Source organism: Shewanella sp. SM32, assembly GCF_025654235.1.
GTDB classification, from domain to species: domain Bacteria; phylum Pseudomonadota; class Gammaproteobacteria; order Enterobacterales; family Shewanellaceae; genus Shewanella; species Shewanella oncorhynchi.
This window is the reverse complement of the sequence record NZ_JAKKRO010000005.1, coordinates 1-115343: the sequence shown is the minus strand read 5'-3', so window position 1 is coordinate 115343 and position 115343 is coordinate 1. Positions and strand designations below refer to the sequence as shown.

General features: G+C 45.3%; 94 protein-coding genes and 2 pseudogenes. 52 read left to right on the top strand and 44 right to left on the bottom strand.

The genetic code is table 11. The features are described from left to right. The first annotated feature begins 24 nt into the window (after positions 1 to 24). From sucA to L5M10_RS03550, 6 genes are all read left to right on the top strand, one after another. Complete coding sequence (gene sucA / locus L5M10_RS03575; protein ID WP_263254839.1) at positions 25 to 2856, top strand: 2-oxoglutarate dehydrogenase E1 component; 2832 nt, start codon at positions 25 to 27, stop codon at positions 2854 to 2856. A 31-nt stretch (positions 2857 to 2887) separates the two neighbouring features. Beyond that, positions 2888 to 4078, top strand: coding sequence for a 2-oxoglutarate dehydrogenase complex dihydrolipoyllysine-residue succinyltransferase (gene odhB, locus L5M10_RS03570; RefSeq protein ID WP_006081977.1), 1191 nt, complete (start codon positions 2888 to 2890; stop codon positions 4076 to 4078). 105 nt (positions 4079 to 4183) lie between these two features. Then, positions 4184 to 5350: an ADP-forming succinate--CoA ligase subunit beta gene (sucC, locus tag L5M10_RS03565; RefSeq protein ID WP_006081976.1), complete on the top strand. Its 1167-nt coding sequence runs from the start codon at positions 4184 to 4186 to the stop codon at positions 5348 to 5350. Next, entirely contained in the window at positions 5350 to 6222 is an 873-nt protein-coding gene (gene sucD, locus L5M10_RS03560) for a succinate--CoA ligase subunit alpha (protein WP_028759703.1), read from the top strand. The genes sucC and sucD overlap by 1 nt, the downstream gene beginning before the upstream one ends. Before the next feature lie 399 nt (positions 6223 to 6621). Then, the gene (rnk, locus tag L5M10_RS03555) at positions 6622 to 7029 is read left to right on the top strand and encodes a nucleoside diphosphate kinase regulator (protein WP_028759704.1); all 408 of its coding nucleotides are present in this window, start codon (positions 6622 to 6624) and stop codon (positions 7027 to 7029) included. A 95-nt stretch (positions 7030 to 7124) separates the two neighbouring features. Further along, the gene (locus tag L5M10_RS03550; protein ID WP_263177229.1) at positions 7125 to 7622 is read left to right on the top strand and encodes a GNAT family N-acetyltransferase; all 498 of its coding nucleotides are present in this window, start codon (positions 7125 to 7127) and stop codon (positions 7620 to 7622) included. Positions 7623 to 7705: 83 nt separating this feature from the next. On the opposite strand, the gene fur is transcribed toward L5M10_RS03550, so the two are convergent. Continuing rightward, positions 7706 to 8137 carry a ferric iron uptake transcriptional regulator gene (gene fur / locus L5M10_RS03545; protein ID WP_028759706.1) on the bottom strand — a complete coding sequence of 144 codons (432 nt, stop codon included), beginning with the start codon at positions 8135 to 8137 and terminating at the stop codon, positions 7706 to 7708. A gap of 257 nt (positions 8138 to 8394) precedes the next feature. On the opposite strand from fur, the gene cobB reads away from it, so the two are divergent. From cobB to corA, 4 genes are all read left to right on the top strand, one after another. Beyond that, positions 8395 to 9126, top strand: a complete 732-nt coding sequence (cobB, locus tag L5M10_RS03540) for a Sir2 family NAD+-dependent deacetylase (RefSeq protein WP_263254838.1) — start codon at positions 8395 to 8397, stop codon at positions 9124 to 9126. Continuing rightward, positions 9123 to 9572 carry an ATP-binding protein gene (locus tag L5M10_RS03535; protein WP_263254837.1) on the top strand — a complete coding sequence of 150 codons (450 nt, stop codon included), beginning with the start codon at positions 9123 to 9125 and terminating at the stop codon, positions 9570 to 9572. Before cobB ends, L5M10_RS03535 begins: the two co-directional genes overlap by 4 nt. 324 nt (positions 9573 to 9896) lie before the next feature. After that, a complete protein-coding gene (locus tag L5M10_RS03530) occupies positions 9897 to 10268 on the top strand; it encodes a hypothetical protein (RefSeq protein ID WP_168825387.1) in 372 nt (123 codons plus the stop codon). Positions 10269 to 10395: 127 nt separating this feature from the next. After that, a complete protein-coding gene (corA, locus tag L5M10_RS03525; RefSeq protein WP_028759710.1) occupies positions 10396 to 11343 on the top strand; it encodes a magnesium/cobalt transporter CorA in 948 nt (315 codons plus the stop codon). Between the two features lie 188 nt (positions 11344 to 11531). Here the strand turns inward: corA and L5M10_RS03520 are convergent, their stop codons facing one another. Further along, positions 11532 to 12794, bottom strand: coding sequence for an HD-GYP domain-containing protein (locus L5M10_RS03520; protein WP_028759711.1), 1263 nt, complete (start codon positions 12792 to 12794; stop codon positions 11532 to 11534). 118 nt (positions 12795 to 12912) lie between these two features. Here L5M10_RS03520 and L5M10_RS03515 point away from each other — a divergent pair, with 118 nt between their 5' ends. Then, positions 12913 to 13608, top strand: coding sequence for a 2OG-Fe(II) oxygenase (locus L5M10_RS03515; RefSeq protein WP_168825391.1), 696 nt, complete (start codon positions 12913 to 12915; stop codon positions 13606 to 13608). A gap of 15 nt (positions 13609 to 13623) precedes the next feature. On the opposite strand, the gene L5M10_RS03510 is transcribed toward L5M10_RS03515, so the two are convergent. The 4 genes from L5M10_RS03510 to L5M10_RS03495 all read right to left on the bottom strand — a co-directional run bounded on the left by L5M10_RS03510 (position 13624) and on the right by L5M10_RS03495 (position 17675). Beyond that, positions 13624 to 14973, bottom strand: a complete 1350-nt coding sequence (locus L5M10_RS03510) for a sensor histidine kinase (RefSeq protein ID WP_028759713.1) — start codon at positions 14971 to 14973, stop codon at positions 13624 to 13626. Beyond that, a complete protein-coding gene (locus tag L5M10_RS03505; RefSeq protein WP_028759714.1) occupies positions 14964 to 15638 on the bottom strand; it encodes a response regulator in 675 nt (224 codons plus the stop codon). The genes L5M10_RS03510 and L5M10_RS03505 overlap by 10 nt, the downstream gene beginning before the upstream one ends. Before the next feature lie 183 nt (positions 15639 to 15821). Next, on the bottom strand, positions 15822 to 16181 hold the full coding sequence (locus L5M10_RS03500; RefSeq protein WP_105252687.1) for a hypothetical protein: 360 nt from the start codon (positions 16179 to 16181) through the stop codon (positions 15822 to 15824). Between the two features lie 171 nt (positions 16182 to 16352). Then, positions 16353 to 17675 carry a dicarboxylate/amino acid:cation symporter gene (locus L5M10_RS03495; protein ID WP_263254836.1) on the bottom strand — a complete coding sequence of 441 codons (1323 nt, stop codon included), beginning with the start codon at positions 17673 to 17675 and terminating at the stop codon, positions 16353 to 16355. 222 nt (positions 17676 to 17897) lie between these two features. Here L5M10_RS03495 and L5M10_RS03490 point away from each other — a divergent pair, with 222 nt between their 5' ends. Then, positions 17898 to 20339: a hypothetical protein gene (locus L5M10_RS03490; RefSeq protein WP_173244480.1), complete on the top strand. Its 2442-nt coding sequence runs from the start codon at positions 17898 to 17900 to the stop codon at positions 20337 to 20339. A 103-nt stretch (positions 20340 to 20442) separates the two neighbouring features. Here the strand turns inward: L5M10_RS03490 and astB are convergent, their stop codons facing one another. Next, positions 20443 to 21777, bottom strand: a complete 1335-nt coding sequence (gene astB / locus L5M10_RS03485; RefSeq protein ID WP_173244483.1) for an N-succinylarginine dihydrolase — start codon at positions 21775 to 21777, stop codon at positions 20443 to 20445. Positions 21778 to 22107: 330 nt separating this feature from the next. On the opposite strand from astB, the gene topA reads away from it, so the two are divergent. Then, entirely contained in the window at positions 22108 to 24750 is a 2643-nt protein-coding gene (gene topA / locus L5M10_RS03480) for a type I DNA topoisomerase (protein WP_173244486.1), read from the top strand. Positions 24751 to 24992: 242 nt separating this feature from the next. Here the strand turns inward: topA and zomB are convergent, their stop codons facing one another. Then, positions 24993 to 25772, bottom strand: coding sequence for a flagellar motor control protein ZomB (zomB, locus tag L5M10_RS03475; RefSeq protein ID WP_028759720.1), 780 nt, complete (start codon positions 25770 to 25772; stop codon positions 24993 to 24995). Between the two features lie 228 nt (positions 25773 to 26000). Between zomB and cysB the strand changes: the two genes are divergently transcribed. Continuing rightward, positions 26001 to 26984: an HTH-type transcriptional regulator CysB gene (gene cysB / locus L5M10_RS03470; protein ID WP_028759721.1), complete on the top strand. Its 984-nt coding sequence runs from the start codon at positions 26001 to 26003 to the stop codon at positions 26982 to 26984. 66 nt (positions 26985 to 27050) lie between these two features. On the opposite strand, the gene L5M10_RS03465 is transcribed toward cysB, so the two are convergent. From L5M10_RS03465 to L5M10_RS03450, 4 genes are all read right to left on the bottom strand, one after another. Next, positions 27051 to 27713 carry a response regulator transcription factor gene (locus tag L5M10_RS03465; protein ID WP_028759722.1) on the bottom strand — a complete coding sequence of 221 codons (663 nt, stop codon included), beginning with the start codon at positions 27711 to 27713 and terminating at the stop codon, positions 27051 to 27053. 220 nt (positions 27714 to 27933) lie between these two features. Beyond that, positions 27934 to 28398, bottom strand: coding sequence for an acyl-CoA thioesterase (locus L5M10_RS03460; protein ID WP_263254835.1), 465 nt, complete (start codon positions 28396 to 28398; stop codon positions 27934 to 27936). A 180-nt stretch (positions 28399 to 28578) separates the two neighbouring features. Next, complete coding sequence (locus L5M10_RS03455) at positions 28579 to 29643, bottom strand: 3-deoxy-7-phosphoheptulonate synthase (RefSeq protein WP_028759724.1); 1065 nt, start codon at positions 29641 to 29643, stop codon at positions 28579 to 28581. Between the two features lie 182 nt (positions 29644 to 29825). Beyond that, the gene (locus L5M10_RS03450; RefSeq protein ID WP_028759725.1) at positions 29826 to 30638 is read right to left on the bottom strand and encodes a pyruvate, water dikinase regulatory protein; all 813 of its coding nucleotides are present in this window, start codon (positions 30636 to 30638) and stop codon (positions 29826 to 29828) included. A gap of 124 nt (positions 30639 to 30762) precedes the next feature. On the opposite strand from L5M10_RS03450, the gene ppsA reads away from it, so the two are divergent. The 4 genes from ppsA to L5M10_RS03430 all read left to right on the top strand — a co-directional run bounded on the left by ppsA (position 30763) and on the right by L5M10_RS03430 (position 37432). Next, on the top strand, positions 30763 to 33132 hold the full coding sequence (gene ppsA / locus L5M10_RS03445; RefSeq protein WP_263162787.1) for a phosphoenolpyruvate synthase: 2370 nt from the start codon (positions 30763 to 30765) through the stop codon (positions 33130 to 33132). Positions 33133 to 33230: 98 nt separating this feature from the next. Then, positions 33231 to 36272 (top strand): FAD-binding and (Fe-S)-binding domain-containing protein, encoded by a 3042-nt coding sequence (locus L5M10_RS03440; RefSeq protein WP_263254834.1) that lies wholly within the window; start codon positions 33231 to 33233, stop codon positions 36270 to 36272. Between the two features lie 125 nt (positions 36273 to 36397). Next, complete coding sequence (locus L5M10_RS03435) at positions 36398 to 36871, top strand: DUF1285 domain-containing protein (RefSeq protein WP_219235230.1); 474 nt, start codon at positions 36398 to 36400, stop codon at positions 36869 to 36871. 144 nt (positions 36872 to 37015) lie between these two features. Continuing rightward, positions 37016 to 37432 (top strand): MarR family winged helix-turn-helix transcriptional regulator, encoded by a 417-nt coding sequence (locus L5M10_RS03430; RefSeq protein WP_028759729.1) that lies wholly within the window; start codon positions 37016 to 37018, stop codon positions 37430 to 37432. Between the two features lie 135 nt (positions 37433 to 37567). On the opposite strand, the gene L5M10_RS03425 is transcribed toward L5M10_RS03430, so the two are convergent. After that, positions 37568 to 37912 (bottom strand): hypothetical protein, encoded by a 345-nt coding sequence (locus L5M10_RS03425; protein ID WP_011789104.1) that lies wholly within the window; start codon positions 37910 to 37912, stop codon positions 37568 to 37570. A gap of 211 nt (positions 37913 to 38123) precedes the next feature. After that, positions 38124 to 39158 carry a Glu/Leu/Phe/Val dehydrogenase dimerization domain-containing protein gene (locus L5M10_RS03420; RefSeq protein ID WP_028759730.1) on the bottom strand — a complete coding sequence of 345 codons (1035 nt, stop codon included), beginning with the start codon at positions 39156 to 39158 and terminating at the stop codon, positions 38124 to 38126. 280 nt (positions 39159 to 39438) lie between these two features. Here L5M10_RS03420 and L5M10_RS03415 point away from each other — a divergent pair, with 280 nt between their 5' ends. Next, entirely contained in the window at positions 39439 to 39888 is a 450-nt protein-coding gene (locus L5M10_RS03415; protein ID WP_263162780.1) for a DUF4826 family protein, read from the top strand. 193 nt (positions 39889 to 40081) lie between these two features. On the opposite strand, the gene L5M10_RS03410 is transcribed toward L5M10_RS03415, so the two are convergent. The 6 genes from L5M10_RS03410 to rluE all read right to left on the bottom strand — a co-directional run bounded on the left by L5M10_RS03410 (position 40082) and on the right by rluE (position 46154). Next, positions 40082 to 41221, bottom strand: a complete 1140-nt coding sequence (locus L5M10_RS03410; protein ID WP_263254833.1) for a cupin domain-containing protein — start codon at positions 41219 to 41221, stop codon at positions 40082 to 40084. A 152-nt stretch (positions 41222 to 41373) separates the two neighbouring features. Further along, the gene (purB, locus tag L5M10_RS03405; protein WP_263254832.1) at positions 41374 to 42744 is read right to left on the bottom strand and encodes an adenylosuccinate lyase; all 1371 of its coding nucleotides are present in this window, start codon (positions 42742 to 42744) and stop codon (positions 41374 to 41376) included. 29 nt (positions 42745 to 42773) lie between these two features. Beyond that, positions 42774 to 43391 carry a high frequency lysogenization protein HflD gene (gene hflD, locus L5M10_RS03400; RefSeq protein WP_131523325.1) on the bottom strand — a complete coding sequence of 206 codons (618 nt, stop codon included), beginning with the start codon at positions 43389 to 43391 and terminating at the stop codon, positions 42774 to 42776. 3 nt (positions 43392 to 43394) lie between these two features. Further along, positions 43395 to 44513: a tRNA 2-thiouridine(34) synthase MnmA gene (mnmA, locus tag L5M10_RS03395; protein ID WP_014610717.1), complete on the bottom strand. Its 1119-nt coding sequence runs from the start codon at positions 44511 to 44513 to the stop codon at positions 43395 to 43397. Positions 44514 to 44837: 324 nt separating this feature from the next. After that, positions 44838 to 45332 carry an NUDIX hydrolase gene (locus L5M10_RS03390; protein WP_113940537.1) on the bottom strand — a complete coding sequence of 165 codons (495 nt, stop codon included), beginning with the start codon at positions 45330 to 45332 and terminating at the stop codon, positions 44838 to 44840. 45 nt (positions 45333 to 45377) lie between these two features. Further along, complete coding sequence (rluE, locus tag L5M10_RS03385; RefSeq protein ID WP_263254831.1) at positions 45378 to 46154, bottom strand: 23S rRNA pseudouridine(2457) synthase RluE; 777 nt, start codon at positions 46152 to 46154, stop codon at positions 45378 to 45380. Between the two features lie 344 nt (positions 46155 to 46498). Between rluE and L5M10_RS03380 the strand changes: the two genes are divergently transcribed. Continuing rightward, the gene (locus L5M10_RS03380) at positions 46499 to 48724 is read left to right on the top strand and encodes an NADP-dependent isocitrate dehydrogenase (protein ID WP_263254830.1); all 2226 of its coding nucleotides are present in this window, start codon (positions 46499 to 46501) and stop codon (positions 48722 to 48724) included. 320 nt (positions 48725 to 49044) lie between these two features. On the opposite strand, the gene cspD is transcribed toward L5M10_RS03380, so the two are convergent. Further along, entirely contained in the window at positions 49045 to 49251 is a 207-nt protein-coding gene (gene cspD / locus L5M10_RS03375; protein WP_006081937.1) for a cold shock domain-containing protein CspD, read from the bottom strand. 194 nt (positions 49252 to 49445) lie between these two features. Between cspD and clpS the strand changes: the two genes are divergently transcribed. Further along, positions 49446 to 49754: an ATP-dependent Clp protease adapter ClpS gene (clpS, locus tag L5M10_RS03370; protein WP_006081936.1), complete on the top strand. Its 309-nt coding sequence runs from the start codon at positions 49446 to 49448 to the stop codon at positions 49752 to 49754. 43 nt (positions 49755 to 49797) lie between these two features. Then, entirely contained in the window at positions 49798 to 52065 is a 2268-nt protein-coding gene (gene clpA, locus L5M10_RS03365) for an ATP-dependent Clp protease ATP-binding subunit ClpA (RefSeq protein ID WP_263148401.1), read from the top strand. 116 nt (positions 52066 to 52181) lie between these two features. Here clpA and infA read toward each other — a convergent pair whose 3' ends face one another. The 3 genes from infA to aat all read right to left on the bottom strand — a co-directional run bounded on the left by infA (position 52182) and on the right by aat (position 53893). Beyond that, positions 52182 to 52400, bottom strand: a complete 219-nt coding sequence (gene infA, locus L5M10_RS03360) for a translation initiation factor IF-1 (RefSeq protein WP_006081934.1) — start codon at positions 52398 to 52400, stop codon at positions 52182 to 52184. Positions 52401 to 52482: 82 nt separating this feature from the next. Then, positions 52483 to 53193: an arginyltransferase gene (locus L5M10_RS03355; protein ID WP_028759740.1), complete on the bottom strand. Its 711-nt coding sequence runs from the start codon at positions 53191 to 53193 to the stop codon at positions 52483 to 52485. Beyond that, a complete protein-coding gene (gene aat / locus L5M10_RS03350; RefSeq protein ID WP_113940541.1) occupies positions 53180 to 53893 on the bottom strand; it encodes a leucyl/phenylalanyl-tRNA--protein transferase in 714 nt (237 codons plus the stop codon). Before aat ends, L5M10_RS03355 begins: the two co-directional genes overlap by 14 nt. Before the next feature lie 54 nt (positions 53894 to 53947). Here aat and L5M10_RS03345 point away from each other — a divergent pair, with 54 nt between their 5' ends. Together L5M10_RS03345 and L5M10_RS03340 are read left to right on the top strand one after the other, a co-directional pair. Beyond that, positions 53948 to 54418: a glycine zipper 2TM domain-containing protein gene (locus tag L5M10_RS03345; protein WP_028759742.1), complete on the top strand. Its 471-nt coding sequence runs from the start codon at positions 53948 to 53950 to the stop codon at positions 54416 to 54418. Positions 54419 to 54488: 70 nt separating this feature from the next. Then, positions 54489 to 55241 carry a Nif3-like dinuclear metal center hexameric protein gene (locus L5M10_RS03340; protein WP_263162763.1) on the top strand — a complete coding sequence of 251 codons (753 nt, stop codon included), beginning with the start codon at positions 54489 to 54491 and terminating at the stop codon, positions 55239 to 55241. Between the two features lie 156 nt (positions 55242 to 55397). Here L5M10_RS03340 and L5M10_RS03335 read toward each other — a convergent pair whose 3' ends face one another. Next, the gene (locus L5M10_RS03335) at positions 55398 to 56354 is read right to left on the bottom strand and encodes an AEC family transporter (RefSeq protein ID WP_263254829.1); all 957 of its coding nucleotides are present in this window, start codon (positions 56352 to 56354) and stop codon (positions 55398 to 55400) included. 269 nt (positions 56355 to 56623) lie between these two features. After that, positions 56624 to 58693, bottom strand: coding sequence for a methionine--tRNA ligase (metG, locus tag L5M10_RS03330; protein ID WP_263176748.1), 2070 nt, complete (start codon positions 58691 to 58693; stop codon positions 56624 to 56626). A 160-nt stretch (positions 58694 to 58853) separates the two neighbouring features. Here metG and apbC point away from each other — a divergent pair, with 160 nt between their 5' ends. The 9 genes from apbC (at position 58854) to L5M10_RS03285 (ending at position 65935) form a co-directional block, all read left to right on the top strand. Continuing rightward, a complete protein-coding gene (apbC, locus tag L5M10_RS03325) occupies positions 58854 to 59969 on the top strand; it encodes an iron-sulfur cluster carrier protein ApbC (RefSeq protein ID WP_006081927.1) in 1116 nt (371 codons plus the stop codon). Between the two features lie 11 nt (positions 59970 to 59980). Beyond that, positions 59981 to 60619, top strand: coding sequence for a uridine kinase (udk, locus tag L5M10_RS03320; protein WP_028759746.1), 639 nt, complete (start codon positions 59981 to 59983; stop codon positions 60617 to 60619). A 31-nt stretch (positions 60620 to 60650) separates the two neighbouring features. Then, entirely contained in the window at positions 60651 to 61232 is a 582-nt protein-coding gene (dcd, locus tag L5M10_RS03315) for a dCTP deaminase (RefSeq protein WP_028759747.1), read from the top strand. A gap of 5 nt (positions 61233 to 61237) precedes the next feature. After that, a complete protein-coding gene (gene pabC / locus L5M10_RS03310) occupies positions 61238 to 62047 on the top strand; it encodes an aminodeoxychorismate lyase (protein ID WP_263162748.1) in 810 nt (269 codons plus the stop codon). Next, positions 62044 to 63081, top strand: a complete 1038-nt coding sequence (gene mltG, locus L5M10_RS03305; RefSeq protein ID WP_263162745.1) for an endolytic transglycosylase MltG — start codon at positions 62044 to 62046, stop codon at positions 63079 to 63081. The genes pabC and mltG overlap by 4 nt, the downstream gene beginning before the upstream one ends. Positions 63082 to 63103: 22 nt before the next feature. Then, positions 63104 to 63730, top strand: coding sequence for a dTMP kinase (tmk, locus tag L5M10_RS03300; RefSeq protein ID WP_028759750.1), 627 nt, complete (start codon positions 63104 to 63106; stop codon positions 63728 to 63730). Beyond that, positions 63724 to 64680 (top strand): DNA polymerase III subunit delta', encoded by a 957-nt coding sequence (gene holB, locus L5M10_RS03295; protein ID WP_263162743.1) that lies wholly within the window; start codon positions 63724 to 63726, stop codon positions 64678 to 64680. Before tmk ends, holB begins: the two co-directional genes overlap by 7 nt. A gap of 6 nt (positions 64681 to 64686) precedes the next feature. Further along, positions 64687 to 65013 carry a PilZ domain-containing protein gene (locus L5M10_RS03290; RefSeq protein ID WP_028759752.1) on the top strand — a complete coding sequence of 109 codons (327 nt, stop codon included), beginning with the start codon at positions 64687 to 64689 and terminating at the stop codon, positions 65011 to 65013. Between the two features lie 133 nt (positions 65014 to 65146). Beyond that, positions 65147 to 65935 carry a TatD family hydrolase gene (locus L5M10_RS03285; RefSeq protein WP_131523337.1) on the top strand — a complete coding sequence of 263 codons (789 nt, stop codon included), beginning with the start codon at positions 65147 to 65149 and terminating at the stop codon, positions 65933 to 65935. A gap of 242 nt (positions 65936 to 66177) precedes the next feature. Here the strand turns inward: L5M10_RS03285 and rsmF are convergent, their stop codons facing one another. Further along, the gene (gene rsmF, locus L5M10_RS03280) at positions 66178 to 67623 is read right to left on the bottom strand and encodes a 16S rRNA (cytosine(1407)-C(5))-methyltransferase RsmF (RefSeq protein ID WP_263162739.1); all 1446 of its coding nucleotides are present in this window, start codon (positions 67621 to 67623) and stop codon (positions 66178 to 66180) included. Between the two features lie 224 nt (positions 67624 to 67847). Here rsmF and L5M10_RS03275 point away from each other — a divergent pair, with 224 nt between their 5' ends. Then, on the top strand, positions 67848 to 69074 hold the full coding sequence (locus L5M10_RS03275) for a nucleoside recognition domain-containing protein (RefSeq protein WP_263148416.1): 1227 nt from the start codon (positions 67848 to 67850) through the stop codon (positions 69072 to 69074). A 140-nt stretch (positions 69075 to 69214) separates the two neighbouring features. Here L5M10_RS03275 and L5M10_RS03270 read toward each other — a convergent pair whose 3' ends face one another. The 3 genes from L5M10_RS03270 to L5M10_RS03260 are packed head-to-tail and all read right to left on the bottom strand — an operon-like array spanning position 69215 to position 73092. Continuing rightward, positions 69215 to 71854 carry a PqiB family protein gene (locus L5M10_RS03270; protein WP_263162736.1) on the bottom strand — a complete coding sequence of 880 codons (2640 nt, stop codon included), beginning with the start codon at positions 71852 to 71854 and terminating at the stop codon, positions 69215 to 69217. After that, complete coding sequence (locus tag L5M10_RS03265; RefSeq protein WP_105252657.1) at positions 71841 to 72458, bottom strand: paraquat-inducible protein A; 618 nt, start codon at positions 72456 to 72458, stop codon at positions 71841 to 71843. Before L5M10_RS03265 ends, L5M10_RS03270 begins: the two co-directional genes overlap by 14 nt. 1 nt (position 72459) lies before the next feature. Further along, the gene (locus L5M10_RS03260) at positions 72460 to 73092 is read right to left on the bottom strand and encodes a paraquat-inducible protein A (protein WP_028759758.1); all 633 of its coding nucleotides are present in this window, start codon (positions 73090 to 73092) and stop codon (positions 72460 to 72462) included. 206 nt (positions 73093 to 73298) lie between these two features. On the opposite strand from L5M10_RS03260, the gene L5M10_RS03255 reads away from it, so the two are divergent. The 16 genes from L5M10_RS03255 (at position 73299) to L5M10_RS03180 (ending at position 96479) form a co-directional block, all read left to right on the top strand. Then, a complete protein-coding gene (locus L5M10_RS03255) occupies positions 73299 to 73598 on the top strand; it encodes a YebG family protein (RefSeq protein ID WP_105252655.1) in 300 nt (99 codons plus the stop codon). A gap of 17 nt (positions 73599 to 73615) precedes the next feature. After that, positions 73616 to 74074: a GAF domain-containing protein gene (locus L5M10_RS03250; protein WP_028759760.1), complete on the top strand. Its 459-nt coding sequence runs from the start codon at positions 73616 to 73618 to the stop codon at positions 74072 to 74074. 280 nt (positions 74075 to 74354) lie between these two features. Continuing rightward, positions 74355 to 74984 carry an RNA chaperone ProQ gene (gene proQ / locus L5M10_RS03245; RefSeq protein WP_028759761.1) on the top strand — a complete coding sequence of 210 codons (630 nt, stop codon included), beginning with the start codon at positions 74355 to 74357 and terminating at the stop codon, positions 74982 to 74984. A 28-nt stretch (positions 74985 to 75012) separates the two neighbouring features. Then, positions 75013 to 77058, top strand: a complete 2046-nt coding sequence (gene prc / locus L5M10_RS03240; RefSeq protein WP_263162733.1) for a carboxy terminal-processing peptidase — start codon at positions 75013 to 75015, stop codon at positions 77056 to 77058. Positions 77059 to 77142: 84 nt separating this feature from the next. Continuing rightward, positions 77143 to 79692, top strand: a complete 2550-nt coding sequence (gene pepN / locus L5M10_RS03235) for an aminopeptidase N (RefSeq protein WP_263254828.1) — start codon at positions 77143 to 77145, stop codon at positions 79690 to 79692. Positions 79693 to 79735: 43 nt separating this feature from the next. Next, positions 79736 to 79951, top strand: coding sequence for a DUF2835 domain-containing protein (locus tag L5M10_RS03230; protein ID WP_028759764.1), 216 nt, complete (start codon positions 79736 to 79738; stop codon positions 79949 to 79951). Between the two features lie 338 nt (positions 79952 to 80289). Next, positions 80290 to 82332, top strand: a complete 2043-nt coding sequence (locus L5M10_RS03225; protein WP_263162729.1) for a DUF1302 domain-containing protein — start codon at positions 80290 to 80292, stop codon at positions 82330 to 82332. Positions 82333 to 82345: 13 nt separating this feature from the next. Further along, positions 82346 to 83710, top strand: coding sequence for a DUF1329 domain-containing protein (locus L5M10_RS03220; RefSeq protein WP_263162726.1), 1365 nt, complete (start codon positions 82346 to 82348; stop codon positions 83708 to 83710). A gap of 54 nt (positions 83711 to 83764) precedes the next feature. Then, complete coding sequence (locus tag L5M10_RS03215) at positions 83765 to 84781, top strand: WD40/YVTN/BNR-like repeat-containing protein (RefSeq protein ID WP_263162725.1); 1017 nt, start codon at positions 83765 to 83767, stop codon at positions 84779 to 84781. A gap of 36 nt (positions 84782 to 84817) precedes the next feature. Then, positions 84818 to 87133, top strand: coding sequence for an efflux RND transporter permease subunit (locus L5M10_RS03210; RefSeq protein ID WP_113940560.1), 2316 nt, complete (start codon positions 84818 to 84820; stop codon positions 87131 to 87133). Positions 87134 to 87397: 264 nt separating this feature from the next. Continuing rightward, on the top strand, positions 87398 to 92242 hold the full coding sequence (locus L5M10_RS03205; protein WP_263162722.1) for an NAD-glutamate dehydrogenase: 4845 nt from the start codon (positions 87398 to 87400) through the stop codon (positions 92240 to 92242). 63 nt (positions 92243 to 92305) lie between these two features. Continuing rightward, the gene (gene pyrD / locus L5M10_RS03200) at positions 92306 to 93325 is read left to right on the top strand and encodes a quinone-dependent dihydroorotate dehydrogenase (protein WP_263138625.1); all 1020 of its coding nucleotides are present in this window, start codon (positions 92306 to 92308) and stop codon (positions 93323 to 93325) included. A gap of 200 nt (positions 93326 to 93525) precedes the next feature. Beyond that, complete coding sequence (locus L5M10_RS03195; RefSeq protein ID WP_263162720.1) at positions 93526 to 94059, top strand: cell division protein ZapC; 534 nt, start codon at positions 93526 to 93528, stop codon at positions 94057 to 94059. 282 nt (positions 94060 to 94341) lie between these two features. Further along, positions 94342 to 94533, top strand: a complete 192-nt coding sequence (locus L5M10_RS03190) for a hypothetical protein (RefSeq protein ID WP_263162718.1) — start codon at positions 94342 to 94344, stop codon at positions 94531 to 94533. Positions 94534 to 94698: 165 nt separating this feature from the next. Continuing rightward, complete coding sequence (locus L5M10_RS03185) at positions 94699 to 95811, top strand: AAA family ATPase (protein ID WP_263162716.1); 1113 nt, start codon at positions 94699 to 94701, stop codon at positions 95809 to 95811. Beyond that, positions 95808 to 96479 (top strand): DUF4276 family protein, encoded by a 672-nt coding sequence (locus tag L5M10_RS03180; protein ID WP_263254827.1) that lies wholly within the window; start codon positions 95808 to 95810, stop codon positions 96477 to 96479. The genes L5M10_RS03185 and L5M10_RS03180 overlap by 4 nt, the downstream gene beginning before the upstream one ends. 315 nt (positions 96480 to 96794) lie before the next feature. Here L5M10_RS03180 and L5M10_RS03175 read toward each other — a convergent pair whose 3' ends face one another. From L5M10_RS03175 to L5M10_RS03110, 14 genes are all read right to left on the bottom strand, one after another. Beyond that, the gene (locus tag L5M10_RS03175) at positions 96795 to 97130 is read right to left on the bottom strand and encodes a YdbL family protein (RefSeq protein WP_006086285.1); all 336 of its coding nucleotides are present in this window, start codon (positions 97128 to 97130) and stop codon (positions 96795 to 96797) included. A gap of 24 nt (positions 97131 to 97154) precedes the next feature. Next, a complete protein-coding gene (locus L5M10_RS03170) occupies positions 97155 to 97373 on the bottom strand; it encodes a YnbE family lipoprotein (protein ID WP_028759774.1) in 219 nt (72 codons plus the stop codon). Positions 97374 to 97386: 13 nt separating this feature from the next. Then, complete coding sequence (locus tag L5M10_RS03165; RefSeq protein ID WP_263162710.1) at positions 97387 to 100836, bottom strand: YdbH domain-containing protein; 3450 nt, start codon at positions 100834 to 100836, stop codon at positions 97387 to 97389. Positions 100837 to 101142: 306 nt separating this feature from the next. Further along, entirely contained in the window at positions 101143 to 102330 is a 1188-nt protein-coding gene (locus L5M10_RS03160; RefSeq protein WP_263162708.1) for an aromatic amino acid transport family protein, read from the bottom strand. A 517-nt stretch (positions 102331 to 102847) separates the two neighbouring features. Next, positions 102848 to 103504, bottom strand: a complete 657-nt coding sequence (hisIE, locus tag L5M10_RS03155) for a bifunctional phosphoribosyl-AMP cyclohydrolase/phosphoribosyl-ATP diphosphatase HisIE (RefSeq protein WP_263162705.1) — start codon at positions 103502 to 103504, stop codon at positions 102848 to 102850. An 89-nt stretch (positions 103505 to 103593) separates the two neighbouring features. Then, positions 103594 to 104367, bottom strand: coding sequence for an imidazole glycerol phosphate synthase subunit HisF (hisF, locus tag L5M10_RS03150; RefSeq protein WP_006081894.1), 774 nt, complete (start codon positions 104365 to 104367; stop codon positions 103594 to 103596). Then, positions 104349 to 105086 (bottom strand): 1-(5-phosphoribosyl)-5-[(5-phosphoribosylamino)methylideneamino]imidazole-4-carboxamide isomerase, encoded by a 738-nt coding sequence (gene hisA, locus L5M10_RS03145; RefSeq protein ID WP_263254826.1) that lies wholly within the window; start codon positions 105084 to 105086, stop codon positions 104349 to 104351. Before hisA ends, hisF begins: the two co-directional genes overlap by 19 nt. 66 nt (positions 105087 to 105152) lie before the next feature. Further along, positions 105153 to 105905, bottom strand: a complete 753-nt coding sequence (gene hisH, locus L5M10_RS03140) for an imidazole glycerol phosphate synthase subunit HisH (RefSeq protein ID WP_263254825.1) — start codon at positions 105903 to 105905, stop codon at positions 105153 to 105155. Between the two features lie 31 nt (positions 105906 to 105936). Beyond that, entirely contained in the window at positions 105937 to 107028 is a 1092-nt protein-coding gene (gene hisB, locus L5M10_RS03135; protein WP_263254824.1) for a bifunctional histidinol-phosphatase/imidazoleglycerol-phosphate dehydratase HisB, read from the bottom strand. A 101-nt stretch (positions 107029 to 107129) separates the two neighbouring features. Continuing rightward, positions 107130 to 108332: a histidinol-phosphate transaminase gene (gene hisC / locus L5M10_RS03130; protein ID WP_263254853.1), complete on the bottom strand. Its 1203-nt coding sequence runs from the start codon at positions 108330 to 108332 to the stop codon at positions 107130 to 107132. A gap of 60 nt (positions 108333 to 108392) precedes the next feature. After that, positions 108393 to 109715: a histidinol dehydrogenase gene (gene hisD, locus L5M10_RS03125; protein ID WP_263162696.1), complete on the bottom strand. Its 1323-nt coding sequence runs from the start codon at positions 109713 to 109715 to the stop codon at positions 108393 to 108395. Between the two features lie 3 nt (positions 109716 to 109718). Further along, a complete protein-coding gene (gene hisG, locus L5M10_RS03120; protein ID WP_041408375.1) occupies positions 109719 to 110618 on the bottom strand; it encodes an ATP phosphoribosyltransferase in 900 nt (299 codons plus the stop codon). Between the two features lie 935 nt (positions 110619 to 111553). Further along, entirely contained in the window at positions 111554 to 112567 is a 1014-nt protein-coding gene (locus tag L5M10_RS03115; RefSeq protein WP_263254823.1) for an IS110-like element ISShes7 family transposase, read from the bottom strand. A gap of 376 nt (positions 112568 to 112943) precedes the next feature. Further along, positions 112944 to 113444, bottom strand: a complete 501-nt coding sequence (locus L5M10_RS03110) for a GNAT family N-acetyltransferase (RefSeq protein WP_158683085.1) — start codon at positions 113442 to 113444, stop codon at positions 112944 to 112946. A gap of 445 nt (positions 113445 to 113889) precedes the next feature. Between L5M10_RS03110 and L5M10_RS03105 the strand changes: the two are divergent. Continuing rightward, positions 113890 to 115101 (top strand): annotated as a pseudogene (locus L5M10_RS03105) (ATP-dependent DNA helicase); the annotation flags it as partial. 103 nt (positions 115102 to 115204) lie between these two features. Next, positions 115205 to 115343 (top strand): annotated as a pseudogene (locus L5M10_RS03100) (IS4 family transposase); the annotation flags it as partial.

Below are 115343 nucleotides of genomic sequence, written 5' to 3'. Positions count from 1 at the left end.
GTATAAAGTTTGAAAGGAATAGAAATGCACCAAGGCATCATGAAAGCCTGGCTCGAATCATCTCACTTAAGTGGTGCAAATTCGACCTACGTAGAAGAGATGTATGAAGCCTATCAAGAAGACCCACAGTCAGTCGCTGATGATTGGCGTGCGGTATTTGATAATCTCCCTCCTGTGAACGGTGCCTCTGTTGATGCGCCTGAAGCTGCTCACTCAAAAGTACGTGATTATTTTCGCAGTTTAGCGTTAGAAGGTCGCCATAAGAGCTCGGCTCGTGTGACGGATCCTGAAATGGATGCTAAGCAAGTTAAAGTCCTGCAATTAATTAACGCCCATCGTTTCCGTGGTCACCAAGGGGCTAATCTTGATCCCCTCGAACTGTGGAAACGTGAACCCGTAGCTGATTTAGATCCTGCCTTCCACGGCTTGACTAAAGAAGACATGGAACGTGAGTTTAATACAGGTTCTTTTGCTCATGGTGGCGAAACCATGAAGCTCGCGGATTTGGTAAAAGCGCTGAAAGCCACCTACTGTGGTTCTATCGGTGCTGAATATATGCACATTACCGATACCGATGAAAAACGCTGGATCCAACAACGTCTCGAACCTTCCTTAGGTAAAGCTAACTACGATAAAAGTGTTAAGACACGCATTCTTGAAGGCCTTAACGCCGCAGAAGGTATTGAAAAATACTTAGGTGCTAAATTCCCTGGTGCGAAACGTTTCTCGTTAGAAGGCGGTGATGCGTTAGTGCCTATGATGCGCGAAATTATTTATCGTGCAGGTGAAGCCGGTACTAAAGAAATCGTTGTCGGTATGGCTCACCGTGGTCGTCTGAACGTGTTAGTGAACGTATTAGGTAAGCGTCCAGCTGAACTGTTTGACGAGTTCGCAGGTAAGCATGCTGATACCCACGGTTCTGGTGACGTTAAGTACCACCAAGGTTTCTCCTCTGATTTTGAAACGCCGGGCGGCAATGTGCATTTAGCATTGGCCTTTAACCCATCGCACCTTGAAATCGTTAACCCTGTGGTCATCGGTTCTGTACGTGCCCGTCAAGACCGTCGTGGTTGTAAGGATGGCTTGCAAGTCATGCCTATTACTATTCATGGTGACTCTGCCATTGCGGGTCAAGGGATAGTACAAGAGACATTCAACATGTCTCAAACCCGTGGCTTTAAAGTCGGCGGCAGTATTCGCATCGTAGTGAACAACCAAGTGGGTTTCACGACGTCTAACCATGCGGACACTCGTTCGACTGAATACTGTACTGACATCGCTAAGATGGTTCAGGCACCGATTTTCCACGTTAACTCTGATGATCCCGAAGCCGTTGCTTTTGTGTCGCAGTTAGCCGTTGATTATCGTAACGAGTTCAAACGTGATGTGGTGGTTGAATTGGTCTGTTATCGCCGTCATGGCCATAACGAAGCCGATGAGCCAAGTGCAACTCAGCCGCTGATGTATGCCAAGATCAAGAAACACCCAACGCCACGTAAGATTTATGCAGACAAGCTAATCGCTGAAAACGTGATGGCAGCTGATGATGTGACTGGTCTTATCAATAATTACCGTGATGCATTAGATCAAGGTGATTGTGTGGTTAAAGAATGGCGCCCAATGACGCTGCATTCTGTTGACTGGACTCCGTATATCGGTCGTGAGTGGGACGAAGCGTATCAAGCCTCTATGTCGGCTGAGCGTTTACAAAGTCTGGCTGACAAACTGAGCTATGTACCTGAAAGTCATCCATTGCAATCACGGGTTGCTAAGATTTATAGTGACCGTTTAGCGATGGCAAAAGGCGAGAAGCCACTCGATTGGGGTTTTGCAGAAACGCTGGCTTATGCCTCAATTCTGGAAGACAACAAGCGTGTACGTATTACAGGTCAGGATTCTGGCCGCGGTACTTTCTTCCATCGTCATGCTGTATTGCACAATCAAAACGATGGCACGACTTACATGCCACTGCGCAATATTGCTGATGAACAAGGCCCAATTGATATTACTGACTCAGTATTATCTGAAGCCTCAGTACTGGCGTTTGAGTATGGTTATGCCACAGCAGAACCCGGCGGATTGACTATTTGGGAAGCGCAGTTTGGTGACTTTGCTAACTGTGCCCAAGTGGTAATCGATCAGTTCTTGTCATCGGGTGAGCAGAAGTGGGGCCGTTTATGTGGTCTGACTATGTTGTTACCCCATGGCTATGAAGGTCAAGGCCCTGAGCATTCAAGCGCCCGTTTAGAGCGTTTCTTGCAGATGTGTGCTAACCACAATATGCAAGTGTGTGTGCCTTCAACACCTGCACAGGTCTACCATATGTTGCGCCGCCAAGTGGTGCGCCCTATGCGTCGACCACTTATCGTTATGTCGCCTAAGTCATTACTACGTCATCCATTAGCGGTTTCAAGCTTGGAAGAATTAGCCAATGGCAGTTTCCAAAATGTAATCGGTGAAATCGATACGTTGGAAGCAAGCAAGGTTGACCGAGTTGTCTTCTGCAGTGGTAAGGTTTACTTCGAGCTGCTGGAAAAACGTCGTAAAGAAAATATCACTAACGTAGCGTTAATCCGTGTCGAACAGTTATATCCGTTCCCACATGATGAAATGATCGTTGCTTTGGCTGATTACCAACATGTGAAAGATTTTGTTTGGTGTCAGGAAGAGCCACAGAACCAAGGTGCTTGGTACTCTAGTCAACACCATTTCTGGGCCGCGGTTCCTGCAGGTGCACAGTTAACTTATGCTGGTCGTGAAGCGTCAGCTGCACCAGCGTGTGGTTACCCTGAGTTGCACACACATCAGCAAGAATCTTTAGTGAACAGTGCCCTGAAACTTACAATCTCACTGTAGTAATAGACATTTTATAAAAGGATAGTTTTTCATGAGTATCGAAATCAAGGTACCCGTACTACCAGAATCTGTTGCCGATGCCACGATTGCCACTTGGCATGTGAAAGTGGGCGAGCAAGTTTCTCGTGATCAAAACCTGGTTGATATTGAAACCGATAAAGTGGTTCTTGAAGTGGTTGCGCCAGAAGATGGCCACATTGGCGAGTTCTTATTTGAAGAAGGCGCCACTGTTCTGGGTGAACAAGTGATCGCTAAATTCATCGCCGGTGCTGTATCGGGCAAAGAAGTCACTAAAGCACAAGCTGAAGCGGCAACGCCTGCAGCTGAAACCAGCGATGAAAGCAGTGATGCGTTAAGCCCATCTGTTCGCCGTTTACTGGCAGAGCACAATGTTGATGCCAGCAAAGTAAAAGGCACTGGTGTGGGTGGTCGTATTACTAAAGAAGACGTTGAAGCCTTTGTTAAGTCTGCCCCTAAAGCTGCGGCGCCAGCAGCACCTGCTGTAGCTCCGTTAGCGGCTGGCCGTAGCGAGAAGCGCGTGCCAATGACACGTCTGCGTAAGACAATCGCAAACCGCTTGTTAGAAGCGAAAAACTCTACCGCTATGCTCACGACGTTTAACGAAGTGAACATGAAGCCCATCATGGATATCCGTAAGCAATACCAAGATATCTTTGAAAAGCGCCACGGTATTCGTTTAGGCTTTATGTCTTTCTACATCAAAGCCGTGACTGAAGCGCTGAAACGTTTCCCAGAAGTCAACGCGTCTATTGATGGCGATGATATCGTCTATCACAACTACTTCGACATCAGCATCGCAGTATCAACACCACGTGGTCTGGTAACACCAGTGTTACGTGACACTGATACCATGAACTTAGCTGAAATCGAAAAAGCAGTTCGTGACTTAGCCCTTAAAGGCCGTGACGGTAAGCTGACTGTGGCTGACATGACTGGCGGTAACTTCACTGTGACTAACGGTGGTGTTTTCGGTTCACTGATGTCTACACCGATCCTTAACCTGCCACAAAGTGCGATTTTAGGCATGCATGCCATTAAAGATCGCCCAATGGCAGTCAATGGTCAGGTTGAAATCCTGCCCATGATGTACCTAGCACTCTCATATGACCATCGTATTGTTGATGGCCGTGAGTCTGTTGGTTTCTTGGTTGCGATTAAAGACTTCCTAGAAGACCCAACTCGTCTGCTGCTTGATCTGTAACACAACTCGATAAGAGATTGCGCTTAAAGAAATAGCCAGACATACCCTCGTGACTGGCCCAAACGGGCCAGTTGGATTTGATTAGAAGTATACGGATAGATCATCATGAATTTGCATGAGTATCAGGCAAAATCCTTATTTGCCGAATATGGTTTACCAGTGTCAGAAGGTTTTGCATGTGATACAGCCCAAGAAGCTGTAGAAGCGGCAGGCCATATTGGCGGAAATTTATGGGTTGTTAAGTGTCAAGTACACGCAGGCGGCCGCGGTAAAGCAGGTGGCGTTAAAGTCACTGGCGATAAAGAAGAAATCAGAGCCTTTGCCGAACACTGGTTAGGCAAAAATCTGGTGACTTATCAAACTGATGAGAAAGGCCAGCCAGTTGCTAAAATTTTAGTAGAAAGCTGTACCGACATTGCTAACGAACTGTACTTAGGTGCCGTTGTTGACCGCGCGACTCGTCGTGTTGTGTTCATGGCGTCGACTGAAGGTGGTGTTGAAATTGAGAAAGTGGCAGAAGAAACGCCAGAACTCATCCACACTGCAATCATCGATCCTTTGACTGGCCCACAAGGTTATCAAGCACGTGATCTTGGCTTCAAGTTAGGTTTAAACCCAACTCAAATGAAGCAGTTCACTAAGATTTTCATGGGTCTGGCGACTATGTTCGTTGATCATGATTTCGCATTGCTTGAAATCAACCCACTGGTTATTACCACTGAAGGCAACCTACACTGCCTAGACGGTAAAATCGGTATCGACGGTAACGCACTTTATCGTCAACCAAAAATCAAAGGCATGCACGATCCATCACAGGATGATGCCCGCGAAGCTCACGCTGCTAAGTTCGAGCTGAACTACGTTGCATTAGACGGTAACGTTGGCTGTATGGTGAACGGTGCAGGTCTGGCGATGGGTACTATGGATATCGTTAACTTGCACGGTGGCAAGCCAGCGAACTTCTTAGACGTAGGCGGCGGCGCGACGAAAGAACGTGTAGCAGAAGCATTCAAAATCATTCTGTCTGACAGCAATGTGAAAGCGGTTCTGGTTAACATTTTCGGCGGTATCGTACGTTGTGACATGATCGCAGAAGGTATTATCGGCGCTGTTAAAGAAGTGGGCGTTAAAGTACCTGTTGTGGTTCGTTTAGAAGGTACTAACGCTGAACTTGGCCGTGAAGTATTAGCTAAATCAGGTCTAGATATCATTGCAGCTACCAGTCTAACTGACGCGGCTGAGCAAGTAGTTAAAGCTGCGGAGGGCAAATAATGTCTGTCTTAATCAATAAAGATACCAAGGTAATTTGCCAAGGTTTCACTGGCGGTCAAGGTACATTCCACTCACAACAAGCTATCGATTACGGTACGCAAATGGTGGGTGGTGTGTCTCCTGGTAAAGGTGGTCAAACTCACTTAGGTCTGCCAGTGTTCAACACTGTGAAAGACGCTGTGGCTGCGACTGGCGCAACTGCTTCTGTGATCTATGTACCGGCTCCGTTCTGTAAGGATGCCATTCTTGAAGCTATCGACGGTGGCATCGAGCTTATCGTTTGTATCACTGAAGGCATTCCTACACTGGACATGCTGCAAGTTAAAGTGAAGCTTGAAGAAACTGGCGTTCGCATGATCGGCCCTAACTGCCCAGGTGTTATCACCCCAGGTGAATGTAAGATCGGCATCATGCCTGGTCACATCCACTTAAAAGGCAAAGTGGGTATCGTTTCTCGTTCAGGTACTCTGACTTATGAAGCGGTTAAGCAAACGACGGATGAAGGTTTCGGCCAATCTACTTGTGTAGGTATTGGTGGTGACCCAATTCCAGGTACTAGCTTCATTGATGTACTGGAAATGTTCCAAAACGATCCACAGACTGAAGCGATCGTTATGATCGGTGAAATCGGTGGTAACGCTGAGGAAGATGCGGCGGCTTTCATTAAAGCACACGTGACTAAGCCTGTTGTGTCTTATATTGCGGGTGTCACTGCACCTGCTGGTAAGCGTATGGGCCATGCTGGCGCGATTATCGCTGGCGGTAAAGGTACTGCAGAAGACAAATTTGCTGCATTAGAAGCAGCGGGCGTGACAACTGTCCGCTCGCTTGCTGATATCGGCAAAGCGCTGCGTATTCGTACAGGTTGGTAAGCTAACCTTTCGAATAAAAAAGGCGCCTAAGGCGCCTTTTTTATTGGCTGTAATTTCGGCAGCGAATCGCAGTAAATGACAGGAATGGGATTGAGCTAACACCATGAAGACTAGATATTTTTTCTTCTACGGGTTAGATTGATGCTTCTCTACTACGCGCTCGTCTGCGTCATTGGCGAGGATAATGTGAGTAGAGCCATTAACCATGAGCTAAGTGCTTATGGCTTCAGTGCTGTTCTGCAAAAAATCTTGAACTCAAATTTATTTAACACGGTTGCAGTCTATCGTTGCGAGCGTATTTGTTTTATGGGGCTTATCGCATTGGGGGAGGGTAAGCAACAGAGTCGATGTTAGCCACAGTAACGGCTTAAACATCACATTTTTTACGAGGGAAAAACTGTGAAAACACCTAAAATCATTATTTCGGAAATTGACTTAGAAAGACTAGAGCGATTATTGGAGTCACTGCCGGCAAATGCGTTTCCGGGCAAAGCGGCATTGGAGGCTGAATTAGACAGAGCCGATATTGTGCCTGCATCACAGGTGCCCGCGAATGTGGTGACCATGAATTCAGAAGTGAAGTTTAGCGTTTCATCCAGTAATGAGACTTTCTGTTTACGTTTAGTGTATCCAAAAGACGTGAACGGCGCGGGCACGATTTCTATTTTGGCGCCGGTGGGCAGCGCATTATTAGGGCTCTCTCAAGGTGATGAAATTGAATGGCCAGGTCCGGGTGGTTCTATGGTAAAAGTGCGTATTGAGGAAATCCTGTATCAGCCTGAACGCAGTGGTGATTTCCACCGTTAAGCTTGAGGTATTGGCGTAGTGTCGTTGACGTTACGCCAGTGCACTTTAAGCGAACCATTGGTTGATTTTTAAGTGCCATTTTTGAAGGAGCAAAGATGATAACCCAAACTGAACGGTTAATTATTCGACCATTTACTGAGCAAGATTGTGAAGCGCTTTATTTGATGAACAGTAATCCCGCGATGCTGAAATACATTCCCACCGCGGCATTTACAGCTCGCGAGCAGGCGGTTGAGTTGTTTCACAAGGTGATCACAGTCGATTATCAGCAACATGGTTTTGGCCGTTGGGCGGTAGAGCATAAAGCCGATAAGCGGGTGATTGGTTTTTGCGGTCCGAAATTTATTCCAGAATTCAGCGAAGTCGAACTGGGTTATCGTTATTTCCCTGAGTATTGGGGAACTGGAATTGGTACTGAGGCCGCATTTGCTGCATTAGCTGAATTTAAACGTTTTGGCATTGACCAGACGATTGCACTTATCTTAGCAGGGAATCTCGGTTCTGAAGGTGTGGCTAAGCGTGTGGGCATGCATTGGCGTGAGCAAAATGAGTTTATGGGCCATAAAGTGAATATCTACGCCAAGGTGTTATAGCGGTTTACCCATAAACATCATCCAATAAAAAACCAGCCTTAGGCTGGTTTTTTGCTTAATGCTTTATAAACGCAATGGCCGACTTAGGCGTCGTTATGCTCACAGGTATCGTTGGTGCAAGTGCCGTACAAATATAAGCTGTGATTAGTCAGCTTAATGTTGTGTTTCATGGCAATTTCATCTTGACGACGTTCGATGACTTCATCTGAAAACTCAATCACTTTGCCACACGAGAGGCAAACTAAGTGATCATGATGATGCTGAGTCGATAGTTCGAAAACGGCTTTACCGCTCTCAAAATGATGGCGACTGACAATACCTGCATCATCAAATTGGTTTAACACACGGTAGACGGTGGCTAGACCAATTTCTTCACCGATATCGAGCAGCTTCTTGTACAAATCTTCTGCACTGATATGTTGGTTTTCAGGTCCTTGCATCAGTTCTAGGATCTTGACTCGTGGCAGGGTAATTTTCAAACCCGCTTTTTTTAGCGCTTGATTTCCATCTGTCATTGCTAATCTCTTGATTGCAGAACCAATAGGTTCATCCGTGGATAGTGTTTGCCATTATAGGTGCTCAGGTTGAAAACTTAAACCTTTGTTCTGGCTTTCTAGGGCGATATGCAGATAAATTGTGTCAATAGGCGTTAAATCACAATATTTTGCGGCAATTCAAGCATAGTTTTTGTATGGTTATACCAAGGAATAATATTCACGGCTGCCAAAGTCAGTGAGAATAATTCAAATAAATAAAATAATAAGGAATCGGCATGTACCAGCAAATTGTGGTGTTAACTGGCGCAGGGATCTCTGCTGAGTCGGGTTTACGCACCTTTCGCGATCAAGATGGTCTGTGGGAAGAGCATCATATTGAAGACGTTGCTACACCAGAAGGTTATGAGCGTGATGCTGAATTGGTAGAGCGATTTTACAATAGTCGTTGGTTGCAACTGCACAGTGGCACGGTTGAACCCAATGCAGCGCATGTGGCCTTGGCAAAGTTGGAAGCGGACTTTAAAGGTCAATTACTTGTCATCACACAAAATATTGATGACCTGCATGAGCGTGCGGGCTCGCGCCGTCTATTGCATATGCACGGTGAATTATCCAAAGGCCGTTGTCCGCGCTCGCGTCAGACCTTTATTTTACGTGAGCCCTTTGGTATCGATAATTGCTGTACTTGTTGTATTCCGGCTCAGCGATTACGCCCCCATGTGGTGTGGTTTGGTGAAATGCCCTTAGGGATGGATCGAATTCACGATGCGCTCGATAACTGTGACTTGTTTATTGCCATTGGCACCTCTGGCACTGTGTATCCTGCCGCGGGCTTTGTGGATACAGCTAACCATCATGGGGCTCAAACAGTCGAAGTGAATATGATGGCACCCGATAGACACAGTCAGTTTCAATATCACCTCACAGGAAAAGCGGGGGAGTTAGTGCCTCAGTTGGTTGATACCATTTTAGCGGGTCTAGTGATTGGCAGTGAGTCGAACACATGAGCGAAAAAGTTGCGATTATAATGCGTGGCTTACCGGGCAGTGGTAAGTCACATTGGGTTGAAACTTACATTCTGTCCCTTCCTTTAGAAAAAGCCATTGGCGTGCGGCAACGTGGCGTATTTTCGACCGATAGTTTTTTCTACCATGAAGATGAATATCGTTTCGATGCCAAGAAATTACCTGAGTTTCATCAATGTAATTTGGCGGGGTTTATTCAGGCACTTTCTTCAAGCGAGCCCGTGGTGATTTGTGATAATACCAATCTGTGCCACTGGGAATACATGGCCTATGAAGCGGCGGCAAAAGCCTTAGGTTATCAAGTTCGAATTGTGCTTGTGGGTGAACCAAGCAGTCTGGCTCATCAGCAGGAATGCGCGAAACGTAATCGCCACGGCGTTCCTTTGGCACAAATTCAGCGGATGGCGAAGGGATTTGAAGATTTTTAATTTCAGGTACTTACTTATGTTGAGTATTGTGATCTGTAGCAATCAATTTTAGGTATGGGTCCCGCAGTGTTTTCGCCCTGTCATAAGTCTGTTGTACTCTGTTTCAACGTTCTGCTTTGTGTATGTGTATGTGTATGTGTGTGGCTCATACATTCGCCTTATCTATTTGACCGTGCACTTTAAGCTTGATCCCAAAGACAGTTTATCCACATAAGTCTGCGTATAATGCGCTAACTTGTGTGGCATTGAAGGGCCAATGCAAGATTGCTGCTCACTTGATCGAGACCATTGAGCACAAGCGGACGTTTATCAGAGGAAAGAGCCATGCTCATTAAAATTTTACTAACAGTCTTAGTCATTGCTGGCGCTTGGTTTTTACTGGTGAAACGCAAGCGTCAGATTGAACCTCTGGCTGTTAATCTCAGTTCAAAGCGTTTTAGTGAACCGCTGTGGCGTCGATACCTGTTGACGGGTGTGTTTGTGGTGATTGGATTTAGCCTACTGAGTTACAGTGTTTGGTATTGGCGCGATCAGCATAGAATTGTCACTGTGAGAATTGTGTCACCGAATGCCGACAATAACGGCGAGTATCGTGTGCGAAAAGGGGATATCTCAGACTCGAAAATGGTCACTATCGATGGCATACATATTCGCTTTTCGACCCAAGAACGGTTGGCAATTATCGAAACCGATTAAGGCATATTTATTTTACTAAATTACCTTGCACGCCTTTTCATTGCCAACTTATGCGGTAAACTAGCGACAATTTTTTAGCCTGCACTTAAGTGGAATCGTTAACTTAAGTTTTTTTTCAGGAGGACAAATGATTACTGCTTATGTCTATGATAATCGTCACCTTACTGTGACAGAGCTCGGCATACTGGACAGTATTCCCGCGTCGACCATTTGGTTAGATCTGTATAAACCCGATGATGAGGAGCGAGAGTGGTTAAGTCATTTTTCTGTTGAAGAAGTGCCTGACGAAGAAGATATCAATGAAATTGAGGCCTCAGCACGTTTTTATCAAAACAGTGACGGCTTGCATATTAATTCGTTATTCCCACAGCGTGTCGGCCAAGATGTGCGCGGCGTTAACGTTTCCTTTAACCTTCGTAGCAATTTTTTACTGACAATTCGTGAAGAAGACGTAGGTCTTATCCGTTTACTGCGTAACTACTTGCGTTTGGGACGGTTAGAAGTATCGACACCGCAGGAATTGTTTCTCGAATTATTTAATCTGAAAGTGGATTATCTATCTGACTTAATTGAAGACGTTTACACTGTACTTGAAAATGTCGGTGAGCAAGTATTTGATAACGATGAACTTGACGATGTATTTAAACTTATCACTCTGCAAGAAGACTCTAATGGTAAAATCCGATTAAGTTTGCTCGATACTCAGCGTTCACTGCGTTATATGCAGCGTTATTATCGTGGCCAGTTATCCGATGAACATTTAAAGGACTTGCGGGAAATGTTGTCGGATATCGAGTCGCTGATGCCCCACAGTCAGTTTATTTTCGATAAGTTAAACTTTCTGCTCGATGCGGCCATGGGTTTCAGTGGTCTGCAACAGAACAAAATCATCAAAATCTTCTCGGTTGCCGCTGTGGTGTTTCTACCACCGACCTTGATTGCCAGTAGTTATGGGATGAACTTTACCAGCATGCCTGAGCTTGAGTGGCAATACGGTTACCCTATGGCGATTGTGATGATGTTAGCCAGTGCCGCAGGTACTTACTTCTTCTTTAAACGTAAGCATTGGTTATAAGCCTGGCACGAGCTGTGTTTATTTCTCGAATTAACAATAAGGGTCGAATGCAATATTCGACCCTTATTGTTATCACTTTTATTAATCATGTTCATTCAATGACTTTTATTCAATGAGTGAGACTCGATGACTTTGTTTAAATGAGTGAAGCTCGTTAGACATAATCGTTAAGCCAGTTTCTTAATCAACTACTTACGACTATCGCCGCCAAAGTAGTAACTCACTCGCTCGCGCGGATTCAAATACTCGTGGACTTTTTCAGGAAGCGCCGCAGGTGGTAAGCAACGCACTATGCTGATCCCTTCAATCTCTAAATCAACGATAGGCGCTTGGTCTTTAGGAACTAACGCATCGTAAACCAATATCTTAGGGCATAGCAGTTTAGTTAAGTTAACCGACATCACCATGGCATATTGACCGCTGGATAATTCCACTACACTGCCGGGGGGGTAAATGCCCAGCATCTTGATCATCTTGCCAATATACTCTTGATTTAGCTTAGTTTTATATTGCTTATACAAATGCCCCAGTGCGGCGTAGGGCATTCTGGCTTTGCCCTGTTGGCTTGGGTAACACAAGGAGTCATATTCGTTCACTACCGCAATCAGTTGCGATACCTTATCGAGAGCCTCTTCCTTTAGGCCTTTGGGATAACCACTGCCATCGAGAAACTCGTGGTGATTGGTGATTGCAGGTAAGGCTGCTTGGGGAAAATTATCGGCTAATTTGAGCAGTTCAATCCCAAGTAATGGATGCTGTTTGATAAAATTAAGCTCTGGTGCTGACCAAGGTGTCGATTTTTTTAGAATTTGTGGTGGGATTTTTAATTTACCCACGTCGTGAAACAGGGCACTGAGACCGACCGTTTCGATTTCACTTCTATCCCATTCCATTTCTTTGGCGATCAGCATAGAGAGGATCGCAACATTCAAGGAGTGGTAGTAAATGCTTTCATCCTGCTTAGCATCACTCATCAAATGCAGCACTAAGTTATCTGAGTTGAGCAGCTGTTCGACTATGGTGTGGACCAAATCTTTGGCGTCATCGACCGCATTTAAGGGGCGATTACGTAGCTTAGAGATGAGGCTGCGCATCATGGCTACTGAGCGGGTAAAATTTTGCTCAGTTTTATTAATGTCACGGCGTAATTTTTTTTGCACTTCGATTTGCTCAGCCTTGTATTGATCCATGTCGTTTTTAAGCACATTGATTTCAGCACTTGGCGGCAATTTGATAGGGTTGACCGCATCAGCATGTATCGGGGCGACGTCGCTGCGTTCTAAATCGACGATGACATGTTCGATGCCCAGATTTTTAATCAACTCGATTTGCGCAGCTTGTTTAATATGAAAGCTACTGAATAAAAAGGGATGATCTTTCCAAGCCACGGGCAAACGCACAAAGTTGCCGACTTGAAGTTGATGGACTGAAACTTTACAGCTTTTTTTCATATTCTTGTTATCGTGAAGCGTAATGTGGGTTATTTTATCTCAATGATGCTGCTTTACAATTACTTAACTAACATGTCAGCATAGTAAGCCTAGAAAGTAGCCACTCCATTGAGGAAGTATGGACTTTATTGAAGTATACCCTAATGCGTTGCCGAATGACTTGTGTGACCGTCTCATTCTGGCATTTGAGCAACATGCTGGCGTTGTTGATGGACATACGGGCAATGGCGTCGATTTGGAGAAGAAGATCAGCCGCGATTTGACCTTAGATAGTTTCGTCGACCTGCAGCCCATCAGAAACGAACTCTTAGGTTATACCTTAAAGGGCGCGGTAGATTATTTCACAAAGTATTCAATGGCATTAATGGGGGCGGTGTCAGTGTCAGTGAGTGATGAGCAGGGCCAACCTGTAACGCTAACTCCGACTAATTTTGCGACGCTGGGTGCGCCTAGGGCCGATGGCTTAGTGAAGTATTTGTATCGCAGTGGCAGTATTAATATTCAAAAGTATCAGCAAAATAAAGGCGGTTATCCCCATTGGCATTCGGAGCAATTCCCGCAGAATGGCCACAATGAAGCTCTGCATCGCGTCGTGCTCTATATGTTTTATTTAAATGATGTGGAAGAGGGCGGCGAAACCGAATTTTATTATCAACAGCGTAAAATCTCCCCTAAAAAAGGCACTATGGTGATAGCGCCTGCGGGATTTACTCATTCACATCGGGGAAATAAACCTGTGAGTGGTGACAAATATATTGCCACTTCTTGGATCATGTTTAATCGAGCCGAACAGCTATATGCGGTGATTGCCTGATAGTATCCCAGTTTCTTACACTGGGATACGGATCCTAAAGAGCGCCCCTTCTAAGCGACTTTCTTCAATTTTTAAGCTGCCACCGTAGCTGTGAACGATTTCATCACAGACAGCTAATCCGATCCCTTGCCCTGGGGACTGGGTATCGGCACGCACACCACGTTGGATAATCTTCTGTCTTAAGCTTTCTTCAACACCTGGGCCATCATCTTCAACAATGAGTTCAAACTCACCTTGTGAGTTAATTTTAGCCGATACATGCACTTGGCTGATACACAGGCGGAAAGCATTTTCCATAAGGTTGCCACAAAGCTCCATTAAGTCGCCCTTGTTGCCGGGGAACATCAATGAGGGGGAGATGTTGGCTGAAAACTGCACTTGTTTTTCTCGATAAATTTTAAACAACATTTGTGCTAATTGATCGACTAAGGGCGCAATAACAGTTTGTTCTTGCTTCAGGCCTTGTCGGCCTAACATGGCCCGTTTTAATTGGTATTTGACCAGCTGATCCATTTGGCTGACTTGTTCCATGATCTTTTCGCTCGCCGATTGTTTACTCAAACTGGCGTCATCTGTAATGGCATGCACGGCGGCTAAGCGGGTTTTAAGACTGTGTGCCAAGTCATTCATAGCATTTTGATAGCGCTGTTGTTGGGCACTAGATTGTTGCAACATCTGGTTGAGTGCTTGCGTTACGCCTTCAAGTTCAACAGGATAGCCCTCAGAAAGTGATTTACTCTTACCTTGGTTAATTGATTGCAGTTCATTTTGCATCCGTACCAAGGGACGCATGCCCCAATAGGCGGCGCTGACCAATAGAATTAAGGCTAAGGCCAATACCATAGCTAAACGAATATAAGTACGTTTACTGAACTTACTGTATTCTTGCTCCAGTTTGGCGGCATCTTTCATGACGAGGAGGTTGTAATGCACACTGGCAATTTCGACCGCGAGCAAATAGACGAAATAACCTCTGTCGTCAGCCATGGTGAGGTAGTAGGGCGGGGAGTCGTTACGGATTTCGTTAAAACGCTCACAGGTATCAAATAAGCCACGATCTACTGCGAGGGATGAGGTCCAAACCTGCTTAAATTTGTCATCGCAACTCGCTATTACATAGCGCTCTTGTTTATTATTTTCTTCTAACCAAGCACTGGTATCGGGGATAAGATCGTGCTCCCGTAATTCGGCGGCGACTTGGGGAATTTCGGCAATGAGTTGGGCAGTTTCTTCGTTATAACTATTTTGCGCATGCAGAATATTAACCATCCATGCGAGACCAAAACCCACTAAGGTAATAATTGATAGCGAGGTGAGAAACATCCGTGTCAGCAGACGTTTCTTGAATTTTAATCTTAATTGCATGGCAGGTTAAATTTATATCCTTGGCCGCGGATGGTCACTATGGGGTTATCGATACCATCGCGGGTCAGTTTTTTACGCAGGCGGCTGACCATGACTTCAATCGTATTGGGATCGCCTTCCTTATCACCATAAATCACATCGAGTAAACGTTGCTTGGCGACAACCTCATGACAATGGCGCATCAAATATTCGAGGATTAAATATTCAAAGGCAGTGACCTCCATGACTTCGTCACCCAGAGTGACTTGTTTGGCGGCGAGATCGAGTTTCAATTCTCCACTGCAAATCACGGGTTTAACAAAACCTGCGCTACGGCGCACTAAGGCATCAAGCCTTGCGACAAGCTCTTCTTTTTGAAAGGGTTTCACTAAATAGTCATCGGCTCCGGCGTTTAGGCCTTCAACTTTATCCTGCCAATTAACTCGTGCCGTGAGAATTAATATCGGTGCTTTAAGACCCGCTTCACGGAGTTGTTGAATTAAGCTAATACCATCTTGATCGGGTAGCCCTAAATCGACAATGGCGACATCTATGGGATAATTAGTGGCTTGATAAAAACCTTCTTTGGCAGTCAGTGCCACTTGAACTTGATTGCCGAGATCGCTTAATTGCACTTTTAAGTGGTGGGATAAAATAGGATCGTCTTCAACAACCAAAATTCTCATAATATAATGCCTTAAAGTGTATGAGCTAAAGCTTTAGCAAACTAGTCTACGCAAAATCACACTGATAACCAAATAGAGGATCAGCATATCTTAGTTGAACTTAACCTTTGCTGACCGAGTTGAACTTGTGGTCAAAATAAGTACTAATTAATTGTTGAATAAGAAGGTTTTTCCGTTAAAGTGTTAGCGTATCGGGGAATTTCCCCAAGGCGATTTTTGTTTTCTGATCCGCAAAATGCCGTTGCCACACATAATCGCGCCTAAGGTAAATAACATCACCGCCATCATGATAAAAGACAATCTCAACCAAGGCATTTCTTGCGCTAATCGCAGATGTATCGCTTCAATGGTTGTGACGCCCCATACGGCAAAGACACTTATAAATAATAAAATTTGTAATAAACGAAGTAAGTAAACTGAGTTAAAAAATAAGACCAAAGGCGCAAGTGCAAAAGGAATAGCAAAGTTAATTTGTTCGTAACGTACGAAGTGGGCACTCAATAACCAGCATGCAATCAGGATCCAAAGACTTCTCCACCACATTTATACCCCTCCCATTAAACGTATTAAAATAGTAAACATAATGTATCTAAAAACAAACTTCCGTACTATTGGTGCGTTCACATTTTGCTAACAATAGACATGTTAACTGTATTGCGTTCAAACAAAAACGCCCAACACTGAAGCTGGGCGTCATTTTGGTCTTTGTGAGGTTTAGTTCGATTTATTTAAATGATGAACTTGCTCATCAAAACTTCTAGCAACTTTACCCGCTTGAGTGTTGTTAAACACTTGCTCGTTAAATTCGCCCTCTGATTTAGCAATAATTACAGTTGCTACGCAATCACCAGTGACGTTTACAGCAGTACGTACCATGTCGAGTAAGCGATCGACACCGATAATCAGGGCAATCCCTTCCACTGGTAAGCCAACTTGATTTAACACCATGGCCAGCATGATAAGTCCGACACCTGGAACACCCGCGGTACCAATTGATGCTAACGTGGCTGTCACAACAACAACGGCATAATCGGTTAGTGAGAGCTCAATGCCAAAAACCTGCGCAATAAACACAGTGGCAACGCCTTGCATGATTGCTGTGCCATCCATATTAATGGTAGCGCCTAACGGTAGCGTAAAAGCGGCGATTTTATTATCGACACCTAATCTATGTTCAGACGCTTCTATGGTAATGGGTAAAGTGGCATTTGAACTGGCGGTTGAAAAAGCAAACAACTGCACATCGCGCATTTTACGAATGAATATTAAGGGGTTGAGGCCTGAGAAAAGTTTTAAAAGGATTGGATAAACGATAAACGCATGGACCAGTAATACACCTAAGACCACGAAGAAATATTGAACCACACTACCAAAGGTCTCTAAACCGAGTGTTAATGCAAGTTTTGCCATCAGCGCAAACACACCATAAGGCGCGAGTTGCATGATCAGTGTCACGACACGCATGATGACTTCATTTAAATCTTCAAACAACGCCGCAATACGTTTGCCGCGCTCACCAATATGGGCAATAGCAAAGCCAAAAATGACCGCAAAAATAATAATTTGCAGCATATTACCTTCGCTCAATGCCTGCATCGGATTGGTAGGCACTATGTTTATCAGCACATCAGCAAGACTTGGGGCTTCTTTTGCGACGTACTCCATTTTTTCTGACGCCAGTGAGGCGTTTCCAGGATGTATAAGGACTGCGCTGACAATCGCAATCACTAAGGCAATGGCGGTTGTGAATAAATAGAAGGCGAGGGTTTTCCCCCCTAAGCGGCCTAATTTTGAAGGTTCACTCAGTGAGCAAGTTCCGCAAACTAATGAAATAAAGACTAAAGGAACGACTAACATTTTTAAGCTGGAGATGAAGATAGTACCGATAACATGCAAGAAACCTTCAGTAATATAATCTTTTACTATATCGCTTTCTGGAAAGGCATTGCGGAGAATGAGGCCTAAAGCAATACCTGTTCCCATACCGATCAGAATTTTACTTGTAAGGCCGAGTTTATTTTTTATAGAAATTGCCATAGAGAATCCTGTGTGTTTTTTATACATTCTATTTTTTGGCGCTCACAAGACTAGCAAGAAAATCGTGAAGATGAAATGACAATTAATGTTAAAGTATTTATCAGATTTGCGAAATAAAATAAGATAGTTATGGGAAAGTTGCGTGAAAATTGTGTAATGTTAGCCTATAAGTAATAAGCGTCTCGCTTAGGTATTATCATCAGAGTAACAGGGAGCCTGACAATGAAGTCAGCGTATAAGGTTTTTCTCGCAGGATTGTGTTCGCTTTTATTATCAGCATGTGGTGGTGGGGGCAGTATCTCTGATGATGGTTCCGGTACTCCGCCGACGCCAAGTGTCGTCACTGTCACTCTGAGTATTACTAATACGGATATTTCTGCTTTAGCACCTGCCACAGTATCAGCTAAAGTTGTTGATTCGAAACTCGGTTCCTTGGCTGGTGAATTAGTTACTTTTACTCTGAGTAATTCTAATATTGGGTCTTTTGATCCTAGTACGGCAACGGCATTAACGAATACCGAAGGTGTTGCTACTATTATTTTAAATACAGCAACTATTGCGGGTGCAGGTACTGTCACTGGCAAAGTTGATACTGGGGAGTCTGGGAAAATTGGTTTTGTGATGAAAGGTGATGGCGGTGAAGCGGGTGGAGGTGCACAAGTTAATTTAGCCTTAACTGATATTACAGGCTTACCTATTCAAACTATTACATCCTTAAATCCAGGTAAGTTAACTGCTACTATCACCGGCATTAATAAACCCACGATAGTGACCTTTGACAATGATATTGGGGACCTTCCTATCAAAACTGCTGTAACAAATAGTCAGGGAAAGGCTAGTGTTGATATTTATGCTGGTAATACGTTAGGTGCAGGAACTATCGTTGCCTCTTTAGCTAGTGGTGAAAAAGGTAATACAGTAGTGGTGGTTGGTGCTACAAATGTAGTCATGGGTAGTGGAAGTCCTTTTGTTGCTGGTAAAGCAAGTGTTAGTTCAAGTGATTTAACTGCAGGTGGCACCGCGACTATTTCTGTCGTTATCCAGGACGATCAAGGTAAGCCTTTTACCCAACCTGTGGATGTTAAGTTTTCATCGGCCTGTTCAACTAAATCATCACCAGAAGCCATAATAAGTTCACCCGTACCCTCTGTGAATGGCGTAGCTACAACGACTTACCTTGCAAAGGGCTGCGTTGGAGATGATCCTATTAATGTTACTGCTAACGCAGGTGGATTAAATCTTTCAGCTACGGGCACTATTAAAGTACTTCCTGCTAACGTGGGAAGCATTATATTTATGTCTGCGACACCGCAAAATATCGCCATTTTAGGTACAGGTGGCTCAGAATCTTCTGAAGTTAAATTTAAGGTACTTGACACAAATAGTAATCCGGTAAGTAACCAGTTAGTTAACTTTAGTTTGAACACTACGACGGGAGGCATAGTGCTTGACCCATCAAGTGCAACGACTAACAATCAAGGCATTGTTCAGACAGTTGTAAGAACAGGGACTGTTGCTACTTCGGTAAGAGTAACAGGCACTATTGCTGGCTCTTCGCCAGTTATTTCAAGTCAATCAAGTCAGCTCATCATCTCGACAGGGATACCCGATCAAGACAGTTTTTCACTTTCTGCAACAGTACTCAATGCTGAAGGTTGGAACGTTGATGGCACCAAAGTGACCGTTACTGCACGCCTAGCCGATGCATTCAATAACCCTGTTCCAGATGGCACAACAGTATCTTTTACCACTGAAGGTGGCTCTATTGAAGATGCTTGTCAGACTGTTAAAGGTACATGTAGTGTTGTTTGGACGAGTCAGTTAACTAGGCCTGAAGGGCAGTCTCTTATTGACGCAACAGGCGCATTAATTCGCAATCCTATTGCGACACTTGCGCCTAATTTAGGTAATTATTATGGCCAGAAATATGGTGGTCGAGCAACTATTACTGCTACTGCGATTGGCGAAGAATCCTTCCCAGATCTTAATGGCAATGGTCGCTTTGATTCTTCTGAAGCAACAGCATTTTTAACTCAAAAAGATGTAAGTGGTAAGCCATTTGATTTGGATGATGCTTTCAATGATTATAATGAAGATGGCATTTTTAATCCTCAGCAAGCGGGTGGACAAATTGGTGGGGAATTAGAAGAGTTAATTGATTTTAATTCTAATGGTGTTTTTGATATAAAAGATAGTAAATATAACGGTGTACTCTGCTCTGAGCCTGCACATGCTGCTTGTGCTGATGGTATTACAGATTCAAAATCACTATATGTGAGAGGCAGTTTAGTGATTGTCATGTCAGGAAGTACTGCTTATGCGACTCCGATTGCTGATGTGCTTATCGACGATAGTTACAGCATCAGCAAAGACCAACGTATTGACTTAATAGGTAAAGATGCCGCTACTGTTTATTTCACTATATCTGACTTACATAACCAACAAATGCCTGCTGGTAGTATTGTTAGATTTAAAGCAAGCGCAGGTTCTGTTGCTAGCAGTGCTCAATATATTTGGCCAAGTAGTAACTATAACGCGGGACGTGAGTTTAGTGTGACACTGAAAGGTGAAGAGCAACCTAATGCAGGTACTCTTATTGTTGAGGTTGAAACCCCTAATGGGTCAGTGACTCAGGTTCTATCTATTCCGATTAGAATCAGCTAGTTTTAAGGACCTTATCCAAATAAAAAGAGCATCTAAGGTGCTCTTTTCTATTGTAGGTCTGTCGAATTTTATAATGATGTAGTTCCAGCGTTAGGAATAATTCCTAACGCTGGAACTGATACACGCTGCCTAGTTTCATAATCTGTGTCAGTTCATCCAGAGCTGTTCGAGATTCGATGATTAGCTGAGGGTCTGCAAGATCTTGGGTGGTTAATCTGTCTCGATAATGTTTGTCTACCCAAAGGTTTAAACGAGTAAATAAAGCATCATTCATCAGAGTGTGTTGATTTACCGCTGCGACTTCCACTTCATTCATGGCGACACGTAAACGAAGACAAGCAGGACCGCCACCGTTTTGCATGCTTTGTTTTACGTCGAAATAAAGCACTTGCTTAATCGGCGTGTTTAACGTGAGTAATTCGTTCAAATAGGCAAATACCGCGGGATTTTCTTGGCAATCTGTTGGGGCAATAATCGCCATTTCACCGGATGGCAACGTAATAATTTGAGTATTGAATAAATAGCTTTTGACTGCGTCGTTAATTGCTACTTTCGCGGTTGGCACTTCAATGAAATACAGCTCAGTGTCGAGTTTACGTTTAATTTCATCGATCTTATTCTGGGTATTTAAGAAGGCTTGTTCGTGGTAGAACAGGACATTTTGATTACCTACTGCGATAACATCGTTATGGAATACACCTTGATCAATCACATCAGGATTCTGTTGGATGAAGACGCAATTATCGTCTTCCAGCTGATGTAAGCGTGCGACTGCCATCGACGCTTCTAAGGTTTGTCTTGCTGGATATTTTTGCGGTTTAGGTGCATTGGGATTAGTGGCTTCTTGTCCATAAACAAACAGCTCAACACCAGCATGGCCGTATTCATTGCAGAGACGAGTGTGGTTTGCGGCACCTTCATCACCGAAGCTATTATGCTCAGGTAAGTGACTATGGTGATGAAAATAGTGGGGATCACTGAAAGTTGCTGTTAATATGCGCCCCGTTGTCAAAGGCTCGATGCTGCGATGCAGTTTGTCGACTAAATTTGCTGGGGTGAAATGCAGTTTGCCGTCACGTGTATCTGCACTTGGTGAGACGGTAGCGGCATTGGCTGTCCACATACTGGAAGCACTGCAACAGGCATTAAGTAACATAGGCGCTTCTTTTGCCGCTTGTTTTAATACATTAGCATCAGAGCCGGAAAATCCAATTCGGCGCAATGTATAGAGATCTGGGCGCTCTTGAGGAGCTAATATTCCTTGAACCATGCCCATATCGGCTAGTGCTTTGGCTTTTTGGAGTCCTTGTTTTGCTGCAGCTTTGGGGTTGGAAACTAAGGCGGCATTGCTAAGTGAGGCTACATTGCCAAAAGACAACCCTGCGTAATTGTGTGTTGGTCCAACGAGTCCATCAAAATTCGCTTCAAAGTGCTTCATTGCTTATCCTTGTGATAGGGAAAGTTATTATTTGTTCATATGGTCCCTGAGGGAACCCAGTATACTGAAGCTTTTCGAGTGCACAAGCGGACGGTTTTGTGCTCAAAGCGACTTTTTCACGATAAATGCATAACTATTTCTTGCTTGCTGGCAAATAATGAAATATTAGTTTTTAATTACGCATATTATATTTTTACATTTTTTCAACTTTGATTAAAAAGTGACTCGCTGGTACATATAAAAGAGGGATTAACTTGAAACTATCAGTACAACCCTCTATATATGGTGCCAATTTCCACCTTCTTGAGATTTTTTGGCGCAAATTAAACTATGGGTAAATCGCTAGTTATTGTCGAATCACCGGCCAAAGCTAAGACTATTAATAAATATCTTGGCAAAGAATTCATCGTTAAATCGAGCGTAGGTCACATCCGTGATCTGCCGACATCATCGACTTCAGAAGGCAATGAAAAGGTTAAATCCGCTGCCGAAGTTAAGAAGATGTCGCCAGAAGAAAAAGCTCAATATAAAAAGGTGAAAGATCAGCAAGCGCTAGTGTCTCGTATGGGCGTAAACCCTGAAAAGGGCTGGGCGGCTAAGTACCAAATTTTGCCGGGTAAAGAAAAAGTCGTTAAAGAGTTACAGGCACTTGCCGATTCTGCTGACCAAATCTATCTCGCAACCGACTTAGACCGTGAGGGAGAAGCTATCGCCTGGCATTTGCAAGAGGTGATTGGTGGTGATCCTTCACGGTATCAACGTGTTGTTTTCAACGAAATTACTAAGTCTGCGATTCAAGATGCTTTTAGTAAACCGTCGACACTCGACACTAACATGGTTAATGCCCAACAAGCGCGCCGCTTCTTAGACAGAGTTGTCGGTTTTATGGTGTCGCCTCTGCTGTGGAAAAAAGTCGCTCGTGGTTTATCCGCTGGGCGAGTGCAGTCGGTTGCCGTGCGTTTAGTGGTCGAACGCGAAAGCGAAATCAAAGCCTTTGTGCCTGAAGAATTTTGGGATGTACACGCAGAGCTCAATACGCCCGCTCAAGAAGCTTTGCGGATGGAAGTGGTTAAGCATCTAGATGCTGCCTTTAATCCTATCAATGAACAGCAAGCGATGGCTGCGGTTCAAGCGTTATCTGCGGCAAGTTTTACTGTGCTGGCCCGCGAAGATAAAGCGACTCAAAGTAAACCATCGGCTCCTTTTATTACGTCGACACTGCAACAGGCCGCGAGTACACGTTTAGGTTTTGGTGTAAAGAAGACCATGATGATGGCGCAGCGACTTTACGAAGCTGGTCATATCACTTATATGCGTACCGACTCGACCAATTTGAGTCAAGAAGCCGTTGAAAACTTGCGCGATATGATTGCCAAAGAATTTGGTGATAAGTATCTACCCGCCGAACCGATTCGATACGGATCAAAAGAAGGCGCACAAGAAGCTCACGAAGCGATTCGCCCATCAAACGTTCAAGTGCAAGCAGCGACCTTATCTGACATGGAGCGTGATGCTCAGCGCTTATATGAGCTTATTTGGCGCCAGTTTGTCTCATGTCAAATGACACCTGCACAATATGATGCCACTAAGTTGACCGTAAAAGCGGGTGATTATGAGCTCAAAGCCACGGGACGTACCTTACGTTTTGATGGTTGGACTCGCGTACAAACAGCGCTTAAGAAGAAAAACGAAGAAGACAATACTTTACCATTCGTGGCACAGGGCGATGTATTAGCATTAAAAGAATTGCTGCCTAAACAACATTTTACTAAGCCGCCAGCACGATACAGCGAAGCTTCTTTAGTAAAAGAATTAGAAAAACGCGGCATTGGCCGCCCATCAACTTACGCAACCATCATTTCAACGATTCAAGATCGTGGTTATGTAAAAGTTGAGAATCGTCGTTTCTATGCCGAAAAAATGGGTGAAATTGTCAGCGAACGATTGGTGAGCAGTTTTGCTGATTTGATGAGCTATGACTTTACTGCCAGCATGGAGCAAACATTAGATGATGTGGCTCGGGGCGAGTTAGACTGGAAAAAAGTACTCGATGGTTTCTATGCTGACTTTACTAAGCAATTAGAAAAAGCGGAGCTGGATCCTGAAGAAGGTGGCATGCGTCTTAACCAAATGGTGATGACGGATATCAAGTGCCCAACCTGTGGTCGTCCTATGGGTATCCGCACGGGAACGACTGGCGTTTTCCTTGGTTGCTCTGGTTATGAATTGCCCCCTAAAGAACGCTGTAAGACGACGATGAACCTCACGCCTGGCGTTGAGGCGATTAGCGAAAACAGTGAAGATGCCGAAACAGATGCACTGCGTGCGAAGCACCGTTGTAGTATTTGCGGCACGGCAATGGACAGTTACCTGATCGATGAGAAGCGTAAGTTACACGTCTGCGGTAACAATCCAATCTGTGAAGGTTATGAAGTCGAAGAAGGCCAATTCAAGATCAAAGGCTATGAAGGTCCACTGATTGAGTGTGATCGCTGTGGTCACGATATGGAACTGAAAAATGGTCGTTTTGGTAAGTATTTTGGCTGTACCAATGAGGAGTGTAAGAATACCCGTAAATTACTGAAAAATGGTGAGGCGGCGCCGCCAAAAGAAGATCCTATTTATTTACCTGAACTGAAATGCAGTAAATCGGATGCCCATTTCGTATTACGTGATGGTGCGGCGGGTATCTTCTTAGCGGCTAGTACTTTTCCTAAATCACGTGAAACCCGTGCGCCTTTGGTTGAGGAACTGGTTCAATACCGTGAGCTGCTATGGCCTAAGTATCAGTATTTAGCGGATGCGCCAGTCACTGATGATGAAGGCAATAAGGCTGCGGTGAAGTTTAGCCGTAAGACGAAAGAGCAATACGTTGCGACTGAAGTCGATGGCAAAGCCACGGGTTGGTCTGCGCATTACGTCAATGGGAAGTGGGTGAGTGAATCTACCAAGAAGGCCAAGAAAGGCGCATAGCGACGGATTAAGCTAGCTTAACGCTAAGAGAACAACAAAAAAGCCAAGTCAGATATGACTTGGCTTTTTGTTTGCATTTTCGATATCAATTTGTTGCTATAGATAATAATTCAAACATGTTGAGTACTTTACACTTACTGAGTACTTTACACTTACAGATACAAACTGACTCACAATGACGCGGTAGCATGAGTGGCAAATGTGTCGCTAATTCAACTTAACGGTAAGCAAATAGAGACTGATCACCATTTCTTTTTAGGTTGAAACAGCATATCGATATCATCTTCTTCATTTTTAGGTCTAGGCGCACTGGGCTCAGATTGTTTCTGTGCCCCCATAATTTCATCAAGTAATTGTTTAGCCTCATCGACTTTACGCCCAATGAAGGGATCATTAGGCGTTTGTGCCTTAATGGCGTGTAATGTTGATAGGGCTTTGGTTACCATTTGTTTTGATGAGCCATATTGCTTCATAAAACTGGCCGCGCGGGCACGAGAAAGCATAGAATCGACATTAATTCTGAGCTGTAAACTGTCGATGCGGCTTTCTTCTTGAGCAAAAATGCTCGGATCGACTTTACCTTTATTATGCTCGGCTCTGAGTATCGCCTTTAATTTTTTTAAGGTTTGAACAAGCGCTAAAATTTGTTTGTCATTATCGGGTAGTCTGAAATTCTCAATTGGAGGAGTTTGAGGTTGTCCAGACTGTAAGCTTGTTATTTGATTATTAATATCGGCTAAGCGACGTTGGTAGTCAGACTGTTGTTGGCCATTACTGATCGCTGTTGCAGACTGCAAGGCATCTTGTACACGCCGGTACAAAACCAATACTATATTCGTGCTACAAGGCATCATTCCTGTGTTTGATAACACAGTTTCAGTTTCATCGATAATTGCTCTTTGACGGGCAAATTCAATGCGACGCTCAGCCTCTACACGTTCTTTTTGTTGCTGTAATACGTTAATTCCGATAACAAGCAGTAAAAGCGCACCGATGAGGATCAGAACCAAGGTGAATGACATAGATGTTCCATTATTTATCCAATTGAGCTAATGCTACAATAAATCAATAAACTAGCATAGTTATCTTAGCCTAGGTTATCATTTCTGTCGTATGAATCTGTAGACTTGTGCTCTATATTCCTATTTGCTTTAATTTTTACTATATACTATAACGATTGATTATAGCTGAGAGTGCTTTGAGGGCTCAGTTGTTAATGGCATTTTGCGTGTTTGAGACAAGGAAATAAGATGAAACTGCAACAACTCAGGTATATTGCTGAGGTCGTAAAACATAACCTCAATGTATCGGCGACAGCTGAAAACTTGTATACTTCTCAACCTGGGATCAGTAAACAAGTTCGTATGCTTGAAGATGAGTTGGGGATCCAAATATTTGGTCGTAGCGGTAAGCATTTAACCCATGTGACACCTGCGGGTTTGCAAGTGATCAGCATTGCCAATGATATTTTAGGTAAAGTTGAAAGTATCAAAAAAGTGTCTGAAGAATATACTAAGCCAGATCAAGGTGAGTTAAATATTTCCACAACAGATACTCAGGCACGCTATGCATTACCGACGATAATTCGTCAGTTTATTGATCGCTATCCTAAAGTGAACTTGCATATGCACCAAGGGACACCGTCTCAGATCAGCGAACAGGCTGCTCGCGGTGATGCAGATTTTGCCATTGCGACCGAAGCAATGCATTTATATTCAGATCTGATCATGTTGCCTTGTTACCACTGGAACCGCTCTATCGTTGTACCCAAAGACCATCCTCTTGCGACCCGCAATCAAGGCAGCTTGATTAGTATCGAAGATTTAGCCCGTTTCCCCTTAGTGACCTATGTCTTTGGTTTTGATCGTGCTTCTGAAATTGAGAAAGCGTTCAATCGGGCCAATTTAGAGCCGCGTGTTGTCTTTAGTGCGACCAGTGCCGACGTGCTTAAAACCTATGTTCGTTTAGGATTAGGCGTGGGGGTCATCGCGTCTATGGCCATTGATCCAAATGTTGATAAAGATTTAGTCGCTATTGATGCTGGTCATTTGTTTGCCCACAGTACGACTAAAATTGGTTTTAGGAAGGGCAGTTTCTTGCGCAGTTATATGTATGATTTTATTCAGCACTTTGCGCCGCATTTAACCCGTGATGTGGTGGAGAAAGCCGTAGCATTACGGGATCAACAGCTCATAGATGAAATGTTTGCCGATAAAAATCTGCCAATGCGTTAATTGGCAATGATTTACTGATATAAAAAATGCCGCTAATATAAGCGGCATTTTTTATGGGTTTAGCGATTAAGATAAATCGACTTTATCCATCTCGAGTTGCGCAAGGGCAATAACTGCTTGAGTGCGATTGCGAACGCCAAGTTTTCTAAATATGGCGGTAGCGTGCGCCTTGATGGTCGCCTCAGACACGCCAAGATCGTAGGCTATTTGTTTATTTAATAACCCTTCGGCAAACATCTGCAACACTTTATATTGTTGCGGCGTGAGATCGGATAACTTGCTGGCCATTTTATCAATGGCATCGTCATTGATAGCAATAATCTCAGTGCCTTTAGGCAACCAAATATCACCGAATAACACCGCACTTAGCGCCTCTTTTAGGGTTTCCATTGAAGCTGATTTAGGGATAAAACCACTGCTGCCATAATGAATCGCACGGCTAATGGTATTGATATCCTCGTGGGCTGAAATCACCACAACGGGTAACTCAGGATAATGTGAGCGTAGGTGGATAAGCGTGGAATAGCCGTGGGACCCGGGCATCTGCAGATCTAACAGTACAAGATCGTAATCGACGCTTCGAACATCCAATACAGATTGCAGTGCGTCAGCACTGTCGGCTTCAAACCACTGTGCATGCTCGAAAGCGCTGGTCAGCGCTTGACGTAGTGCATTTCTGAACAATGGATGATCGTCTGCGATAATAATATTTAAGTTTTCTAGCTTCATGGCTTTTATGATTATGTTCGGTGCGCGTGAAGATTGAACTCAATGTAACAGAAAAGTAATCAAGGATCCTATTGCTTTATTCAGGAATAAGGACAAAATTTTGATATGTTTCTGGTTGTTAGACTTTGGTCGGTGTTTTACGGGGAAAAAGATGGACCGTATGGTTTCAATTGAAAGCCCGAAAGTACGGGCTAACCTATACTTTAAAATCGTCTAAAAACTACCCATATGTCCACACTTTTGTAGGATTTCGTTGTTCGTCAACCGCAACAAAGGTGAACACACCACGTATGGCATGCTCTCGATGGTCTTGATACATGTCTTCGACATAGATGTTGACTTCAACTTTTAATGACGTATTACCTACATGGATCACACGAGCGATGAGTTCTGCTAGTGTGCCTGCTGGGATAGGCTTTTTAAAATCAATTCTATCGGAACTCACTGTGACTAAGGTTTTACGGCAGAAACGAGTTGCCGCAATAAAGGCTGTTTCATCCATCCACGCTAAAGCTTCGCCACCAAATAACGTATTGTGATGGTTGGTGATTGAGGGGAATACTGCTTTAATCACGCGCGCTTCTGAGGAATCAATTCGAGTTTGAATCGCGTCAGGAAAAGGTGTTTCAGCGGCTTCGATTCGTGAGGTATTTTCGGTGTTTGCGGACATGGGGGTAAGCGACATACAGCAACCTAAGGTAATGCAGCAAAATAAGCTCGAATTATAAAGATTTATGGTGGTTAAAGATAGAAAACTACAGGCTTTAAGGCGCAGTAGGCATATGACTGAGGATAATGTCATGCTTCCAATAAAAAAACCGAAATGAGATCGGTTTTTTATTGGACGATTTATTTTACTTCAGATTTATTTGGTTAACAGTGCTTTTCTTTCGCGGGAAGCCGCTGCGAGCTTACGTAGCAGAATTTCAGAGTCGTCCCAATGTAAGCAGGCGTCTGTGATACTTTGGCCATAACAGAGTGGCTGGCCTTCAACGACTTTTTGATTACCTTCTTGTAAGAAGCTTTCAGCCATAATACCTGCGATGGCAGTGCTGCCAGCACGCATTTGAGTCATAATTTCATCGGCGACCATCAGTTGTTTGAGATGGTTCTTCTCACTGTTTCCGTGGCTGAAATCGATAACCATACGTTGAGTTACCCCAACAGATGCAAGCTGTTGACGCGCTTCTTCGATATCTTGTGCGTGATAATTAGGTTTTTTACCACCACGTAGGATGATATGGCCAAACGGGTTGCCGTGGGTGCGATAGACCGCCATAGCGCCATCTTTATCTGGTGAATAGAAAACATGTGGCACTTGTGCGGCACGCACTGCATCAACGGCAATATTGATGTTCCCATCAGTACCATTTTTAAAGCCAACCGGGCAAGACAGTGCTGAAGCCATTTCACGGTGGACTTGGCTTTCCGTAGTACGCGCACCAATAGCACCCCAAGTGATGAGATCCGCTATGTACTGACCGTTCACCATATCTAAAAATTCGGTGGCGATAGGCAATTTTAATTCAGTGATTTGTTGCAGCAATTCGCGGGCAATGCGTAAACCTTTGTTTGGTTCGAAACTGCCATCGAGATCGGGATCAGAAATTAATCCTTTCCAACCGACAATTGTGCGGGGTTTTTCAAAATAGACGCGCATTAAGATACACAAGTCATCTTTCAATTCTTGGTGTAACGCGGCTAAGCGTTGAGCATAATCTAATGCCGCTTTAGTATCGTGGATTGAACATGGGCCTATGATCACTAATAGACGTTGGTCTTCACCCATAATGATGGCTTCGACTTCACGACGTTGCTGAACCAGATAATCGGCTGCATCTTGAGTTAATGGGAACTCAGATGCCAGTTGCGCAGGTGAGATGACTTTTGCTAATAAGGAAGTGCGTAGTTCGTCTGTTTTTATGGTCATTCAAAATACCGAGCTTGCGTGCGGCGCTTTTCGCCAGATTGCCTCGGATTATAACGAATCGAACCGAGTTGCACAGTGCCAATTGCGTTAATTGTCGGCAACTGTGCAATGAATTTGATTTAAGTTAGTTTCTTTTAGACTAAATTCACTCGGTTTCTTTTGCTGATTTTGGCTTATTAGGCTTAGAACATATGCCGTTCTAGGCCCGTGACATCTAATATTTTAGTGGCAATTTCTTCCACGGAATGATTAGTGGTGTCTATGTAAGGAATGCGTTCGCGTTTAAACAGCATTTCCACTTCTTTGACTTCTAAGCGGCACTGTTTGAGCGATGAATAGCGGCTATTCTCCATTCGACTCTGACGGATTTCATGTAAACGCACGGGATCAATCGTTAAACCAAACAGTTTTTTCTTATTGCGTTTCAGCGCTTCAGGTAACTTAAGGTTATCCATATCATCTTCGGTGAAAGGGTAGTTTGCCGCTTTTATACCGAACTGCATTGATAAATACAGGCTCGATGGCGTTTTGCCACAGCGAGAGACCCCAAGTAAAACCAGATCGGCTTGATCCATATGTTTCATGGTCTGGCCATCATCGTTATCCATGGCGAAATTAATGGCATCAATACGCGCTTCATAGCCGTGATTCGCTTTTCCATGGGTTCTATGTACAACTGGAGAGGCAGAAACACCTAAATGTTGTTCGAGTGGGGCCACAAAAGTATTCAAAAAATCATAATCAACCCCTTCACTCGAGTAGATGATGTCGCGGATCTCGGCTTTTACGATGGAATGGAATACTAACGGCCGCTCACCTGTTGTAATAAAACAATCATTAATTTGTCGCTTAACTTGCTCCGCTTTCGTCAGAGTTTCGACAAATGGAATCGTAAGTGACTCAAATTCTAATGGAAATTGCGAGAGAACCGCATGACCAAAAACTTCAGCTGTGATCGCTGTCCCGTCGGAGATATAGAATACTTTTGGTGCCATACTGACCTCTTGTAGTAATAAAATTACAAATAAAATTATAGATTTACGCGTGTTCGACAGGAGTGTAAAATGCCGCTGCCCTCGTGTGAAGGGGCCACTGAAATAAACTTGCGGAGATAGAACTGTGCAGCAATACGTACTCTGGTATCAAGAATTAGGCATGGGTGACGTCAACTTGGTTGGCGGTAAAAATGCTTCTCTAGGCGAGATGATCAGCAATCTGGCCAATGCCGGTGTTCAAGTACCTGGCGGATTTGCGACAACTTCCCATGCGTTCAACGAGTTCCTTGAACAAAGCGGAGTTAACCAGAAGATTTATGACATTCTAGCCACACTGGATGTAGATGATGTCAATGCGCTGGCTAAAGTAGGTGCACAGATCAGACAGTGGGTTATCGACACTCCATTTCAACCAGCATTAGAGCAAGCGATTCGTGAAGCTTACGATAAACTTGCCGCTGAAACTAGCGAAGCGTCATTCGCGGTACGTTCTTCTGCAACAGCTGAAGATATGCCAGATGCCTCTTTTGCGGGTCAGCAAGAAACTTTCTTAAACGTAAAAGGATTTGAATCCGTACTGACAGCGATCAAGCATGTGTACGCTTCACTCTTTAACGATCGCGCTATTTCCTACCGTGTGCATCAAGGTTATGAGCACCACGGTGTTGCCTTGTCTGCTGGCGTACAACGCATGGTTCGTTCAGATAAAGCGGCTTCAGGTGTGATGTTCACTATGGACACTGAATCTGGCAATAACGATGTGGTGTTTATCACTTCATCTTTTGGTCTGGGTGAAATGGTTGTTCAAGGCGCGGTAAACCCAGATGAATTTTATGTTCATAAACCTATTTTAGCCTTAGGTCACAAGGCTGTTGTGCGCCGTAATATCGGTAGCAAGCTCATCCAAATGGTGTATTCAGATGATGCTGCTCACGGCAAACAAGTCAAAATTGAAGACGTGACTGCTGACAAACGTCGTCAATTCTCTATCAATGACGCTGAAGTTGAAGAATTAGCCAAACAAGCCATGGTGATCGAAAAACATTACGGCCGTCCAATGGACATCGAATGGGCAAAAGACGGCAATGATGGCAAATTGTATATCGTTCAAGCGCGTCCAGAAACGGTTCGTAGCCGTGAAGATGTGCAATTGATTGAACGTTATCACTTAAAGAGCCGTGGCGTTGTGATCTGTGAAGGTCGCGCTATTGGCCATAAAGTGGGTACTGGTGTAGCCAAAGTATTAACCTCAATCGCCGATATGGATCAAATCCAACCTGGTGATGTGTTAGTGACAGACATGACAGATCCTGATTGGGAACCTATCATGAAGCGCGCAAGTGCTATCGTCACAAACCGTGGCGGTCGTACCTGTCATGCGGCAATTATCGCCCGCGAATTAGGTGTGCCAGCGGTGGTGGGTTGTGGTGACGTGACTGACCGTATCAAGAATGGTCAAATCGTGACTGTTTCTTGCGCCGAAGGTGACACTGGCTTTATCTACGAAGGTAAACAAGAGTTTGAAGTGATTTCAAACCGTGTTGACTCTCTGCCTGCATTGCCAATGAAAATCATGATGAACGTGGGTAACCCTGATCGTGCATTTGATTTTGCCCGTTTGCCAAACGAAGGTGTGGGTCTAGCGCGTTTAGAATTCATCATCAACCGTATGATTGGTATTCATCCGAAAGCACTGCTCGAATTCAATCAACAGGATGCAGCGCTGCAAACTGAAATCAACGAAATGATTGCTGGTTACGAATCACCTGTTGAGTTCTACATTGCCCGTCTGGTTGAAGGTATTGCGACTATCGGTTCAGCTTTCTATCCGAAGAAAGTGATCGTACGTATGTCAGACTTTAAGTCTAACGAATACGCAAACTTGGTTGGTGGTGACAGATACGAGCCAGAAGAAGAGAACCCAATGCTGGGCTTCCGCGGTGCGAGCCGTTATATCTCTGAATCCTTCCGTGACTGTTTTGCCCTTGAGTGTGAAGCGATCAAACGCGTTCGTAATGACATGGGGCTGAAAAACGTTGAAGTCATGATCCCATTCGTTCGCACAGTGAAAGAAGCTGAGCAAGTGGTTGGTCTGCTCAAAGAGCAAGGTTTAGAGCGTGGTAAAGACGGTTTACGTGTCATCATGATGTGTGAAGTGCCTTCAAACGCCCTGTTAGCAGACCAATTCCTTGAGCATTTCGATGGCTTCTCTATCGGCTCAAACGATTTAACTCAGCTGACACTCGGCCTTGACCGTGACTCAGGTATCATTAGCCATTTATTCGATGAGCGTGATGAAGCCGTTAAAATGCTACTTTCATTAGCCATTAAAGCGGCTAAAGCGAAGGGCGCTTACATAGGTATTTGTGGTCAAGGTCCTTCAGATCACGCTGATTTTGCCGCTTGGTTGGTAGAACAAGGCATAGATACAGTGTCATTAAACCCTGATACTGTGATTGATACTTGGTTGTATTTAGCCGAAGCGCACGGTTGATCTAGATAGTAATTTTATAAACTTGTTAAAAAAGCCGCTTTTTAGCGGCTTTTTTTTGTTTATAATGGCGCCATAACGATAATTGACAGAAGCCATCTATGCTACCCCTGCTATCACATCAACAAACATTAGAGCCAGTGTATTTGGCATACCTTGATGCACTGGAGCAAAGTGAGTATTCCGGTGATATAGACAAACGTTACAGCGCCCGTTTAGTGCAAGCCACCGACAACTCTGTATATCAATTTTTGCCTCAAGCCGTGCTTTATCCTAAAAATCAGCAGGATATTCAAATTGCATTGACGCTGGCTGCTACAGACGCATTTCGCAGCGTGACCTTCAGTGCGCGGGGCGGTGGTACGGGCACCAACGGACAATCTCTGACCCATGGTTTGATTTTGGATGTGTCGCGTTACATGAACCGTGTGCTCGAAGTGAATGCTGAGCAAGGTTGGGTGCGAGTTGAAGCTGGCGTGATTAAAGATGCACTTAATGATGCATTGCGTCCCCATGGATTCTTTTTTAGTCCCGATTTATCCACCTCAAACCGCGCCACTATTGGTGGCATGATCAATACCGATGCCTCGGGTGCGGGCTCACTGGTCTATGGTAAGACGTCAGATCACGTGCTGGCGCTGCGCAGCGTGTTGATCGATGGCAGTGTGCTGGATACGCATCCCCTAGATGCGGGACTACTGTGTAACCCCGATAATGTCAGTGATAATCCGCTGGGGCAGAAACTGATTTCTGCTGTGGCGGCGGTATGCCGTGAAAAGCGTACTCAGATTGAAAACCAATTTCCTAAGCTCAATCGTTTCCTCACCGGCTATGACTTAAAACACGTGTGGAACGACAAGCTGACGCAATTCGATTTATCACGAATTCTGACGGGCTCAGAGGGCACGCTTGCGGTGATAACCGAAGCCAAACTCAATCTCACCCCGCTGCCGACTGAGCGCGCTATGGTGAACATTAAGTACGATTCGTTCCAATCGGCATTGCGTCATGCGCCATCCTTAGTTGCCGCGCGGGCGACTGTGGTCGAAACCGTCGATTCAAAAGTGCTTAACTTAGCCCGTGAAGATATTGTCTGGCATTCAGTGGCTGATCTTATCCAAGAAGTGCCAGGTAAAGTTATTGATGGCCTCAATATGGTCGAATTTGCAGGTGACACGGTCGAAGTTGAGCAAAAGCTCGCGAGTTTGGAAGCTGTGTTAACTGAGCAGATCAGCAAAGGCGAGTGCGGTGTGTTGGGTTACCAAGTGACGCAAGATAAGCCGAGTATCGAAAAAATTTACGGCATGCGTAAAAAAGCCGTTGGCTTACTCGGCGCCACTAAAGGTCGCCGTAAGCCCATCGCCTTTGCTGAAGATACTGCGGTACCGCCCGAAAAACTCGCCGATTATATTATGGAGTTTCGCGCGTTACTCGACGGGCATAATCTGCAATACGGTATGTTCGGCCATGTGGATGCGGGCGTGTTGCATGTGCGACCCGCGCTCGATATGTGCGATGTTGAAGATGAAAAATTACTACGAGTCATTTCTGATCAAGTCGCGGCACTGACGCTTAAATACGGCGGCCTAATGTGGGGTGAACACGGTAAAGGCGTGCGCGGTGAATACGGTCCAGCTGTCTTTGGTGATGAACTTTTCGGAGTGTTGCAAGATATTAAAGGTTTGTTTGACCCCGATAACCGATTAAACCCCGGCAAGCTGGTGGCGCCTAAGCATACTGGCGCCCTCTATTACGATGTTGACAGTGCTAAGCGCGGTAAGTTTGATCGACAAATCCCCGTTGATGTGCGTGATGCGTTCCCCGATGTGATGAATTGTAACGGTAATGGCCTGTGTTTTAATTACAGTAGCTATTCGCCTATGTGCCCATCGTTTAAGGTGACGGGTGACAGAGTGCAGTCACCTAAGGGGCGTGCAGGGCTCATGAGAGAGTGGCTAAGACTGCTTGAGGCTGAAGGGGTTGATGTTAATGCCCTCGCAAAAGCGAAACCTTTTGGTATATTGCAGCGCATACAAAATACCATCAATGCCAAACGTGATTATGATTACTCCCACGAGGTGATGGAATCGCTCAAGGGCTGTTTAGCCTGTAAAGCTTGCTCTGGACAATGTCCGGTCAAAGTGGATGTGCCTAAGTTTAGGGCGCAGTTCTTCAATATTTACTATCAACGCTATTTAAGACCCGCGAAAGACTATCTCGTTGCAGGAATTGAAGATAGCTTGCCACTGATGGCCGCGGCACCGCGTCTCACTAACTTTGTTGCACAAAATCCATTGAGCCAATGGGTGATTAAACAGGCGATTGGTTATGTGGATGCGCCTGCGTTATCTGTGCCGACTTTGAAGCAAAGACTCGATGGTCATGCAAGCCGCGGTTACGACTTAGCTGCGTTGCAAGCGATTCCAGAAGAGAAGCGCTCGCAGTTTGTGTTGGTGGTACAAGATCCCTTTAACAGTTTCTATGATTCAGGTCTTGTGCTGCGCTTTATCCAATTGATTGAAAAACTCGGCTTAAAGCCGGTGTTATTGCCCTACAAACCCAATGGTAAGCCAACACATATCAAGGGATTTTTAGATAAGTTTGCTAAAACGGCGCAGTCGAGTGCGGACTTTCTGAACCAAGTCCATAAACTGGGCATGCCCATGGTCGGTATCGATCCTGCCTTAGTCTTGTGTTATCGCGATGAATACCGTGAAGCCTTAGGGGCTAATCGCGGTAATTTTGAGGTCAAGTTAGCCAACGAATGGCTACTGAATGTCATCAAAGATTTACCTGCAAAAGCTGCGCAAGATAAGCAATATACTTGGTTTAGTCATTGTACCGAATCGACGGCCAAGCCAAATACCGCCAATGAGTGGACTAAAATCTTTGCCCATTTTGGCGCTAAGTTAACCGCAGTCAATTTAGGTTGTTGTGGTATGGCGGGAACCTACGGCCATGAGGCGGAAAACCTCGAGCGCTCTAAGGCCTTGTTTGATATGTCTTGGCAGCAAACGCTAGCGAAAATTGAGCAGCCGCAAGTGTTAGTGTCTGGTTATTCGTGCCGTAGTCAGGTAAAACGTTTTGCCGGATACAAGCCAAAGCATCCACTTGAGGCCTTACTCGAGTTAGTAAATATCTAGTGGTGTTTATGTCGTTTTGATTGCGTTAGTCAGATCGTCATTATCCTAACTGGTATATCCCAGTGTTGAATGTCACACTAAAGCCAGCCGCAAGGCTGGTTTTTTTATGGATGATGGAGGCCTAGATGGAAAAGATGACTGACAGTATTCAACACACGCTTAAACAATTCGCCGCCGATAGTAGGCTAACCTCGGTTGTGCCATTGTGCAGTGAAGCCCCATTGTTTGACATTAACGCCTTGGGTGATTGGACCTATCTAGGCACATCGCTGCCAGCAAAGTTTGCTAAGTTGTTCGCCAGTATTTTGCATTGCATCGATGATGAGTATTTCTTAATTACCCCAGTGGAGAAGGTGCGAGTGCGGGTTGAAGATGCCCCCTTACTGATTGTCGATTTCGAGCGAGCGCAACCCCATTCGCTGCTCAATGTAAGAACCAGCATTGAAACACAGCACCACAAAGTCGATATAAAACAGATGAAGCTCACCGATGACAGTGTTTATTTGCCGCTTGAGCGCGGTTTATGGGGCAAATTAGGTCGGGCCTGTTACTATAATTTTGTGAATGAATTCAATTTATCTGATCTAGATGAGGAATGAGCTCGTAGGTTAATCGCATAATTTGCTGTGGTCTAAGCTAGTTTATTATGGGTTAAGTGGTAGTATTAAAACTAACTCTGGGTTCCTATGATGGCGTGCAGAGTAAGTGAAAACGCGTTAAACCTTTGCTGTAGGAGGTGCTGTTTGAATCGTCATGAAAGCTTAGGCTATCTTGTATCCCACTTAAATATCGAGCTGCAAAATGAGCTTGATCTGCATCTTAAGCGATATCAACTCGATATAAAACTGTGGCCTGTGCTGTTTGCTTTGTGGCAAGAAGAGGGCATAAGCCAAACTGAATTGTCTAAGCGTTGCGATGTGGCAAATTACACTATGACGCGCTTACTCGATCAGTTGCAGGTGCAAGGTCTTATTACTCGTCATCAAGAAGTCGATAATCGGCGTGCTTTCCAAATCTTTTTGACCGATGAAGCCAAAGCATTAGAGCAAGATCTTATCTGCGAAGCTGAGCGGGTCAATGAAAAATTTCTGTCAAATTTAAGTGAAGATGAACAACAGACATTCATTTTACTATTAAATAAAATCAACCGTTTGGCTTGAAATTTTGAATCTAATGGGTATGGAGGAAAACTGTGGTTTAGCCGTTTTTACTTCTATCTGTATGTGGTTATCTAAATCATGTTCCCAGTTTAATCCCATCCACTATGCCTCACTCTGCGGGATTAACTGGTTTGATTAATTTAAGTAAAGTGCAAAGACGCAAAGCAGGCTGACGGCTATCACTGAGTGCTGTAAATAACGCCGGCTGGCTAATAAATTCTCTTTGCCTTGTTTTAGGCTAGCGACGAGTCTATGTTGCTTATAAATTCGGCACATTAACTCATCGGTTTGGGGATCGATAAGCAGTTCAAACTTGCAAGGTGCGCCATCTTTAAGCTGAATGGTATGCTCGCTTTGAGGCTTAAAGTTAAGCTTGTGCGACACCATCTGGCCATTAACGAAGACCCGCTCTAAACCACTCCAATTGCTGGCTTGCAGTTCTACCACATCTTGGTTGAGATCATATTTGAAACGGATCATAGCGCTATCCTGTGCTGGGACCTGATAGACTAATTCAAGCAGACAAATATGGCGTTTTCCAGCGTGATTAAATGAATATTCTGTGTCGAAATTAAAAGCGCGACTAAACCATGAGCTTAGTGATAGATTAAATTTTAGATAACAAAAAAGCGACCAGAAGTCGCTTTTTTCAATATTTGGCGGGCATAAAAATAATAAACGCGTAGAAAAATTACTGCTTAGCGGCTTCGATAATGGCTTTCGCCATTTCATCAGCCACGGCGCCGGTTGTACGGTTCTGCGCATCGGCTTGGCTGAATATTTTCAGCAGCGTGTTGTAAATTTCTTCTACTTTAGCCGTCGATTTTGCTGCGTCGTAATCTTTTTCGAACGACACGTTGATAATGCCGCCTGCGTTAATCACATAGTCTGGCGCGTAAAGTATGCCCATTTCTTTCAGTTGTTCACCGTGGCGTACTTCGGCTAATTGGTTGTTGGCACAGCCAGCAACAATTTTGGCTTTCAGTTGCGGTAAGGTCGCATCGTTTAAGGTTGCGCCAAGGGCACAAGGGGCATACACATCCACATCTTGCGCGTAGATTTCTTGAGGTGCGACAACAATGGCACCAAAGTCGGTAGCGACTTTGTCTAATGAGGCTTGATGAATGTCGGTAACAATCAGTTCAGCGCCTTCGTTATGCAAGTGTTTGCACAGGTAATAGCCAACGTGACCGACGCCTTGAACGGCGATTTTAAGGCCTTTAAGGCTGTCTAAACCAAGTCTATGTTTAACCGCAGCTTTGATGCCTAAATAAGTGCCAAGGGCTGTGAACGGTGATGGATCGCCACTTTTGCCTTCAAGACCCGCCATATAAGGGGTTTCTTCATGGGCGATCATAATATCAGCCGTAGTAGTGCCAACATCTTCCGCTGAATAGTAGCGGCCACCTAGGCTGTTAATCAAACGGCCAAAGGCGCGGAATAGGGCTTCGCGATCTTGTCTTTTCGGATCGGCAATGATCACTGATTTGCCACCGCCCATGGTTAAACCTGCTAGGGCATTTTTATAAGTCATGCCACGAGAGAGGCGTAATACGTCAGTCAGGGCTTCATCATCCGATTGGTAGTTCCACATCCTACATCCACCCACGGCAGGACCAAGGTTAGTGTTATGGATGGCGACAATGGCCTTTAAGCCACTTTCTTTATCATGACAGAATACAACCTGTTCATGTTCGTCAAAGGATACATGATTAAATACAGCCACGTGAATTTCTCCGCTATACACAATGAAAAAGCCGACGAGGTGAGCCTCTATCGACTGCTTGTTATATTTATTGCAGAACCATAGCATTTAGCGATACTCTCAACCATGCATAATGACCGAATAAATACATTATTTGTGGCAATTTAGCTTTCCACTTTACGTAAACGTAAGCTTTGCGATTAAGAATGGATTGTACTGAATTTAACGTAACGAATAGAATGAATCGCGTACTGATCCCAAGAATTAGGCTCGCGTTATAACAATAAGATAGGACGGAAGTATGACTGAACAAGCTGTCGACCAAACTCAACAAAATTTATCAGCTGAAGAAATAGAAAAGCTGCGTCAAGAGTGGGTCAGAACTCAATTTCAAAAAGCTAATCGTTTTCTCGCTGAAAAAGGCGTGATCCCAAGCAAAGTCCTAGCCGATGAAAGCCGTTATCTTGCGCCTTATATGGCGATTTGGAAGATGGAATCAAAGCGTCCAAGCAACAAAACCTATTGGGTGATGTCAGGTGATTTACCGTCGGATTTTGTCGATGTGAAAGTGGCGGCGACGGCCCGTGATGCCGTGCGTCATTTCTCTATGATGTGGCAAATGCAGGCGGAAAACTTAGTGCGTTCGGGTGCAACCCGTGATGTCACTCAGGCTAAATTTGCTCAACTATTAGTATCGCGTGCCGAGAGTTTATATCGTATGCACAACGACGATAAACTGTGGAATGCTTAAACTCAAATGAGTTGAGGATTGTATTTAGATAGTAGATTGTATTTAGATAGTATTGAGTTAATACAGTCACTTGTGTTGATTGATACTGATAATTGAAATAACAATAAGGCACTCAGTTGAGTGCCTTTTTTATATTGATGTTTTATTTACACTTTATATTAAAAACAAGGTCATCGAACAAAGTCGATAGGGCTTATTCTTCGCTGTCGCTCAAGTAGTAGAAACCTTGATTGATAAGTTTCAACAGTAAGGCTTGGACTTCTTCATGCTGACATATTTCAGTCGCTTCATCGGCGTTTAAGCTGACGTTATCGCTCAACTGTGCGATCACATCTGCCGGTGTATTTAGCAGTTCGTGCACATCACCATTGATGAATAATCGCGGCGTGGCGTCATTTTCAAGGCGCAATACTTTCAAACCACCGATACGGCTCACTCCAGCACCTTGGGCGAAAGCATCTTGCAAATCTTCAATGCTGTAAGCTTCTTCGCCTTCACACAAATCAAGTTCGAAACGGTTTTGACTGAGTAGCTTACCTAACACGATTTGGTAGTTATTGGGATCTTGGCTCAGCTGACTCAAGAGTGACATGATGCCCACTTGATGATCTTGGCTGACGATACCGGCTGAACTCGGTTCAGTTTGCGATGTGAAACGCTGCTGACCTAAGTTATTGTCGAGCAAATAATCGGCGACTTCACTGACCAATTCTTGCTGGCTAGGAGCGCGGAAACCAATCGAGTAACTCATTGCCACAGTTAGGGTTTCGCCGCAGTGTGGGAAACCAGGTGGAATATAAAGCATGTCGCCTTTTTCTAACACTACATCGATAATGGGCGTAAAGTCTTCAACCAGCGGCGAGTTGGGATTGCCACCACGGCGTTGTTGCGGGGTATTGTCACCCACAGTCCAGCGACGCTCACCTTCGCCTTGAATGATAAACACATCGTAGTTATCGACGTGTGGGCCGACACCGCCACTTGGGGTTGCAAATGATGCCATCAAGTCATCGAAGCGCCAGTCAGGTAAAAAACGCAGCGCTTCAACTAATGGTTGCGAATCTGGGTACCAATGGTTGACGGCTTGCACTAATAATTGCCAATGGGTTTCGCCATAGCTGTCGTAATCTTCAAACGGACCTTGCACCACTTCCCAATCATTGTCTTTGGTGACGACGATGCGTGAAGAGATTTCTTCTTCACAGGCAAGGCCTGCTAATTCATCGGCGCTGATAGGATCTTCAAATTGCGGAAATGCTTTTTTGATCAACAGGGGTTTCTTTTGCCAGTATTCACTAAGAAACTGGGCGATATCGAGATTGAGTGTATACATAGTGTTAAAAAAGGCGACCACATCACGGTGATGTGGGTCGCCTTAATCCTTATTTCTGTTTAAGAAAGAGTATTGTCCGTCGCCAACTTCAGTTAATAACTAATTTCAGTCAATAGCTTAATATTAGTTAATCGCCAATTTTAATTAATAACTTACTTCAGTTCGTCGACAAACGTTTCGGCACGACCAATGTAGTTGGCTGGCGTCATTTTCTTCAGTTCAGCCTTCACTGAGTCTGGTAATTCAAGTCCGTCAATAAACACTGACAGTTGCTGTGCGTCGATACGTTTACCGCGCGTCAGTTCTTTTAATTTTTCGTATGGCTTTTCAATACCATAACGACGCATTACCGTTTGTACGGGTTCTGCTAACACTTCCCAGTTGTGATCTAACTCATCACGCAGATGCGCTTCGTTAACTTCTAACTTGCTGATGCCTTTTAAGGTCGCTTGATACGCGATCAACGCATGGGCAATACCCACACCTAAGTTACGCAGTACAGTCGAGTCAGTTAAATCACGTTGCCATCTTGATAACGGTAGTTTAGACGCTAAATGTTGCATCAGTGCGTTAGCGATACCTAAGTTACCTTCAGAGTTTTCAAAATCGATTGGGTTAACTTTGTGTGGCATAGTTGATGAACCGATTTCACCGGCGATAGTGCGTTGTTTGAAGTGACCTAGGGCGATGTAACCCCAAATATCACGGTCAAAGTCAATCAGCACAGTGTTGAAACGGGCAACCGCATCAAACAATTCGGCAATGTAATCGTGTGGCTCGATTTGCGTCGTGTAGGCATTCCAGTGCAAGCCAAGGCTAGTCACAAAACGCTCAGACAGCTCATGCCAGTTAACTTCAGGGTAGGCTGACAGGTGAGCATTGTAGTTACCTACGGCACCGTTCAGTTTACCCATGATTTCAACATTGGCGATTTGTTTGATTTGACGTTCAAGGCGCATTGCGACGTTCGCCATTTCTTTACCGAGCGTCGAAGGTGACGCGGGTTGGCCATGGGTACGTGACATTAATGGCACAGAGCGATATTCAATCGCCAGCTTTTTAATTGCCGTCAGCAATTCGTTGCAGTAAGGCAGTAATACATGCTCACGGGCTTCAGTCAGCATTAAACCGTGGCTTAAGTTGTTGATATCTTCAGAAGTACAAGCAAAGTGAACAAACTCACCCACAGCGGCTAATTCGCTATTGCCCGCGATTTTTTCTTTAATGAAGTATTCAACCGCTTTTACATCGTGGTTAGTGGTGCTTTCGATAGCCTTAACACGCAGCGCATCTTGTTCGTTGAAATTGTCTTTAATGCCATCGAGTACGGCGATAGCTGACGCGCTCAATGTTGGCACTTCGCTAATGTCTGGACAGTCGGCTAACAGTTTTAGCCAATTGATTTCAACCTGAACACGGTACTTGGTAAGACCGAACTCGCTGAAAATCCCTCTCAATGACGCGGTTTTACTACCATAACGACCGTCTACCGGAGAGATAGCAGTTAGTGCGGAAAGATCCATGTGTAGCTCCTTGATGAACGCTAATTTTATTATAGGGTAAGACTTTTCTTGGCTGTATCGACTATGGCTTTGCGGGCGAAGACTAAATGTCGACGTTTACCGCCCAACTGACGCCACAGTACTGCGCTGCGTATAGCGGCAAGCAGCAGAGCACGAATTTTATGTTGTACAATAGGGCGCTGCAAACACACAGGATTACCCGATATTTGGATTTTTGGCCCTAAATTACTGATGATGTCACTGTAAATGCTGGCAAGATTGGCAACAACTTGCTCATCTGTGATGGCAAAATGATGTAGCTGGCGATTCACTTGATTAATACGTTCAGCCAACATGCCTAAGCCACTGTTAGAGCGCACGAGTTTACGCTCAAGGGCAAGCACGCCCACTAAATAGCGGGTGATTTCAACATCTTTTTGGCTGCTGTCACCGAGCTGATTCAGGATCAGTTTATAGCCTTTTTGCAATACGATTTTATCTTGGTAGACATCGGCCGTATTGTCAGGATTGGTGACGAGAATAGTGTTTAAGCTCGCTGCGAGCTCGGCATTATCCAATTCGCCATGGCGCGCTAAATGTTGAACTTGGGCAATGGCTTGCAGTATGCCTGCAAACGCCATAGTCCGGTTAATGAGTTGCTCGTTCACGCGTTACCCTCGGATTAATTGATCTATGATGCCGCCACCTAGGCAGACTTCACCATCATAAAATACCGCAGACTGTCCAGGCGTCACCGCCGCAACAGGTTCATCGAAGACCACGCGCAAGGTGTGTTCATCTGTGTAGGTCAATGTACAAGGCACATCTTGTTGGCGATAACGGGTTTTGACAGTGATATGACAACCATCGACAGGCCCAGTTCTATCCACCCAATGCAGTTGGTTAACTGTCATGCCGGTCGACATCAAACGGGGATGGTGTCCGCCTTGACCCACGATCAATACGTTACGCTCAAGATCTTTATCGACCACATACCAAGGATCGTCATTGCTGTTTTTCATGCCGCCAATGCCTAAGCCTTTACGTTGGCCTAAGGTGTGGTACATGAGTCCTTGGTGCGTGCCTATGACTTCGCCTTCTGGGGTTTCGATATTGCCAGGCTGCGCCGGTAAATAAGTCCCTAGAAATTCAGTGAACTTGCGCTCACCGATAAAGCAGATGCCAGTACTGTCTTTTTTGTCATGGGTGATTAAGCCCATTTCTTTCGCAATTTCACGAACTTGATGTTTTTCGAGCTCACCGACAGGGAACAGGCTTCGGGCAACTTGCTCATGGCTAAGGGTGTAGAGGAAATAACTTTGATCTTTATTGCCATCAACGCCACGGAGCATTTGCGTACTGCCGTCGCTGTTATCGCGACGGCGAACATAGTGGCCCATTGCGATGTAATCAGCGTCGAGGATTTCATCGGCAAATTCTAAAAATGCCTTAAATTTGATTTCTTTGTTGCACATGATATCGGGATTTGGCGTGCGGCCGGCTTTGTATTCGGCGAGGAAATACTCAAATACATTGTCCCAATATTCGGCAGCAAAGTTGACTGTATGTAGCTTGATCCCAAGCTTGTCGCACACGGCTTGGGCGTCTTTTAAATCTTCTGCGGCCGCGCAGTACTCATTGTTGTCATCTTCTTCCCAGTTCTTCATGAAAAGGCCTTCAACCTGATAGCCTTGCTGCATAAGCAAATAGGCTGAAACAGATGAATCTACACCGCCGGACATGCCGACAATGACTTTTTTTCCTGTATGAGTGGGTTCGATTGATGTCATAAATCCTAAAAACCATTGAGTATGTGTGTTGGCTAGGTGGATGAATTTAAGCCGCGACATTGAGCGCGTAACAAAAATACCTAACCTAACTAAAAATATGGGCTAACTAAAAAACCAAGCTCACTTTAAATCCAAGCTCACTTTACATCTAGGTGCTGTGCTGCTGATTGCTAAATCAAACTTTGCCAGCGCTATCAAATAAAATGAGTCCGCAAACTGTCAGTAAACCTCGCATTTACGGCCAACTATTTATTTGCTGTACAAGGCCTCTGCAGTAGCACACGCATTAAGCTTAGCCAGCCGTTTATGCGGGGCGGTATTCTATCACGCCTTGCTCGTTTGGGCTATCGTGAGGCGGTCACTATTGAGTAAGCTAAGGGGATAAGTTTGGCCATTTTGTGCCTGATTGAGATAGTCTTTTAAGCAATCGAGTACTAAGGGACTGCGCAGTAAAGATGGCTTGGCTTCTATCTGCGCAAGACTTAACCAATGCGCACTATGGATCGCTTTATCCTGCGGCGCAGGTGAGGGCATATCATCTAACTGCACGAAAAAAGTAAAGCGTACAAAGGCTAAGTCTTCACTGGCGCTGAGTTGATAAATGCCGACGAGTCCTTGGGCTTTGAGTGATAACCCCGTTTCTTCAAACACTTCGCGCTCACAGGCTTGGATTAAACTTTCATTTGCTTCTAAGTGACCCGCGGGTTGATTAAAGCGTTGCTCGCCTTCAATCCACTCTTCTACCATCAGATATTTGTCCTGTGAAGTTGCATGAACAATACATGCGACGGTCACATTGGGTTTATATCTTTGACTCATTGAGCCTCCTTTGAGTGGATTTGAATGCAGAAATTAGGCTGAAATTTAGACTTCATCACCGAGACGGATGCATTTGTGCTCACCCGATGGCAAATTATCTAGACTCCATTGGCCTATTTTATAACGGATTAATCTTAAGGTCGGAAAACCGATATGCGCTGTCATGCGTCTGACTTGGCGGTTGCGGCCTTCATGAATTTGGATTTCTAGCCAAGTTGTTGGGATATTTTTGCGCTCTCTCACCGGTGGATTACGTGGCCAAACGTCGGGTGAATCCATAATTTTGACTTTAGCTGGCAGCGTTACACCATCATTTAATTCAACACCTTGGCGCAGTTTTGTCAGTACATCTTCCGTCGGAACGCCTTCTACTTGCACCCAATAGGTTTTAAAGGTTTTCTTTTTCGGCTCTGTCAGTCTTGCCTGTAATTGACCGTCATTGGTCAGCAACAACAAGCCCTCACTGTCTCTGTCTAAGCGGCCTGCGGCATACACGTCAGCAATCGGGATATAGTCTTTTAGGGTCTTACGACCTTGTTCATCGGTAAACTGGCAAAGTACATCAAAAGGCTTATTAAACAGCACAATAATCGGCGCAATCGTTTGGCTCTGCACCGGTTTTGCCGCCGCAATTGCGCGTCGATTAGGATTTTTAAAGGGTTCTTTCTTTAAACTGCCATTGGCATTTCGTGCTGGCGCCACTTTGCTATCTACGGCGGTAGCGCGGTTGGCAGGGCCTCTGCTGGCGGGCTTAATCGGGCTCTTGGCTGGGGAACTTGCGCTGGCATTGGCACCTTTAGGTTGAAACTTGTTTTTGTTCATACTTTTGCTAACAGGAGGTTGAGACACGCTTACCTGACTTGATTGAGTCGTTAATGTGGTCATAGTGTACTTGGCATTCGCCGTTAGTGGAATTTGAATATTATTGCGAATGCTCTATGATGTCGGCCAGAAAATGTGATCTGTGCCTAAATGTTTATTAGGTTTTAATGAGTCGTTGTAACAAATTTTAGCTTGCGCGCAAAGACAGAAGGGCATTGAGAATTTGAAAGGTGAGGGCGTGGTCGATTGCCTTGATTGATATTTTCCCTGTGCTCAGATTTGTTCGCCATGCTATAAAATTATTATAAAAAATATTAAATTATTACAATAATGTAGGATGTAACATGAAAGATAACTCATCAACAATTATTTACACTGAAACAGACGAAGCGCCAGCACTGGCCACCCTCTCACTCTTACCTATTATCAGAACGTTTACCGACGCCGCGGGCGTTGCGGTTGAAACCCGTGATATCTCGTTATCGGGCCGTATTATTGCCAGTTTCCCTGAGCAACTGACCGAAGCACAAAAGATTGGCGACCATCTGACTGAGCTTGGCGAGTTAGCGAATCAGCCAGAAGCGAACATCATCAAGTTACCGAATATCAGTGCTTCGATCCCACAATTAAAAGCCTGTATCCTTGAACTGCAGCAAAAAGGTTACGACATCCCTAATTATCCGGATGAGCCAAAAACCGACGCTGAAAAGTCAATTAAAACACGTTACGACAAGATTAAAGGCAGTGCGGTAAACCCAGTACTGCGTGAAGGTAACTCAGATCGCCGTGCCCCATTATCGGTGAAAAACTTCGCCAAGAAAAACCCGCATTCCATGGGAAAATGGGCCAAAGATTCCAAGTCACACGTTGCCCACATGACTGACGGTGATTTCTACGGCAGCGAACAGTCTGTTACTTTATCTGATGCGGGCAGTGTGAATATCGTGCTGACCCCAAAAGATGGTCAAGAAGTAGTACTCAAGTCCAGTCTTAAGTTGCTGGCTGGCGAAATCATCGATGCTGCGGTGTTGAGTAAAAAAGCCTTAGTGAGCTTCTATGAGCGTGAAATCGAAAACGCCAAAGCAGAAGATGTGCTGTTATCGCTGCATCTGAAAGCCACTATGATGAAAGTGTCTGATCCTATTATGTTTGGTCACGCTGTGAAGGTATTCTTCAAGCCAGTATTTGACAAACATGCGGCGCTTTTCGCTGAATTAGGCGTAGATGTTAACAACGGTTTTGGTGATGTTTATGCCAAAATAGCGACATTACCTGCTGATAGCCGCGCCGAAGTCGAAGCCGATATCGCCGCCGTTTACGCTGCGCGTCCCGCATTGGCTATGGTTGATTCTGACAAAGGTATCACCAACTTACACGTGCCAAGCGACATCATTATCGATGCGTCTATGCCTGCTGCGATTCGTTCATCTGGCCAAATGTGGGGACCAGACGGTCAACTGCATGACACTAAAGCCATGATCCCAGATCGTTGTTATGCCGGTATCTACCAAGAAACGATTGCTTTCTGTAAAGAGCACGGCGCTTTTGATCCTAAAACCATGGGCAGCGTGCCAAACGTGGGCTTGATGGCGCAAAAAGCCGAAGAGTACGGCAGCCACGATAAGACCTTTGAAATTCCTGCTGACGGTGTGGTCAACGTTGTCGATGCCAGCGGTAAGGTATTGATGAGCCATAACGTCGAAGCGGGCGATATCTGGAGAATGTGTCAAGTTAAAGACGCACCAATACGTGATTGGGTTAAACTGGCCGTGCGCCGTGCCCGTTTAAGCAATACTCCAGCGGTATTCTGGTTAGATAGCAAACGTGCCCACGATGCGCAAATCATTGCAAAAGTGCAGCAGTATCTGCCAGAGCATGATACTGATGGCTTAGACATTAGCATTATGTCTCCAGAAGACGCGACGCGTTTGTCTTTGGCTCGCATCAAAGAAGGCAAAGATACCATTTCAGTTACGGGTAACGTTCTACGTGACTACCTGACTGACTTGTTCCCCATCCTCGAGCTAGGCACCAGTGCCAAAATGCTGTCAATCGTTCCATTAATGAACGGCGGCGGTCTATTTGAAACAGGTGCTGGCGGTAGTGCACCTAAACACGTGCAACAGCTTGAGAAAGAAGGTCACTTACGTTGGGATTCGCTCGGTGAATTCTTGGCTCTGGCAGCGTCTCTTGAGCATTTAAGCCAAACCGTGGGCAATCCAAAAGCCCAAGTGTTAGCCGATACGTTAGATCAAGCCATTGGCCAATTCTTAGATAGCAATAAATCGCCATCAAGAAGAGTCGGTGAGCTGGATAACCGTGGCAGTCATTTCTACTTAGCCATGTACTGGGCACAAGCCTTAGCAGCGCAAACGGGCGATGAGCAGTTACAAGCTCACTTCATTCCGTTAGCGCATGCGCTAGCGGCGAATGAGCAAGTGATTGTGGCTGAATTAGCGACGGCACAAGGTGCACCAGTCGATTTAGGCGGTTACTACCGTTTAGATGCGGCTAAGGCTAAAAAAGCCATGCGCCCAAGCGAGACGTTGAACAAGCTGTTGATTGCTTAATCCCGCTCGTTATCACTTTTAGATGGCGTGCGCGTCAGTGTGGCCATCTAAGTTGATGTAAAGTTGTAAGTCATTAGACTGATTTTAAAAAAGGGTCTGCATTGCAGATCCTTTTTTATACCCTAAATTTGCTGTCGAGACCGATGATAAAATCTTTTTGCTGGGATGTAATGGGTGATGTGCGGCGATTGAACTTGAATTAAATTCATGCGAAATGATGATGAGCGATGCAGTATTAAGTGGTGAGAATTGATGAAACACGCAGCAATAAAAAGGCAGGGACAAGTCCCTGCCTTTTTGATCATTGGCCTCACCAAACGTTATTTTGTTGGTGAAATGGCTGAAGCGTGCATCCCTTTTGGACCGGCTTCTACTTCAAATTGAACGGGTTGGCCTGCTTTTAGAGTTCGATAGCCTTCCATTTCAATGGTAGAATAGTGTGCAAAAACGTCCTCACCACCTTGATCAGGGCAAATAAACCCGAATCCTTTGGCGTTGTTGAACCATTTAACAGTTCCGCTTGCCATACTTCCACTTCCTTCTGTTGTCTACTTACCAGTAAGATAGTAAAACCTGTATAGACGGGTATTCGTTCACCGTCTGCACAACAGAATGTAAGGAGTAAATGCGGAAGTCAAGCTAAAATTAACAAAGGGGTAACAACTGATTAATTTGAACGGATCAATTGGAAGAGGCCAACACGAGAGGCTAGTATTAAAAAATGGCAAAGATAGGAAATATTGAACACGTTGAAGAACGTGTCGAATCAGAGTTAATGCCGCCTTCGATGTATAAGGTGGTGCTCAATAATGATGATTACACCCCAATGGATTTTGTGATTGAAGTTTTGCAGGTTTTCTTTCGCAAGAACGAGCAGGAAGCGACCGATATCATGTTGACGATCCATCACCAAGGAAAAGGAATTTGCGGTATTTTCCCGTTTGGGATTGCAGAAACTAAGGTGATACAAGTAAATCAATTTGCAAGACAAAACCAACATCCGTTACTGTGTTCGTTAGAGAAAGCATAAAACCGCTTTACTCTGTAGTCTGTTGTTAATTTTGGGGGTGCTTATGCTGAACAAAGATCTGGAAGTCACCTTAAATCTGGCGTTTCAGCAAGCCAGAGACGCGCGTCACGAGTATATGACAGTGGAACATCTGTTATTAGCTCTGATCGACAATCCTGCGGCTCAAGAAGCGTTAATCGCCTGTGGAGCGAATCTAGATAAACTCAGAGATGAAGTGGCAAGCTTTATCCAACAAACAACCCCAATTATTGCCGATATTGATGATGACAAAGAAACTCAGCCGACGCTTGGGTTCCAGCGAGTGCTGCAACGGGCAGTATTCCATGTGCAGTCATCGGGTCGCAATGAAGTGAACGGCGCTAACGTGTTAGTTGCCATTTTCAGTGAGCAAGAATCCCAAGCCGTGTATTTACTGCGCCGCTGCGATATTAGTCGCTTAGACGTAGTGAATTTTATTTCCCATGGTTTCGCCAAAAATGATGATGCTGAGTCACATCAAGATCAAGAACGTGTCGAAGATCAGGGCGAAGGCAGCGAAGAGCGCAGTATGTTGTCGCAATTTGCGTCCAACTTAAACCAACTTGCAAAGCAAGGGATCATTGACCCACTGATTGGTCGCGACCAAGAAATTGAGCGCGCGATTCAAACCCTGTGCCGTCGCCGTAAAAATAATCCACTGTTAGTGGGTGAGGCGGGTGTAGGTAAAACGGCGATAGCTGAAGGATTGGCGTATCGCATCGTCAATAAACAAGTGCCCGATGTAATGCTTGAAGCGACAGTGTATTCCTTAGATTTAGGTTCACTGCTGGCGGGAACTAAGTATCGCGGCGACTTTGAAAAACGCTTTAAGAACCTGCTAAAAGAACTTGCGGCGGATAAGCATGCCATCCTATTCATCGATGAGATCCACACCATTATCGGTGCGGGCGCGGCCTCCGGCGGCGTAATGGATGCCTCTAATCTGTTGAAACCTTTGCTATCTAGCGGTAATTTGCGCTGCATGGGCTCGACGACTTTCCAAGAATATCAAAGTATTTTTGAGAAAGACCGTGCGCTGGCACGTCGTTTCCAAAAGGTAGATATCAATGAGCCTTCAGTGGAAGAAACCACTAAGATTTTGATGGGGCTTAAGTCTAAATACGAAGAATATCATGGTGTTCGTTATACTCAGGCCGCGATCAGCAGCGCTGCAGTATTATCGGCCAAGCACATTAATGACAGGCATTTACCCGATAAAGCTATCGATGTTATCGATGAAGCGGGGGCTCGTATGGTGATGTTGCCTATGAGCAAACGTAAAAAGACCATAGGCCAGGCCGAGATTGAGTCGATTGTGGCGAAAATGGCACGTATCCCTGAGAAGTCGGTATCCGCTACTGATAAGGACTTACTGCGTAACCTTGAGCGTAACCTTAAGATGGTGGTCTTTGGCCAAGATAAGGCCATTGAGAGTCTGAGTTCGGCCATTCGCTTATCGCGCAGTGGCTTAGGTGCTGACAGAAAACCTGTGGGGAGCTTCTTATTCGCCGGTCCAACCGGTGTGGGTAAAACCGAAGTCACTAACCAACTGGCCAACTGCTTGGGGATGAAACTGGTGCGCTTTGACATGTCTGAGTACATGGAAAGCCATACAGTGTCACGCCTGATTGGTGCGCCTCCTGGTTATGTGGGTTATGACCAAGGTGGCTTGCTCACGGATGCTGTGATTAAAAATCCGCACTGTGTCGTGCTATTGGATGAAATAGAGAAGGCTCACCGTGATGTCTATAACCTGCTGTTGCAGGTGATGGATCATGGTACTTTGACCGATAATAATGGTCGTAAGGCTGACTTCAGACATGTGACTTTGGTGATGACCACTAACGCGGGTGTACAGGAGACTATTCGTAAGTCTATTGGCTTTACCCAGCAAGATCACACCCAAGATGCATTATCTGAAATTAATCGAGTATTTTCGCCAGAATTTCGAAATCGTCTCGATTCCATCATTTGGTTCAATCATTTGGACATGACGATTATCGCCAAAGTGGTCGATAAATTCTTGGTGGAATTGCAGGCTCAGTTGGATGCAAAACACGTTACTTTGGAAGTCAGCGACGAAGCCAGAACCTTATTGGCCGAGAAAGGCTACGATAAGAACATGGGTGCACGTCCAATGGCTCGGGTCGTGACCGAATTGATCAAACGTCCATTGGCAGACGAGATCTTATTTGGTGTCTTAGAGTCAGGCGGTGTTGCGTATGTGGATGTGAAGGAGGGCGAGATTGTCATTCGTACCGAACGTCACGAAAAAGCCACAACAAAAGCTTAATGCTTGATTATCCGTTAGTTTTAGACATAAAAATGGCTGCAATTGCAGCCATTTTTTTCATCTTTCGCAAACAAAAAAACCCGGCCTTGCCGGGTTTTTAAATCTAAGAGGCTATATCAGCGTGCGCGGAAGACAATGCGACCTTTGGTCAGATCATAAGGAGTCAGCTGGACGGTAACTTTATCGCCAGTGAGGATCCGGATGTAGTTTTTACGCATTTTGCCTGAAATGTGGGCTATCACCACATGACCATTTTCAAGCTCTACACGAAACATTGTGTTTGGCAAGGTTTCAAGGATAGTGCCTTGCATTTCAATGTTGTCTTCTTTCGCCATTAATTAATTATCCCATTAGCCTTCGAATATAAAAAACGGGCGTATCATGCCCCAAATTCCCCCCGCTGTAAAGGGGAAGTACTTAGCAAACTTGGGAATACTCCCAGCCCGTCGGTGTCAGAATTTGATAAGGGCGATACAAACGCTTGTAAGACATCTTACGGTTTTCATCTATTTGATATCCGAGATAAACAAATTCTTTATTCATGAGTTTCGCCAGTCGACACTGAATTAAAATTAACAGTGCGCCGAGGGAGCGATGTTCTTCGTCGGGGTCAAAATAGCTGTAAATTGCCGAAAGACTATTGGGCAAACTATCAGTGACCGCAACTGCCAATAATTTATTTCCATCATAGACTTCGATAAATGTTGGCGGTAACCAATGGCAAAAAAGAAAGTGATTATATTGATCTTCACTCGGGGGAAACATGGGGCCGTCAAAATGTCGCCCACGAATGTAATGTTCATATAGCGTATATTGCTCGGCGGTTTGCTCCGATGTTATTCGCCAGGTCAGATCTTGGTTTTTTGCTAAAGTGCGTTTTTGGCGTTTCGATGGGACAAATTCATGCGTTGGTACACGGATTGGTTGGCATGCACTGCATCTAGGGCAACGTGGTTTGTAGATAGAGCTACCACTGCGGCGAAAACCCACTGCGAGCAAACGCTCAAATAAAATGGGATCGAGCGTATCTTCTTGGATGACGAGTAGCTGCTCCTGCTGGCCATCAAGGTAGCTGCAGGGAAATATTTGACTGATACCGATAGCGATCGATGCTTTACTCGAGTTCAAGGATGACCTCTTTAGTGGCCCAAGTATTTGGGTCCACGGGATTGTTTCTCAGTTCGCTCAGTAACGTTATAAAATCAATGCGTTTAATAGCTTTAGCTCCCAAACTTTCTAGGTGGGGATTCATCACTTGTGCGTCGATGAGTTTGAATCCCATCTTGAGTAAATGTTGTTGCAGTGCTGCAACGGCGGCCTTGGACGCATTGGTTTTACGGTGAAACATGGATTCGCCGCAAAATACTTGGCCGATCGCTAAGCCGTAAAGCCCACCGATTAAACGTTCACCTTCCCACACTTCAATGGAGTGGGCATGACCTGTGTGATGCAATTCGCGATAGGCCATTTGAATTTCTTGGGTGATCCAAGTGCCGCTCTGTTTTTCTCTTGGCTGCGCGCATCCAGCCATCACATCGGTGAAAGCGTGATTGATTGTGATCCGCCAAGGTTGTTTTTTTAAGTATTTACGCAGGCTGGTGCTGATGTGAATTTCACCTGGAATAAACACGGCGCGGGGATCCGGTGACCACCATAGGATGGGATCGTCAGAATTAAACCAAGGAAAAATACCGTTGTAGTAAGCAGAGAGTAAACGTTCAGGACGTAAGTCGCCGCCGATAGCCAATAAACCATTAGGATCGGTTAAGGCGTGCTCGGGCGAAGGAAAAGCGTCAAATTCGTGATTCAGGAAAGACAGTGACTTCACAATTGAGTATGATTTAGTTATAGACCTTATTATTAAGTTAGCGGAAATTCAGATATGTGGAAACCTACTCTAGCAAGCTTTATGTTTATTTTTGCTTTTATCATCAGTCCCGCTAATGCTGGCTATGATCGCAATCAAGCCGTGCCAGTTGAGAAAGTACTCTATGGCGATATCACTTCGGTACGTAATATCACCGAAACCCAGTTAATTGAAGACCGTAATCAAGGTTGGAAAACCTTCGGCGGCGCCTTAGCGGGTGGGGTGATTGGTAATCAGTTTGGTGGCGGTTCGGGTCGAGATGTGGCGACGATTTTAGGTGCCTTGATTGGTGGGGGGATCGGTAACCGTTATGGCAGCGGTACTAGCGTGCAATCGTTTAAGCTGGTGGAACTGATGATCAATCAAGAAGATGGCACTCAGGTCATGGTGATCCAAGATTACGATGCTGGCATGACGTTTAACGCGGGTGACAGAGTTCGAGTGGTGTACCTGCAAGGTGGCGTGCGTGTTGATATCGCGATGTAAGCGATTGTCTCATCTTGAATAAGTGCTCATCTTCAGTAAATGGTCATCTAGAGTAACGGACGGTAATGCAATGACACGGACAGAACTAAGCCAATATTTAGCCGATTTTTTACATGTGTCGGCCTTTAAGGATTACGCACCCAATGGGCTGCAGGTAGAAGGCAAGGATGAGATCCGCACCTTAGTCACGGGCGTGACAGCGTGTCAGGCCTTGATCGATGAAGCGATTCGATTAAACGCCGATGCGATATTGGTTCATCACGGCTTTTTTTGGAAGAATGAGCCTGAAGTGATCACAGGCATGAAACAACGCCGAATTAAGGCGCTGCTCAAGCATGATATTAGCTTGTTTGGGTATCATTTACCCTTAGATGCCCACCCAATGCTCGGTAATAACGCGACTTTGGGGAGACAGCTTGGGATCGTCGACGCAGAAGCCATCGAAGAGGTGGCTCAGGGGCTACTGTGGCGTGGAAAACTTGATCTTGCAGTCAGTGCTAGCGAATTTTCTCACACTCTTGAGAATGCGTTAGGCAGAGCCCCACTGCACATTGGTGATCGCGATGCTAAGATCCAACATGTAGCTTGGTGTACTGGTGGCGCACAGGATTATATCGATGTTGCGGCGAGTTTAGGTGTGGATGCGTTTATCAGTGGTGAAGTGTCCGAGCGAACGTTCCATAGTGCGGTAGAGCAGGGCATACATTATTTTGCGGCGGGGCACCATGCGACAGAACGTTTTGGCATTCAAGCCTTAGGCCGTCACCTCGCCCGCGAGTTTGATCTCGTGCACCATTTTGTGGATATCACCAATCCGGTCTAATCCATTCATAAAGCGGCTTATGATGACCATCTAACTGTTTTATTCCTAAACGAAAGGCGAGCATGGCTCGCCTTTTTTATTGTGGTTTATTATTACTTATAGTCACTCAAATCCGTTTCTCTAGCGTTTGTGCAATCAGCTCTTAGCCTTTAGCTGCTAGATCAGCCCAAAAGTGGACAATACAAAGATGCCTAAGGTGCACGTGATCAGCGAGCAGACTGTGGTTAGCGCAATAATATTGGCCGCAAGGGGCGCATTGCCACCCATGGCGCGCGCCATCACATAGCTTGCGGCTGCGGTGGGTGCAGAACTCATTAAAAAGACCATTGCTAACTCAATCCCTCGATAACCCAACAGCAAGGCCCCAATAGTGATAAAAAGCGGGGCAAAGATCAGTTTCAATGCGGTCGAGAACCAAGTTGTATGCTTTTCATGTTTGAGTGAACCAATATCGAGCGAGCCGCCGGTACACAGTAGCGCTAATGGCAGGGTCATATTGGCAAAGTATTGTCCCGCATCGAGCACCATTTTCGGTACTGGAATAGCAAGCAAATAGAAAAAGATGCCGGCCATAATGGCAATGATCAACGGATTTTTGGTGATGGTCTTGATGATCACGCCAAATGCACGTTGGCTGGATTCTTCACCTTTAGGGCTTAGGCAAATAACCGCTTGAATGTTATACAGCAGCGTCATCGAGGCAACATAGACTGCGGCTAAGGCAACACCAGAACTCCCATAGGCGTTGGAAACGTAAGCTAAGCCGATAATGGCGGTATTGGCCCTAAAACCCCCTTGAATAATCACTCCTTGGTCTTTGTGCTTGGAAAATAGCCGCCCAGTTGCATAGGTGGAGAGTAGAAAAAACAGGAAATTGGCTGCTAAACCATAGCCAATTAAGGGCGCGCTGGAGGCGAGATCGTGATTGGAACTAATGATGCTAAGGAACAGCAATGCTGGCAGCGTCACGTTAAAGACTAATCTTGATGCAACATCAATAAAGTTTTCATTGATGACTTGGGTGCGTTTTAGGATCACACCGAGCGCTAACATCAAACAGATTGGGCCCGTAATCGAGGCCGAAAACAGCAACTGCTCAACGATATTTCCCATAACGACTCCTCGAGTTATTCAGTTAGCACTGCGTCGATTTTAGACTTGTCACTGATATGAATGTCACATTGCCGTGAATATCTTGTCGATAGAAATACGAGTTTTAACTCGGTCTCTTAAACCACTCAGTTAAAATTAAATGGCTTAAACTCAGTCTTTTAAAAGACGAAGTGATACTCGGCACCACGAATTGACTAGCAGTCAAAACCAACAAATAAGGCCACATAAAATGCGGCCTTATTGATTTTTCGAGCGTTATCTAGCGCAGATTACTTAACCCGCATGCCAGGCTGTGCGCCTTCATGGGGTTCTAAAATCCACAGGTCGCTGCCACCAGGGCCAGCGGCCAAAACCATGCCTTCTGACATACCAAAACGCATCTTACGTGGTGCTAAGTTAGCCACCATCACAGTTAGTTTGCCTTCAAGGTCTTCTGGCGAATAGGCCGATTTGATCCCTGCAAACACTTGGCGTGTTTCGCCACCGATGTCGAGTTGTAACTTCAGTAACTTGTCGGCGTCAGCAACATGCTCGGCTTTCACGATACGAGCGATACGCAGGTCGATTTTCGCAAAATCATCAAAGTTGATGGTCTCACTGATAGGATCGTCAATCAGTGGCTCACTACTAACCGATGAAACTTTAGCTGTTTTTTCAGGCGCAGCCGTCTTTGGTGCATCGGCCGTGACTTGCAGGTTATCCTTAGAGTCGGCAACCATAGCATTGACTTTATCGAGCTCAACACGTTGCATCATGGCTTTGAATGGCGCGATTTCATGACCCGCTAAATCTTGGTTCAATGCATTCCAAGTGAGCGGTAGTTGGAAGAAGGCTTCCACATCTTGGGCTAAACGTGGCAATACAGGTTTTAGATACGTCACGAGAATACGGAACAGATTCAAGGCATTTGAACACACTTGATGGGCCGCTTCCTGTTGATCATCGTGTTTCACCATTTGCCAAGGTGCTGCATCGGCTACAAAACCGTTAGCAATATCCGCCAGTGCCATGATTTCGCGCATTGCTTTGCCGTATTCGCGGCCTTCGTAAAATTCGGCAATCACCTCTTGCTTGGCTAGAAACGCCTCAGTCAGTTTGGTGTCGTTAATTTTCGCTAGCTTGCCATCGAAACGTTTAGTGATAAAACCTGCGGTGCGCGAGGCTAAGTTCACTAGCTTACCGACTAAGTCTGAATTCACGCGCTGGGCGAAATCTTCGAGATTTAAATCTAAATCGTCGATACGGCTGCTGAGTTTGGCGGCGTAGTAGTAACGTAAATATTCAGGATCTAAATGATCTAAATAAGTTCGCGCCTTGATGAAAGTGCCTTTGGATTTTGACATCTTAGCGCCGTTGACCGTCACATAGCCGTGGGCATAGACGCTGTTTGGCTGGCGGTAACCTGAGCCGTGTAACATGGCTGGCCAAAACAGACTGTGGAAGTAGACTATGTCTTTACCGATGAAGTGATAAACCTCGGCGGTTGAATCTTTGCCCCAGAATTCCTCAAAGCTCAGCTCAGGGCGTTTGTCACAGAGGTTTTTGAACGAACCCATATAACCGATAGGCGCATCTAGCCAAACGTAGAAATACTTACCTGGCGCATCGGGAATTTCGAAACCAAAATACGGTGCATCACGGGTGATATCCCATTGCTGCAGACCTTGCTCGAACCATTCGTCGAGTTTATTGGCCATTTCGACTTGCAGGGCACCAGAGCGAGTCCACTCTTTTAGCATGCCTTCGAAGGCGGGCAGGTCGAAGAAAAAGTGCTCAGTGTCTTTCATCACTGGTGTCGCACCCGATACCGCTGATTTTGGATTGATGAGCTCAGTTGGGCTGTAAGTCGCGCCGCAGGCATCACAGTTATCGCCGTATTGATCCAGTGACTTACACTTAGGACAAGTGCCTTTTACGAAGCGGTCTGGCAGGAACATGGATTTCTCAGGATCGAACAGCTGAGAAATACTCTTGCTCTTGATATAGCCATTCGCACGTAGCTTGAGATAAATATCACTCGCCAGTACGCGGTTTTCATCGCTGTGGGTGCTGTGATAGTTATCGAAGGCGATATTGAAATCGGCAAAATCCTGCTGATGTTCTTTGTTCACTTGTGCAATCATGTCTTCTGGTGCTATGCCTAATTGCTGTGCTTTAAGCATGATTGGCGTGCCATGGGCGTCATCGGCACAAATATAGTGGCACTCATGTCCACGAAGCTTTTGATAACGCGACCAGATATCTGTCTGTATGTATTCCAGCATGTGACCTAAATGTATCGGTCCGTTTGCATAGGGAAGTGCGCTGGTCACGAGAATTTTACGTTGTGAAGTTGCCATCTTGTCTCAAATATCGTGGTGGGCCAAAAATATTGGTAGAGATACTAACCGATTACAGGATGATTTTCATCAAAACCTGAGCCAATTGAGCTAAATCTGCGCTAATGTTTTCTGCATTATCTGGTACACTTGGGCAAATTTATTGGTGGGGGTAATTCTTTTGTCTTCAACTCAAACTGATTATCGTCTGAATGACGATCTTCTCGGGCCAGTTCTGGCTATTCTCGATTCATTTGTTGACCCGTATCTCGCGAAAGGGTTAGTGAGCGCAGGATGCGTAAATAAGCTGGCATTGGAAGGTAAGCGTTTGCAGCTTGGCTTAGTCTATCCATACCCTTGTATGACTCAGTATCGCGACACTGTCATGGCGCTGACGAATAAGTTAGCGGTGCTCGATGCTATTGATGAAGTCGAGTGTGAAATCGATTTTCAACCTAAAGCCTACTCAGCGTTATCTTCTATTGCGCCGATTGCCAATGTGAAGCAAGTGATTGCCGTAGCCTCAGGTAAGGGCGGCGTGGGTAAGTCAACCACAGCGGTGAACTTAGCTTTGGCATTAGCGGCCGAAGGTGCGCAGGTGGGTATTCTCGATGCCGATATTTACGGCCCGTCAGTGCCTATGATGTTAGGTATCCCTAATTTCAGACCGCTTTCCCCCGATGGCAAACATATGACAGCCGCCAGTGCCCATGGTATTGCCGCGCAGTCGATTGGTTTTATGCTCAGTGGTGATGAAGCTGCCGTGTGGCGTGGCCCAATGGCCGCGGGCGCGTTGGCCCAGTTACTGAATGAAACACAATGGCCAGAACTGGATTATTTAGTCGTTGATATGCCACCAGGCACAGGGGATATTCAGCTCACGTTATCGCAAAAAGTCCCTGTGAGCGGCGCTGTTATCGTGACTACACCGCAGGATATCGCGCTGGCCGATGCCAAGAAGGGCATCAATATGTTCCAGAAAGTGAACATTCCTGTGCTGGGTATTGTCGAGAACATGAGTTTCCATTTATGTCCTGAGTGTGGTCATAAAGAACATCCATTTGGAACTCACGGCGGCAGTAAAATCGCTGAACGCTATCAAGTTCCACTGTTAGGCGCTTTGCCGCTGCACATTAATATCCGTGAAGCCATGGATAATGGTGCGCCGACCGTCGTTGCCGAACCTGACAGTGAAGTCGCAGCTCTTTATCGGGAAATTGCCCGTAAAGTGGGCGCAGAACTGGCTTTAAAGCAAAGCCAGAAAACAGTTTCTATTAGTGTTTCAGATGACGAGTAAGGTTTAAGGGTATGAATTCTCAGCAGTGTGTCATTATTGCAATTGCTGGCGCGTCAGCATCGGGCAAAAGTTTAATTGCCAAAACGATTTTTGACGAATTGCGCCGCGATTTAGGCACAGATCAAATTGGGGTAATTAATGAAGACGCGTACTATCGCGATCAGAGTCATTTATCCATGGATGAACGGGTATTAACGAATTACGATCATCCAAAAGCGCTGGACCATCAACTGCTGTGCACGCATTTACAGTTGCTCAAGTCTGGCGAAGCTGTTGATATCCCTTGTTATAGCTATACAGAACATACACGCACTGCAGAAACCTTAAAGATGACACCGAAAAAAGTGATCATTTTAGAAGGTATCTTATTGCTGACCGATCCTAAGTTACGTGCCCTGATGGACGCGAGTGTGTTTATGGACACGCCGCTGGACATTTGTTTCCTACGTCGCTTAACTCGTGATGTGGCCGAGCGGGGCCGTACTATGGAGTCTGTGATTTCACAGTACAAGAAAACCGTGCGTCCTATGTTCTTACAGTTTATCGAACCCTCAAAACAATACGCCGATATTATCGTTCCCCGTGGCGGCAAAAATCGTATTGCGACCGATATTTTAAAGACTCGTATCCAACATTTACTGGCAAAATAACGACATAAAAACTCAAGGAGTAATAGGCAAGATGCGCTTAACCGATATCGAAATTGAACAGGCCCTTGATAACGGCACTATCGTAATAGAACCTCGCCCAGGCATAGAAGCTATTTCAGGCGTCAGTGTTGATGTGCGCTTAGGTGGACAGTTTCGCGTCTTTAAAGATCATACCGCGCCTTTTATCGACTTGAGTGGTCCAAGTGCTGAGATGCAAGCGGCGCTTGATCGGGTGATGAGTGAGATTATCGAAATCCCCGATGGCGAAGCATTTTTCTTGCATCCTGGTGAATTGGCTTTGGCTGTGACTTACGAGAGCGTAACTTTACCTGCTGATATCGTCGGTTGGCTTGATGGCCGTTCGTCTCTAGCGCGTTTAGGGCTGATGGTACACGTAACGGCGCACCGTATCGATCCGGGTTGGCAGGGTAAAATTGTGCTCGAGTTTTATAACAGCGGTAAGTTGCCTTTAGCTTTGCGTCCACGCATGACTATAGGTGCGCTTAACTTTGAACGCTTAAATCATGCGGTTGCACGTCCTTATAACACCCGTAAGAGTGCCAAGTACAAAGATCAGCAAGAAGCGGTGGCTAGCCGTATCAGTCAGGACTAACACGCGTGTTCTGGGTGAATGGCGCATCGCAGGCAAGTGTCGACCCTTCTGATCGAGGGCTTGCCTACGGTGATGGTCTGTTTGCAACGATGCGAACGGACGCTGAGGGGATTATGTTTTTTGAAGCCCATCAAGCCCGTTTAACCGCAGGCGCCGCAAGGCTTGGATTTCAATGGCAAATGAGTGAAGCATTGCAACAGCAACTGAATACCTTAGCCATTGAATATCCTCATCATTGCATTAAGTTAATCGTTTCCCGTGGTGCTGGTGGCCGTGGCTATACACCGCCAGAAACGGTTAATCCTACCGAAATCGTCTCAGTTCATACTATCCCCGGCCATTATGCTCAGTGGCAGCAACAGGGTATTAGCCTTAAAACTTCGTCGGTACGATTGGGTTTGCAGCCGATGTTGGCAGGGATGAAGCATTTAAATCGACTCGAACAAGTTTTGATTAAATCACACTCTTTACCGCAGGGATTTGATGACTGGTTAGTCAAAGATATCGAGGAGAATGTGATTGAATCTTCGATGGCGAATGTGTTTTTTATCAAAGATAATCGCATTATCACGCCTTCATTAGCCCTGTGTGGCGTGGCGGGTGTGATGCGCGAACAGATAATGTTGGCCTTGCTTGAACAGAACATGAATATCGAATGTTTGCCCGTTGGCGCCGAGCGTTTAATCGAATTTGACTCAGCGTTTATCACTAACAGCGTTTTAGGGATTGTGGATGTACTGGCGATAGACTCGCTCAAGTTCACCCGTGCTCCGATTACCGCGCAACTTAGACAGACACTTTCACTCACTCTATGAAAAAAATCATTATTATCGCCAGTTCAACCCTGTTGACCTTGCTAACCTTAGTCTGTTTGGGTGCCTTTTGGGGCTATCAAACAGTTGTCGAATACAGTCAAACGCCGCTGAGTCTCAGCGAGCCTAAAGAGTTGAAGGTTGAACGTGGCACCAGTGTAAATCAACTGGCGCAGCAACTTGCCGATGACGGCGTTATTCAAGATACGTGGAAACTCAAGTGGCTACTTAAGTTTCGTCCTGAGCTTGCCAAAATTCGCACGGGACTTTATGAAATATCACCTTCACAAACGATTACTGATTTACTCAATGATTTGATTGCCGGCAAAGTAAAAACCTTCAGTTTGACCTTAGTTGAAGGTAAAACTATTGTGGAATGGGAACAACAACTTACCAGTGCTCCACATTTACAAATGTCACCAGAAGCATTTGCAGCAGTATTGATGACACAAGGCGATGATTCTGGTTTGCCTGAGGGGAAATTCTTCCCCGACACTTATCATTATACCGCCGAGGCGGATGCTAAAGTCATGCTGACTCAAAGCTATAAAATGATGGAGCAGGAGCTTGCCAAAGCGTGGGCGGAACGGGCGCCTAATTTACCGTTAAAATCGCCCTATGAAATGCTGATTTTGGCATCGATAGTTGAAAAGGAAACCGGCCAAGCCCATGAGCGTGAGCAAATCGCCGGTGTATTTGTTAATCGTCTTAACCTAGGTATGCGTCTGCAAACCGATCCGACGGTTATTTACGGTATGGGCGATCGCTATAAGGGCAATATCACCCGCAAAGATTTAGTCGAAGAGACGCCTTTTAATACTTATCGCATCTTTGGATTGCCGCCAACGCCGATAGCTGCACCGAGTAAAGCCTCATTGATGGCCGTGTCTAAGCCCGCCAGTGTGAGTTACCTTTATTTTGTATCGCGCAACGATGGCACCCATGTGTTTTCAACCACGCTTGAAGAACACAATCACGCCGTAGACGTCTATCAGCGTAAGATAAAACCAGCGACGCCAGAAAAATCACCAAAGTAAAAATGCAGAGAAAGAAAATCCAATGTCAGTTTTTGCAAAATTTATCGTTATTGAAGGTTTAGAAGGCGCAGGTAAGTCGAGTGCGATTAACCTTATTCGCGACTTTATTGAAAAACATACGGGTAAAGCGCCGATTTGCACCCGCGAACCGGGCGGTACACCATTGGCCGAACGTATCCGTGATTTAGTTAAGATTGCTGATGCGAATGATCCCCTGTGTGATGAGGCCGAGTGTTTACTCATTTATGCTGCCAGAGCTCAGTTAGTTGCTAATGTCATAAAGCCCGCGCTTGCGCAAGGACAATGGGTATTGGGTGATAGACACAATCTATCGTCATTAGCTTATCAAGGTGGTGGCAGAGGGTTAATGCCGTTAGTGGAAGCGGTGAGCACTGCAACACTAAAGGGATTTAAACCCGATCTTACTTTGTACTTAGATTTAGATCCTAAGCTTGGGCTTACCCGTGCAGCTAAACGTGGTGAACTTGATAGAATTGAGCAACAAGCGATTGATTTCTTTGAGCGCGCACGCGCTACGTATCTCAAACTTGCCAGCGAAGATGACAGTATTGTGGTTATAGACGCGAGCCAAACTATGGCCGAAGTGCACAAAGATATCTTAGCTGTGCTTCAGGCGATGGTATGGTAGCCGAGTCCGGATTTACGGCTGAGCAATTACCTTGGCTCGAAGGGCCAAGACAGGCATTTTTAGCTCAATTAGCGCGTCAAAAAATACCTCACGCACAACTCGTTGGCATTGATTCAGCCTATGGCGGTGAGTTGCTGAGTGTGTTTATGGCGCGCGCGGCTATGTGTGTGCAGCCAACGCCTGTGGGAGCGTGCGGTTTTTGTAAGTCTTGTCAGCTCTATGATGCGGGCAATCATCCTGATTTTTATCATATCGCCGCCGATGGCAATCAAATTAAAGTCGATCAAATTCGTGAGCTGTGTACGCGTCTGACGGCCACTGCACAGCAAAGTGGCAGGCGTGTAGCGATTATCCACCACAGCGAGCGTCTTAACTCCGCTGCCGCGAACGCACTCCTTAAAACCCTTGAGGAGCCTGGTAAAGACACCTTACTGATTTTGCAGTCGGATACGCCTGCACGTTTGATGGCGACGGTTAGCAGTCGTTGTCAACGCATTCCTTTTGTCGTTCCGAGTCGAGAGGTCATCAAAAACTGGCTTGCCCAGCGATGTGGTATTCAAGAGGATGTAACTTGGTGTTTGAGTGTGGTGGGTGGGCCGTTAAAGTTGGCTGAGAGCTTGCGGTCTGAGGGTAGCCAACAGAGTCGGTATCAATCTTTGCTACAATTTCGCAAAGATTGGGCACAAAGTTTGTCGTCTGGTCATCTGTGTGCTAGTTTGTTAATAATAAGTGAACAACAAATAATTGATGTTCTTAAGGTTTTGTACCTACTTATACGACAGGTTTTACTGAAAAATAGCCATCAAGATGCGTTTGTTCATGCGCAGCTCGGGAATTTGGCGGCTAAGATCATGGGAATGTGTCATAGCTTAAGCACAATGCCGAGCGTCAATTATCTGGCCCTGTGTCAAAGTTATGTCTTAGAATATAGAGAGATAACAAATAAGTAATATGCCATGGTAGATCTCGTCGTTAATTTTGATACCTTACATCAGTTATATCGTGCCTATATGCCTTTTATTAAGCCGGCAGGATTATTTATTGCGACCAGTGAAAGTCATTATCTTGGCCAACCGCTGACGATTGCGTATCGTTTACCCGGCGCAACCCTCACTAATGAATTTCGTGGTGTTGTGGTGTGGATTAATCCCTTAGGAGCGTCGGGTGGCCGCCCTGTGGGGATTGGCATTAAAATTATTTCTGAGCCAGATAGCCATAAACACCATATCGAAAAGTTACTGTCCCGCGAACTCGCCTCCGGCGATCTAACCTGCACTATGTAGCTTAGCCTGCATTATTGATCTGGTTTAAACGTTTGTTCACTGCCTAAACTGGCTATTTACTTCTGTTGAATTTGACCTCGATCTCTTGGCTGGGTATCCTTGTCGTCCTTTGTTACTCTGCTTGGAAATCCTTGTGCTTATTGATTCACACTGCCATCTCGATCGCCTCAAAGCGGCGCCTGATCAACAAACCTTAGAACAGATTCTTGCTAATGCTAAAGCCCGTGGCGTGGACTATATGTTGTGCGTGAATGTACGCCAGCAAGGATTTGAATCGATGCGAGATAAAGTTGCAGCCTTCGAACAGGTATTTTTGTCATCAGGTGTGCATCCATTAGACGTTAAAGAAGGCCTCGATGTTGAGCAAATCCGCCGCTTTGCCACCGATCCTAAAGTGGTCGCGATTGGTGAAACGGGGTTAGATTATTTTTATGCCGACGACACTAAGCTGTTGCAACAGCAATGTTTTGAGCAGCAGATTGCCCTTGCGGTAGAAGTGAATAAACCTTTAATTGTCCATACCCGTGATGCACGTGAAGATACGATCAATATGCTTAAGCAGGGCAACGCGGATAACGTTGGCGGCGTGCTGCATTGCTTTACCGAGAACTGGGAGATGGCGAAAGCGGCGATTGATCTCGGCTTTTATATTTCGGTTTCAGGCATAGTCACTTTTAAAAATGCGGGTGATCTGCGAACCGTTATTCGCAAAGTGCCTCAGGATCGTCTGCTAGTTGAAACTGATTCGCCTTATTTGGCGCCGATCCCACACCGTGGACAAGAGAATCAGCCTGCCTATGTGCGTGATGTGGCTGAGTTTGTGGCAGAGCTTAGAGGTGAGCGTTATGAAGATCTTGCTGAATACACCAGCAATAACTTCTTTAATTTATTCAAAGATGCAGCGCGTTTAGTTGGCCGTTAGCAGCAAGTGCTTTGAATCACTTTATGCGATTGCGTGATTGTTAGCGTACAGGCATAAAAAAAGGCCCAAAACGATTAAAGCTGTTTGGGCCTAGGGGAATGGCTCATTGAAGAGCCGTGCGCTACAGGTGAAAGCGCCATGCAGTGCGCTTTACAATAGACTCAGTGTAGTCGAGCTTTTGTCTTATAGTCGCGCTCACTTTCCCCCTTTTTTAGGTTATTTATCGCTAAAAAACAGCGAAATTATAACGATTTCGTCTGTTCTGGTAGCAGTAACACTTTATCTTTCACTAAGTCTCTGGGTAGGTTGTTTTTTAACTTATTGCCTAAATGTTTCGCCATCCCTAATGGTGCACCGCCATAACAGACGATCACTTCACCTTGAGCTTTCACTGCGGTGTTTAGGGCAATATCTCGCCCCATCAAATACTCTTTCGCTTCAACATCGCTCACATCGACCGTTTTTGCGGTTGGGCTGAGCTGTTTTCCTGCTAATGCAATAATCGCTTCATGGCGGACTTTAAAGCCGTGTTTACTGTTATCGGCGAGTTTAATGCCAATACGCTGAAAGCGCATACGGCCGATAAAAGCGTTGAATTCATGCGGGAATAGCCAGAATTCATCATCGCGAACCATGATGAGTTCGTCCGGTAAGCTGATGCCTAAATCCTGCTGAAAATAGTCTTTGATCCCTTGGGCTTGTTTCGCTGATGCGGGCGTGAAGGGGAAGTTTTTCTGCAGTTTAGGCTCAGGCTGTAAACGCGGCACTGAGGCGGTTTTTGTCAATTTAGCGACAAAGAAACCTTCACTGTCGTAAATCTGTGGCCAGACATGTAAGAAGCCTTCGGGCGTTGTAGCTCGATCTGCGCCATCAAATAAATCGCTTAAGGATTCAAATTGCACCGCATCGCCGTAGACTTGCTTTAAATACTCGCACACGCCTTGGTTTTCGAGGCGGTTTAAGGTGCAGGTTGAGTAGACCAAACTGCCGCCGGGTTTCAGGGCGAGAAACGCCGATTCGATTAAGGCTTTTTGGGTTTCGCTAATCGCCAGCACATCGTCTAGGCTCCAGTGTTTTAGTGCATCGGCGTCTTTACGCACTGTGCCTTCACCGCCACAGGGCGCATCGATAAGCACGGCATCAAAACTTTCGTACAGGTATTCGCCAAATACACGGCCATCGAAATGAGTGAGGGCGCAGTGGCTCGCACCCATGCGCAGCACATTGGCGTGCAATACTTTCACGCGGCTCGCCGAATACTCATTAGCCACCAATAAGCCTTGGTTTTGCATTAATGCGGCCATTTGAGTGGTTTTTGAACCGGGTGCGGAGGCGAGATCGAGTACGCACTGCCACTTTGCACTAGGCGTAAATAGTGCGGTCGGCGGCAACATAGAGCTGGCTTCTTGAATGTAGAATAGACCCTGAATGTGCTCTAAGGCATTGCCGAGCTGTTCTTCTTCGTCGTAACTGATCCAAAATCCGTCTTCACACCAAGGAATAGGATCGAACGTCCAGCCCTTAGGTTGCATCAAGGTCTTAAAGTCGTCACTGCTGATTTTTAAGGTATTGACCCGAATTGAACGTCTAAGCGGCCTGTCGCAGGCGGCAATAAACTCGTCCATGGATAAATGGGCGGGGAGTTCTTGGGTGATTGTATCGATAAAAATTTGATTTAATTGGACCATTGATTTCATTGAACCATAGGAAAATAGACTGTGTATCAACTGGTGCGAGTATATCATAATCCCTTATTGGGTCTGAGATTTTATCCCGAGCCGCCAAGGTTGCTATTGTGATTTAATGTTTATGCTTTGACGATTTGAGCGATATTGGAATGAGTCGCCATAAAGCTAGCACTCAGTAGCAATGAGCTAATAGAATAAAAACAAATAAAAATAAGGGGATTAGCGTGCTGAATCGTGTGTGGTTGGCTTTTTTTATCACGGCATTGCTTGCAATAGCGGTGCAACTGTTCAATGGGCACATAGAAGTCCTATCGGCTTCGGTCGCCGCATTATTTGCGAGTGCTAAGCTTGCCGCTGAAATTTCCCTTGGGCTGATTGGCGTGCTTTCTCTGTGGATGGGATTGATGCAGGTAGGAGAAAAGGCTGGCGTTGTCGGCGCTATTGCCTTTGTGTTTGAGCCATTACTGCGCCGTTTGATGCCTGAAGTGCCCAAGGGGCATCCGGCCTTTGGCAGTATCACGATGAATTTAACAGCGAATATCTTTGGGTTAGATAATGCCGCCACACCACTTGGTTTAAAGGCGATGCATGATTTGCAGAGTTTAAATCCGCTAAAAACCGTGGCGACCAATGCGCAAATCTTATTTTTAGTACTCAATACTTCCTCTGTGACCTTAGTGCCTGTGACGGTATTTCTTTACCGTGCCCAGCAAGGTGCCGCTGCGCCTGCGGATATTTTCTTGCCGATTTTACTGGCCACTTCAGCATCGACATTGGCGGGTTTGCTGGTTGTGGCGTTAGTGCAGCGAATTTCATTATTAAACTCAGTGGTGCTCGGTTATGGCGCCTTGATGCTCTCAGGGTTAGTGGCGAGTGGTTTTTATCTGATGACTTTAAGTGCTGATGCCATTGGCACAGTGTCGACGGCAATGGGCAATGGTATCTTGCTGTTATTGGTATTTACCTTCGTGATTGTTGCGGGCATTCGCAAGGTGGCGGTTTATGATGAGTTTATTGAAGGGGCGAAGGCGGGTTTTGCCCAATCCATCCAATTGATCCCTTATTTGCTCGCCATGCTATTAGCGATTGGTTTACTGCGTGCATCCGGCGCCTTGGATTATCTGTTGCACTTGATTGCCACTGGTGTGCGGATATTGGGTTTTGATACGCGTTTTGTCGATGCTATGCCGACCGCGCTGATGAAACCTTTTAGTGGCTCAGGCGCCAGAGCCATGATGCTTGAGACAATGGATCACCACGGAGTAGATTCCTTTGCGGGTCGATTAGCGGCGATTTTTCAGGGTAGTACTGAAACCACTTTCTATGTTCTCGCTGTGTATTTTGGTTCTGTGGGTATTCGCCATGGACGCCACGCCTTAGCTTGCGGTTTAACCGCGGACTTTGCGGGGATCAGTGCCGCGATTGCCGTTTGTTATTGGTTCTATGGATAAGGGGGCTAGAGTATTGAGCGACCTAGAATGTCTCAATAACATTGCGAGAAGCTAAAAATAAATCAGGCGCATTATGCGCCTGATTTATTTGTAAGAGCTTTAATATTAGTGCGTTGGTGTAAGTATTTTGATGAACATAATTACTGGGTAGGTGCCCATTGCTGCCATTCGGTTTCGGCTTTGTGTTGCAATCTTAATACTGTGCCAGTCGCTAAACGATTATCCCCTTGAGTCGTGTCCTTAGTCGCCACATTGATGCCGCCAGCGAGTAAGGTTTCCAGCGAGCCCGCTTCGATTTGGGCACCTGAGAAGAGGCCAACATCGACTTTAATCCCTGAGGCATCCCAGAACTGACTGCTTTGATTCACTAAGTGACTGTACTGCGGCTCAATATGGGCTTGCATCAGCACGCTATTGCCCTGTGTCGACAGGCTATAGCCGTCGATTTGACCTACTTTAATCCCACGGAAGAAGATAGGTGTGCCGACTTTCATCGAGCCTAAGGTGTTATCTTCTAAGGTGAATTTTAGCGCATCTTCGGCAACGTTGGCATAGCTGCTGGCAGCGAGGTTGGCAACAAACTGGGTCGCTTTCTGACTGCTTGTACCCGGCAGTACACCGATATAAGGGCCAGTTAACAAGGTATCAGGCGCTTTAATTCCCGCCAGAGAAATTTGTGCATCCACTAAATGATATTCACAGTCACTGCGGCTGAAATGTTCGGCATATTCCCCGTAGAGATATGCGCTAGCTGTGAGTGTATCGAGATCCGCATTGAGCTTCACCTGCGACACTTCACCCACTTGATGACCTTGATAGCGAATCGCTGCCTTGGCCGCCAGTTTGCTTGAGGCGGGTAGGGTGAGGCGAATTGCCTGCGCCTGAGTTAATGCCAGCTGCTTGCTCTCATAGAGTTTTAAGTTAGCTGCATTGCTGGCTTTGTCATTGCTATCAAGCAGTCCCAGACTGATGCTGCCCTTTAATGCCCCTTGTAGCGGGGCAACGGCGACATCAATACCGGCAAGACTGGCACTGATATCCACGGCGTTGTTACGCCAGAATACTTTTGGCTTTTTCAGCAAGGGTTGAAACTGTTTGTCGATAGCGAGCTTGATAGCGAAGTCTTCGGTTTTGCTTTGCCAGTTCACTGAGTCAACTGTACCAATTTGCATTTTTTTATAGTAAATCGGTGAGCCTTGGCTGACATCGGCGCCATCTTGACTGATTAACGTTAAATGCACTTGCTGCTGACGATCATAAAAAGCTGTCGCGGCATCCACAGAGCTAAAGAGGGGCAGAGCGCTGTTAGCAACTAAAGGTGTGTCGCTATGACCTTGGATCAAGCTAACTGCACCTTGAGTGAGTGTTGTAAAATCCCTTGCTTTGACTGAGACCCCGTCTAACGATGCGTTTACCGTTAATGCTGACTCAGGCACAAAATAGCTGTCGCTGCGAATTAGACTGGCAAACTCAGGTTGTAGCTCGAGTTGGTATTCCACCGCCGATAAATCTTTGGTTAACTTAACCGCAAGCACTGAACCAATGGGAATTTGCTTGAAGCGAACCTGAGCGCCCGCTGAAATACCCATGTTTTCGGCTGAGGTTAGGGTCAAGAAACGCTTCTTAGATTGCAGTAAATCAGGCGCCTTTGATTGTAAGACAAAGCTGTTTGGTACCGAGCTTTTGGTGTTGATGCCTGGCAGGAAGTTGATCACGCTACCTGTCAGTAAACGTTCTGGATTTTTAATGCCTGAGAGGGAAATATCAGCACCTTCAAGCCAAAACACGCCGTCGTTAGTTAACAGTGAACCGTATTGAGGTTCAAACTTAGCCACGGCTGTAACACCATTAGACGTGAGTTGTTTACTTAAAATACTGCCAATGCTCATGCCGCGATAAACGATGCGGGTACCTTTGTCGACACCGTTAGCGTCAGCCATGGTCAGGTTTATTTCTATGCCGCCAAGGGCAGTGGTTTCTGAATCATAAAGCGAAAAAACGTCACCGTTTTTAGCTATGTCTGCTTTATCGTCAGAGCTGAAACTCACGCCGCCAGCCAGAATGGATGCCAAACTCTCTGAACTGACTTTAACTCCAGTTAGTGAAGCATCAATTTTGACGCCAGAAACATTCCAAAAGTGAGAATTTTTCTTCACTAATCGCGCGTATTGCTCTTGAATGAAAGCGCTGATAATGACTCTTTGATTGCCATCTAAACGATAGCTGACCACGCTACCCACGGGGATTTGGCGGAAAAATATTGGCGAGCCAACATCGAGTGAACCGAGTTTATCGGAGGTCAATTCGACCATCACACCTTCTGAGCCGATTTGCATCGGCGGCGGTTGGCGTTCTGCTTCAAAAAAGGTCGAGGCATTACCTTTCCCTGGTTGGATAGCAATATAGTTACCCGAAAACAGCGCATCTAAGCCTTCAACACCTGTAATACTTGCTTTAGGTGTGACAAGCCAGAAGAGGGTTTCTTTATTCAAAAAAGGCTTAGCGCGGTAGTCCATCATGACCTTGACGTTCACGCCTTTGAGATCGTCATCTATGCCAATGTCTTTAACTTTACCGACAGTCAAACCTTGGTATTTGACTAAGGTTTTACCCACATCAATCCCTGTGGCGCTCGGAAAGTGAATTTGAATTTCAACCCCCGATTCTTTAATGCTCTTAATGCCCAGCCAAGCACCTAATGCCAACGCGACAATAGGAAGCAGCCAAATGGGCGAAAAGAGTTTTTTCTTTACAACTTTCGGCGATTCAATTTGTGTCATCTTGAGGTTCCAATCGATCCCAGAGTAAACGAGTGTCTAAAACTTTTGCGGCTAACTGAGTTAACAGAATCACCAAGGCAAATGCGGTAGCCGCAGGCGCGGGTTTCGCGTCGAGTAATTGTCCCATGTTCACTAATGCCACTGTGATTGAGATGACAAATAAATCGAGCATTGACCAGCGGCCAATCCATTCGATGATGTGAAAACCCACCATCAATTTCTTTTTTGAAATCGGGATATCAAAGCTTATCGCACACAGATAAATGGATAAGCCGATGATTTTAATCCATGGTACTAAAATACTGGCGGTAAACACTATGATGGCAATAGGCAGCATATCTGAATGCACTAAATGCAAAATGCCTGAAAAAATGGTGTCGTGCCGCACTTGCCCTTGATTGGTCAGCATAGTGATAGGGTAAATGTTGGCTGGCACCAGTAAGATGGCAGCGGTAATCAACAAAGCCCAACTTTTTTGCAGGCTGGAATAGTCTCTGACGTGCAACTCAGTTTCACAGCGCTGACAGTGCGTGAGTTCACTGCTGTTGAGTTGGCGACACACTTTACAGAGACATAGGCCGATATCTTTACCTTGTTGTTTCATATCAGCTATGACCTTCCAATAACGTCCACATATGTTCTAAGTCGTATTCTCTTTGTAGAAACAAGGTCACGAGAAACAGCATAGTGAAGCAAAATGTGCCCATACCAAAATAAATGTCCGAAAAATCAGATAGCTGAAATGATGAAACTAAGAAGCTGATCACATAAATTTCCAGCATAGTGAGTTGCGATAAGACGCCATGAAATTTTAACAACTGCTTCAATGAGTTACGCCAAAAAAGGCTACTCAATCCCCATTTCACAATTAAAATCTGTGTCAATATCGATAACAGTAATAAGCCTGGACCTATCACAGCTGCGGCAAGTACGGCGACACCTACAACCCAATAGCCTTGGTCAAATACTGCAAATGCCCCTTGGAAAACCGTAGTAGTACGAATACTGCCGAAAAAGTGGATCTCGAGTACGGGTAAAAAATTGGCAGGGAAATAAAACACTAATGCCGAAATACATAGGGCTAACATACCATTCACAGAGCAGTATGGCGTGTCATAAAGTGCAGTGCTGCAACGAGGACAGATTGCTCTAACGCCGCTAGGCAAGGCACGTTTGCGGACTGCTAAATCGCAGGAGCGGCATAGGGTTACTGAATTTTCTGCTGCGTTTTCATGCATATAAAAATATATATTAGCCTAATAGGAGTAATAACAGCGAGATCGGTGCAAAGTGTCGTGCTAGTTAGCTGTTAAGCCACGTCTAGCGCTTTATAATCTTGGCAACGAAAGTACGCTAATAATATCAGATTAATCAGAACACTTGCATCACAAGTTCAATCTATGTCACTCTAGTTACTGTATATAAAAACAGTGCGAGGGCAGTCATGGCAGTAATAACACAGTTTGTCGTGGTCAGAGAAGGGGTTGAAAAGATGACATTCACATCTAAGAAGGAGGCTGATGCCTACGATAAGATGCTCGATATCGCCGATAACCTTATCCCCTTCATTCAAAAAGCTGATTTGGGTATAGATGAAAGTGTGGGCGAAAAGCTCGCATTCTATTTTGCTAACAATAAAGATGAGCTGACGAACTTGCTTAAAGGCGCCGTTCAGGTTAATAGTACGCCAACGAATCCGCCTGCAGCGAAAAAAGCGGCTAAAAAGACCGAAGCAGCAGAATAAAATTGTTAGGAAATGTAATGAAATCGAAATTTTATGAGTCACTTAACCGTCAAGCCTTGGCCTTGTTGGAAGGGGAAGACGACCTTGTTGCGGCGATGGCGAATTTTTCAGCCTTGCTCAATGATAATTTAACTGAGCTGAACTGGGTGGGATTCTACGTCATGCGTGGTGAACAACTGGTACTTGGCCCGTTTCAAGGTAAAGTGGCTTGTACACGCATTCCGTTAGGAAAAGGTGTGTGTGGTACAGCAGCATTCACTAATCAAACTCAGCGAGTGGCTGATGTCCATCAATTTGATGGTCATATTGCCTGTGATTCTGCCAGTAATTCTGAAATCGTTGTGCCAGTTCGTGCGCAAGGTAACGTGGTTGCCGTGCTCGATATTGACAGTCCTATCTTCGATCGTTTCGATGAAGAAGACCAAAAGGGGCTGGAATTACTGGTTAAAAGTTTTGAAAACTGCCTATTTGATTAATTTGCGTACAATAACGCATAATTCATAGTCGCAATCGGTGGCGTGCGCCTTATAATATGCGCCTGCACGCATTAAGCTGGTTTGATTGGCATGCAATGAATAAGCTTAGTGTTTTGAGCTGTCAAAATTTGTTAAGGTATATTTTTTAACTTTAGTAAACGCGGCTAGGATGCTAATTTGTACGTTGACTCAATATTGAGTTTAACGAAGATAAACGACATGTAAGAAGCTGATATATATCACCTCGAATCGATGTCCCTTTTTGACTGTGGAAGTAATGATGGAATCAACAGAAAAGTTGACCGACACCAATGCAATTTTGGCGTATTTGTATGAAACATTTCCTTTGTGCTTTATTGCTGAAGGTGAAACTAAGCCATTAAAAATCGGATTGTTTCAAGATTTGGCTGAAAGGTTGGCTGATGATTCTAAAGTCAGTAAAACTCAGCTCAGAGTTGCCTTGAGACGTTACACCAGCAGCTGGCGCTATTTAAAGTGCGTTAAAGCAGGCGCACAACGCGTAAACCTGGATGGCGAACCTTGCGGCGAGTTAGAGCAAGAGCACATTGATCATGCTCAAGCCATGTTGAAAGAGAGTCAGGATAAGGCCAAAGCGAAACGTGCAGCACTTGCACCTAAGCCCGCGGCGAAGAAAGCACCTAAAAAGGTGGCTGTTCCTCAGCGTCCTAAAACTGAGCGTCCTGCTAAGCCTGCACCAAAAGCTGCAGCGCCAGTCGTCAATTATGTTCAAGCACAATTGACTGATTTAACGAAAAAACAACGCGTCAATGTTAAATTAGGTATGACACCCGTAGCCGGTGTGATTACTGACATTAACAAGGAAGATATTCATGTTCAGCTTGATAGTGGCCTAACGATTAAAGTTAGAGCAGAACATATCCTGCTGTAATCATTTATTAAAACGGAGTAACTTGTTGATGCGAAAACTCACTTTGGCTACCTCGATCGCCACTGTTTTTGTCGGATTCTCGGCTTGGGCCGTACCACCCACGATTCAAATCAGCGAGTTACCCACTCTCAAGCAGGAAGCGCAACATAAGGTTGCGAGCAAAAGGGTAACGGACTTATACACTCGTTCGCACTATCATAGATTCAATCTTGATGACGCCTTTTCTGCGCAAATTTTTGATCGTTATCTGCAGCAGTTAGACTATCGCCGCAATGTGTTAACCCAAGCGGATGTCGATAGTTTTAAACCTTATGCTACCCAATTCGATGACATGCTCAGTTCTGGTGAACTTGAGCCTGCCTATAAAATGTTTGATATCGTCCAAAAGCGCCGCTATGAAGGCTTTGTCTATGCTTTATCTCTATTAGATAAAGAGATGGATTTTTCTGCGCCCGGTGATGCCTATGAGTACGACCGCGATGAGGCCGCATGGCCAAAAGATCAAGCCGAGATCAATGAGTTATGGCGTCAACGTGTTAAATACGATGCGCTAAATCTGAAACTCACAGGTAAGAAATGGCCTGAGATTGTTGATATCCTGCAAAAGCGTTATAACAACGCTATTAAACGCTTGATTCAAACTAACAGTGAAGACGTGTTCCAAGGCGTGATGAATGCCTTCTCTCGTAGCATTGAGCCACATACAAGTTACCTTTCACCACGCAATGCTGAACGTTTCCAAATGGAAATGAACTTGAGCCTTGAAGGCATTGGTGCTCAACTGCAACTTGAAGACGATTACACAGTCATTAAAAGTTTAATTACTGGCGGCCCTGCTGCGGGCAGTGAAAAACTGTCGCCGGAAGACAAGATTGTCGGCGTCGGTCAAGAAGGCGGCGAGATTGTTGATGTGATCGGCTGGCGTTTAGACGACGTGGTTGACCTGATTAAAGGTCCTAAGGGCAGTAAAGTTGTTCTGCAAATTTTACCGAAGAAAGGCGGTTCCAATGCTAAGCCATTCGACGTTACCTTAGTTCGCGACAAAATTCGTCTTGAAGATAGAGCGGCAACCTCTAAGGTGATTGAACCTAAAGACGGCGAGTATGCTAATCGCAAAGTCGGTGTGATCCAAATTCCTGGTTTCTATATGAATTTGTCGCAGGACGTTGAAAAAGAGCTAGTGAAGTTAAACGACGCCAAAGTAGAAGGCATAGTCATTGACCTTAGAGGTAACGGTGGTGGTGCATTAACGGAAGCCGTGCTACTGACGGGACTTTTTATCGATATGGGCCCTGTAGTGCAAATTCGTGATGCCGATGGACGAGTGTCTGCGCATCGCGATAACGACGGTAAAACCAGTTATGTAGGACCATTGACTGTGATGGTTGACCGTTACAGTGCTTCAGCCTCTGAAATTTTTGCTGCCGCATTGCAAGATTATGACCGTGCACTGATCGTCGGTGAGTCGAGTTTTGGGAAAGGCACAGTACAGCAGCATAAGAGCCTAGGCCGTATCTACGACATGTATGAGAAGCCAATTGGCCATGTGCAGTATACGATTCAAAAGTTCTACCGTATTAATGGTGGTAGTACACAGATTAAAGGTGTGACCCCCAACATTGCTTACCCAAGTGCGTTGGAGCCGGGCGAGTACGGTGAAGCTGAAGAGAAAAATGCTTTACCTTGGGATAAAGTGCCTATGGCGCAATATGGCACGCTTAATGATGTTACGCCTGAGTTAGTGACTAGCCTTGAATCTAAGCACCTTAACCGTATAAAAAACAGCGTAGAGTTTGCCTATATCAATCAAGATATTGCCGACTTTAAAAAGCATCACAAAGAGAAAACTGTTTCTCTGGTTGAAAGTGAGCGTATTGCTTCCCGTGAAGCCGATGAGAAAAAAGTCCTCGACAGAACAAACGAGCGTCGAGTCGCCAATGGTTTAGCACCGGTTAAATCAATGGAAGACATTAAAGACGACGCTGAATTGCCAGATGCATTTTTAGACGAAACCGCTTATATCACCTTAGATATGGCTGATGTGCAAAAAGTGGCTAAAACTAGTGCTAAGTAGGCGCTAGTCGAGTCGATTTATCCGATATCAAAACGCGCTTATGGCGCGTTTTTTCTTATTTAGATCAGCGTTAAAGGGATCGAAATGACACAAGCTCAAGCAAAATACTTAAAAGATTATCAAGCGCCACTTTTTACGATAGAGACTATCGATTTAGCATTTAATTTGGCTGGCAATGAAACCCAAGTGCAGGCGATCAGTCGTATAAAACGCACTTCAAAACATGCACAAGCCTTAGTGTTGGATGGCGAAGATTTGACCGTTGTTTCGCTGACTGTTAATGGTGATGCTGTGCCTTACCATGTTAGTGCAGGTCAATTAGTTCTAGAAACTGAGCTTGATGAGTTTGAGCTGAACATTATCACTAAGCTCGATCCTGAAGCTAATTCGAGCCTTGAAGGGCTCTATATGTCCGATGGTGCCTACTGCACGCAATGCGAGGCAGAGGGCTTTCGACGTATCACTTATTTCCTTGATCGCCCTGATGTATTAGCTAAATACACAGTTCGTATTGAAGCCGATAGAGCCGCATTCCCGTTTTTACTGAGTAACGGTAATTTGATTGATCAAGGTGAGTTAGATGGTGGACGCCATTATGTTTGCTGGCAAGATCCATTTCCAAAACCAGCGTATTTATTTGCCTTAGTCGCTGGCGATTTTGATCTATTGCAAGATGAGTTCATTACTCGCAGTCGCCGTAAAGTGATCCTGCAAGTGTTCGTTGATAAAGGTAATTTACATAAAGCACACCATGCGATGGCATCACTTAAGAAATCCATGGCATGGGATGAGAGCCGTTTTGATCTTGAGTATGATTTAGATATTTACATGATAGTGGCCGTCGACTTTTTCAATATGGGTGCGATGGAAAACAAAGGCTTAAATATCTTTAACACTAAATATGTGCTTGCAGATACCTTAACGGCCACCGACGAGGATTACCACGGCATTGAATCGGTTGTAGGTCATGAGTATTTCCATAATTGGACAGGAAACCGCGTAACGTGCCGCGATTGGTTCCAGTTAAGTTTGAAAGAAGGCTTAACGGTTTTTCGCGATCAAGAATTTAGCTCAGATTTAGGCTCTCGTGCTGTGAATCGAATTCACGCAATTAAAGTGATCAAGAATCAGCAATTTGCAGAAGATTCTGGCCCTATGTCCCATCCTATTCGTCCAGAATCTGTCATTGAGATGAATAATTTCTACACTGTGACTGTGTATAACAAGGGCGCTGAAGTCATCCGCATGATGCACACTTTGCTCGGCGAAGAAAAGTTTCAGGCGGGAATGAAACTGTATTTTAAACGCCACGACGGCCAAGCTGTCACCTGTGATGATTTTGTGGCGGCAATGGAAGATGCCAGCGGAGTGGATTTAAACCAGTTCCGTTTATGGTATAGCCAAGCTGGTACGCCGATTGTGACTGCGATGGACAGCTTTGATGCGCAAACGGGTGTTTATCAATTGACCCTTAAACAAAGTCTAGCGAACTGTGCATCACCGCTGCATATTCCGTTTAGCTTAGAGCTCTTAGATGCGAAGGGCCATTCTTTAGTGAATGAAATCCTCAATTTTACTCAAACTGAACAAGTGTTTAGCTTTGATGGACTCACTCATAAACCCGTAGCTTCGTTACTGCAAAACTTTTCCGCGCCCGTTAAATTACAATATCGATTCAATGTGGATCAACTCGTCCACTTGATGCGTTTTGCTAGCAGCGAAGTGGCGCGTTGGGAAGCCTCTGTGACTCTAGTGAGCCAAGCTATTTGGCAAAATGTGGCGAGTTTACAACAGCAACAAGCTATGACGCTCGATCCCCGTGTGCGCGATAGTTTTAAAGGTGTGTTGTTAGACACTGAGCTTGATCCGGCATTGATCGCCGAAATATTAGCGATACCTACGGCTTCTGCTTTGATTGAGCAAACAGAGAGTGTTGATCTAGATGCGTTAGCTTTAGCACGTGAATTTGTACTAATAGAGCTCGCTTCACATAGTGAAGATGAATTGATTGCGCTATATCGTTCTTTAGTCGCAGTAGAGAGTACGCAGGCAAGAGCCCTTAAAAATCAGTGTTTAACTTGGTTAGCTCGGGTGTCGGATGAGGCTGAGGGGTTAGTGATTTCTCAGTTCGATAACGCCAGTAATATGACGGATTCTCTTGGTGCGTTGACGGCAGCCAATGTTGGGAATTTACCTTGTCGTGATGAACTGATGACGACATTTGAGCTACGTTGGCAGGATACGCCATTAGTGATGGATAAATGGTTTATGTTGCAAGCGACCCGTGATGCAGATGATGTGATTGAGTGTTTGCGTCAGTTGCAGCAACACAAGTGCTTTAGTGTGAGCAATCCAAACCGAGTGCGTGCTTTAGTGGGCAGTTTTGCTGCCAGTAATATTTATCAATTCCACCGTAGAGACGGTAAAGGTTATGCTTTCTTAACCGAATGCTTAATGACTCTTAATAAGCTCAATCCGCAGGTTGCGGCCCGTATGGTGACGCCATTGATCCAGTATCATAAATTCGACTTAGGCCGCCAAACCTTGATAAAAGCCTGTTTAGGGCAACTTTTGGCTTTGCCTGACTTATCTAAGGATATGTACGAAAAAGTCTCTAAAGCATTGGCAAAATAGCAGTTTGTAGGAGGAGGGCAGCAGTTTGTGCTGCCCTGATATTATGGAACTGTATTTCAAATTATCGATCAGCTATCGAGATTTCTTACCTTATTATCAAGGGCTTGCCGATAAAGTCGAGGTTCGTGAAACTCAAGGGCGGATTTTGTGGATTAATGGCCGTCATTTTAGGCGTTTTTTAACCGAAAATGGCATTCAAGGCTATTTCAAATTGGTTTTAGATGACAAGGGACAATTTGTTTCATTAAATCGAGTTTAGTCTTAATTTGTTTATCTTTACTTAGAGCAATTACTTTAAACGGTCGGCTGATTACTAAGCTCGCTTTGTGATATTTTATTTTTAAATATGTTAATGAATTATATGATTTTTTAATGTGTTTTTATGTTTCATTCCTATTCCGCTTTTCGCTAATTTAAATCTCTCCTTTTTAGTTAACGGTACAAATGTACCTACATGCTTAATTCTTTAGAAAATTTTCTCTAACTGCGCCTTGCTCAAGGGGATTAATTGCTGTAACAATGATGTTACCTGTGAGCTAACAAGATGTTGGTTGTAATTCCTAAAACAAAGAATCCAGCAGGGTACGGAGAGCTAAAATGAAAATTGTTAAAAATAGTTTTAACAAATCGGCGCTTGCTTTGGGGGTGGCGTCGGCATTGAGTTTGTTAATGATCCCAAGCGTTAATGCAGTATCTTTTAATTGGGGAGAGGTTGAGGGCACATTTGACTCAACTTGGACTGCTGGTGCGAGCTGGCGTGTAGGGGAGCGCGATTGGGAAGGTCAAATTGGTAAGGTTAATCAACCCCAATTCGATTGGTCTAATTACAGCGCATTTGGCAATACTAAATACACTTCTGCTGAGATTTGGGCACAGCCCGGATCGTATTCCAGTAACAATGACTTAAGTAATTTACTTTATTCTCAAGGCGATACTACGTCCGAAATCGTTAAAGGTTTGCATGAATTGTCATTGAAATACAAAAACTACGGTTTATTCGCTCGTGGTATGTATTTCTATGATCGTAAACTCAATGACGGTAATTATGATTTTAATGATCCGATAACGGGCAAAGAGTTTGACCCTTGCGAAGATAACCGTGCTTCAGAAGTTCAATGTAAAGATATTCGCTTACTCGATGCGTTTGTGTATGGCAACTTTGACCTCAACGATGGCGCTAATCCATTATCTATTCGTGTAGGTAATCAAGTGGTGTCATGGGGTGAAAGTACACTGATTGCCCATGGGATCAGTGAAATCAACGCCGTTGACTTGAACATACTTAATGCACCAGGCGCTGAACTAAAAGAAGCGTTCAGACCTCAAGGCATGGTGTGGGCTTCCCTTGGTTTGACGGATTCATTAACGGTAGAAGCATTCTATCAATATGATTGGCAACCTATTTGGGTTCCAACACCGGGTTCTATTTTTGCGACTAACGATTTTGCGGGTTTCGGTGGTTACGCTCAAAACGCTCAGCTTGGGTTTAATGCTAACCCTGACATCAATTTAGACTTCGTAATGCAAGAATACGAGCGTTTAGCGGGCATGATTGCCAGCGGCCAATCTATTCCGACACAGCAATTGGTTTCTATGGCCTTAGCCTACCCAACAAAAGTGACGCTAGTGCAGGATGAGGCAGAGCCAAGCAATGATGGCCAATATGGTATTAAGCTGGGTTATTACGCGCCTTCACTGGGTGAAACCGAATTTGGTTTTTATTTCATGAATTACCATAGCCGTCGTCCTCTTATCAGTGGTACAGCCGCCGATTTTAGCACGGGTGCACTTTTGTCTGATCTGGCGACTATAGGTCAAAACTCGGGTAATATTGATCGTGAATTGCTGCTCAATTTGAAGAGTTTCTCTAAGGCGCAAATCGTTTATCCAGAAGATATCAAGCTTTACGGTTTCAGTTTCAATACCTTGGTTGGTGATACCTCTGTCGCGGCTGAAATTGCCCATCGTCAGGATGAACCACTGCAAATCGATGACGTAGAATTGTTGTTTGCCGGTATGCCACAGCAGTTAGCTAACGCTGGTCTTCGTCCAGATCTCGATGGTATTTCACAGATTAAAGATGTTAAGCCGGGTGAAACCGTGGATGGCTTTATCCGTCTTGATACCACTCAGGCGCAGATGACTTTCACCCATTTATTTGGTCCAACGTTAGGTTTAGATAACTTGACTATGTTGGCCGAAGTGGGTGGCGTGTGGATCCATGATATGCCAGGTTTTGATGAGCTACGTCTCAATGGTCCTGGTACGTCACGTTCTGGCGGCAACCCGGATATGCCCGGCATCATTCAAGCCTTGCACAATGGTCCTGAAACTAACCCGTTTCCAACCGACTTTGCTTGGGGATACCGTTTAGTTGGAAAGGCGGATTTCAACAACATATTTGCTGGGGTCAATATGTCTCCACGGGTGATTTTCTCCCATGACGTTGATGGTATTACACCTGATCCTATGTTCCTGTTCACGGAAGGACGTAAGTCTGTCGCGCTAGGCGTTAACTTCGACTATCAAAACCGTTGGGGTGCAGATATCTCCTATAACAATTTCTTTGGCGGTGTCGGTACGACGAATGCGATGGCAGATCGTGATTATGTTTCATTCAATATCAAGTATTCGATCTAAAAGGACTCAAACAATGAAGAAACTGACGATATTGGCGAGTGCAGTCATGCTGGCGTTCGCAGCGCCAGTCGCTATGGCTAAGATATCAGAAGCTGATGCGGCAAAACTTGGCAATGAACTTACCCCTTTAGGTGCTGAAAAAGCAGGTAATGCTGATGGTTCTATTCCTGCGTGGGATGGTGGTATCACTAAGCCTGTGGCGGGTTATACCAAAGGGATGCACCACCCAGATCCTTTCCCTGAGGATAAGATTGAATTTACTATTACTAATGCTAACAAATCGCAATATAAAGATTTTTTAACGCCGGGTCAGGTGAAGCTGTTCGAACTTTACCCTGATACCTACAAGATGAATGTGTATAAGACTCGCCGTAGCGCCTCTGTACCACAGTTCGTTTACGATGCGACTAAAGTTAACGCGACTCGTGCTGAACTGATTGCACAGGGCAATGGTATTTCTGGCGCGGCTATTGGTATTCCATTCCCGATCCCTGCAAATGGTTTAGAAGCAATTTGGAACCACATTTTGCGTTTTCGTGGTATCGATATCGAAACTTCCCGTAGCCAAGCTGCACCGACAGCCGATGGTAGCTATAGCTTAGTCGAAACGGCTGAGGAAATTCGCTTCGAATATTCTCGTCCAGAAATTACCTTAGATCAGCTTAAAGCCAGCAATACGCTGTTCTACTTTAAGCAAGTGGTGACTCAGCCTGCACGTTTAGCAGGTACAGCCTTATTGGTTAAAGAAACCATGGATCAAGAGGCGCTTCCCCGCCAAGCTTGGACCTATAACACAGGTCAACGTCGAGTACGTAAAGCGCCGAACGTGGCTTTTGATACACCGGGTACAGTGTCAGACGGTCTGCGTACGACAGATGATTTCGATATGTTTAACGGCTCCCCAGTGCGTTACAACTGGGAACTGGTTGGCAAAAAAGAAATTTATATCCCGTACAACGATTACAAACTGCATTCAGATAAGCTGAAATATGACCAAATATTGAAACCTGGTCATGTGAATCCTGAATACGTTCGTTGGGAAAAACACCGCGTATGGCAAGTGAGGGCGACGCTGAAAGACGGTATGCGCCACATTTATAAAGTGCGCGATATGTACCTTGATGAAGATTCATGGCAAGTGTCAATCGCCGATCTCTACGACAACCGTGATCAGTTGTATCGTGTGGCCGTTGCACATGGCTTGAATTATTACGAAGTACCTGCACAGTGGGATACTTTGGAAGTCTTCCATGATTTGCAATCCCGTCGTTATCTCGCCATGGGCTTAGACAACCAAAGTGGCATGTATAACTTCGATGCCAAACTGACTGAAGCTAACTTTACCCCCGATGCATTGCGTCGTGAAGGTATCCGTTAATAGGCCACGTACAAAGGGGCGCTTAGCGCCCCTCATTAGTTTAAGGAAGTTTGTATGTCGTTTCGCATCCTTCAGTGTGTCGCTGTATTAAGTTTCGGTGGCGCTTTTTTTCCTTCTACATTATCTGCAACGCCCTCTGATCCGATTTTTTCTCAAGTTCAACCTCTTGCTGCTTCATCTTTGATTTTAGATATTGCCAACGTAGGTGCTGGTTTAGTGGCTGTGGGTGAACGTGGTCATGCTCTTGTGTATGACGGCAGTTGGCATCAAGTAGCAACGCCCGTGAGTTCACAGCTGACCAAAGTCTTTTTTCTCAATGAAAAACGCGGTTGGGCTGTAGGTCATGATGCAACCATTTTACAGACTCAGGATGGCGGTCAAACTTGGCAGCTACAAATGCATTCGCCAGAGATTGAAAAGCCTTTCCTCGATGTGGTGTTTTTAGACGAAAACAATGGTATTGCCATTGGCGCTTACGGTTTGTTTTATCGCACTAATGATGGCGGCGCCCATTGGAGTGATGAGTTTCATGAGGAGCTTTTAGCTGAAGAAGATGTGGCTTATTTGGCGGAGTTAAAAGGCAGCGACCAATCGGCCTATTTGAGTGCGCGCGCTTCATTATTGCCGCATTTTAATCGTATTTTAACCTTAACCGATGGACGTTTATTATTGGTTGGCGAGCTGGGCTTAGTCGCTGTTTCTGGCGATCAAGGTAAAACATTTACTCGTACCAATTTTGATTACGATGGTTCTATGTTTAACGCCGTAGAAACGAAAAATGCTGTGTATGTGATGGGCCTTCGCGGTCATATATTCAAAGCTGATGTGAGTTTAAGCCAATGGAATCAAATAGAACTGCCTGTGCAATCCTCAATCAACGGTGCCATGGTTGTTTCTGACGACGCGCTATATTTAGTGGGAAATGCGGGGATAGTGATCAAGCTAAATGAGGATGACACTAGCAGTATCGTGACTCGTCGCCAAGGGGAAAACTTAGTGTCTATTGCGAAGGATAATCAAGGGAATATGTGGTTATCCGGCAGCCAAGGGCTGTTTATTCTTAAGCCATAAAATTTTAAAACTACAATAAATAACAGGGCCGAGAAGATGTTAGAAAAACTGGTCAACGGATTTGAGTCATTTTTGTTTCGCAATCGCGCATGGGTCGTCGGCATTTTTGTGTTTTTGACGTTGTTTTTTGGCTATCAGGCCAGTCAACTCAAAATGGATGCGGCTTTTATCAAAAATATTCCACTGCAGCACAGTTATATGCAGACCTACCTGAAACACCAAAAAGATTTTGGTGGTGCCAACAGCATCATGGTGGCGGTTGAGGATACCAGCGGTAATATTTTTAATGCTAACTATTTTGATACCTTAAAAAACGTGCATGATCAGCTGTTTTTTATTCCAGGGGTTGATCGTGCGCAGGTGAAATCAATTTTTTCGCCTTCCACTCGTTTTACTGAAGTCGTTGAGGATGGTTTTGCTGGCGGGCCAGTTATTCCAGCGGATTTTTCAACTTCAGTGTCTGGGTTAGAAACGGTTCGCGATAATATTGAAAAAGCAGGGATTGTCGGCCGATTAATTGCCAACGATTACAGTGCGGCTATGGTGTCGGCTCAATTAATGGATTTTGATCCACAGACGGGTAAACCGCTTGATACCATTGCTTTTGCTGCACAATTAGAAAAAGAGCTTAGGGGCAAGTTCGAAACCGATAAGGTTAAAATTCACATCATAGGTTTCGCCAAAATGGCGGGGGATGTGGCTGATGGTGCTAAGGGTGTATTGCTGTTCTTCGTGATCGCGATTTTGGTCACCGCCATCATGGTTTATCTCTTTTCTAAATCAATCATCTTGACCATGCTGCCACTGGTTTGCAGTTTAACGGCTGTGGTCTGGCAGCTTGGTTTATTGACTGTGATAGGTTTCGGTCTCGATCCTATGTCGATTCTGGTACCGTTTTTAGTCTTCGCCATCGGTGTGAGCCACGGGGTGCAGATCATCAATGCTGTACGGCGCCGAGTGCTCGACGGGCAAACGACAAAAGCAGCTTCGGCGTCGGCATTTCGTAGTTTATTAGTGCCGGGTGGTGTGGCATTACTGTCCGATACTGTTGGTTTTATTACCCTGTTATTTATCGATATTGGGATTATTCGCGAGCTGGCGATTTCTGCCTCGCTCGGTGTTGGCGTGATCATTTTTACTAACCTTATCCTGTTGCCTTTGGTGATTTCTTTTACTGAAATCAAAGTTAATAAACATGCAGAACCGACTGCTGAAGAAGTGCGAACTGAGGCTATTTGGCGCTTCATGGCGCGTTTTGCGACGCCTAAATATGCTGTGGTAGTCATTATTGCCACTGTGGTGTTGTATTTTGTGGGTCTGCAACAAGCTAATCAGATGAAGATTGGTGACTTACAGGGCGGCGCGCCAGCGTTACATCAAGATTCGCGTTATAACCTCGATACCTTCTTCATCACAGATCATTTCTCTATCACCACAGATGTGATGACTGTGATTGTTGAGGCAGCACCTGAAGCCTGTACTTACCACGATGTGCTCACTCAAATTGATCAGTTTGAGTGGTTAGTGCGCAATACCCCTGGGGTGGAGTCGACTGTGAGTTTGGCGTCAGTCGCTAAAAAAGTGAATGCAGGCTTCAACGAAGGTAATCCAAGATGGGAAGTGTTGCCGCGTACAACGGCGAGCTTAGTACAGGCCATTGGCCAAATTCCCACGACTTCAGGTTTATTAAATGGCGATTGTTCTGTCATGCCTGTGTATCTGTTTATGAAAGATCACAAGGCCGAAACCATAGAAACTGTGGTCGCTAAGGTCAAAGCCGTCGCCGCGAAAATGGATAACGAGAAGTTGCAGTTTAAACTGGCGTCGGGTCCTGTGGGTGTAATGGCAGCGACTAACGAAGCGGTGGCCGAGGCGCAGTTACCTATGATGATATACGTCTATGGTGCCGTGTTTGTACTCTGCTTAATCAGCTTTAAATCTTTTAAAGCCACTGTGGCGGTCATTATTCCGTTATATGTCGTGTCGACACTGGCACAAGCTTTGATGACTCAGCTCGATATTGGCCTAGCTGTCAGTACCTTACCTGTCATTGCGCTGGGGGTTGGTATTGGTGTGGACTATGGTATTTATATCCTCTCGACTATGTCGTCTAAGCTATCGAATGGTATGCCAGTACAGCAGGCTTACTATGAGGCGTTGGTCGAACGGGGTAGTGCGGTGATCTTTACTGGCCTTACATTGGCGATTGGTGTCAGTACTTGGTTCTTCTCGGCGCTTAAATTCCAAATGGACATGGGAATATTGTTAACATTCATGTTTGTGGTAAATATGCTCGGTGCCATAATTATCCTACCTGCATTGGCCGCCATTTTCTGGCGCCAACCTAAGTAGAGTCTACAAATGGGGAGCTAAGCTCCCCATTTACTTTTGAATACTTAGTCTGCTTTATCGATTGTTTGGTCATTTGTCATTCCTTGTTTACGCCAATACTGGATTTCAAGAGGATGTACCACTAAAATTTTCCTCGAAATACAGCGGTTTTAGTAATAAACTTCGCGCGACGATCTAGATCACATTAATTTATCTGCGATTGTTAAGCCGAAGCATCCAAATAATGAAAAAAGCGCTGCCATAGACGCTTAAGGAAACAGCAACATGGCCTTGAAAGATGCAATGCCTTCAGTACTACTTGAAAATGTAGTCAGTTTAATTCACGCTAAAGTCCCTAATTCACAAGCCAAGCAAGTTGAACAGTTCGCCACCTGCCTTTATGCCCACATGTCGAAAGACGATCTCAATGCGCGTAATGACAGTGATTTATACGGTGCGGTTCTCAGTTTATGGAACGCCCTGAACAAAACACCAAAAGGTAGCACTCATCTGAGAGTGTTCAATCCTAGCCAAGCCAAACACGGCTGGCAATCTACTCACTCGATCATTGAAGTTATCCAACCTGACATGCCATTCTTGGTCGATTCAGTTGGTATGGCATTGAAGCGAATGGGTATTACTGCTCACATGATGTTGCACACTCCACTGGCGATTGAGCGTTCAGAAAGTGGTGTGACGAATGTCACTTATCTTAATCAGAGCCCTGAAAGCACTGAGCATGTCGCTGTATTTTTGATTGAAATTGACCGTCAAAGCAGCACGGTTGATATCAAAGCATTAGAGCGCGAAATTCAGTCTGTGCTTGCCGATGTCGCTTCATCAGTCAACGACTGGGAAGCCATGTCTGCCAAGTTGGCTGAGATGATCAAGGAATTGCCAAAACGTCCGTTCCCGGGCGATAAGCAAGAGTTAGAAGAAGCGATTAACTTCCTGACTTACTTGAATAATCATCACTTTACGCTATTAGGTTACCGTCAATACGATTTGAAACGTGTCGAAGGTGACGTTGAGTTAGTGCCTAATATCGCCTCTAGTTTAGGTTTGATGAACAAGCACACTAAAGCACAACCTGAGCAAGGTTTGTTGTTATCTAGCTTCTCCGATAGTGCCCGCAAAGAAGCCTTAGATCACAGCTTACTGATCCTCACTAAGAGCAGTGCTAAGAGCCGTGTACATCGTCCAGCTTATGTCGATTATATCGGTATTAAGCGTTTCGATAAGAAAGGCAATGTGATTGGCGAAGATAGATTTATCGGTTTGTATGCGTCAAACCTGTATAACCGTAGCCCACGTGAAATCCCACTGCTGAATGAAAAAGTGCAGCGTGTGTTAGATCGTTCAGGCTTGACCCCACGTTCACACGACTATAAAGCCCTGCTAAACATCCTTGAGAATTTACCTCGTGACGAGCTAATTCAAGCCAATGTTGATGATTTATCGCACATGGCCCATGGCGTGTTAGAAATGCAAGACAGAGACAAGCTGAAACTCTTTGTACGCAAAGATGGCTTTGGCCGTTTCTTATCCTGTTTAGTGTACGTTTCTAAGGATCGTTACAACACTAAACTCCGCCAAGATACTCAACGTATTCTGGCCCAGCACTTTAACAGCAAAGAAGATGTAGAGTTTACGACTTATTTCTCCGAGTCGACGCTAGCCCGCACTCACTACATAGTCAAAGTTGATAACAATAATATGGATGTAGATGTGGCTGCCATAGAGAACAACTTAATAGAAGCGGCACGTTCGTGGGAAGATAAGTTAAGCACTGCGCTTAACAGTGCACTCGGCGAAGAAGCTGGCACTCATCTGACTAAGCGTTATTTCAATGCGTTTGAGCAAAGCTATAAAGAAGACGTATTGCCAAGTTCTGCCGTCGTCGACATGCAACAGCTCGAAGCACTGGATGATGAACACAAGCTCGGCATGTTGTTCTATCAACCGCAGGAAGCGGCGCTGAACGATAACAAAGTGCGTTTAAAGCTATTCCATAAAGATGAGCCTATTCATCTTTCTGACGTGCTGCCAATGCTCGAAAACTTTGGTCTGCGCGTGATCAACGAGCGTCCATATGAAGTCACGACTTCAGACGGTTCTACCTTCTGGATCTTAGACTTCTTGATGACAGTTAAAGTCGTCAACACAGATAACATCGCTGATAGCCAAGACAGATTCCAAACTGCACTGTCACAAGTGTGGCAAAAGAAGTTAGAAGATGACGGCTTCAACCGCATTATTCTGGCGTCAGGTTTAACGGGCCGTGAAGTCTCTGTATTGCGCGCGTATGCGAAATACATGCGTCAAATCGATGCGACTTTCAGTCAGTCATATATTGAAGAAACCTTCGGTCGTTACCCACAAATCGCTGATTTGTTGGTGAAGATGTTCATCCGTAAATTTAACCCTAAACTGAAAACCCGTACTCTGGGCAAGTTTTTGGAGCAGATCAATTTACGTTTAGATGAAGTGTCTAGCTTGGATGATGACCGTATTATTCGTCGTTATTTAGACTTGATTAACGCCACTCTGCGTACCAACTTCTACCAACTGGATGCCAAAGGCGAATCTAAGAGTTATATCTCGTTTAAATTCATGCCTTCACTGATCCCTGAAATGCCACGTCCACTGCCGAAATTCGAAATATTCGTTTATTCGCCACGGGTTGAAGGTGTGCATTTACGTTACGGTAAAGTGGCTCGTGGTGGTCTGCGTTGGTCAGATCGTCGTGAAGACTTCCGTACCGAAGTATTAGGTTTGGTAAAAGCACAGCAAGTGAAAAACACTGTGATTGTGCCTGTGGGTGCTAAAGGTGGTTTTGTTTGTAAACAATTGCCAACTGAAGGCGGCCGTGAAGCTTTCTTCACCGAAGGTCAAGAATGTTACCGCATCTTTATCCGTGCATTGCTCGATATTACCGATAACATTTTGAACGGTGAAATCGTCCATCCATTGGATGTGGTTCGTCATGATGAAGATGACCCATATTTAGTGGTAGCAGCCGATAAAGGTACAGCGACATTCTCTGATATCGCGAACTCGATTTCCCTCGAATACCGCTTCTGGCTCGGTGATGCATTCGCATCGGGTGGCAGCAACGGTTATGACCATAAGAAAATGGGTATCACGGCCAAAGGCGGCTGGGAATCGGTTAAGCGTCATTTCCGCGAAGTCGGTATTGATTGTCAAACCACAGACTTTACCTGTTTAGGTATAGGTGACATGGCGGGCGACGTATTCGGTAACGGTATGTTGTTGTCTAAGCACACTAAACTGGTTGCAGCCTTTAACCACATGCATATCTTCATCGATCCAAATCCGGATACGGCATTAAGTTATGATGAACGGGCGCGTTTATTCGCTCTGCCACGTTCAAGCTGGGAAGACTACAGCAGCAAGTTGATTTCTAAGGGTGGCGGTATTTTCCTCCGTTCATCTAAATCCATTCCATTATCGGCAGAGATGAAGCAAATGTTGGCCACAGAGAAAACCTCTATGACCCCAACTGAGCTGATGAAAGAACTGTTGAAAATGCCAGTGGATTTGATCTGGAACGGCGGTATCGGTACGTATGTGAAATCTTCACGTGAAACCCAAGCTGAAGTCGGCGATCGTGCCAACGATGCTCTACGTGTCAACGGTGGCGAACTGCGCGCTAAGATAGTCGGCGAGGGCGGTAACTTAGGTTGTACTCAGTTAGGTCGTATTGAATATGCGTCTAATGGCGGTCGCATCAACACTGACTTCGTGGATAACGTTGGTGGTGTGGACTGTTCAGACAACGAAGTGAACATCAAGATTTTGCTGAACGCTATGGTGACTGAAGGTGAACTGACGCTTAAGCAGCGTAACCGTTTACTGGAAGAAATGACCGAAGAAGTCGGCCAAATCGTACTGCAAGACTGTAAAGATCAAACTCGTACTATCTCTGTGACTCAAGTGCGCGGTGCTGAGCAGTTAAAAGAGCAGATCCGCTTTATCCAGTATCTGGAAAAAGAAGGCAAGTTAGACAGAGCGTTAGAGTTCTTACCGTCTGACGACGAGCTAGCTGAACGTTTAGCCAGTGGTCGTGCATTAACGCGCCCAGAGCTATCAGTACTGGTTGCCTATGCGAAAATGGTGCTGAAAGAGCAATTAGTGACGCCAGAAATCACTGAAGATACTCTGTTAAGCCAACTTCTTATCGCGTATTTCCCGAAAAAACTTCAGGAAAAATACAGCGACAAAATGGCAACCCATCCACTGCGTGGCGAAATCATTGCGACCTCACTCGCCAATGAACTTGTCAACGACATGGGCTTGAATTTTGTTCAACGTATGCAAGATGAGACTGGTGCCTCAGTTGCCGACGCGGCAATTTGCTACACTATGGCCCGCGAAGTATTTGGTTTAGCTGAATTAACTAAATCGATCACTGACTTAAACGGCATAGTTCCGGCTGTGGTTCAAGGTGAAATGCTGCATCAGTTACGCCGCAATATGCGTCGTGCTAGCCGCTGGTTCCTACGTCACCGTAACCGCTCTTGGAGCATCGAACAAACCGTTGCTTTCTTCAAACCGGTATTTGAACAAATTAAAGATAATGTTCATTTATATCTGGTCGAAGAAGAAGCTAAAGGTATCCAATCTGAGATCAATGCTTTGGTCAAAGAAAACGTACCACAAGCTGTTGCAACGATTGTGGCTAACATGAGCACCTTGTTCTCTGCCTTAGACATTGCCCAAATTGCGCAAACAGAAGATAAGACAGTGGCATTAGTGGCTGAAACTTACTTCAAACTCGGCGCCCGCGTTGAGCTGCACTGGTTCTTAGAACAGATCAGCGCTCAACCTGTAGCGAACCATTGGCAAGCACTGGCTCGTGCCGCCTTTAGGGAAGAGTTAGATTGGCAACAACGTGCATTGAGTTCAGTGGTCTTAAGAACCTGCAGTGCAACCTGTGATGCCGAAAGTGTGATTTCTCAGTGGATTGAGATAAATCAAGGCTTATTGGAAAGATGGTTCCATATGCTAGCTGACTTTAAAACGTCGCAAATCCATGAGTTTGCTAAGTTCTCTGTCGCCCTACGTGAACTTAACCTTCTGATCCTTCATTGCGAAGGCCAAAAGTAAACTTATTATAACAATCAGAAGCCCTGGCGATCGCCGGGGCTTTTTTTAGGTCGAGGAAAGTACATGTTTTATAAAATCGCACAGAAAGTCATGTTTCAGATGGATCCTGAGCGAGCTCACCATCTTGCTATAGGCAGTTTAAAAATGACCGCCAATAGCCCGTTAACGTGTCTATATGGACAAACGATTGCACCCGCTCCTGTCAGCTTTATGGGGTTGACCTTTCCTAACCCAGTGGGACTTGCTGCCGGTATGGACAAGGATGGCGAATCGATTGATGCCTTTCATGCGATGGGATTTGGTCATATTGAAGTGGGCACTGTGACCCCAAGACCACAGCCTGGTAACGATTTACCCCGTCTATTTAGATTAAAGCCTGCCAAAGGTATTATTAATCGCATGGGGTTTAATAATAAGGGTGTCGATAATTTGGTCAAAAATTTGGTCGCTAAAAAGACCAATATCATGGTTGGCGTCAATATTGGCAAAAATAAAGACACGCCAGTAGAACAAGGTAAAGACGATTATTTGATCTGCATGGATAAAGTTTATCTCCATGCGGCTTATATTGCGGTGAATATTTCATCACCCAATACCCCAGGATTACGATCGCTACAATATGGCGATCTATTAGATGAATTATTGAGCGCAATTAAAACTAAGCAACTTGAGCTGGCCGAAAAGCATAAAAAATACGTGCCCATCGCGCTTAAAATTGCTCCAGATTTAACCATCGAAGAAATTGAAAATATCGCGCAAGCTTTGATTAAAAACAAATTTGATGGCGCAATTGCGACCAATACCACTTTAACGCGTGATGGTGTTAGCGGTCTTGCCAACGCCAATGAAAGCGGCGGCTTAAGCGGCAAACCCTTAACTGAGCTGTCTACTAAAGTGATTAAGCAATTGGCGATTTGTTTGAAAGGGCAGATCCCGATCATAGGTGTGGGCGGTATTAATAGCGCTGAAGATGCCTTAGCCAAATTCGATGCGGGCGCCACTATGGTACAGATTTATTCAGGTTTTATTTATCAAGGTCCGAAGTTAATTAAAGAAATAGTGAATGCATACCGCTTGAAATAATGATCTTAGGGTTAATATAACGATCTAAAATAAGATCTTATTCTTTAACAGCGATCTAAAATGATCCTTAGATCGCTGTTAAGATCTTACAATAGATCGACTAAGTAACTGTTAAATAATTTGTATTTTATTATTTTTATTTTGATATTGGATAAAATATCTACTATTATGTCCCAGTGTTCAAATATTGGGTCACCGTTATGTTATTAATGCCGCAAAAAGATTGGCAATGGAAATATAACGATTCGTATGGTGTATTAGGCGTATCGTTAGGTTCCGAGATAGAATTTCTGACGTCTTATAAAGCAAAATTACTCATTCCAGATGCCTTATCAAGCATGGAATTTAATATTGCGCACGCCAAATTCTATATGAGCTTACTCGATAGATTGCCTAAAACACTGTCTTTGTCCGATGCCGCTATTGTGCAAATCGCCCTCAATGCCACCGCAGCCCATTTTATGCTGACACCACAAATGCCTAAATCATGGTTTTTTGATACCAGTGATGTCTGTGTTTACAGTGATGTGGGTAAAGTCTTTGAGCTTAAATGCCAAAAGCAAAGGGCACTCGTGCTTGTGGTTGAAAACACCCTGCAATCGGCCTTAGTGATGTTATTATCGCCCGAATGTGTTTTATCCGGTGCTAAAACTATGGTGCAGTTTGAAACCATCAAAGTGATGCATAATCGCTTACACCCCCTACGTGCGCAGCGCCACGTGGTTGCGGCATAGTGTAGTTGTAGATCAATAGCCATTATTGGTTTTTAATATCTGCCATTAGCCATACATCACGATTGGTTTTGATATTAACCACTTGCCGATAGTTCGCTAAAATCCCCATGGCGTTAGTGCGTTATCTGTACTCTTTTCTGCTAAGAAAGCCTTTTCCTAAAATTAGTCACGTGGATCTTCAACACCTTCCTTTCGAATTCTACCCAACGATAATTTGTGAGTCTTATTACTCTTTATTGGCTCTGCTTTTAGTATCAAACTCACTACGCAGTCTGGTTTGCCATGGTATTCACTCGTCGACTCGCAGCGAGTCCATCCGTGGATGCTCGACCGCCCCGTCCATGGGGCGGACGGTCGTCTCGCCAATCACCATGGCGCACCTTTCAGCATTTGCGTAGTCTGCAGGTTCAAGAGGAGGAGTTTTTATTTAACTATGGTAAGAACGGTTTTGGTGAGCTGTTTGTGTACCTCTAAAAGCAAAAAGAGTTGGGAGTGCCTATATTTTTTGGGGATTAAAATGCGCTAGCCGTGGTAAAGTGTCTGTTATTGTTTGGACCGAATAAGGCGATCGTATCAACGATTACCAATTAACGTCAGCAGAAAAGTGTGTAGCCAGAGAAAGCTAAAAGAGGGTGTAAAATGGGTACAGTAAACCCCATCAAGGAATTGAGTATTGTCGGTTTTAAATCGATACGTTCGATGGAAAAGCTAAGATTAAATAGCTTAAACGTCCTAATTGGCGCTAATGGTGTTGGTAAAAGTAACTTTGTTTCATATTTCCGCTTGCTTGGTGAGATGCTCGACGGGCGTTTACAGGTATGGAGTAAAAAACAGGGCGGAGCAGATCGAATTTTAAGCTTTGGCATAAAAGAAACTGAAAAATTTGGATCTCTTGTGACCTTTGGTATTAATGGTTATAAGTTTCTTTTAGAACCAACAGTAGATGGTGGTTTTACTTTTGCGCAAGAATCACTCTATTTTAAAGGGCCTTATTTTGGTGATAAGTGGATTTCTCTGGGTTCTGGTCATAATGAAGCAAAGCTAAAATTTAAATATGAAAAAAGCAGTAAATTTTCAGAAGCTGATTATTGTTATAGTTCAATTTCGAGTTGGCGTGTGTACCATTTTCACGACACTAGCGATACGGCAGGAGTAAAGCGGTTATCCTCTGTACACGATAACGAGTATTTACGTAATGATGCTTCAAATTTAGCAGCGTATTTATATCGTTTAAAAAATGAAGAGTCCGAGGTATATAGTCAAATTCGTAAGACTGTTAAGCTAGCGATACCATTTTTCAACGATTTTGTGTTAAAGCCAACTCAGTTAGAAACTGGTGAAGAACAAGTTCGTTTATTATGGACACAAACAGATAGTGATTATGCGTTATGGCCTAGTCAGTTGTCTGATGGTTCAATCCGTTTTATTTGCTTAGTAACAGCGTTGCTACAACCCAAACCTCCTTCTACCATTATTATTGACGAGCCTGAGCTTGGATTACACCCGTACGCTATTACTTTACTTGGAGCATTATTACGATCGGCTTCACTGCGTATGCAAGTGATTGTTTCGACACAATCAGTACCTTTGCTGAATGAGTTTGAAATCGATGATCTTATTGTTGTAGAAAGAGAAAATGGTGCTTCTAACTTTAAACGTTTAGAGGAAGATGAATTTAAGTTTTGGCTTGAGGATTATTCAGTTGGTGAACTTTGGGAGAAAAATATTTTAGGCGGGAGGCCGTCAAAATGATCATTGTTCATGTCATTTGTGAAGGGCAAACTGAAGAAGCCTTTGTTAATAATTTACTTGTTGAACCTTTTGCTAATAAAGGTATTTACCTTAGGCCTGCTTTAATAGGTAAACCTGGGCATAAAGGCGGTAACTTCAAATTTGAACGTCTTTTGCCCGATATCCGAAATCGACTTACTGCGGATAAAAACTGCTATTGCACCACATTTTTTGATTTCTATGGGTTACCCGAATCATTCCCGGGTAAAAAAGCTTTAGCTGTTAATGCTGCTATTACGGATAAGGCTGAATCGTTGCAGAAAGAATTGGTTGCAAAGCTTACCGAGACATTAGGTACTGATGTGATGCGCCGCTTTATTCCTTTTGTACAAATGTATGAGTTCGAAGGTTTGTTATTCAGCGATCCCGAGAAAATGGCTTTAGGCATGGATAAACCAGATTTAGTTGCATCCTTTCAAGCTATCGCTGATAAGTTCGCTTCACCTGAACACATCAACAACAGCCCGCAAACAGCACCGAGTAAGCGTATTATAAGTTTAATTGATAATTACGAAAAACCACTGATGGGAACTTTGGCGGCACTAGATGTTGGCCTTGAAGCTATGCGCGGAAAATGTGAGTTATTTAATACATGGTTGCAACAAATTGAAGCATTGTCAGCAGAGTAATTATTACAATAGCAATCGATTTTTTAGTAACACAATTACGTAATTTAGTTAATAATTTAATAGCACCCATTGTTAAATTTGGTTACCCAGTATACGCCGGGGTTGATGAGATTAAGCACAGTCATGGAAGTGACCATCCGTGACATGGATGTCACGGTCGAGCCTATAGGGATACTTCTTACTAGGTAACAGGACGGCGTGTCACTGGAATAAGTGTGCTTAATTAAACTCCATCAACAAAAACGCCTGCTACTGCAGGCGTTTTGTTTATGTCTATTCGCTTTGCTTTTACGCGCTAGAGCCTTAGAAAGCGGACTATTTTTTAATCCATTTGCCTTTGGCATCTTGCACATAGTTGCCTTTATCTGTGGCGGCTATGGCTTTTTCGCCAGCAAGTTTAGCAACGTCGGCTGGGGAGAGTTTGTTCTTCTTAGCGATGGTTTCGTAGTGGGCGCGACGTTTGTTATTTACGTCGTCCATCACGGCTTTGGCTTCGGGATTGGCTTGCACTAATCCTAAGTAGCCGTTGGCTTGTTCGCCTAAATAGCCCTGTGATTTAGCTTCTTGAAGTGACATAGCAAAGGCGCTTAGGCTTAAGACGCTGAGGGTTAATAGCAATAATAACTTTGTTTTTAGTCGGATTGATTTCATGGTGATTCCTCAATTCTTATTTAATTAGAACAGCTTATCGTCTGACAGGAGTTGGTCTAATTCCTTATCTACTTTGATCCGTATCTCATGTTCAATTTTCACATTGAGATTGATAACGATAGGTTTATCTGGCGGTTCTATTTTGACTGTGGGCGTACAGCCCTGCAATGAGGCTAGGGCTACCAATGCGATAAGCGCGCTTCGGGTACCTATGCTAATTTGCTGTAATTGAATTATCTTCACTGAGGTTTCCTTGTTACTTCACTGATTTTTCGATTCTGTCCTGCAAGTCATTACCAATTTGCAGACTTCTAAATAATTGCAGCATGTTCTCTTCGTGGGAGTAATTCAAGTGGATAGGGCGTTCAATCCCTTCACCGCGGCCTTTTACTTCGACGAGTAGTTTAGCATCACCGGCTTGGTCCATATCAAAGCTGCTTGATAATTGGCTGTATTGTAAGTGTTCTAACGTCGAAAAGACAAAGTCTAGATACGGTTGGGATTGGCGCATCTGCTCAACGGCGGGGTTGCCCGAGATAGCGATGAGGCCGCCGGGTGCGCGCGCGGCTAATTGCCCGCCAGTGATCGACACTTTGCCGTTGATTAAATCGACGGGCAACACGCCATCGAATATGCCGTCGGCATAGATGCCAATTTGTGGTTGAATGCGCAGGACCTCTTCTAGACTCATGGCCTGCAGTAACAGATAGGCATGGGATTTATCCTGCAATTTAAGATTAAATTCTGGCAGCAGAAACTGGCCGCTGAGCACTTTGCCTTTGGCGGTCATGGAAACATCGGTGTCACTTAAGCCTGTGAGTTGTTGTATCCAATTGTCGGGCAATTTCTCGGCATCTTTGCCAAGGGCGATATCGGCTTCCACTTCGATATCGGTCAGTGGGAAGCCTGGATCAAATAAGTTAAAGGTCATCAGCGTCTGCGGGCAATTGAGCTTACTGAGGCTGCTAAAATAGCCTTTATCCTGTGGCTTGTTATGAGACTCTTTTTTATAAGATTGCCCCCAAGTGAACTCACATTGCGCTTGCAGTTTCCCCCCCTCAAAAATGATGTCTTTGTAAAAGCCTTCAAGTTCAGTCATCGATTGAGTTATTTGCATGGCAAATTGGGTCTGATCGCGCCTTTGCGTTAGGTTAAACTGCGCCTGTAATTGGTTATTACCTGTGACATTAAGCTCAGATGGTAAGGGTTGGGTTTGATTGAGCAAGGCTAGCGCCTCGGTCATGCTAGTGTTGACTATCCATTGGCCCGTTAACACTAAGGGATTGTTCGCGGTGGCAAGATTCAGCTTATGTTGGCTTTGCAGTTCAACTGTGCCCACTTGCCAGTGCTCATCACCAAAGAGCGTATTATTTTTCCAATCTAAGCTTTGTGCCAGCGTTAACTTGTCCAGCTTGAGTACGGTTTCTTTGCGGCTGCGGCCTTTGCTGCTGAGCTGTTTTTCGATATTAAGCTGACTTGCTTGCCATGCGAGTTGATTACGCCAAGTGGTAGCGCGTAGTGAGTCGAACAGCGCTTCGATATCGGGTTTAAGCTCAAATGACATGGCTTTTTGTAATGCAATCGAGAAACTGCCCGCATTCATATCGGTTTTCGTTATGATGCTAGTGCTAGCATTTTTATCCGCATTAGCCTCAGTGACTACATCATCTGTCACTAAAGTCTGTTTGGTCTGCGAAAAATACAGTTGCTCCAGTGCTAAGTTTAAAGGCGGTATGGCAAGGGTTAACCTGTTTGCGGTATCAGATGTGGGCACTGAGCTTTGCGCTGGACTGGCTTTCTGAATGCTAGCGTTTTGAATACCAGAACTCTGAGTATGAGTGCTTTTCTGCGAGCTTATGTTCAGCGGCGCGAGGGCATTTATCGCGATACTACCAAGGCTAAACTCTGCATGTTTAGCCGCATTTTTATTTTGCATGCTAATACGCTTAAGCTCACCCACGGCGAACTGTAGCGTGTTGCCAGTATTTTGTTTTGTTGATTGAGTCAGTTCAGTCGATTTGGTAGCGGCAGTGATAAATTGCCAATCGGTTGAACTTGGCGTCTGAACTAAGTTAAATGTGCCTGCTGTCGTTAACTGACTATTATTCCAGCTAAAATCCTGCGGCGGATTTGTCCACAATTCAGATAATTGCATTGAGCTTGTTTGCTTCGTACTAAGGCGCCAATCTGTTTTGAAGGACAGTGCTTCGGTTGATTTTGTGATTTCAACATTGGCCAAATCGACTTGGGTATCGAGCTTACTGCCTAAGGTTTTAAGCTTCACTCGAGGAAGTTTAATCGCAAGGGGATTAGCCAAGTGCACATCTTGCGGAATTTGAGTCAGCGGGTAATGCAGGGCTTCAGGTAATGTCAGTGCGATTCCCACTGGTGTATCTGTACTTTTGAGCCCCGATAGCAGCTTAGCGATTTGACTCGCTAACGGATCAGGCACTTGCTCCGAAGCAGGCTTGGCTGCTGGCTGTGTTAAAGATTGAGACGAAGGCTGAGTTAAAGGCTTAGCCAGCGACTTATCGAGTAGCTGCATCAGTCGTTGTTGCTGCTCTGTATTTGGACTCAGCGCTAAGCTAAAGGGCTCTAGTTTTAGGTCAAGTTCGGCTAAATGTCCAGCAATCTTAAATGCGAGCTCAGGTTTTGGCGCAAGCTCGGGTTTAGGTGCAAGTTGCAGCGCAGCCAACTGATTAAAGGTCAGCTTTGGCTCGATTAACTGATGCTCACTGATAAGCTCGCCTGAGGTTAATGTGATACTGCTGTTGGATATCAATTGGCCTTGTAAATCAATCGCTAACGCTTGCCACTCTTTATCAAGTTCCGTTAACGGACTCAGTACACTGTCCTGCGCTTGCCTTAGGCTGATTTGATGCAAGCTTGCAAGCAGCGGCGCGAGCTGGATTTGACTCATGAGTTGCCATTTGTTGGTTTCGAGTGTGGCTTTAAGTATGGCGATGCTTTCGCCTGCATGGCTAAACTCGCTGTTGATTTCCCCTGCGCCGTTAAGGCTCAACTTATCCATTACCAAACGATAGGCGGGTAAATCATTATGGGTGTTGAGATGGTGGGAGTTGAGAATAAGGCTGGTTTTTCCGATATCGATGAGTGGTAGTGATTTGATATCTAAGGCCAATGCGGGGCCTTGTTCATCGATGGCATTCCGATTGGGTAAAAACAGTGATTGCCCTAACTCGACTTCAATATCACCTGTGGATATTTGGGTGATTTTTTGAGTGAGGTAAGAGGCTTGGCTGAACTGTTTAAGTTCGGCAAAACTCTGTGGCCAGTCAAGTTTTAGCTGAATATTCAAATCATTAAGCTTGATATGGCTATCATGCACCCTCAGATTGGCAGAGGTAATTCGCCAATGTTCTAACTGACTTTGCTCTAATTCAATGTCAATCAGTTCGCTGTCCATACCTGTGAGGGCAAAATTTGCCGCCCGTATGATGAGTTGTTCAGCCTGGGTATTTACAATCCAAACGGTTAACGCCACGCCCGCCAAGATGCCCGTTAAGCTGGTCGCCAATAAGGTTTTTTTTAGGGGGAATTTACGGCGATTTTGCGCAGCAACATGAGTATCCGTTCCAAAACCTAAAGCACCACTGCGAGGGCCAGCAGATATCTGCGTTGCCTCGTGCTGAAGTGCCTTGCTATCAGAGGCATTGCCACGGCTTGGCTTGTTGTGGATTGGCATTGGGTTTGATATTTATCCTTTATTGACTGAGCCCTGATCAAACTCGTGCCTTAGAAGTGCACAAATACACGAATGTGTATATTTCATCGGCACTTTTACTTCGGAGCGGCTACATCGGAGCTCTTATATCACGCACGAGCACCTGAGGCAGTTTAACACTCAAGGGCTTAGCTGACTAATGTGAAAGGATCATTGAATAGACAAGAGCCTGATGTCAATAGTTGAGGTTTTACAGGCTCTTGTACTTAATCTTTTATTCGAGCTAGCTAACTTTTAGTTAACTTACTCTTGGTGAGTGAATTGCGGCTAGCTAAATATCTGGGCGGCGATCACCACAATTCCGCAAAGTGTGGCGAGCATTAAGGCTAACTTGCCGCCCGCGACCCGATAACCCATCGGCATATTGGCAGCGTCTCGCATCTGGCGTTGTGTCCACACCATGGCCACAGGTAAAAAGATGGCGAGGATCACCAGCGCAATCGCCGCGTAACCCAGCGCTGTGATAAAACCTTGAGGGTAGAAGAGGGCAAAACCTAAGGGCGGTAAAAAGGTGATAGCCGCGGTTAAGCTGCGACCTGTTGTATTATCTTCTTGCCTTAAGCTTGAGGCCATAAAATCGAACAAACCTAAACTCACCCCTAAAAACGAAGTCGCAAGGGCGAGGTCGGCAAATAGACTAATAGCGCTACTTAAGTATTCACTGTGCAGCACACTTGCCAGTTGATTGATAAAGCTTGATAAACTCTGGTTTTCGAGCAATTGATTTTGGTTCAATACGCCTTGACTGCCCAGTTGCCACAAAAGGTAAATAACTAATGGCAAAGCCGAGCCAAACAACATGATCCTTCGCAGGGCTTTGACTTCAACGCCCAAGTAGCGCACCACTGAGGGAATCGAACCGTGAAAACCAAAGGAGGTAAAAATCACCGGAATAGCCGTGATAATTAGGCCTTGGTTGAGCGGGAGTTCGAGCAAATGTGGGCTTTCAACCTGCGGCAGTAACAATGCCAACATAAGCAATAATGCCAATAGCTTAAGGGCAAATAAACCGCGATTGATGAGATCCACACAGTGGGTTCCCATGCCCACAATGGCGCCAACCAGCAGGGTGAATAGGATTGCACCCGCCTGCGGTGGCAAATTTAGTCCTAGCCAAGTGCTCAGTTTTTGGTTCACTTGCTCGCCGCCGCCAGCAATGTAGGCGGCGCAGAGGGCGTACAGTAAAAACATCAAGGCGCTATTGGCGATCAACTGGCCCTTACGACCCAATAAGTGTTGCGCTAAGTGATTAAGGCTGGCATCGCTGGGGGCGAATTGGTGGATCTCCACCATTAGCAGTGCCGTGTAGGCCATCAGCGCCCATAGGATGAGCATAATGGCGGATGACGTGCCAAAACCGAGTCCCGCCGAAGCGATAGGCAAAGCCAACATGCCCGCGCCGATTGTGGTGCCGGCGATAAGCAGTAAACTGCCGAAAATTTTATTCTGTGTCATAACATGATCTCAAAAGCGTGTTACAAGAAAAAGAGATAAAGACTTGATCCTAAAGCAACTGCCTTAAAGGATTTTGATGCGATTCAAGCACAAAATGATTTAAGCAAATGAGACAGTGGCGCTCAGCGGATCCGAAAGGATATGGCCACAATGGAAGGTCAGGCGAGGGAGCCTATCTATGCCATTGCGGCTACAGATAGGGAGTATAAAATGCTGTGAAACACATAAAACTTGCCTTAGCGTGTGTTGAGTAAAAACGGATAAGTGTTTTGATGCTTTGCCTTAATAACCTAACGGCAACGGAGGTTACCATAGGGAACTGAAGTGTACTTGTCAACCATTACAAAAGTATTTTGATTATTTTTTGTCACAGGATTAAGGCGCAAGATATTCATTGATCACATTGCGGCAATGGCACTTGAGGGAATCGCGCGATAAAAAATGCCGCAGACTTGGCTTAAGTGTGCGACATTTTTAGATGTCAGTGACTTGTGTGAAATCAGAATCAGTAAGCAGATTATGCTTTGCTCTGCAGCGCCTTTTCATGTCTTGCCAGCAAGTTTGCTGTGATGTCACTGAAGCTTAAATGTTGATCTTCAAGCAATACCAGCAAGTGATAGATAAGATCTGAGGCTTCGTTAACCAGCTCTTCCTTATCGTGGGTCGCGGCGGCAAGGGCGGTTTCAAGACCTTCTTCCCCGACCTTTTGGGCGATACGTTTTGTGCCGCGCGCAAACAAAGAGGCCGTGTAACTGGAATCGGCACTTTGTCCTTTACGCGAGGTGATAAGGCTGGCGAGGTTGTTCAAGAAAGGGTGCGCATTGTCATCTAACCAGCAACTTTCGGTGCCTTTGTGGCAGGTTGGGCCGTTGGGGATCACTTGCACTAACAGGCTGTCGTTGTCGCAGTCCTTATCGATAGCGACCAACCTTAGCGTATTCCCCGAGGTTTCCCCCTTGGTCCACAAGCGCTGTTTTGAGCGGCTGAAAAAGGTGACATCACCTGTACTCAAGGTTTTTTCCAGCGCGGCCTTATCCATATAACCGAGCATCAATACCTTGCCCGATAAATGATTTTGGATAACGGCAGGAATGAGCCCATCCTGTTTGTTCCAATCCAGCTCATTAACTTGAACAGGGCTAAAATCCGACTTAGTGTTTGTTTGCGTTGACATAGTATTCACTCTTAATCTGTTTGTAGAACCTAGAACCTAGAACCTAGAACCTAGAACCTAGAACCTAGAACCTAGAACCTAGAACCGCTCTAGCGTCTAATCGCGATACCTTCGGCCGCTAAATAGGCTTTTAATTCACCTATGTTGATAATCGCCTTGTGGAATACGCTCGCTGCCAGCGCCGCATCAACCTTAGCTTCAATAAATACATCGCGAAAATGCGCCATAGTCCCAGCACCGCCAGAGGCAATTAACGGCACGTCGCAGATGGCACGAACAAGACTTAACTGCTTGATATCATAGCCGCCGCGCACGCCATCTTGGTTCATCACATTGAGCACGATTTCACCACAACCTCGTTTCTGTACTTCTTCAACCCAGTCTTGGGTGAACCACTGCGTATCCTTAGTTGCCGCTTCATCGCCGGTAAATTGCTTTACCTTATAGCTGTTGCTGGTGGCATCGAAAAAGGAGTCGATACCAATAACGATACATTGGCGGCCGAACTCGTCCTGCAGGCGTGAGATCAAACTCGGATCGGTTAAGGCGGGCGAGTTAATCGAAATCTTATCCGCACCAAAGGCTAATAATTCACGGGCTTGGCTAATGGTTTTAATGCCACCGGCCACGCAGAAGGGAATATCAATCTGCTCCGCCACGCGGCTCACCCACGATTTATCGACCACACGTTCGTGGGCGCTGGCGGTAATGTCATAAAACACTAGCTCATCGGCGCCTTCTTCGGCATAACGCGCGGCTAAGGGGACGATATCGCCGACAATTTCGTGGTTACGAAACTGCACGCCTTTCACTACTTTACCGTCTTTCACATCTAAACAGGGGACTAATCGTTTGGCCAGCATTGGATTGCCTCCACCACGTTAAACTGATTGATAAGCAAGGCTTTACCAATAATGATGCCCGCAGCGCCGCTGTCACGCACGGCGCTCACATCATCAAGAGTTGCAATACCGCCGGAGGCTTGCCAAGCGATGTCGGGGAAGCTAGCTGCAATTTCTTGATAAAGCGCGGTATTTGCGCCCGTTAGCGTCCCGTCACGGCTAATGTCAGTCACTAGCGCATGCTTTAAGCCGACCGCGCTAAAGGTTTCTACGAGGGATTCTAAACTCTTACCGCCACCACTTTGCCAACCGGATACGGCGACCATTTTCTCGCCGCTCTGGTTGATATTGACATCGAGTGCGAGGCAAATCGCTTCGCTGCCGTATTTGATAAACCATTGTTTAACTAACTCAGGTTCTTTCACCGCCAGTGAGCCAATCACCACACGTTTTACGCCGATATCTAATAATTCAGTGACTTGCTCTTCAGTACGAATGCCGCCGCCCACTTGAATATTGGCGTTAAGTCCCGCCACTAATTCACTGATAAGGCGAGTTTGGCGTTTCGCGGGATCTTTCGCACCCGTTAAATCAACGATATGCAACCACTTAGCGCCTTGTGCCTCGTAGGATTGCAGCTGCGCCAAAGGACTTAAATCAAAGGTGGTCTGCTGGCCATAATCGCCTTGATAAAGGCGGACGACATTGCCATCAATTAAATCAATCGCAGGAATAATCATAAGCTCACATCCTCGACTAATTTGTTTATAACTAATTTATTAATAACTAGTTTCTTAATGAGTAATTTATTCATTGGTCAGTCTTTCCTGCGCCAACTTGTCCATCAGCGCTTCATCCATCTGTAAAAAGTTACGCAGAATTTGCGCGCCCACGGTGGCACTTTTTTCGGGGTGGAACTGCACGCCCATAAAGTTGCCTTTGCCAATGGCGGCGCTAAAACCTTCACCATAGGAACATTCGGCTAAGGTAAATTCACTCAGCGGCGCGCGGTAACTGTGGACGAAATACACATAACTGCCATCTTCAATACCCGCAAACAGCGGATGAACGCTAGGGCTGTTGGCGCCTTGTGAGTTGGTCGTGAGCTTTAGTTGATTCCAGCCCATGTGCGGCAAAGGCAAGCCTTCAGCTTTGAGTAACTGCGTATCCAGCTCGCAAATGTCGGTCGGGATTATGCCTAAGCACTCGCAATCTTGACCTTTTCCGCCGCGCTCCTTAGAAATTGCCGCCAACATTTGCATGCCAAGGCACACACCCAGCACAGGTTGAGTCAGGCCTTGAATGAGTTCGACCAAGCCTTTTTCATGTAAGGACGCCATGGCGGCACCCGCCGTGCCCACACCCGGCAGTACCACACGTTTTGCCGCTTTGATTTTGGCTTTATCGTCTGTGACCAATACCTTAACGCCTAAACGCTCGAAGGCGAAACGTACTGAGTTTAAGTTGGCACAGCCCGTGTCTATGATGACGGTTTCAGCATCTGGTGATGCATTTGCTGTTAATTGCTGGCCAGCTGTTAATAGAGTGTCTTGTTGCATCCTAACCTCTTAAACCATTTATGCTGATGCCTTAAAGCACGCCTTTGCTCGATGGCAGAATATCGCCTTCAACTTTAACTGCTTGGCGTAGCGCGCGGCCGAGCACTTTAAACAGGGCTTCAACCTTGTGGTGATCGTTATCGCCTTCGGTTGACACATGCAGCGTACAGCGCAGGCCATCGGCAAAGGATCGGAAGAAGTGCGGCACCATTTCAGTGGCCATTTCGCCCACATGCTCACGCTCAAAATTGGCCGAGAATTTGATAAAAGGACGACCAGAGATATCCAGCAGACATTCGCCCTTGGCTTCGTCCATCGGCAGGCTAAAGCCGAAACGGGCAATGCCGCGTTTGTCACCGAGCGCTTGGCGCAGGGCATCCCCTATGGCCAGCGCAGTGTCTTCGATGCTGTGGTGATCGTCGATTTCCAGATCGCCATCGACTTTCACATCCATTCTAAAATTACCGTGGGTAGCAATTTGATCGAGCATGTGGTCGAAAAAGCCAATGCCTGTGTCGATGTTGCCTTTAACGGGGCTGTCGAGATCAACAGTCACACGAATGTCGGTTTCTTTGGTGGTACGTACGACCGTGGCTGTGCGGCCTTTATTGAGCAGCGCATCGGCGATGGCATTCCAGCCCAAAGTTTCGCGTTGATATTTCAGGCTTTTAATGCCCATGGCATTGCCGAGTTCCACATCGGTTTCGCGATCACCAATTACAGCTGATTGGGTGAAATTGATGCAGCCTTGGGTGAGGTAGTCTTTTACTAGCCCAAGCTTAGGTTTACGGCAGCTGCAATTTTCATCGTTAAAGTGTGGGCAAATCACCACATCTTCGAAGTTCACCCCTTGGCTTTTGAGGATTTGCATCATCATATTGTGGGGCGCATCGAAATCTTCCTGCGGGAAAGACGGTGTGCCAAGGCCGTCTTGATTGCTGACCATGACTAAACGAAATCCTGCCTTTTGCAGACGTAGCAAAGCTGGGATCACCTGTGGCTCGAACACTAATTTCGCTAGACTATCGACCTGTTTGTCGGTGATGGGCTCTTCAATCAAGGTGCCATCGCGGTCGATAAACAGAATTTTTTGTGCAACGTTCGGGACAAATTGTGGGTTCATGGCTCTACCTTTAAATTCAATTCGTTTAGCTAATGCTTAAGCTGATTTAACTTTCAGCGTTGCATTCGCTTTTTATTGGTTTTATTAGTTTTTATGTTCAGTTACTTATTATTCGTTTCTGGTGACTGCTCAGTGTGTTGCGATTCAAATAAATTCACTAACACATCGGTATCCGCCTTTGAACTAAAGCTAAAGCGGATAGCCTTGGCAAGCCTTGGGTCTTTGTAGGCGCGGGCGACAACGCCGCTGCCTTGCAGTAACGCCGCGACCTTGGCGACATCATCAAATTCAGCCAGCACATAATTGCCGTTAGGCTTAAGCACGCGGGCGCGCGAATCTGAACTATTCGATTTTGAACAATAAGCGCTGATCGCCGCGGTGAGCCTGGCGCCTTGCTCATTTAATTGTGCAACTTGCACTTTCATCCGCGCAACGCCAGCGCTTGATAGCGCTTGGGTGGCGATTTCACTCACGGGTAGCGGCACAGGATAGGGCGCAATTACGCGTATAATGATGTCGACTACGGCCTCATTTGCCAGCATAAAACCACAGCGTGCTCCGGCGAGAGCAAAGGCTTTTGACAGGGTGCGCAGTACCACCAGATTCGGATAGCTTTCCAGCAAATCCGCCACACTGTATTCGGGGCAAAACTCAATATAGGCCTCATCGATCACCACAAGCGCGTCGGGCAGGGCTTTGATTGCTTGCTCGATAATGGCTTTGTCGATCACAGTCCCGGTCGGATTATTGGGATTGCAGATAAACACCAGTTTTGCGCCGCGAACGTCCTCGGCATAGCTTGTCGGCAAGCCATATTCTGCACTGAGATTTAACGCTTTAACGCCCACATTAAAGGTGTTCGCACTGATGGCATACATGCCGTACGTCGGGCCAAAGCAGGCGATGCTGTCGACGCCTGGAATACAAAAGGCGCGAATTAACAGTTCAATCGCTTCATCGGCGCCGCGGCTGGCAACTATCTTGCTGGCGCTCACGCCGCTGTATTCGCTGTAGGCATTGATAAGCTGCGGCGGTTGGCATTCTGGGTAACGATTTAATTTCGATAAATCGAGCGCTGCGGTATCGACATTATTGAAGGGTGATTCGTTGGCATTGATCCAAATATCACCACGACCGCCCAGTCTGCGGGCACTCTGGTAGGGCGTTAAATCCAGTAACTCAGGGCGCGCTAAGCGCTCGGCTAACGTTAGCGGCGTCGATTGCGCTAACGTTGATGATGCTAGCTTTGATGCCGTTAATGCTGCGGGTTCTGCTGTCTTTTCCATGCTGCTCACTTGGTTCATTTTCTTCACTCAGCTCTATTTTTATAAACTTAAGTGCTAATCACTTAAGATCTAGGCGGGTCATTTCTCTAGGCTAGCTAGACGAATAGCGACGGCATTTTTGTGCGCATCGAGCAATTCGTTACTGGCTAACGTCATGACCGCTTGCCCCAATCCGATTAAGCCCTTAGCGCTGAGTTCCTGCACGGTAAAGCGGCGGCTAAAATCGGCTAATGACAGGCTCGACACGGCGCGGCTATAACCGTAGGTCGGCAGCACGTGGTTGGTGCCACTGGCATAATCACCAATAGATTCAGGTGTATAAGCGCCTAAAAATACCGAGCCCGCCGCGCGAATGTTTTTCAGTACCTCACGGGGAAAGCGCGTTTGAATGATCAAGTGCTCAGGCCCATATTGATTCGAAACCTGCGCGGCTTGCATCATATCGTCCACAACAAAAGTACGACTGCTCAGTAGTGCCGTTGTAGCTATATCACAACGCGGCAGCGCGGCGAGTTGTCTTGTCAGCGCGTCATTGACGCCATCGGCGATAGCTTGCGAATCTGTCACTAAAATCACTTGTGAATCTGGGCCGTGCTCCGCTTGCGAAAGCAAATCGGCGGCGATAAATTCGCAATTGGCGTCGCTATCGGCAATCACTAACACTTCAGAAGGACCGGCTGGCATATCGATACACACAGTGCAGCGACCATCCTGTGACACTAAGCGTTTAGCTTCTGTCACGTAGCGATTACCTGGGCCAAAAATCTTATCGACCGCGGGAATCGTTTCTGTGCCGAAGGCCAGTGCCGCAATGGCCTGCGCGCCGCCTACTTGATAAATTTCAGTGATCCCACAAGCATTGGCGGCATAGATAATGGCATCGTTGATGGGCGGTGGGCTGACTAATACTCTTTGTTCGCAGCCTGCGATCTTGGCGGGCAGGGCGAGCATCATCACGGTAGAAATTAATGGCGCACTACCACCAGGGATATATAAACCCACTTTTTCAATCGGTTCGCTACGTAGCTCGCAGCGTACTCCCGCCTCGGTTTCCATATCAATCGGGCGAAATTGCTGGGCGCTGTGAAATACGTCTATGTTCGCCATGGCTTTGGATATCGCAGCTTTCAGCTCTGGCGATACCCGTGCGCTTGCCGCAGTAATGTCGGTTTCACTCAGACGCAGCTCATCACTACCTTGTCCATTTACATCTATGGTCGCGCTATTGAAGCCATCAAACTTTTGATTAAATTCGGCAATGGCGGCATCACCCCGCGTTGCCACCGCATCGATAATGGCGCGAACGCTTTGCTCTAAGCCGCTGTCACCAATTAAAGGTGAGCGTTTCAGCGCCGTTTTTTGCTCGGCGGTTGATAAGGTTGACCAAGTTAGGATTTCCATACATTACCCCATCATTTTTTCGATTGGCATTACCAGAATCGAGCTGGCACCGAGTGCGGTCAACTGTTCCATGGTATCCCAGAACAAATCTTCGGTACTGACGGCGTGGATAGCAACGCGGTTAGTATCATCATTTAATGGCAATACGGTTGGGTTTTCCGCGCCGGGCAGTAGGGCGACGATTTGATCTAAGGTTTCGGTTGGCGCGTGTAGCAGTATGTATTTGCTCTCACGGGCGCGGATAACGCCGTTGACGCGGGACAGAATTTTGTCGATGAGTGCTTGTTTAGTCGGCGATTGAGTTTGGGTCGATTGAATGATGCAGGCCATAGAGCGGTAAATCACTTCGGTTTCGTATAAACCGTTGGCCTCTAAGGTGGCGCCCGTCGACACAAGATCACAAATCCCATCGGCAAGGCCGGCACGCGGGGCGACTTCAACCGAGCCTTTTAACATACAGTCGCGATAAGTTATGCCTTTTTGTTGCATAAAACGGCGCAGAAGGTTCGGATAAGAAGTGGCGATGCGTAATCCTTCTAACGAGGAGGCATCGGCGTAACTGAATTCTGTTGGTACGGCTAACGAAAGGCGACATGATCCGAAATCTAACTGACGCAGTTTGAGACAATCTGCGGGTTTGTTCAGAGTTTGACGCTCGATTTGTTCTTCTTCGAGCACGTTTTCACCTATGATCCCCATATCGACTACGCCGTCCATCACTAGACCTGGGATATCGTCATCACGAACGCGCAGTAAATCGATAGGCATATTGTCAGCATGAGCGATAAGGCGTTGTTCATTAATGGAAAATTTAACACCACAGCTTTTTAGCAGTTGCTGAGAGTCAGTAGAAAGACGGCCAGATTTTTGGATGGCGATGCGTAAACGGTTCGATTCAGTCATAGTGTTATCTCGCTCAAAAGTATCAAAATTAAAAGATTCAAAAAGTGTTGTTTAATCGGTTTAATACGCACTGCCATTCAATGGGCCCTAGCTAAGAAATCTAGCTAACGTATTGATAATTTATTAAATATCTAAAAGTTTTTTATTTAAATTAAAACCGAAATTAATGCCTAAATGCAAAAACCCCCGGAATTCCTTCCAGGGGTTTATGATCATCTTGAATCAGTCCGCCAGAAGGATATAGTCCTCCGGCAGTGAGCGTCCGAAGGCTACCGCATATGGTGGTGATGGTGGTGGATAGCGTTCAGTAGTGTGCTCATTTTACTCTCTCGGTATTTAACGTTATTGGCCCAACTGTTCGAAATAAAGTGCAGTCGAAATACAGTTAAGCCTTGAATGCGTTGTTACGGACGTCTATCCGTATAAGTGGATTTAAACTAACCGCTTTTATGAGCCTTTGCAACAGCCAATTTGAATTAAATGAGAATATTTATGCGTTTTTGTGAAAGGCGGAAGGTTATCGTTAAATAAAGTTATTGAGCATTTTTGTTGGGTGGATGTTGAAAGTAGATGGAAATGTGTTGGAAGTCGTGCAGGGGGAACTGTAACTTGAGTTGTGAGCATTTGCTGATATTCATTAATACAGGCTTGCCATGGTGTTCACTCACCGACTCGCAGCTAGTCCGTATATGGACACCTCGAATAGATCAACCACTTTTTGAGTAACAGAAAGTAATACTGCGTACGTATATCCGACCTGTTTGTGAGAATCTTTGTTCTCTGGCCTTAATGAGAACCGCGCCTTTGCTGCTTATCGTCCTTTCGGAGTCATATGCTCCTTGTACTCTCTCGGCATCTGCAAAGGCCGGTATTACCTGTTACTTCATTATCTGTAGTTGTGTTTTGAGGTGAGTTTAATACTCGATTTTTACATATTAACAAGGCCGATATTCGCTGCGATGAAACAGCATAGCCCAGATGATCCGTGCCAATTTGTTTGCAATTGCTACTGCCGCTTTCTGTTTACCTCGCCGCTCAATCACCTTTAAGGCCCATACGGAGATCCTGTCATTACTCTTACTTGCATAACGAATAATCGACCAAGCTCCCTGGATCAGTTGCCGCCGCAGATAGCTGTTACCTCGTTTGGTTATGCCGCCCAATTTTTGTTTTCCCCCACTGGAAAACTCTTTAGGAACCAGTCCTAAATTTGCAGAAAAATGCCGAGCACCATGATAGCCAGAGCCATCTCCGGCAAATGACACCGCGGCAGTGGCAATGATTTCTGCAACGCCTCTTATACCCATCAGTCGCTTGGCATCTGGGTGCGTTCTTGCCTGCAGTTTGATGTCTTTTTCCAGCGAACCTATTGCAACGTTGATCGCACGCAACTCTTCCATCAGCTCACGCATGTATTGGCGTGCAATCGTAGTGAGTTGATTACTGGCATCCTCAAGTAATTCCGGCAGCAAAAGATTCAATGGATTACGTCCTTTAGGGAGGGCTATTCCATATTCACTTAGTAAGCCTCTGATTTGATTGGTTAGTGCAGTGCGTATTCTGATCCGGCGCTCGCGAATTCTGTGGGTAATGATGATATCAACCTGCGCTAAGGTTCTCGGCTGGACGAAAATCAGGTTCGGTCTCTGCGCTGCCTCACAGATAGCGAAGGCATCATTGCGATCGTTCTTATTGCCTTTGACAAATGGCTTAACATGCTGAGGCGGGATCAGTTTGACGTCATGCCCGAGAGAAAGTAACTCTCTGCCCCAATAGCTAGAGCCACTGCAGGCTTCCATCGCAATAGTGGCATCAGGGTAAGTACGCAGAAAAGTCAGGAGCTGAGCACGTTTAATCGAACGGTTAAAAACACTCTTGCCTGCTTGATTAACTCCACATACTTGGAAGATATTTTTTGCGAGATCAATTCCTATTAGTGTAACTTTCATTTTGGACACCTTTTGTTGTTATTGAACGTGCAAATTCAATATGGCGTAAATGACGCCTACTTCACAAGAGGTGTCCATCTCATCATCCTTGGATGCTCGACCGCCCCGTCCATGGGGCGGACGGTCGTCTCGCTAATCACCATGGCCTACCTTTTTAGCATTAGCATAAACTGTAGGTTTTAAGGAGACACGCAGCACGCTTTTGGACAAAAGCGCGGAAGATCTATTACTCACAATCGTCTAGTTCACATTACGATAAGTATGGCGAAGGTCAAAAAACGTAGACATTGCTGAGGTCAATTCTAACTAGATGGCCAAATTAACCGTACCACTACAAACAATGGGTGGCTTAGAAAAACTTGAATAACATGGATTGTTAGATGTGTTCATTTATGATGAATGTATAAAACGGAGTAGTTTCATCCTCGATTAACTCACGTACTGAATTAAGCTGTAATCGTTTTGATACCGCTTTAAAAAAGCGCAAAGCCAGTTCATTTTCTTTGAACGTAGCGACCAGTATCGGTGTGCTAATCTGCTCAAATATTTGACGGACTACTTCGAGCGCAATCCAACCACCGCGATATTTAGGAAGAATAAAGAGGTCAGCCAGTTCCCAGATAAGCCTTTTTTCATCTTCAACCCATTCTAGTAGAACAAAGCCTATCAATACTTCATTTACCCAAATGAGGTAGGCTTTTGCCTCTTGTGAGTTAACATAGGATTCAAGATCTGAGGCTGTAGAGCCATCATATAACCCATCAATGCCTATATCTTCTTTACTCCAAGATGTTGAATCAAAATAATAAAGTTGGAGCAGACGTTGTAGCGTTGTGGTGTCACTTGTTTTTAAATTGATAAGACTAACGTTTGACATCATTCATCCTGATTACCTGCGTCTAAGTATTGATGCTTGGGCACTGAAACATCCTGTTATTGAGCGTATATAATGGTATAGAGTTTTGCTTTGCTGAGGTAGCTTATTTATTTCAAATGGTTAGTGGCAGGCTGAAATCGACAGCAGTTTGCGAACTGTTACAGCTAGCGCACATGCTTTGGCGGATGCTAGCAAATACCGACGTTTAAATTGGCGTTAATTACGCGGCTAACTTGTAGTCTTATCTCAAATCAGCATAATGCTTCGAGCTGTTAAGCTTAACGCTATTGTTTACAGCAGCGGCATGCGGCACTAACCAGTGCTTGTGGTTAATTAAAGTCATCACAATGCACTCGCTCAGCTGCCCTGCAGCAGCTTATAGCGTGGCCTTACTACATTGTTCTATAACGCTCTCTAATACCTTGATAAAGGATTGATTCTCCCTTTGACTCGCTCTCGCCAACCGACATCAAAGCATGTTTCCTCTAAAGAAACCGTCGCTAAGCCTTCTGCTTTAAAAGGCGCCGCTGCGGTGAGTCGACTCGCGTCCGAAGTGCAACGCGCATTTTTGCCCGATGGAGTATTGTCTAAACATATTCAAGGATTTAGTGCGCGAACAAGCCAGATGCAGATGGCACAGGAAGTGAGTAAGGCGATAGCGGCGAAGGGGAATGTAGTAATTGAGGCGGGTACGGGGGTAGGTAAAACCTTTGCGTATTTGATCCCCGCGATATTGAGCGGTAAGCAAGTCATCGTCAGTACGGGCAGTAAAAACTTGCAAGAGCAGTTGTTTTTTAAAGACTTACCCGCGCTGGTCGCCATGTTGGGGATTGAGCCTAAACTGGCTCTACTAAAGGGCCGCAATAATTATCTGTGCCAGTGGCGACTCGATAAGCAAATGAGCGAGGCGACACATATCGATGCGCGTTTGTTGGATGATTTGTTGAAAATCAATCAGTGGGCGAGCACCTGTAAAGATGGTGATATTGGCGGCTTAACCTCAGTGCCTGAGAATTCTTCGGCGCTGCCGCTTGTGGTCAGCACTAAGGAAAGCTGTATTGGTAAGCGCTGCGACTTTTACGATGTCTGCTTTACTCGCAAGGCGCGCAGCCGTGCCTTGGATGCCAAAATCATTGTGGTTAACCACCATTTATTTTTCGCCGATAGCGTACTGAAAGACACGGGCTTTGCCGAGTTATTACCCGATCCTGATGTGGTGATTTTCGATGAAGCGCATTTATTACCCGATATTTGCGTTAACTATTTTGGCCAGCAATGTTCGAGTCGTACTATCGATGATTTCATTCAAAAGCTACTCGCTATTTATCAGACTGAACTCAGTGATACTGGGCAACTCGCCCAATTTTGCCAGCGTTGCCTCGCTAAATTAAGTGATTGGCATAATCAGTTATATTCCTGCGGCGAATCCGATTGGCGTTTAGTGCTGGGCAATAAAGCGCTCGCGGCGGCGTCATGGGATTTATTAGCGGAATTAACCGCGCTGCAGAATTTATTAATGGCCCATATTGGGCGTAGTGAATTGTTAGATGATATCGCCATTAAGTTGGCTGAGCTGAATAATAAGCTCAGTGTGTTTTTTAACTGTGATAATAATTTGGCGGCCTACAGCATCGAATTTGGTAGTCGCTTTGTGCTGAAGAATCCCCTGATGATTTACAAATAAATCATCAAATTAGGGTGGAAGCGCATCTTGTTGCATGATCAAATGGTTTCGCTAAAAACTACACTTGGACAACAAGATGCGCGAAGCCAATATCCTACAACATTCTTTACACCAATACTGCCCAGAACTTCACCTAAAACGATTAAACAGCTTGATGCTGGCCTCTAAGGCACTGATTGAATGTAAGACACTGACCTTGACTGAGTTAGGTCGAA

What these genes read in the sequence shown, in the direction of transcription:
- sucA (WP_263254839.1), top strand. Translation starts at nt 25, where the DNA reads ATGCACCAAGGCATCATGAAAGCCTGGCTCGAATCATCTCACTTAAGT.
- odhB (WP_006081977.1), top strand. Translation starts at nt 2,888, where the DNA reads ATGAGTATCGAAATCAAGGTACCCGTACTACCAGAATCTGTTGCCGAT.
- sucC (WP_006081976.1), top strand. Translation starts at nt 4,184, where the DNA reads ATGAATTTGCATGAGTATCAGGCAAAATCCTTATTTGCCGAATATGGT.
- sucD (WP_028759703.1), top strand. Translation starts at nt 5,350, where the DNA reads ATGTCTGTCTTAATCAATAAAGATACCAAGGTAATTTGCCAAGGTTTC.
- L5M10_RS03550 (WP_263177229.1), top strand. Translation starts at nt 7,125, where the DNA reads ATGATAACCCAAACTGAACGGTTAATTATTCGACCATTTACTGAGCAA.
- fur (WP_028759706.1), bottom strand. Translation starts at nt 8,137, where the DNA reads ATGACAGATGGAAATCAAGCGCTAAAAAAAGCGGGTTTGAAAATTACC.
- cobB (WP_263254838.1), top strand. Translation starts at nt 8,395, where the DNA reads ATGTACCAGCAAATTGTGGTGTTAACTGGCGCAGGGATCTCTGCTGAG.
- L5M10_RS03535 (WP_263254837.1), top strand. Translation starts at nt 9,123, where the DNA reads ATGAGCGAAAAAGTTGCGATTATAATGCGTGGCTTACCGGGCAGTGGT.
- L5M10_RS03530 (WP_168825387.1), top strand. Translation starts at nt 9,897, where the DNA reads ATGCTCATTAAAATTTTACTAACAGTCTTAGTCATTGCTGGCGCTTGG.
- corA (WP_028759710.1), top strand. Translation starts at nt 10,396, where the DNA reads ATGATTACTGCTTATGTCTATGATAATCGTCACCTTACTGTGACAGAG.
- L5M10_RS03520 (WP_028759711.1), bottom strand. Translation starts at nt 12,794, where the DNA reads ATGAAAAAAAGCTGTAAAGTTTCAGTCCATCAACTTCAAGTCGGCAAC.
- L5M10_RS03515 (WP_168825391.1), top strand. Translation starts at nt 12,913, where the DNA reads ATGGACTTTATTGAAGTATACCCTAATGCGTTGCCGAATGACTTGTGT.
- L5M10_RS03510 (WP_028759713.1), bottom strand. Translation starts at nt 14,973, where the DNA reads ATGCAATTAAGATTAAAATTCAAGAAACGTCTGCTGACACGGATGTTT.
- L5M10_RS03505 (WP_028759714.1), bottom strand. Translation starts at nt 15,638, where the DNA reads ATGAGAATTTTGGTTGTTGAAGACGATCCTATTTTATCCCACCACTTA.
- L5M10_RS03500 (WP_105252687.1), bottom strand. Translation starts at nt 16,181, where the DNA reads ATGTGGTGGAGAAGTCTTTGGATCCTGATTGCATGCTGGTTATTGAGT.
- L5M10_RS03495 (WP_263254836.1), bottom strand. Translation starts at nt 17,675, where the DNA reads ATGGCAATTTCTATAAAAAATAAACTCGGCCTTACAAGTAAAATTCTG.
- L5M10_RS03490 (WP_173244480.1), top strand. Translation starts at nt 17,898, where the DNA reads ATGAAGTCAGCGTATAAGGTTTTTCTCGCAGGATTGTGTTCGCTTTTA.
- astB (WP_173244483.1), bottom strand. Translation starts at nt 21,777, where the DNA reads ATGAAGCACTTTGAAGCGAATTTTGATGGACTCGTTGGACCAACACAC.
- topA (WP_173244486.1), top strand. Translation starts at nt 22,108, where the DNA reads ATGGGTAAATCGCTAGTTATTGTCGAATCACCGGCCAAAGCTAAGACT.
- zomB (WP_028759720.1), bottom strand. Translation starts at nt 25,772, where the DNA reads ATGTCATTCACCTTGGTTCTGATCCTCATCGGTGCGCTTTTACTGCTT.
- cysB (WP_028759721.1), top strand. Translation starts at nt 26,001, where the DNA reads ATGAAACTGCAACAACTCAGGTATATTGCTGAGGTCGTAAAACATAAC.
- L5M10_RS03465 (WP_028759722.1), bottom strand. Translation starts at nt 27,713, where the DNA reads ATGAAGCTAGAAAACTTAAATATTATTATCGCAGACGATCATCCATTG.
- L5M10_RS03460 (WP_263254835.1), bottom strand. Translation starts at nt 28,398, where the DNA reads ATGTCGCTTACCCCCATGTCCGCAAACACCGAAAATACCTCACGAATC.
- L5M10_RS03455 (WP_028759724.1), bottom strand. Translation starts at nt 29,643, where the DNA reads ATGACCATAAAAACAGACGAACTACGCACTTCCTTATTAGCAAAAGTC.
- L5M10_RS03450 (WP_028759725.1), bottom strand. Translation starts at nt 30,638, where the DNA reads ATGGCACCAAAAGTATTCTATATCTCCGACGGGACAGCGATCACAGCT.
- L5M10_RS03440 (WP_263254834.1), top strand. Translation starts at nt 33,231, where the DNA reads ATGCTACCCCTGCTATCACATCAACAAACATTAGAGCCAGTGTATTTG.
- L5M10_RS03435 (WP_219235230.1), top strand. Translation starts at nt 36,398, where the DNA reads ATGGAAAAGATGACTGACAGTATTCAACACACGCTTAAACAATTCGCC.
- L5M10_RS03425 (WP_011789104.1), bottom strand. Translation starts at nt 37,912, where the DNA reads ATGATCCGTTTCAAATATGATCTCAACCAAGATGTGGTAGAACTGCAA.
- L5M10_RS03415 (WP_263162780.1), top strand. Translation starts at nt 39,439, where the DNA reads ATGACTGAACAAGCTGTCGACCAAACTCAACAAAATTTATCAGCTGAA.
- L5M10_RS03410 (WP_263254833.1), bottom strand. Translation starts at nt 41,221, where the DNA reads ATGTATACACTCAATCTCGATATCGCCCAGTTTCTTAGTGAATACTGG.
- purB (WP_263254832.1), bottom strand. Translation starts at nt 42,744, where the DNA reads ATGGATCTTTCCGCACTAACTGCTATCTCTCCGGTAGACGGTCGTTAT.
- mnmA (WP_014610717.1), bottom strand. Translation starts at nt 44,513, where the DNA reads ATGACATCAATCGAACCCACTCATACAGGAAAAAAAGTCATTGTCGGC.
- L5M10_RS03390 (WP_113940537.1), bottom strand. Translation starts at nt 45,332, where the DNA reads ATGAGTCAAAGATATAAACCCAATGTGACCGTCGCATGTATTGTTCAT.
- rluE (WP_263254831.1), bottom strand. Translation starts at nt 46,154, where the DNA reads ATGAACAAAAACAAGTTTCAACCTAAAGGTGCCAATGCCAGCGCAAGT.
- L5M10_RS03380 (WP_263254830.1), top strand. Translation starts at nt 46,499, where the DNA reads ATGAAAGATAACTCATCAACAATTATTTACACTGAAACAGACGAAGCG.
- cspD (WP_006081937.1), bottom strand. Translation starts at nt 49,251, where the DNA reads ATGGCAAGCGGAACTGTTAAATGGTTCAACAACGCCAAAGGATTCGGG.
- clpS (WP_006081936.1), top strand. Translation starts at nt 49,446, where the DNA reads ATGGCAAAGATAGGAAATATTGAACACGTTGAAGAACGTGTCGAATCA.
- clpA (WP_263148401.1), top strand. Translation starts at nt 49,798, where the DNA reads ATGCTGAACAAAGATCTGGAAGTCACCTTAAATCTGGCGTTTCAGCAA.
- infA (WP_006081934.1), bottom strand. Translation starts at nt 52,400, where the DNA reads ATGGCGAAAGAAGACAACATTGAAATGCAAGGCACTATCCTTGAAACC.
- L5M10_RS03345 (WP_028759742.1), top strand. Translation starts at nt 53,948, where the DNA reads ATGTGGAAACCTACTCTAGCAAGCTTTATGTTTATTTTTGCTTTTATC.
- L5M10_RS03340 (WP_263162763.1), top strand. Translation starts at nt 54,489, where the DNA reads ATGACACGGACAGAACTAAGCCAATATTTAGCCGATTTTTTACATGTG.
- L5M10_RS03335 (WP_263254829.1), bottom strand. Translation starts at nt 56,354, where the DNA reads ATGGGAAATATCGTTGAGCAGTTGCTGTTTTCGGCCTCGATTACGGGC.
- metG (WP_263176748.1), bottom strand. Translation starts at nt 58,693, where the DNA reads ATGGCAACTTCACAACGTAAAATTCTCGTGACCAGCGCACTTCCCTAT.
- udk (WP_028759746.1), top strand. Translation starts at nt 59,981, where the DNA reads ATGAATTCTCAGCAGTGTGTCATTATTGCAATTGCTGGCGCGTCAGCA.
- dcd (WP_028759747.1), top strand. Translation starts at nt 60,651, where the DNA reads ATGCGCTTAACCGATATCGAAATTGAACAGGCCCTTGATAACGGCACT.
- mltG (WP_263162745.1), top strand. Translation starts at nt 62,044, where the DNA reads ATGAAAAAAATCATTATTATCGCCAGTTCAACCCTGTTGACCTTGCTA.
- tmk (WP_028759750.1), top strand. Translation starts at nt 63,104, where the DNA reads ATGTCAGTTTTTGCAAAATTTATCGTTATTGAAGGTTTAGAAGGCGCA.
- holB (WP_263162743.1), top strand. Translation starts at nt 63,724, where the DNA reads ATGGTAGCCGAGTCCGGATTTACGGCTGAGCAATTACCTTGGCTCGAA.
- L5M10_RS03290 (WP_028759752.1), top strand. Translation starts at nt 64,687, where the DNA reads ATGGTAGATCTCGTCGTTAATTTTGATACCTTACATCAGTTATATCGT.
- rsmF (WP_263162739.1), bottom strand. Translation starts at nt 67,623, where the DNA reads ATGGTCCAATTAAATCAAATTTTTATCGATACAATCACCCAAGAACTC.
- L5M10_RS03270 (WP_263162736.1), bottom strand. Translation starts at nt 71,854, where the DNA reads ATGACACAAATTGAATCGCCGAAAGTTGTAAAGAAAAAACTCTTTTCG.
- L5M10_RS03265 (WP_105252657.1), bottom strand. Translation starts at nt 72,458, where the DNA reads ATGAAACAACAAGGTAAAGATATCGGCCTATGTCTCTGTAAAGTGTGT.
- L5M10_RS03260 (WP_028759758.1), bottom strand. Translation starts at nt 73,092, where the DNA reads ATGCATGAAAACGCAGCAGAAAATTCAGTAACCCTATGCCGCTCCTGC.
- L5M10_RS03255 (WP_105252655.1), top strand. Translation starts at nt 73,299, where the DNA reads ATGGCAGTAATAACACAGTTTGTCGTGGTCAGAGAAGGGGTTGAAAAG.
- L5M10_RS03250 (WP_028759760.1), top strand. Translation starts at nt 73,616, where the DNA reads ATGAAATCGAAATTTTATGAGTCACTTAACCGTCAAGCCTTGGCCTTG.
- proQ (WP_028759761.1), top strand. Translation starts at nt 74,355, where the DNA reads ATGGAATCAACAGAAAAGTTGACCGACACCAATGCAATTTTGGCGTAT.
- prc (WP_263162733.1), top strand. Translation starts at nt 75,013, where the DNA reads ATGCGAAAACTCACTTTGGCTACCTCGATCGCCACTGTTTTTGTCGGA.
- pepN (WP_263254828.1), top strand. Translation starts at nt 77,143, where the DNA reads ATGACACAAGCTCAAGCAAAATACTTAAAAGATTATCAAGCGCCACTT.
- L5M10_RS03230 (WP_028759764.1), top strand. Translation starts at nt 79,736, where the DNA reads ATGGAACTGTATTTCAAATTATCGATCAGCTATCGAGATTTCTTACCT.
- L5M10_RS03225 (WP_263162729.1), top strand. Translation starts at nt 80,290, where the DNA reads ATGAAAATTGTTAAAAATAGTTTTAACAAATCGGCGCTTGCTTTGGGG.
- L5M10_RS03220 (WP_263162726.1), top strand. Translation starts at nt 82,346, where the DNA reads ATGAAGAAACTGACGATATTGGCGAGTGCAGTCATGCTGGCGTTCGCA.
- L5M10_RS03215 (WP_263162725.1), top strand. Translation starts at nt 83,765, where the DNA reads ATGTCGTTTCGCATCCTTCAGTGTGTCGCTGTATTAAGTTTCGGTGGC.
- L5M10_RS03210 (WP_113940560.1), top strand. Translation starts at nt 84,818, where the DNA reads ATGTTAGAAAAACTGGTCAACGGATTTGAGTCATTTTTGTTTCGCAAT.
- L5M10_RS03205 (WP_263162722.1), top strand. Translation starts at nt 87,398, where the DNA reads ATGGCCTTGAAAGATGCAATGCCTTCAGTACTACTTGAAAATGTAGTC.
- pyrD (WP_263138625.1), top strand. Translation starts at nt 92,306, where the DNA reads ATGTTTTATAAAATCGCACAGAAAGTCATGTTTCAGATGGATCCTGAG.
- L5M10_RS03195 (WP_263162720.1), top strand. Translation starts at nt 93,526, where the DNA reads ATGTTATTAATGCCGCAAAAAGATTGGCAATGGAAATATAACGATTCG.
- L5M10_RS03190 (WP_263162718.1), top strand. Translation starts at nt 94,342, where the DNA reads ATGGTATTCACTCGTCGACTCGCAGCGAGTCCATCCGTGGATGCTCGA.
- L5M10_RS03185 (WP_263162716.1), top strand. Translation starts at nt 94,699, where the DNA reads ATGGGTACAGTAAACCCCATCAAGGAATTGAGTATTGTCGGTTTTAAA.
- L5M10_RS03180 (WP_263254827.1), top strand. Translation starts at nt 95,808, where the DNA reads ATGATCATTGTTCATGTCATTTGTGAAGGGCAAACTGAAGAAGCCTTT.
- L5M10_RS03175 (WP_006086285.1), bottom strand. Translation starts at nt 97,130, where the DNA reads ATGAAATCAATCCGACTAAAAACAAAGTTATTATTGCTATTAACCCTC.
- L5M10_RS03165 (WP_263162710.1), bottom strand. Translation starts at nt 100,836, where the DNA reads ATGCCAATCCACAACAAGCCAAGCCGTGGCAATGCCTCTGATAGCAAG.
- L5M10_RS03160 (WP_263162708.1), bottom strand. Translation starts at nt 102,330, where the DNA reads ATGACACAGAATAAAATTTTCGGCAGTTTACTGCTTATCGCCGGCACC.
- hisIE (WP_263162705.1), bottom strand. Translation starts at nt 103,504, where the DNA reads ATGTCAACGCAAACAAACACTAAGTCGGATTTTAGCCCTGTTCAAGTT.
- hisF (WP_006081894.1), bottom strand. Translation starts at nt 104,367, where the DNA reads ATGCTGGCCAAACGATTAGTCCCCTGTTTAGATGTGAAAGACGGTAAA.
- hisA (WP_263254826.1), bottom strand. Translation starts at nt 105,086, where the DNA reads ATGATTATTCCTGCGATTGATTTAATTGATGGCAATGTCGTCCGCCTT.
- hisH (WP_263254825.1), bottom strand. Translation starts at nt 105,905, where the DNA reads ATGCAACAAGACACTCTATTAACAGCTGGCCAGCAATTAACAGCAAAT.
- hisB (WP_263254824.1), bottom strand. Translation starts at nt 107,028, where the DNA reads ATGAACCCACAATTTGTCCCGAACGTTGCACAAAAAATTCTGTTTATC.
- hisC (WP_263254853.1), bottom strand. Translation starts at nt 108,332, where the DNA reads ATGAACCAAGTGAGCAGCATGGAAAAGACAGCAGAACCCGCAGCATTA.
- hisD (WP_263162696.1), bottom strand. Translation starts at nt 109,715, where the DNA reads ATGGAAATCCTAACTTGGTCAACCTTATCAACCGCCGAGCAAAAAACG.
- hisG (WP_041408375.1), bottom strand. Translation starts at nt 110,618, where the DNA reads ATGACTGAATCGAACCGTTTACGCATCGCCATCCAAAAATCTGGCCGT.
- L5M10_RS03115 (WP_263254823.1), bottom strand. Translation starts at nt 112,567, where the DNA reads ATGAAAGTTACACTAATAGGAATTGATCTCGCAAAAAATATCTTCCAA.
- L5M10_RS03110 (WP_158683085.1), bottom strand. Translation starts at nt 113,444, where the DNA reads ATGTCAAACGTTAGTCTTATCAATTTAAAAACAAGTGACACCACAACG.